Consider the following 111,800-nt stretch of genomic DNA (forward strand, 5'->3'; position numbering starts at 1 on the left):
CGAGATCCTGGCCAAGGTCCGCGTCGTCCAGACCACCGTCAAGAAGCTGGTCGACAACAACGCAAAGTAAAACCAACAGGATCACGAGACACTAGGCGACGCCTTCGCGTGCCGGTCCGAGTTTGTTCGACCCATTCTGGACGCTCCTCAGCGGCCTTGCGGGCGAGGTAGGCGACACCTGCCCGAATGCGCTCAGCGTTCGTGTTTGCGGCCGAGGCAAGGCAATTCGTCCCGTCCTGTGGGATAGGCCTGACATGTACTGCGTCAGATTTGGCCAACCGGAGAGGCAGTCGGATTGGCGAGCCGCTCTCCGCCGGTATTGCGTCGCTCGGTCCGCAGATCGACCAGGTGGGCCTGTTCACGCTTCGCTGAAGCTCACGCCCAGAGGCTCCGGCAGACGACGGATCCAACGCACGAGGTCGGTCAGAGCCTGAGCACTTTCCGGGCTAGAGGCTGGATGCACCACGTTGGGTGTGCCCGCTCTCCTGAGCGGATCATGGCCTGCACCAATGTGTGCATACCGAACACTGCACGGCGTTGTCGTGGAAGACACCCTCGCGGTCGGGAGTGCCGCGCATGTGATCTGAACCACGTGCATATCGAGACCAGCCGGTCATCGCACCGCTTATCGGTTGGACCGATGTTGCCGGGGACGGGCCGGTCCGCTTCACCCTGAAGGTCGTGTACGTGCTGGTCCTGCTTTCCATCTTCATCGCTGGAGTTGTTCAGGCAGTGAGGGAAGGCTTAGGCGAACAGAGCAATAGCCTTGGGAGCACGGAGTGGGAGCAGATTGGGAGCAACTCCGTGCGTTGAACATGCCTGAACGGTCCTCAATGGACCTGAACGGAACCGCGCCAACCTGCAGGAGTCGCATTTCTGCAGGTCAGCGCGATCTCATCACCATAGTTCACACAGAAGGAGTCCTCGGATCGACCTGAACTGCGCTCAACGGGATCAAACCGCAGGTCAACGGCCCTGAACGGACACGTACGGCGATCACGACACAGGTGAGTGCTTATTACTTCCAGGAGCAGGCGACGTGACCACATCTCTCTGCTCCGAACGTCCGCTCATGCCGATGAGCGGACGCCGTACGGGTACGTGCCGGGGCTTCAGACAGCGGCGGTTGCACGGTCCCAGACGAGAATCGGGGCGGTGACGGGCATGATGGGTGAGCCGGGATGGGTTCCGGTGACACGGATTTCGTAGCCGCCGAGTGGGAGTGCGGGTGCGCTGGTGTGGAGGAGTCCGCCGCTGTTGGGTGGGCGGCGCGCGAACCGCCTGGAGCCTTGGTGATGCACCCGTCCACCGCGATATTCTCCAGCAACAGGCCCACCATGCGGTCGTACGCCTCCAGCGCGATCTGCTTGAACTGGGTGAACAATCCGGCTTTGATCCATTCGTCGCGTCGGTTGCGGATCGTGAACGCCGAGCACGTGGTGTCGGCTATCGCCTCGTACGAACAGCGAACCGCAACACCTGGACGAGCTTCTCGAACACGATCCGATCCGAGATCCGGCGCCGGTGGCCGCCCAGCGGACGGGTGGGATCGATCACTGGTCGAAGTGGGATCAGCGCGCCAAACTGGTCCCACGGTGTGGCAGTCAGCCATGATGGCAACGCGCAGGCACACCTATGGTGATCAAGAATCGTATTCAGCTTCGTGATCACCAAGCCCGTGCCTGCTCCTCATAGCGGGTGAGGCCGCCCCACCCAATCTGCGCGACCTCTTACCTATCTCGAGGAGACGGTCCATGGGGCGAATCACCCCGATCAAGACTCGCTACGCCGGCTACCGGTTCAGGTCCCGCCGGGAGGCCAGGTGGGCGGTCTTCTTCGACACCCTCGGTATCCCATGGCGTTACGAGCCCGAGGGCTTCAGCCTCGGTGATGCCGGAGCGTATCTACCCGACTTCCAGCTCTACCCGAACACCGAGCTGGCGATGTGGCTCGAGGTGAAGGGCGAGTTCCCGACCGACGTCGAGGTCCGCAAGGCGCAGGCGCTAAGCACTGGAACGGGTCTCCGGACCTGCATCTACTTCGGCGAGGTGGACTTGCCTGCCCCAGCCAGCTTGACCAACATGAGCCTCAGCGAGTTCGTGGACCATGTGCCGGAGTACCGCTGGGTCGACGACATCGGGTGGGCACCTTTCCTCACCGGGCCTGCCAAATGGGAGCTTGGCTTCGGACCCACTGCCTACATGATCATTCCTCAAGAAGGTGCAGAGCCCGGCACCTCGCCCTGGTGGTGGACGGATTGCAGCCTCTGCGGCCGGATCATCTTAAAGGTCCACGGCCAGATCGGGTGGTGCCCATACCGCGGCGACGACCTACCCGAGGACCACCTGCTGTACCCAAGCTTTGGCCACGCAACGCCGCGCCTTCAGGCCGCCTACACAGCTGGGAAGTCGGCCCAGTTCGAGTTCGGCGAGACCGGGCATTCAAGCTGACGATGCCGCCCGGCAGGTGTGGCAGACGCCTGTCCAGACCGCGAGTAGGGCCTGGAGTTCGCGCAGGACCGCGTAGAAGCTCAGGCCTCCGCAGGGGCTTTTGGGGTGCGGCGGAGCTAGGTGCAGATGGCCTGGGCGACGGCGGCGAGGGTGGCGTGGTGGTGCCAGCCGAGCCAGGCGCGGCCTTCGGAGTGGTCCAGGCCGAGTCCTTCTTTGAGTTCGCGGTAGTCGTGCTCGCACGCCGACCTCAGACGGACAGAGCCGATGAGCCTTGGGAGCACGGAGTGGGAGCAGATTGGGAGCAACTCCGTGCGTTCAACGTGCCCGAACTGTCCTCAATGGACCTGAACGGAACCGCGCCGACCTGCAGGAGTCTCGTTTCCGCAGGTCAGCGCAGTATCGGTGCCATAGTTCACACAGAAGGAGTCCTCGGATCGACCTGAACTGCGCCCAACGGCATCAAACCGCAGGTCAACGGCCCTGAACGGACGCGTACGGCGATCACGGCACAAGCCGGCGATGAGGTCGGAGTGCAGGATGGTCACCGGCTTCGTCGAGGGGTACGGCCTCCGCCAGGACATCGCCGTGAACCTGAAGAGCTGTCCGGCCAGGTAGTCGATGTCGGTGAACGTGGACTCGCGGTGCAGCTTGAGCTGCAACGGCTTCGGCGCGCCCTGCGACTCGCTCTTCATCTCTCGCGGTCCCTTGACCGTCACCAGCATCTCACTCTTGCTGATCGGTACGGCGAAACCGCGTCGTGCCACGCACTTCCCTTTGCTGCCCCGCCCCGCGCTCACCCCCTTGGAGTTCTCGTCGAGGATCATCCACGGGTGGTCGTCGACGACAGTCACGAACGCGAACTCGACACCGGCGAAATCTGACGTCAACCCCCGGGACGAGCTCCTTGATGGCTTGGGCCTCTTCGTCTTTCAGGAGTTTGAAGACGTGGAAGACCAGCCGGATGAAGTCGTTGGACTTCCACCCCTGGCGCCTCCTGACCTCGGTGAGACACACCCGGAGCGCGTCCTGCAGCGCCTTCGGATACTGCTCATACGGCGCTTCCCTGGACACGTTCGACACGAGTTAGGTGCCGTCGGAGTTGAAGACGGTAGTGATCCCGACGACACGCTCCCCCTTGCCCAACCGGTCCTCGAACACCTGTGCGCTGCCGATGCCGAGGATCAGCTCTCGCCTCGTCGGCTGCCGTTCTCCTTGATCGCGAACGGCGTCCCGTCCAGCTTGGCGTAGACGGCGAGCGCCATTGTGCTCAGCGGGTACGCGATGCTCTGGCTGTCCGTGATGTTCTCGACCTGGAACTCCTGGACCGCTATCGACTGGCTCATGAAGGTCGACTTGGACACCAGGTAGGGACTCTCGTTGCCCGCCAGGTGTTCCTGGGCAGCGCTGGTGAAGACGAACGCGAGGTCGATCTTCTCCTTGGCCTCCAGCGCGCTCAGGCGGGCACGCTTGTAGGCGCTCGCATCCTGCACGTCGCCGCCCGAAGCCGGTGAGGTGAAGGTGCAGTCGGTCAGGCGGAACTTCCGGACGAACCCTTCGGGGAATGCCTTCGAACCGCGGACACCGTCGCGAAACCTCGTAAGGAAGGTCTCCACGCGGCCTTGGAACTGGCGGGGAACCACCACGGCGATCATCGGTGCTTTCGGGGTGAACGACTCCGTGTCGAAAGGACCGAACCTATTCAGTCCATCCTCCAGGTACCGATCCGTCTTGTCCCCGGACTGGTCGAACACGAAGGTCGGCTCGCTCAACGTGCGCACGTGCGGATGCTGGTTGCCCTTCAACCGCAGCGGCTTGGCCAGGTGTGCCGTCATCCCGGCCGCGACGTCGAGCGGTCCGCGGTCCAGCAGTGCGTTCGCGATCCTGTCCGTGTCCGCGATGCGCCGTTCGGCGTTGTTGAACGCGGCGATCTTGCCGTCCAGCGCGACCAGATCGCGCTCGTACGACCGCCCGCACGCCTTCCGGAGCACTGTCTGAAAGTTGGCCAGGTTGGACTCGATCCATGTGTGGGCCGCGTCGAGCTTCACCTCGCCCTCCCGCGACTGCACGTGGAGCTTGCCGTCGACCACATCGGTCACACGGCCGACGAGCTTGCGCCGCGCGTGCTTCCGGAACGGCCACGGGGCGGGCTAGGCGCGCGGCGCGTGACGGCGTGGAAGGCGTTTCCAGCGGCAGCGCGGAGGCGGCGAAACAGGGTGATCACTCCTCTCGGTCACTGGTGGTATCGGGCAGGTCGGCGCCGAGGACTGCGGCGGCGGCCCGGCCGTCGAGGTACTTGTCTGGAACCGCAGGACCTACCGCGGCGCGGGCCCGCCACGGCGGCCGTGGTTGCGATCGCTCACCAGCATGGTCACGAAGCGGTCGCCGGCGTTGACGAGCAGCCGCGCGAGGATTCGGCACGTGGCCTGCATGGGCCAGGTCACGTGCCGGATTCTCGCGCAACTCCTTGCGCGCCAGCCACATCAAAGCAAACGGGACAGCACGTACACCGCAAAGTTCGTGACGAGTAGGTCCGGGTGCAGGAGGAAGAGCGTCAGTGCCATCGTCGTCAGCGCCATCGTGGTCAGCCGGCTGACAGTGGAGGCAGTAGCCGCAATGCTGTTCGTCGACTGATTGGTCAGCTCCAGTACCAGCGCTGGGTCGTGGTGTTCTCATCGCAGGCCGCGACGTACGCGTCCGCGCCACTCTGCCGCAAGCACTGCCCGGACAGCGCGTTGACGAGCAGGTTGGACCCGAACGAGTTGAGCACGGGAGTCCACTTCTGCTTGTTCGGCAGTGGACTGACGCAGAACTCTGTGAAGACCCGGCTGCCTGCGCCATTCGGTGCGGATAGGCACCAGCCGCTGCGAGCGTTGATCACTCGATAGTTGTTGCCTCCGCCGACGAATTCGAACGTCCATTGCTGGTTGCCGACGAAGTGACACGGATCAGGCCAGACGTACACGGTGGTGGTCGGCTGGTTGCTGGAGTTGTAGTGCTGATCCAGGCAGTCCGCGGTGCCGATGTTCCGAATCGTCACCGGTGCCGCCATCGCCGGGGCCGCTGGTGGCAGCAGGATCGCGGCCAGTGTCAGCAGGGCAGCGGCGGCTGCCTTGATCGGTCGGAACGTCGCGTTCATCGATATCGCTCCTTCGCGTGGTTGTCGTTCGACAAGACAGCAAAGCAGCAGTCGAAGTGTTGCGACATCCACCTAATAGGTAGAGGGCAAGCGCCAGGTTTGACCCACTCGGCAGGGAATTTTTGACGAGCCGGCCGATCGTCCCAGTGAGCTTGCGGTCATACGGGTGCCTGCGGCTCGGACACTCAGTCGTCCATTCAACACCGGGATCAGTTGGCGGTGCCGATTTAGGCCTCGGAGAGAATTTCATAATTTTTGTCGATCGCCGAGAAATACGGAGATTGGAGCCTCGCGACCGGCGACCTCGCTGGAAGCAGCGCACATCGCTGGGCGCCGAGGCCACCGCGAACGGCCGAGACGTGGTCGCCCGCGTAGGCCCCGTCCTGAAGCGGGTATGCGAATCAGGCGACTTCTCGGCCGACACCACCAGGAAGATCACAATGAGATGAGCATGCCGCCAGAACGTCATAGCGTAATAGTGCACATTCGTTTCAACCGCACGCTATGCAATCCCGACAGCCTTCGCCGGTCCGGTCGATGCCACTGGTCATCACCGTGAGGCCGCTGTCGGCGACGCGTGAAAACTGGATCTGGCACGGTTTCCGTGAACTGCCAGGTTGCGGCGTCAGTCAGCGAGCAGGATGCGCTTGCGGAGAAGATCGAAGTTGGCTCGTCCGTACATCTGGCGTTTGAGCATCTTGATGCGGTTGACGTGTCCCTCGACGGGGCCGGAGTTCCAGTGCAGTGTCAGTCCCGCGGTGACGGCGTCCTGGTCGCGTCGCAAGCCGATCACGAATGAGCGCAACGCGGGCAGGGCGTCGGCGTCGACCGCGGCCATCCACTCCTCGAGACGATCGCCGCGCAGGGTGCACATCATCGTGGCGAACGAGCGCACATGTCCTGCCAGCGCAGTCAGTTCTGGGCTTCGGCCCAGGATCTGGTCCAGCTGCCGCTGGTCGTCGTCGGCCATGTTCTCGGGCTTGGTCATGATCCAGCCCACGACCCGGCGGACCTTCGGCGCGGTAGGCGCGGGCTCGGGAACCTGTGCGCTGACACGGAAAGGACGCAGGTAGTCACGCAGGACCTGACACTGGCCGCGAAAGCCCTGGGCCTTGATCTCCTCGAACAGCAGCGTCGCGGTGGTGCAGCCCGCGTTCCACCGTTGATGCAGATAAGGCTTGAACTCGTCGAGCAGGCTCGGCCGGCGGCCGGTGCCATCGTTGGCCAGCAACTCCTCCACCGTGCCGGCGCGCACGAACCGGCGCACCGTTCCTCTGGCCAGGCCGAGTTCAGCTCCGATGCCGCGGACACTGAGTCCCTTGCCGCGCAGCCGTTGCACCGCGGCGTACCGCTCCCGCGTGCGCACCGCGATCCGATCGGACCGTCCACCATCGGTTTCAGATAAGGCGGCGTCCGCCAGCGGTGCCCGCGGCGCGGCGACGGGCTGCACCTCAGGCGGAGTCGTCGCAGTGGGCTCCGGTTGCAGACAGACTCGATGCTGGGCGACAGTGCGCTCGACCGCGGCGGCGAGATTGTTCCAGACGTGCCACCGATCAGCCACCTGCACCGCCTCCGGGGCACCGAGGCGGGCGCCTTCGGCATAGGCGCCAGCGCGATCCCGGCACACGATCTGCACTCCCGGATGCGCCTGCAGCCATGCGGTCAGCGTCTCGGCGGTGCGATCGCCGAGCACGTCGATCGGCGCCCGGATTCGATATCGACCAGCACCGTGCCGTACACATGCCCGCGTCGTAGCGCGAAGTCGTCCACGCCCAGCACCGTCGGCGCACTGGTCAGCGGGTCCGGCAGTGCCCGCAGCAGCCGTAACAGAGTCATCCGGTTCACGTGGGTGGCGAGGTGGGCGGCCAGGCGCGTGCCGGCGCGGCCGCCGAGTGCCAGTGCGATGCGTCGCAGCGCCTCACCCAGCCCGACGCTGCGCCGACCGTACTTGGTGGTCAGCCCGGCAACCTGCTCGACGAACGTCGCACGTGAGCAGTCCTGATTGCCACAGAACAAGCGCCGTACCCGCAGTTGAATGAGCGTTTCGCGGCCACCGACCATCAGGTCCGACAGCCGACGCTCGTAACGGCTGTGCACCCGGCGCGCCACGAATCCACAGGCCGGACACGCGACGTCCTGGTCCTGAGTGCTCGCCTGGATCCGCACCGACCGGCCAGCGGTGAACACCCGCTCGATCCGCACGCCGAGCAGCTGAGGGAACACGACACCGAGCAACTCCGTGATCAACACACAACATGATCAACTACAGACGGTCATCACGGAAACCGTGCCAGATCCAAAATTCGCGCGCCATTGACAGCCGCATTGGTGCGCCCGGTGGTCGCGATCGCCTGGGAGTCACACAGCACGTGGGTTGCGCAGGCCAGTCAGATCTCGCTGTGGGCGGTCGTTGCGTCGGGGCGACCACTAACGCCGCAGCGGACTGCCCAGGACATGCACCAACGCCCTGTCATGCCGCTGACGGCCTCCTGGCCAACGTCCGCTTCTGCCGATGAGCGGACATTGCGCAAGGATGGATGCATGCAGCCATCCTGCCGAGTGTGTTTGATAGTCGGCCAAGGCGGGCCGTAGCTCGGCTGCAGAGACGAAAGAGCGACGAGCCTTAAGGGGGCAGAGCGCCGGGACCGCAAGGCCGAACAGCGGCGGGTGCGGCGGCGGCTTGGTCGGCGCGCGTGACTGGGGTGGCTGGCAGACCGGGTGATCGTGGTCCTGATCGTGCTGGCGATGGTCGGTGCCCGGTGGGGGCAGTTCCAACTGTTCAGCCAGCGTCTGGGGTGGCCGGCGCCACTGGCGGCTGTTGCGGCGACGGGTATCGAGTGCATTGGCTGCGTGTGCGGCCGGTTGGCGCATGTGGCGCGACAGCCCGTCGCCGTGATCGCGCGTCTCGTCACCGTGACCACTTTGGACGGTTCCGAGGTCACGATCACCCGTGATGACTCCGCGTGGGTGGAGCGTCTAGCGCAAGAAGAAGCAGGTCCCGTAGGAGAGTGTGAGCCACCCAGAAGTACCTTACCCAGCGGGCCCGGGATCTGCTGCAGCCGCTGGCCTTCGCCCAAGGGCAGGGGCTGCCCTGTGCCGCTTTCGACGATCTCGTGCCGGAGACTCCCACCGGGGTCGCGCCACCGCACCCCTGCGCGCCGCGCCGACCAGGAGCTACATGGCGAGATCGACGTCCTGCTCGCTGCTGGTGTGCCGGGCTCTCTCGACCAGGTGATGCACCTCCGCCGGCTCGCCCGTGGAGCCGTCGTGGAAGACGCCCTCCAGCCACGTCAGCCTCGACCGATCCCGGTACGAAGGGTATAGCTGCAAGACGTGTCCGCAGGGGGTGCGCTCAGCGGGCGGTTCCCGCAGTCGATCGGACGCTGGCGATCGATCAGAACCACAGCACGTTCTCCCCGCAACCGCCCGTGACACGCCGGGATCGGCTTGGTCGTCCTTGGCCGGAGCCGAACGCCAGCGGCAGACCACCGCTGGCGCCGCGGGTGCTCAGCGGACGTAGCCCTTCTTCTGCCAGTCGAACTTGACCAGATCCGGATGGCTGCTCCAGATGGAGTCCACCTTGATGAAGTTGGGCAGCTTCACGTTCGTGCCCTTGGTCTTGCCACCCGATTTCTGGTGGTACACGGTGAACCTGATCGCCAGCGTGATCGTGCGCAGCGTCAGCGGAGCGAGCGGCAGCAGCGGCACGTTCGCCATCTTCTGGGTCAGTTTGACGACGCCCTTGTAGTGCGCCGAGGACTCGGTCTTGCTGTTCGCTCCGACACCGTCGAGCCGGACGTCGATGCCCTGCAGTTCGAAGGCAAGGGCCTGGCCGGGCGCGGTCATGGTGGGAGCGCTGGTGAACGCCACCCACGATCCGGGATGCTGGTTGCCGCACGGTCGCACGCGGTACGGCACGGACGCGATGTTCGTAGGCCTGGATTTGTCAGGGAGCTGGACGTAGGCGACCAGCACGACGTCCTTGCAGACGTTCGACTCGGCGGCGACGAGGTCCACGTCGGCGGTGCGGTCGGGGCTCGCGAGCGCCGGGGGCAGCGCGACCACTCCCAGGAGCGCGGTCATGGCGAGCGCCAGGCGTGTGGTGCGTGTTTTGAGGACAGAGCGGTTCACGTGTTTCCTCCTTGTCGGTAACGGGATGTGGTACGGGGTCACCGGCCGGTGACGAACGCGTAGTTCTCGGCCACGTAGGGCTCGGCCTGGCCGGAGGTCTCGCTGGGCCGGGCCGGTGTGCGGTCGGACCGGCTGGATTTGCTCTGGGCCTTGGCCCGCGTCTTGGCGGTGTCGCCGCTGGGCTTCGTGGCCTTCTTGCCGACCGGCGAGGCGTAGCCGGTGATGTCGGTGGACTTCGGGTCGAGGATGACGCGCTTCGAGATCCGGTCGCTGTTCGTGCCGCTGTTGCCGGAGATGACCGTGATCTTGCCGGTTCTGTTGTCGACCTTCGTGACGATGCCGACGTGGTCGTCGTTGACGCCGCCGGAGTTCAGGCGGTACGTCACCGCGTCACCGGGCTTGACCCTCTTGGCGCTCGGGCCGTTCTTCCAGGTCTTGTTGGCCATGCCGTAGCTGCGGAAGCTGTTGGCCGCCGAGTTGGTGCCCGTGATCTTCACGCCCGCCTGATCCCACACGTAGCGGGTGAAGTCGGCACACCAGGCCTGGCAGTTCGAGCCGCCCATCTTGCCGCTGTAGTAGTTGCAGTTGTTCGCGCCTTCGACCTTGTGTTTGCCGTTCAGCTCCCGCTCGGCGATGCGGACGATCTCCTCGCGGGTCTTCGGGTCCGCGGAGTCGGTGGCGGCGACCAGCTCCAGCGCGGTACTGACGGCCGGCTGGTCGGCTTTCGAGCCCAGCAGGGCCACGCCGATTGCCGCGGCGACCACGAATCCGAGTCCCGCGGTGGTGGTTTTGACGAGTGTTCGCATGTCGCCTCCATGAGGTCGGTGTGCGGTTTTCGGTGTCAGGGCACGGCAAAGTGCCTCCCGTGGATGAGGTGGAGCAGAGCCGGCACGGCCGAGGTGGAACGTGGCCGTGCGGGCTCCTCCCCGGCTCAGCCGCCGGCGACCAGGACGACCTCGTTCGCGCCGATCGTGCTGACGGTGTTCGTGCCGATCTCCTGCGGTTCGACCCGGCCCGGTACGGCGGTGCCGGACTGTGGCGCCACCTGCTTCGGGTCGACGCTGTGGAGCCTCGGTTCCGCCACCGGCGGGGCCGCGCGCAACTCGGCGGGCTCCGTCTGCGCGTACAGCTCGGATCGGGCCTCTGGCGCCGCGGCGACCTGCCGTTGTGTGGCCAGTTCCGCGAGTTCTTGTTCCAGCCGCGCGGTTTCCGGCTGTGTCGTTTCGGTGTCCACGGACATGACCGGCGCGTCGGGTTCCGGCGAACCGACCGGCTCGGACGGAGCCTCCGCCGCGCTGCTGTCACTGACGGGCATAGTCGCCGACACGTGCACGGCAACCGGGGCGTCCGGCGCGACGTCTGAGGGGACACCGACTGACAGGGTGCCGCTGACCTCGACCGCGCCCGAGTCCTCGTCGGTGCCGCTGTCCTCCGCGTCGACCGCCTCGACGCCCGAGTCGGGGCTGGCCGGCTTTTCCTGCTCCGCCGGCGCTTGCTCGTTGGTGCCGTCCTCGACCGGCGCCTCGTCGACGGGGACCTGGTCCTGCTCGCCGGGCGGGTTGGTGTCCGGCTGGTTCGGCACCGTCTGGATGCCCTTGCTCTGCAAGGCGCCGATCACCGAGTCCGCTCCCTGCTGGTGACCGAGCAGGAACGCCGTGATCCCCACCAGCGCGAGACCCGCGAGGCCCAGCGCGGCCCTGGTGAGCCACAGCCGCGAGTTGTCCGTCGCCGTCAACTCTTCCGGTGGCGGCCCGGAGCGGATCCGGACCGCTTTTCGTTGTCGTGACATGGTGATTCCCTCCGTCGTCCGGTGTCGTCCCCGATCGGGTTCGGACGTCACCGAGACTCGAGGTGCCGCGCCAAGCAAGCGCCAAGGAAGCGTTGTATCGCCTGGTCATCGGTATCGCGGAGGATGACGCGAGGCCGCGTTCTCTACTGCTCGCCGAGGTCCGCCAGTCGCTTGGCCACGTGGTCGGCCTCGGCCGCTCCCAGATCGGTCAGGGTGGCCAGCGACAGCCGCCACAGGCGCTCGGCCTCGCGCACGTCGTCCCGGGCGAGATGCACGTCGCCGAGCGCGGCCTGGGCGCGCGCGTGGGTGAAGCGGTTGCCGCTCTCCTCGGTTCGGGTCAGCGCCTCGTGCAGGAAACCGGCCGCTTCGTCGGGCCGATCGAGCTTGAGCGCCACCTCGCCGGCGCCGTTGAGCGCGGACTCCACGGCCGAGCGGTCGCCGGTCTCGCGCAGGATGGTCAGCGCGGCGACGATGTCGCGGTAGGCGTGTTCGTGGTCTCCCCCGTGGTGCCGGGCGGACGCGGTGTTGATCAGCGCGATGCCCTCGCCGGTGCGGTTGCCGGTCTCGCGGTGGATCACGATGGCCTGTTCGAGGCTGTCCAGCGCCTGCGCGTGGTCACGCCGCTCGACGTGCACCACCCCGATGTTGCCCAGCACCTTGGCCTCGGTGACCCGGCTGCCCGCCGACCGCGCCTGCTCCAGCGCCTCCCGCAGCAGCACGAGCAGTTCCTCGTAGCGGCCCTGCCGGTGGTAGACGACGCCCATGTTGTTGAGGACCCGGCCGACGGCGCCGTCGTCGTCGAGGTCGCGAGCCAGCGCCAATGCCCGCTGCAGGTGGTCCAGCGCTTCCTCGTTCCTGCCGTCCTGGGCCAGCGTCCACCCGAGCAGGCTGCGGACCTGTGACTCGGTCACCGCGTCGCCGGTCTCGCGGGCGATCTCCAGGCACGAGCGCAGGTCCCCGACAATGGCGCCCCAGCCCTCACGGACCCGCGTGGTGCCGGTGTGGAGCATGATCCGGGCCTCCCAGACGCGGTCGCCCGCCGCGCGCGCCGCGCGCAGCCCGTGCCCGCACAGCGCTAGGGCCGCCGGGATCTGGCCGGTGACGTCGAGGTGCCGCCACACGGTGCCCGCCAGGTGCACGGCGTGCTCGTGCAGGCCGTGGTCGGCGGCGTGGGCGGCGATGTCGATCAGGTTGTCGCGCTCGGCGTCCAGCCACGCCCGCGCCGCGTCGGCCGTGGCCAGGCTGGGCATCGGGCCGTCGAACGCGGGAGTGGCGGGCCGCCGGTGCTTCTCGGCCGGATACAGCACGTCCATGGCGACCGCGGCGGCGTGCCGGTAGTGGCCCGTGAGGCGGATGAGGGCGGCACGGCTGTCCGGCGACGCCGTCGGGGCCTGCTCCACGGCGTGGGCGCGGACGAGGTCGTGCATCCGGTACCGGCCGCGGGCGCCGTGGCCGATCAGCGACGCCTGTTCCAGCGCCCGCAGCTCCGCTCGCGCGCGGGCGATCGGCAGGCCGGCGAGGTTCGCCGCCGCGTGCAGCCCGATGTCCGCTCCCGGCGCGAGGCCGAGCAACGAGAACAACGCGGCCTGCCCGTCGGTCAGGGCGCGGCGGGACCACGACAGCACGGTGGGCAGGCTGGCAGCTGGTTCCTGGTCGACCAGCGCGTCCAGGCCGAGCTCGCGTAGCTCGCCAGTGAACTCGGCGAGCGGGATGTGCGGCTGGGTGTGGGCGCGCGCGGCGATGATGCCCAGTGCCAACGGGAAACCGCCGCACAGCCCGATCAGTCCGGTCACCGCCTCCGGGTCCGCAGCCACGCGGGTGGCGCCGAGCCGCCGGATGAGCAGGGCGCGCGACTCGTCGTCGGTGAGCACGTCGAGCGCCAGGTGGTGTGCACCGTGCGCGGTGACCAGGCCGAGCAGGTGGTTGCGGCTGGTGACCAGCACGGCGCAGGTCCGCCCGCCGGGCAGCAGCGGCGTGACCTGGGAGGTGTCCGCGACGTTGTCCAGTACCAACAACACCCGCTTGTCCGCGAGTGTGCTGCGGAACAGCGCCGCCTGGGCGTCCTGGTCGGCGGGCAACCGGCCGGCGTCCACGCCCAGCGCGGCGAGGAACCCGCGCACCACCACCGCCGGCGGCAGCGGCGAGCCGTCCGGACCGAACCCCCTCAGGTCCGCGAACAGCTGCCCGTCAGGGAACCGGTCGGCGTACCGGTGGGCCCAGTGCAGCGCCAGCCAGGTCTTGCCGATACCGCCCGCGCCGCTGACGGTGACGACCACTGTCCCGTCCTCGGGGGCGTCGAGAGCGGCGAGCAGGGATGCGAGATGGTCGTCGCGACCGGTGAAAAGCCGTGGCGGCACGGGCAACTGGCGCGGCACCGGCGTGGTCTCGGCCAGCGGTTCGCCGGCGGCCAGGGTGGGGTCGGAGGTGAGCACGCGCTGGTGCAGCGCCTGCAACGCCGGCCCGGGGTCGATGCCCAGCTCCTCGGCCAGCCGCTGCCGGACCAGCCGGTACTGGTCCAGGGCGTCGGCCTGCCGGCCGCAGCGGTACAGCGCGAGCACCAGCTGGCCGGCCGCACGCTCGTCGAGCCCGTCCTGGGCGACCCGCGCGAACAGGTCCGGCAGCAGCTCGTCGTGCCGCCCCAGCGCCAGGGTCCGGTCGATGCGGTCCGCGTCGAGCGAGGCGCGCTCCCGGTTCAGCCGCTCCCGCACGGACGACGCCCACGGCGTGTCCAGCTCCGCCAACGGTTCGCCTCGCCACAGCGCCAGCGCCTCCTCGGCCAGCGCCGCCGCGCGCCAGGGGTCGCCCTCCTGCCGGGCCCGCGCCGCCAGGTCACCGAAACGGTTCACGTCCACCACGTCGGGCGCGACGCCGAGCACATAGCCGACCCCGTCCCGTTCGATCGTGACACCGGTCGGAGCCAGCGCCCGACGCAGGTGGGACAGGTAGGTCCGCAGCGCCGAGTGGGCGCGGGTGGGCACGCGCTCGCCCCACACGCGGTCGACCAGGCGATCCGTCGACACCGGCCGTGCGGCGTCCACCGCGAGCGCGGCCAGCACGGCGCGTTGCCGGGCGTGGCCGAGCGGCACGGGCACGCCTCTCAGACGCACCTCCACGTCGCCCAGCAACCCGAACGACAAGTCCTGTCCGCCTGCTCCCCCATCGCGGTGCACGATCACTGCATACCGGCGATGCACGGGCGTCACAACAAGATCACGCGATCTTCGCCCGGACGCCCATGCCGTGTGGTGTTGCCCAACCGCAAGCACAGCCGATGAGCGGCGGCACGATCCGGCGCGAACGAGCTTCACGCCAATCGCGCGCAGTGAGGCCATCAGCTCGGCCTGGCCGCCCACCGACAGCTTCTGCCGGATCTTCGCCACGTGCTGCTCGGCGGTCTTCGGCGAGATGTACAGCCGGGCGCCGATCTCCTTGTGGGTCAAGCCTTCCACGAGCAGCTCGCCGACTGCGCGTTCGCGCTTCGACAAGCCGTCGCCCGGTGTGTCGTCCTCGGTGCCGATACGGGCCCGCAGCGCGCGGCCCGTGCTCAGCAACTCACGGTGTGCCGCTCGAAAAGTCGTCACCGCAGCGTGCCAGCGAAATCCTCCCAGGCTGAGAGCATGCTCGGGTGATCGTGTCCCTGATGTACAAGGTGACGTGGAAGTTGCTGTCCGCCGCATCGGTGCTGCTCCGCAGCGAGGCGACGAAGGACGCGGAGCTTCTCGTGCTGCGGCACGAGAACACCGTGCTCCGCCGGCAACTGGCCGGCCCAGTCCGCTACGAGCCCGCAGACCGATTCTGGTTCGCCGCGCTATCCAGGCTGATACCTCGTTCGCGGTGGCACGAGATCTTCCCAGTCACGCCCGGCACGGTGCTCGGCTGGCACCGCAGGTTCATCGCCTGGAAATGGGACTACACCGCGCGACGACGCACCGGACGCCCACCCACCCGAGCAGCGATCAAGGCACTCGTACTCCGGCTCGCAGCAGAGAACCCACGGTGGGGACACCGACGGATCCACGGCGAGCTGGCCCGACTCGGCCACCGGATCGCCGCCTCAACCGTCTGGAAGATCTTGAATGCTGCGGACATCGACCCAGCACCACGTCGATCCGGGCCGACCTGGCGGGAGTTTCTCGCAGCCCAGGCCGAGGGGCATCATCGCCGCGGACTTCTTCCATGTCGACACCGCGCTCGGCAGACGCCTGTACGCGTTGGCGTTCCTTGAGCATGGCACCAGACGCCTGCACATCACCGGAGTCACCGCCCGCCCGACGCAGGCCTGGACCGCGCAGCAGGCGAGGAACCTCTCCGCCGACCTCGGAACACCGATGGAGTCCCTGCGCTTCCTGCTACGCGACCGCGACGACAAGTACGACGAGGCGTTCGACACCGTCTTCAAGGCCGAGGAACTACGTGTGATCAAAAGTGCGCCGCAAGCACCCCGGATGAACGCCCACTGCGAACGCATCATCGGCACCATCCGGCGCGAGATCCTCGACCACATCCTCATCACCGGAGAAGCCCACGCGCGTCAAGTCCTTGCCGCCTACGAGATCCACTACAACAAGCACCGACCGCACCAGGCCCGCTGCCAGCTACCGCCCGAAGCTCAAGAGCAACCCGCCACCGTGCATGACCTCGAGAACCGCAGGCTGCTACGCACCCGGATCCTCGGCGGACTCATCAACGAGTACAGATACGCCGCATGACGTGCAGCGATGACTTTTCGAGCGGCACAGGTTCCTCAGATGAGGAACCCGCGTGCGGCAAGTGGCACGCATCTGGCACGAAACAAGAAAGCCCCGACCGAAGTCGGGGCTGACCTGCGTGATTCTCTATGGGCGATACTGGGATCGAACCAGTGACCTCTTCGGTGTGAACGAAGCGCTCTCCCGCTGAGCTAAACGCCCGTGTTCTGTTGTGTTGCCCCGCTCTCGCGGTGTGGCCATAGCCTACAACATCATCAACGAGAACCAAAAATCGGGCTCTGCAGCCAGCTCCACTCCACGCCGAACCAGCCGCCGACCAGCGCGAACGCGTTCAGCAGGTACAGGGTTGCCAGGACGATGGCGCAGACGCCTGCCATCACCAGGGCGCGGACCCAGCCTGGCTGGCGCCTCAGCCACTCGACCCAGCGGTCGTAGTAGCGCTTGGCGAACTTCAGGACTCGGCCCGCCCACTCGAACTCCGTGGCGAGGATGGCCAGGCCCGCGAAGACGACCAGCCAGCCCGGGCCGGGGTACGGGATCATGATCAGGCCCGCTACCAGGACCAGGCCGCCGATCACGCCCACGCCGATGCGGTAGGCCAGGTTCAGCGCCGGGTTGCGGTGGAACCAGTGGCGCCAGCCCTTGTGCTCGTCGGGCTTTGCGTCGGGCTTCGTCATGTGTCGATCATCCTGTTGGGACTGAGGCGGGTGCAACCTGGCCTCCTGCCACCACCTCTGAGGGAAGTGGGGGTGCGGACCGGCCCGGTTCGAGTGACACCGCGAACTTGGTGTGCTTGTGCGCGTCGGCACCCCAGCTGAGGAGCTGCGGGTCGGTCGAGCCCGTGCGCACGTCGAACAAGGCCAACGGTACCGGCGCTTTCGTGCTGGTGCCCCAGACCACGTAAACGTGGCCCGAGTCGTTCGGCTTGAGGTTCATCGGCATCACGGCGCCTGAGGTCGGGTTCGAGAGGACGATGGCCACCTCGTCGCCTGAACCCGTGCGCAGGACCGCCCTGTTCGTCGTGGGGTCGGCGGCCAGGGACAGGGCCTTGTTCAGCTCGTTGGTGCGTGCCTCGGAGGCTGTCACCTGGCCCGACAACTGGTTCACGCGCAGGCCCAGGTAGCCGCCGCCGGCCAGGACGGCCAGAGCTGCCGCCGCGGCCAGCAGGATGCGACCGGTGCGGCGGCGGTGTTGCGGGCGCAGGGTGGTCGGGGCCGCGTGGCGCGGGCGGTGCGGGGTGGGCACGTCCTGGGGGATGTGCTCGATCTCTTCCATCAGCCTCGCGCGCAGGCGGGGCGGGGGCTGCTCCTGGCGGACGGCGCCGCCGATGCCCGCCAGTACCTCCTGGGTCGCCTGCACCGTGCGTTGGCACGTGGTGCAGGTCGGCAGGTGGTCGCGGACCACTGCTTCTTCGTCCGGTTCCAAGGAGTGCATCGCCCAGCCGACCGCGAGCTCCTCGTGAGGACACAACTCGCCGTTCACCGGTGAACTCCTGTCGTCTCGCCGGTCTCGCCGGCCCACAAGTTCCCCAACGTGCCTCTGAGGCGTCTGATCGCCGCGAACGTGCGCGATTTCACAGTCCCCAGCGGCACGCCTGTCAGCTTGGCCACCTCGCACTGCGTGTAGCCGCCGAGATAGGCCAGGGCGATGACTTGGCGCTGCTCTTCCGGCAACGTGCGCAGGGCGGCTCTGACCTCCGCGCCCACGACGCTCGCCAACGCTTCGTGATCAGAACCCTCGGCCGGTGGTGAGATGTCGTCGGTCAGGGGAACAGTCCGACGACGCTGCGTGTTCTCTTTACGTACGGCGTCCACCGCGCGGTGGTGAACCAGAGTCATCAGCCAGGTGCCGAAACTTCCGCGCGTAGGGTCGAATCTGGCGGGATGCCGCCAGAGCGCGAGGAAGGCTTCCTGCACGACGTCTTCGGCTAGATCAGGGTCCACGCAGATGCGTCTGGCCAGCGAATATGCTGGCGTGCCGTACCTGTCGTACAGCTCACCGAACGCCGACCGATCGCCCTGTGCGAGTCTTTGCACGAGCCCGGAATCGGTCGGCCGGCCGTCGCGTGATGCAACGGGTGGGCCGGGCGAGTCAGCCACCAGAGATGTCCTCACGTCCAACATTCGCGCAACAGCCGGTACCGGGTTCAGGTTAGACCCAGCAAGATGGGAGTCGCTGAACGCGGGCTAACGAGCGAGGAGGACACGGAGCGCGTGCAAGCGGTCGCCGTGCGCAGTCAAGCTGACCCGATGGGGTGATCTGCGTCCGATTAGCGAGCGTTCCTCGCCACATGCACGTCACAACTAAGGTGCTCGGTCGTTTCATTGACCGGGAAGGGAGAAGAGGGTAACGACGATGCGCAACGACCACGTGACGCTCCGCTCGACAGCGGTCTTCGACCTGCTGGCGCCGAGGACCCCTGCGGTCCCGGTCCAAGTGGAGCTGCGATACGACACGAAGGACCCGTACGCGGTCGTGGCCGCGTTCCGCACCGGCCGCGCCGGTTGGGTCGAGTGGGTTTTCGCCCGCGACCTGCTCGCTGACGGCCTCATCGCCGACGCCGGCGACGGTGACGTCCGGATCCGGCCCGCCGCCGACGACCCCGAGGTCGTCGTGATCGAGCTGAGCTCGCCGTCCGGGCACGCCATGTTCGAGGCCTCCGCCCAGGAGCTCGCCGACTTTCTCGACCGGACCTACGACGTCGTCGTGCCCGGCAACGAGCACCTGTGGGTCAACGTCGACGAGGCGCTCACGCACCTCATCTCGAACGACCTGAGCTGAGTAATCCGAGGTAGGGGGCCCGTGAAGGCGGTGCGGGTACCCCCGGTGAAACCCGTTTGAACCCCTCGTATAAGGTTTGTTTCAACATCACGAACGCAGTGATGTACGCGGATGTAGCGCAGTTGGTAGCGCATCACCTTGCCAAGGTGAGGGTCGCGAGTTCGAGTCTCGTCATCCGCTCTGTGGTTCCCCAGCAGGTATCTTCTGAGGATCCATGCTCCTGGCGGAGTGGCCGAGTGGCTTAGGCAAGGGCCTGCAAAGCCCTGTACACGGGTTCGATTCCCGTCTCCGCCTCGGACGATTAGCTCAGCGGGAGAGCACTACCTTGACACGGTAGGGGTCACTGGTTCAATCCCAGTATCGTCCATGTTCGTCGAGGGGCGAGGTGTGTTCGCAGAAAGCGCGAACCACCTCGCCTCTCAGTGTTTTCTGGGGGTGCAACCCCCAGACCCCGCCCGGCGGGCTGCGCCCCCGGACCCCCGCTTCAGCCCATCGCTTCGCTCGGGCTGCCCGGCTCGGGCTCAAGTTCAAGATCAGCCGATTTGGAAGTTCTGGGGACCGTCGGATAAAGTTCTTCTCGCGCCACGGGAAACCGAGGCGCGACGCGGATGTAGCGCAGTTGGTAGCGCATCACCTTGCCAAGGTGAGGGTCGCGAGTTCGAGTCTCGTCATCCGCTCGGACGATTAGCTCAGCGGGAGAGCACTACCTTGACACGGTAGGGGTCACTGGTTCAATCCCAGTATCGTCCACTTCAGCCAAGAAGCCCTCGGTCACTCTGACCGAGGGCTTCTTGCTGTTCAGGGTGCGGGTGGTGATCGTTCGCCGGAAACCTGGCAGCGCGGTTTTCCGAGGGGTATCCTTTAAGTGACCTGCATCACAGCGGGTTATGTCGGAATCAATCGCGATTTCGTTGGGGGATTCATCATGGCCAGAATTGTCGCTGCTTTCGCGGCTCTGCTGATTGCGCTCGGTATCGCTGTTGCCGCCTCTGGCGGGGCGACGGCAGTCGCCGGCGGCGGAAACCCGTGGCACGACGGGACCCCGTCGTCCGCGGGGACGCTGACGACGAACGGAAACCCTTGGCACGGCTGAGTTTCTAGGGCTGGGACCGGCGGGGTTCGTACCAGCTCTCGCCCGCCGGTTCGCCCGCCATGTTCCACGCCCACGCCTCGGTCGGCGTGATGCGGCAATAGATGCCCGGGCCCACGAGGCCCCGGCGTTCCGCCGGGTCGTCGGCGATGCCGTAGACGCGGATCGCGCGGGCGATGAAGGGATCGAATGAGACCAGATCGTCGATCACCAGCGACACCTTGCGGCGGCCTGCGGTGATGTTGCGGAACTTTCGGGTGTTCAGGACCTGCGCGCCGACGCCGCCCACCCAGAAGTAGGTGCCGTCGTACTCGAAGGACAGCGGGACCACGTCGGGCTGGTCGTCCTCGTTCAGCGTGGCCAGGCGGGCCAGGGGCTGTGAGCGCAGGTAGGCGAGTTCGTCCTCGGTGAACATGCCCCTTATACGAACAGGATGCCGCGGTTTCGACTACTTGACGTCGTTGTTGAAGGAGAGCAGGCACCAGCCGTCGGACTCCTTTTTCAGGAAGCCGCCCGCTTTGGTCTCGGCGCCGTCGAGCGTGTACCACATGCGGACCTGGCCGGTGTCCTCTGCTTTGGTGGTGGTCACCTTGGCGTGCAGGCGCAGCTTGCCGCCGGCGGCGATGGCCTTCTCCGCCCACGTGTTGACGGCGCGGGCCGTGGAGCACATGTACTGGCGTGCGGCGACGATGTCCTTGTCGTTCACGGCTTTCGCGAAGGCCTGCATGCGGCCGGTCGGGCTGGCCGGGTCCGGGTCCGGTGGTGGTTCCTCGGAGTCGGTGACCGGGACGAAGCCCATTTCGCAGACGACGTACTTGTTGTCTTCTTCGAACATGGCGAGGACGCCGCGTTGTTTGGAGAGGCCGCTGTCCTTCGGGTAGCCGACGGACATGATCGCCACGGTCGCGTCTTTGTTGCCGTCGTTGTAGATCGGGTCGCTGGGCTTGATCTTGCGGACCTCGTCGACCTTGAAGACGGGCTGGACGTCCCCGGATTTGCTCTTGGGGCTGAGCGGTTCGATGTCGCGGTAGAGGGTCTCCTCCACCAGCGAGATGTCCTTGCCCTCGGCTTTGTTGCGTCCGTCGCGGCACACCAGGACGTTCACGAACTTCTCGACGTCACGCCGGTTGAGCGTGTCCTCGACGGCTTTGGCGGTGCTTTCCGGCGAGGACTGGTCGACGGCGACGGATGGGTTCGACTTCATCCAGCCCGGCCAGATCAGCCCCGTGCCGAGGATACCGGCGGCGGCCAGCAGGATGACGAGGCCGAGCACGAGGAAGACCGCCGCGGACTTCTTCTTCGGCGGCGTGGGAGGTACCGGCGGCATGCCGGGGTACGGCTGGCCCCACGGAGGTTGCGGCGGCCCGTATTGGTGCGGTGGCTGCGTCACGCGGGGTCCTTTGCGACGGGCGGAGGTCCGGCGGGCGGCCAGGCCGGTGGCGGTGGCGGCGGGGAGTTGTGGCGCGAGCGGCGGACCAGCACCACGATGAGGACGATCACGCCGATGCCGAGCAGCAAGAACACGACCACCCCCACGATCAGCCACGTGAATAGGGACTTCATCACGTCGGTGTCGTCGTCCGGCTTCTCGGTGATCTGGCGTTCACCGAACGTGTCGCGCAGGGTGGCCTCGGCGTAGGTGTTCTTGGACCCGTTGAGCGTGATCGTCAGCTTGTCGATGTGTTCGGGGTAGGTCTCCCAGACGATCTTGCCGATCCGCTCGTCGTCGAGCGCCGGGTTCTCGGCGGACGCGGTGATCTCCAAGGTGTCGGTGCCGTTGTGGGAGCGGTGGTACAGCGAGACGTTCTTGTAGCCGGCGTCCTGGATGCGGGCTTGCAACGTGGCCAGGTCGGCGATCGCGCCGCAGCCCACCAGCGCGGCGCACAGGAGGACGAACAGGGCGAAACGTCTCATGGTCAGGAGGTTAGGGAAAAGCGCTGCTCCGCGCCCGGGAAACGGGCAGGCTGGGGCAGTTGAAGCCAGTCGTGGCGATGGACGTCGACATCAGGGTCGGCTGGTGGCGCAGGCTGCGCATCTGGCTCGGCCCGGATGACGGTCACCAGTTGAGACGGCTGGCTGAGGACCGGCGCCGAGTTCGCCTGGGCCACGACCTGGGGTCACCGGGCGAACACCGAGACAGGGCCGCGACGACGACTTCGGGCTGCACCGGGACGGGAACCGGGAATTCGTCCACAAGCGACGGCACCTGACCACGGCTCTCCTGCACGTCGACCCCGCGACGGGCATCACCGCGCAACACCTGAGTGAAGCTCGGGAAGCATTCGGCGGCAACCCGTAGGGCGCGAAGAATTCACCGTTGGAGTCGAGAAGGTCTCAACCGGCGCGGCTGGCTTGACAACGAAAGCGATCCGCGCGAATCCTCCGCCTGTGCTGAAGCGAGGGAACGTCACCACGAAGTTGATCGGTGTCGGCGCGTTGGTGCTGGCGGTGGCAGCCTGTGGCGCCCCGCCCGCCAAGGAGACGCCGGCCGGTGCCGCGAACACCGCCAAGTCGGCGAGCGAGCTCGGCGGCATGGACAAGCTGGTCGAGGCCGCGAAGAAGGAAGGCAAGCTCAACGTCATCGCGCTGCCCCCGGACTGGGCGAACTACGGCGAGATCATCAAGGCGTTCGAGGCCAAGTACGGCATCAAGGTCGACTCCGCGCAGCCGGACGCCTCCAGCCAGGAGGAGATCAACGCCGCCAAGCAGCTCAAGGGCAACGACCGCGCGCCGGACGTGTTCGACCTCGGCCTGAACGTGGCCCTGGCGAACAAGGACCTGTTCGCGCCGTACAAGGTCAGCACCTGGGACGACATCGCCGCGGAGCTCAAGGACGCGGACGGTGCCTACTACGGCGACTACGGCGGCTTCATGTCGATCGGCTACGACGCCGCCAAGGTGCCCGCGCCGACGAGCGTGAAGGACCTGCTCAAGGGCGACTACAAGGGCAAGGTCGCGCTCAACGGCGACCCGACGCAGGCCGGTGCCGCGTTCTCCGGCGTGGTCATGGCGAGCCTCGGCAACGGTGGCTCCGCCGACGACATCGCGCCGGGTGTCGAGTTCTTCAAGCAGCTCAAGCAGGCCGGCAACTTCCAGCCGGTCGACCCGTCGCCCGCCACGATCGAGTCCGGCCAGACGCCGGTCGTCATCGACTGGGACTACACCAACGCCGCCCAGACCGAGAAGCTCAAGGGCAAGCTCGACTGGAAGGTCGTCGTCCCGGCCGAGGCGCAGATCGGCGGCTACTACAACCAGGCCGTCAGCAAGGACGCGCCGCACCCCGCGGCCGCGCGCCTGTGGCAGGAGTTCCTCTACTCCGACGAGGGCCAGAACCTCTACCTGAAGGGCATGTCCCGCCCGGTTCGCCTGGAGAAGATGGGTGACAAGGCGGACAAGGCCGCGAAGGACAAGCTGCCCAAGACCGACGGCAAGCAGGTGTTCCAGACGCAGGCCCAGGCCGACAAGGCCAAGGCCGTTCTGACCGCGACCTGGGCGCAGGCCATCGGATGACCTCGGTCGCTCCCGTAGCGACGACGCCCGGCGGCTCCACCAAGAACAAGGGTGGGGCCGCCGGTCGGCCATCTGCGGCCGCCTGGCTCGTCGCGGTGCCTTTCCTCGCGTTCGTCGGCATCTTCCTCGTCTACCCCACGGTTCTCGTGCTGTTCGGCGCCTTCCAGGACTCGAACGGCGCGCTCACGCTCGACAACCTCACGAGCCTGTTCACGGGTGTCGTCTTCGACGCCTTCGTGCGCAGCATCGAACTGTCCGCGCTCACGGCGGTGATCGGCGCGGTCTTCGGCGCGCTGCTCACGTGGGCCGTCGCGGTCGGCAAGCAGGAAGGCATGCTGCGCCGGGTCGTCGTCGCGGCGTCCGGTGTGCTCGCCCAGTTCGGTGGCGTGCCGCTGGCCTTCGCCTTCCTGGCCACGATCGGCTTCGAGGGCCTGGTCACGAAGTTCCTGCGTGACAACGTTGGCATCGACCTGTTCGCCGGCAGCGCATGGCTGTTCGAGCTGCCCGGCCTGACGCTCGTCTACACGTTCTTCCAGATCCCGCTGATGGTCATCGTGTTCCTGCCCGCGCTGGACGGTTTGCGTCCACAGTGGCGTGAGGCCAACGCGAGCCTCGGCGGCACCAGCTGGACGTACTGGCGCCACGTCGGCGGCCCGATCCTCACGCCGCCGTTCCTCGGCGCGCTGCTTCTGCTGTTCGCCAACGCCTTCAGCGCCTACGCCACGGCCGCCGCGCTCGTCTCGCAGGGCAGTCCGATCGTGCCGCTGCAGATTCGCGGTTTCCTCACCGGCGAGGTCGTGCTCGGCCAGGAGAACCTCGGCAAGGCGCTGGGTCTCGGCATGGTGATCGTGGTCAGCATCGCGATGGGCGTGAACGTGCTGCTGCAGAAGAGGGTGGCCAAGTGGGTTCGCTAGTGAAGCAACGCGTTCTGCGCACGGTCATCCTGCTGATCCTCGGCGTCTACTTCATCCTGCCGCTGATCGCGATGGCGGAGTTCTCGACGCGGGGCAAGGGCGGCAGCCGCAGCCTCGAGTCGTGGACGTCCATCGTCGACGACGAGGGCCTGATGGAGGCGCTCGTCAACTCGTTGCTGTTGTCCGTGACGAGCGCGGTGCTGATGCTGGTGCTGCTCGTGCCGACGATGGCGTGGATCCGGCTCCGGCTTCCGCAGCTGCAACGGCTCGTGGAGTTCCTGTGCCTGCTGCCGCTCGCGATCCCCGCGATCGTGCTGGTGGTCGGCATGGCGCCGCTCTACGCGTGGGTGAACTACTTCCTCGGCGACTCACCGCTGACGCTGACCTTCGCCTACACGATCCTGGTGCTGCCGTTCGCGTACCGCGCGGTCGACGCCGGACTCGCCGCGATCGACCTGAAGACGCTCGCGGAAGCCGCGCGCAGCCTCGGCGCGTCGTGGTTCACGGTGCTGTGGAAGATCGTGGTGCCGAACATCCGCGTGGCACTCATCGGCGCTTCGCTGCTGAGCGTGGCCCTGGTGCTCGGCGAGTTCACCATCGCGTCGCTGCTCAACTTCGACACGCTGCAGGTGCAGGTCAACCTGCTGGGCAAGCGCAACGCGGGTGTGTCCATCGCGGTGTCGCTGCTGTGCCTGCTGTTCGCATTCGTCCTCTTGTTCGCACTTTCTTATGTCGGCCAGCGGCGCCGTCAAACCGTGGTCGAGGAGTGAAGATGGGTCACCTGGAACTCACGGGACTGCGCAAGTCCTTCGGTGGCAACACCGCATTGGACGGGCTTGACCTGGAACTGGCCGAGGGCGAGCTCGTGTCGCTGCTCGGTCCGTCGGGCTGTGGCAAGACGACGGCGCTGCGGATCGTCGCGGGCTTCGAGACGGCCGACTCGGGCACGGTCACGGTGGGCGGCAAGGACATCACGCGCGTGCCGGCCAACAAGCGGGACATGGGCATGGTCTTCCAGGCCTACAGCCTCTTCCCGAACCTGACCGCCGCGCAGAACGTCGCGTTCGGCCTCAAGCTGCGCAAGGCCGACACCAAGCGGACCGGCGAGCTGCTGGAGCTGGTCGGTCTCAGCCACCTCGGCGGCCGCTACCCGCACCAGATGTCCGGCGGTCAGCAGCAACGTGTGGCGCTGGCGCGCGCTCTCGCGATCCAGCCGCGGGTGTTGCTGCTGGACGAGCCGCTGTCCGCATTGGACGCCAAGGTCCGCGTGAACCTGCGCGACGAGATCCGCCGCATCCAGACGGAGCTCGGCATGACGACGCTGTTCGTCACGCACGACCAGGAGGAGGCACTTGCCGTGTCCGACCGGGTCGGCGTGATGTCGCACGGCCGGCTGGAGCAGCTGGACACGCCGTCCGTTGTGTACCGGGAACCGAAGACCGCGTTCGTCGCGCAGTTCGTCGGCGTCACGAACTCGGTGGAGGCCAAGGCAGAGGGCCAGACCGTCATCGTCAACGGCGTCACGGTGCCCGCGATGCACGACCAACCGTCCGGAAGCGACGTTCGCGTCATCGTGCGGCCGGAGGACATCGGGGTCTCGGCGCACGACGGGACGCAGGGCAAGATCGTCGGCGACGTGCTGACCCAGTCGTTTCTGGGGCCTGTCACGCGGATCTCTGTCAAAGTGGGCGAGCAGATCCTGCGGGTCGACCAGCCGTCCAACACCGCGGCCGCCTTCCAGCCCGGCACGCAGGTCGCACTGGACCTCAGCGAATCAAGGATCATGGTGGTAGCTGGATGATCAGAAAGCTCCTCGCGCGTGACACGGCGGAGGCCCACCGGGTCGCGACGCCGTTGGAGCTGTTGTTCGACCTGAGCTTCGTGGTGGCGGTCGCCCAGGCCGCCGCCTCGCTGCACCACGCCGTGTCCGAGAACCACGCGGGGGCCGGGCTGCTGGCGTTCTGCATGGCGTTCTTCGCGCTGTGGCTGCCGTGGCTCAACTTCACCTGGTTCGCCAGCGCGTTCGACAACGACGACACGCTGTACCGGATCATCACGATGGTCCAGATCGCCGGGGTGCTCGTCATCGCGGCGGGCATCCCGGCCGTCTTCGAGCACCAGGACTACCGGATCGTCGTCGCCGGCTACGTCGTCATCCGGCTCGCGATGGTCGCGCACTGGCTGCGGGCGTCGCGGGACAACCCGTCGCACCGCAACTGCACGCGCCGCTACGCCATGGGCATCGTCGGCATGCAGGTGCTCTGGGTGTTGTGGGTCGTCGTCGCGCCGCCGAGCCTGCAGTTGCCGTTGTGGGTGATCTTCATGATCGGTGAGCTGCTGGTGCCGGTCTGGGCCGAGCGCGCCGAGACCACGACCTGGCACCCGCACCACATCGCGGAACGGCACGGGCTCTTCACGCTGATCGTGCTCGGCGAGTCGATCCTGTCGACCACGATGGCGTTCCAGAAGGGCTTCGACAGCGGCATCAACCTCATCTCGCTCGCCGTGGCCAGCCTGGTCATCGTGTTCTCGGTGTGGTGGATCTACTTCGAGGCGCCGTCGCACCTGCACGACCTGAAGAAGGCGTTCCTGTGGGGGTACGCGCACCTGTTCATCCTCGGCTCGATCGCCGCGCTCGGTGCCGGTCTCGCGGCCAGCGTCGACTACGACCTGCACCTCGCGCACGCGCCGGGCACGACGGTCGCCGCGTTCACGACGGTGCCGCTCGCGATCTTCTTCCTGTGCGTCTGGTACGTGCAGGACTGTCCTGGCCAGGAGGGGATCCGCAAGTACCTGCTGCCCATCGGGTCGGCCGCGGTGCTCGCGGCGACGTTCGGGCCGGCGCCGATCCACGTGACCGCGGGGATCACCCTGGTTGTCGTGGTCCTCACACGGCTGGTGCGATGATCAGCGCATGACCGGTGTTCGTGAACTCCGCCTAGTCGTCACCGCCGCCGACTACGACGAGGCCCTGCGCTTCTACCGCGACGTGCTCGGCCTCGAGCAACGGGCGGCGTTCGCGTCCGACGGCGGCCGGGTCACGATCCTGGAGGCCGGCCGGGCCACGCTGGAGATCACCGATCCGCCGCACGCCGAGTTCATCGACCGGGTCGAGGTGGGGTCGCGGGTCGCCGGGCACATCCGGGTGGCGTTCGAGGTGGACGACTCCGCGGCGGTGACGCGTGATCTCGAGGCCGCGGGCGCCGAGGTGATCGCGCAACCCACCCGCACGCCGTGGAACTCGCTCAACTCGCGGCTCGAAGCCCCCGCCGGACTGCAGCTGACGTTGTTCCAGGAGCTGGGCGAGTGACGATCTCCGCTGCCGGTTACCGCGATCTCGCGAACCGGGACGTGCTCGCGTGCGCTGTCGTCACGGTCGCCGCGAAGTTACCGATGTCGATGACGCCGCTGATGATGGTGTTCCTGACCAAGGACCTGTCCGGCGGATACGTGCTGGCCGCGTCGCTGACCGCCGTGTACGTGCTGGGGGAGCTCCTCGGCGCGGCACTGCTGGGGCTGCTGCTCGACCCGTCCCGGATGCGCGGTCAGCTCGCGGCCGGGCTCGTCGTGGGTGCCGGGGCGTTCACGACGCTGGCGTTGACGACGAACGTGACGGTGCTGGTCATCGCGGCGTTCGTCGCGGGAGCCGGGCCGTCGACGACACCCGGTGGGCTGCGGGCGATGCTGCTCGGGCTCGTGCCGGACGCGTTGGTGCCCAAGGCGATGGGCTTTGACGCCATGATCACGCAGGTGGTGTGGGCGGTGGCGCCCGCGCTGGTCACCGTGCTGGCGTTGAGCGTCGACCGGCGCGCGCCCGTCGTGGTGTCGGTGTCGTTGATCGTCGTCGCGGCGTGGCTGGTGTTCATCCTGCCCCGCGGACACGTGACCTCCCGCTCCGGCACGGCGAAACCCCGTGTCGTCGCGTCGGCGTGGCCGATCTACCTGGTGAGCGCGGCGGCGTTGGCGCAGCTGGCGGTCGCGGAACTCGTGCTGCCGGCGTTGCTGGAGCACCGGGGGATCGGGATCGGCTGGATCGGGCCGCTGCTCACGGGGTTCGCGGCGTGCAGTGCGCTGGGCGCGGTGCTGTACGGGCTGAGGCCCTGGCCGGGATCGTTGCGCACACAGGGGCTTGTGCTGCTGGTGATCACCGCGACCTGCGTCGGCGCGGTCGCGTTGTTCCCGAACCTGCCGGGGATCGCGGGGGCGTTGCTGGCGGCCGGGTTGTTCCAGTCCGGGGTGCTCGTGACGCGCAGTCTCGTGCTGCGCGAACGGCTTCCGGTCGGCGCGCACGCGGCCGGGTTCTCGATGATGTACGCGGTGACCGGTGCGGGGTACGGGCTGACGGCCGTGGTCGCCGCATGGGCGTTGGACGTCGGCTCGCCGATCTGGGCGGTTTTCGGTGGTGTCGCGGTGACCCTGGTCCTGACAGCGATCAGCGCGGCTGCCGAGAAACGACAGCCGCGCTGAACTGTGACATCACAAGCGGCAGTTACCCGCGGTAGAAGTTGCCCTGGGTCTGCACGTTGAACTCGTTCGTGCGGAAGAACTTCGCCGCGAACGTGCGCGGGTCGCGCATGTCGATCACGTCGAAGCCGCGGCCCATCTCCGAGGAGTAGATGTAGCCGTTGTACCAGTAGGTCGACCACGTGCCGCCGGACGCCTTGTTCGGCATCGGGCCGCGCTCGAAGAAGCCGATCTCACGCGGCTTGGCCGAGTTCGTGAAGTCCCACACCGAGACGCCGCCCTGGTACCAGGACTGCACCATGATGTCCTTGCCGGGCACGGGGATCAGCGAGCCGTTGTGGGCGACGCAGTTCTCCGAGTCGGCCTGCATGCGCGGGATCTTGTAGTAGGACTTGAAGACCAGCTTGCGGTTCTTGCCCTTGCCCACGATGTCGTAGATGCCGTTGGCACCCCGCGTCGGGCCGATCTTCTCGTTGCAGGTCGCGGCGCCACCGCCACCGAGCTCGTCGGTGAAGACGACCTTGGTGCCGCTGTTGTTGAAGGTCGCGGAGTGCCAGAACGCGAAGTGCTTGTCGTCCTGGACCCGGTTGATCTCCACCAGGTTCTCCCGGTCGGAGATGTCCCACAGCACGCCGTCACCCATGCACGCGCCGGCCGCGAGGTCGAGCTGCGGGTAGACGGTGATGTCGTGGCAACCGGTGGTGGCCGAGGTGTAGCCGTGCTCGATGTCGCCCGGCGTGCCCTGGTTACCGCCGTCCGGGAAGAGCACCGGCGCCTTGAGCAGCGAGGCCTGGGCCGGGTTCTTCAGCGGCACCTTGACGATCGAGATCTTGTCGTGCGGCGGCTGGCAGTCCGGGAACGTGGCGCTGGGCGAGTAGGACGAGACGTAGAGGTACACGTCCTTCTTGTTCTTGCCCGGCACCAGCGTGTGGGTGTGCGAACCGCAGTCGGTCTCGACGGCGGCGACGTACTTCGGGGCCGCCTTGTCGCTGATGTCGAAGACCTTGATGCCCTCCCACGACGACTTCTCGGTCGCCGGCTGCGGAGTGCTGTTGCAGGAGTTGTCGGTGCGCGACGAGTCGGTCGACAGGAACAGCAGGTTGCCGTACACCGAGACGTCGTTCTGCGAACCCGGGCAGAGGACCGAGCTCTTGATGGCCGGCTTCTTCGGGTTGCGGATGTCGTAGATGGTGAAGCCGTTGTAGTTGCCGACGAACGCGTAGTTGCCCTGGAACGCGATGTCGGTCTGCGTCTGATCGAGCGGAGCCACCTTGTCCAGGTGGGAGACCAGGACCATGTTGCGGCTGCGGCTGATCTCGTTCTCACCCGGAATGCCGGTGACACCGTCGGCCTGCGCTTCGAGCTGAGCCTCGCTCAGTCCCGCCCCGTCGGCGGGAAGGTCGGGCTCGGCGAACGCGGGTGCCGTCAACGTTGACAGCGTCAGCGCGAACGCCCCCAGGATCGCGAACGGCGTTCTGCGCCGCCGTGCCGTATCGCGTGCAGTCACAGCTTGTACCCCCTCAGTAACGGGCTGGTGGGGGGAGTATGACCCGTTCGCCTTGCTAAGGGCCAGCGTCTTTCGGAGGGTATTCTGCCCATTATGCGTTCTGGGGTGTTGGGGCTTGTCGTCGTGTTCGCGCTGATCACGGGCTGTACATCGGAGCCTGATGCGGCGCCGATCATCGCTCCGGGCACCCCCGGCGGCACCGCGCAGACGTTGGCGCCGTCGGACGCTTCCGGCGCGATTCCGCCACCGCCGAACGACGCCGACCGCCAGTACGTGGCGATGATGATCGTCCACCACGAGCAGGCGCTCGCGATGACGCGGTTCGCTCCCGAGCGTGCGCAGAACGAGACGGTGAAGGGCCTGGCGGACCGCATCCGGTACAGCCAGGAGCCCGAGATCGGCGCCATGAAGCAGTGGCAGCGGACGTTCAACGCGGTGGGTGGGCACGAGGACCACGGTTCGATGCCCGGCATGGCCACGCAGGACCAGCTCAACGCGCTGGGTGCCGCGCGGGGCAAGGAATTCGACCGGATGTTCCTGGATCTGATGATCAAGCACCACGAGGGTGCGATCAAGATGGCCACGGACGTGAAGGGTGCCGGGACCAACGTTCAGGTCGAGGAGATGGCGGACGACGTGATCGCCGTCCAGGCCGACGAGATCAACCGGATGAAGGCCCTGCTGCCCTCGCTGTGAGACTTACGAGGCCTCGGTGCGTTGCCGCGGCAGCACCATGTCCTCGGCGTGCTGGAAGGTCTCGACGGCGTTGCCCGTGACGTGCCGGGCGATGCCGCGGTTGCGCTTGTGCGCCTCGCGGAACGAGTCGGAGGCGACCCAGGCGCGGAAGTCCTCTTCGGACTCGAACTCGTTCACCGACACGTAGGGCTGGTCGTCCTTCGTCGGCTTGAGCAGCGTGCTGCGCAGCAGGCCGGGCACGCCGGGCAGGAACGTGCGCATGTTGTCGCGGAAGTGGGCCTCGAAGTCCTCTGCCCGCTCGGCGGGGACGAACAGGCGGTTCGTTGCGATGAACACTGGCCCTCCTTGATTCCGACGCTCTGTCGGGAACTATTCCAACACTCCGTCGGGAAAGCAAGCGCGATACGATTCCCCGGTGCCGAGGATCAGCGCAGACACCGTGGCCGAGCACCGCGCCAACCGGTTGCGCGCCCTGCTGGACGCGGGGCGCGAGATCGTGGCGACCGAGGGAGCGGAGGCGCTGACGCTCGCGTCGCTCGCTCGACGCGTCGGGCTGTCGCGGCCGAGCCTCTACGAGTACTTCCGCTCGCGTGAGGAACTGGTCGCCGCGATCGTGTCGGACGCGCTGCCCGAGTGGGCGGACAAGCTGGAGGACGCGGTCAACGGCGCCGAGTCCGTGCCGGCCAAGATCGAGGCCTACCTGCGCACCGAGCTGGCGATCATCACCGACGGCAGCCACGGGGCGGTGGTCGCCCTGTCCGCGCACACGTTGCCGGACTCGTCGCGCGAGCAGATCCGGGCCGAGCACGAACGGTTGCTGGCGCCGCTGGTCGGGGTCTTCACGACGGCCGGGGTGCAGCGAGCGCCGCTGCGGGCGATGCTCGTGCACGCGATGGTCGAGGCGACGTCGCGGATGATCACGCCGGGGCGCACCGAGCACAACGAGGCGGTCATCCAGACGTTGCTGGACCAGGTCGTGCACGGGCTGGATCAACGGATCTAGCTGATCACCGGCATCAACCGATCGGTTGATCCGGGTCCCGCCGCTCGTTCGATGATCTTCGGCTCGTGTTCTTCGAGGCTTGTCGCATGGCAATCATCGAAGTGCGGGACCTCGGCAAGAGGTACGGGCCTCGCGTCGCGGTGGACTCGGTGTCGTTCGAGGTCGCCGAGGGGGAGATTTTCGGCATTCTGGGGCCGAACGGGGCGGGGAAGACGACGACCGTCGAGTGCGTGTCGGGGCTGCGCAGGCCGGACCGGGGGAGCGTGTCCGTGCTGGGGCGGCCTCCCGGCGGCGTGCGGTCCGCGATCGGGGTGCAGCTGCAGTCGTCCGAGCTGCCCGAACGGATGCGGGTGGGCGAGGCGTTGTCGTTGTTCTCGTCGTTCTACCCGTCTCCTGCCGACTGGTCCGAACGGCTGGGGCTCACGTCGCACCTGAAGGCGGAGTTCGGGCGGCTGTCCGGCGGGTTGAAGCAGCGGTTGTCGATCTGCCTCGCGCTGATCGGGTCGCCGCGCGTGGCGATCCTGGACGAGCTGACGACCGGGCTGGATCCGCAGGCGCGGCGGGACACGTGGTCGGTGATCGAGGAGGTGCGGTCGGCCGGCGTCACGATCCTGCTGGTCACGCACTTCATGGAGGAGGCGGAGCGGCTCTGCGACCGGGTGGCGGTCTTCCGCGACGGACGGATCGCCGCTCTGGACACGCCTTCCGGGCTCGTGTCGCGTGTGGACGGTTCCACCCGCGTTCGGTTCGTGCCGTCCGCTGCTCTGGAGGCAGGGGTGCTGGAGGCGCTGCCGGAGGTGTCGGAGGTGTCCTTCGCGGGGGAGCAGATCGTGGTCAGCGGGTCGGAGAACCTGCTGCACGCGGTGACTTCTTTGCTGGCGCGCAAGCAGATCGTGGCGCGGCAGCTCCGGGTCGACCAGGTTTCGCTGGACGACGCCTACGTTCGGCTCACTGGGGGTTCTGATGTTGCGGATCATTGAGATCGAGGCGCGGCTGTTCGTTCGCGATCGGCTGAATTCGTTGTTCTCCCTGGTGTTCCCGACGTTGTTGCTGCTCGGGCTGGGGGCGATTCCCGCGTTGCGGACGCCGGACGAGAAGTTCGGCGGTCTCCGGTTCATCGACAGCTACCTGTCGTCGATCGTCGTGTTCACGTTGGTGTTCATCGGGTTGCAGCGTCTGCCGGTGGTCGTGGCGACGTATCGGGAGAAGGGCGTGCTGCGCCGGCTGTCCACGACCCCCATGCATCCGGCGCGGTTGCTGGTGGGCCAGCTGGTGGTCAACTTCGCCGCGGCGATCTTGTCGGTGCTGCTGACTATCGTGGTGGGGTACGTCGTTTTCGGCGTCGACCTGCCTCACCATCCACTCGGCCTGGCGTGTGCCGTGGTGCTGGGAGGCGCTGGGACGTTCGCGCTGGGCCTGGTGATCGCCTCACTGGCCCCGAACGCGCGGGCGGCCGGTGGCTGGGCGACGGTGGTGTTCATGCTGCTGATGTTCTTCGGCGGCGTGTACCTGCCGCGGTTCATGCTGCCCTCGGTGGTTCAGGCGATCGGCTCGTACTCGCCTCCCGGCGTGGAGGCGCTGCAAGAGGCGTGGCTGGGAAGCGCGCCGGACTGGAGGCATCTTGCGATCATGGGGCTGGTGAGCCTCGTGGCAGGTACGGTCGCGGCCAGGACCTTCCGCTGGGAGTAGCTCGTGGACATGGCCGCGCTGGACAGGTGGGAACGCAGGCTCGGTGCGATCGCCAACCTGATCCCGTACTTCGTGCTGACCGTGACGACGGTGCTGTACTCGATCTTCACCACGCACTCGGCTCACGACCGCTGGATCACCTACGGCGTGGTGGCGTTCGGCTACGGGTGGATGGTGTGGTGGTTCACGCTGCACCCCGCGTGGCGCCGGCGCCAGGACCTGATGGCCGTGTTCGTCGGTGGCATGGTCGTCTTCTACGCGGTGCTGGGCATGCGGCACGATCTGTTCGGCGCCGTGTCCTACGCGATCTACATCTACGCGAGCGAATGTCTGCGCGGGCGTTGGGTGTTCTTCGTGGTGGCGCTGACGGCCGTGCTGGCGACGCTGTCGTTGTTCGGCGGCTACCCACCCGCGGAGGCTGTGCCCGCCTTCTGGTTGCTGCTGCTCATCTTCGTGGTGGTGGCGTGCACCTTCACGTTCGTCGGCCACGTGACAACTGAACAGGCCCGGCTGCGCAAGGAACTGCTGGAGGAGAACGAGGGCCTCCACAAGCAGTTGCTCGTGCAGGCGCACGAGGCGGGCGTGCAGGACGAGCGCCACCGCCTCGCCGGCGAGATCCACGACACGCTGGCGCAGGGCCTCGCGGGCATCATCACGCAACTGTCGGCGGCCTCTGCCTCCGACTGGGAACGCCGCGTGTCGGTGGCGGCCGAGCTGGCCCGGTCGAACCTGGCCGAGGCTCGCCGCTCGGTGCACGCCCTGCGCCCGCCCGCCTTGGACGACGCCGCGCTGCCCGAGGCGCTGGGCGAGGTGGCGTCCGGCTGGTCGACGGTGTCCGGCGTGCCGGTGTCGGTGACGTTGACCGGCTCCGCGCGCGTGATGCACCCCGAGGTGGAGGTCGCTCTGTTGCGGACCGCCCAGGAAGCTCTGGCGAACGTGGCGAAGCACGCGTCGGCGTCCCGTGTCGGCCTGACCCTGTCGTACATGGAGGACGTGGTGACGCTGGACGTGCGCGACGACGGTGTGGGTTTCGATCTCGCGACGCCGTCGTCGGGTTTCGGCCTGACCGCGATGCGCCACCGGGTGCACCGGCTGTCCGGCGCGCTGTTCGTGGAGTCGGAACCGGGCTCGGGGACGGCGATCTCGGCGCGGGTGCCGGCGTGATCGGCGAGGTGGCCGCGGGCCACGAGTCCGGCGCCGGCGCGGCGGAGGTGCGCGCGTGATCCGGCTGGTGATCGTCGACGACCACCCGGTGGTCCGCGACGGCCTGCGCGGCATGCTCGCGTCCGAGGACTTCGAGGTCGTGGGCGAGGCGGCCTCAGGAGACGAGGCGGTGGCGGTCGTCACGGCTCTCGCGCCCGACGTCGTGCTGATGGACCTGCGCATGCCGGGGTCGGACGGGCTGTCCGCGATCGAACGGTTGCGCGCGCATCCGTGCCGGGTGCTGGTGCTCACCACCTACGACACGGACCGGGACGTGCTGCCCGCGATCAAGGCGGGCGCGACGGGCTACCTGTTGAAGGACACGCCGCGCGACGAGCTGCATCGGGCGATCAGGGCTGCTCACGCGGGCGAGGCGGTGTTGTCGCCGGCGGTGGCCACGCGGTTGCTGGGGCAGGTGCGCGAGCCTGCGCTGGAACCGTTGTCGGCGCGGGAGGTGGACGTGCTGGCGTTGGTCGCCAAGGGGTCCACGAACCGTGCGGTGGCGGCGGCGTTGTTCATCAGCGAGGCGACGGTGAAGACGCACCTGCTGCACGTCTACGCGAAGCTCGGTGTGAGTGACCGGGCTGCTGCGGTCGCCGTGGCGTACGAGCGCGGGCTGCTGCAGGGCCGTGCCGGGCCCGGTGGTGGTCAGGCCCGGTGAGCGGCGGTTCCCCCGCGGCGGGACCACTTCGGTTGGTCCCGCCGCCTGCGGCAACTCCCCCTTGCCACTCCCTCACCCCTCGCGTTGTAAGAACTCCCGCCAGTCGCCCAGATACGAGATGTCCCGGATATCACCCGATTGGAGCAACGCCGAGTCGAGCACGGCGTCCCTCAGCACGGTCGCGAGGGCGGCGCTGCCGTCTTCGAGCTCGATGACGCCGATCTCGAGCTCCGGGGGTTCGGCGGGGACGAGGTGGTCGCGGAGGATCTTCAGCGGCAGGTCGTAGAGCTCACCGGCGACCGAGGCCGAGCCCGACTCGTGCATCGCCGGGAACCTGCCCCGCACCGAGAAGTACCGGTACTTCGGGGCACTGCGGGCTCGGCACACCATCGGGGTGCCCTGGAGCTGGGAGTGCAGCGGTCCGCCCCGCATGCCGCCGCCGTTGAGAAAGATCAGTGCCATGACTCTCCTGGTCTCGGTGGATGGGGGAGGACAGAACGGACAGCGGCAGGCCGGTGCCGCCGTGCCGCAGCGCGACGAGTTCGGCTGCGATCGATACCGCGGTCTCCGCGGGGCTGCGGCCGCCGAGGTCGAGGCCGATCGGGGAACGCAGGCGAGCCAGCGCCCACTCGGTGACACCCGCTTCACGAAGGCGCTCAAGACGTTCCGTGTGCGTGCGACGGGAACCCAACGCGCCGACGAACGCCAACGGCATCGCAAGAGCTTCCGTCAAAACGGGGATGTCGAACTTCGGGTCGTGGGTCAGCACGACGACGGCGGTGGACGCATCGGTGTGGGTGGAGGCGAGGTAGCGGTGCGGCCAGTCGACGACGACCTCATGGGCCGCCGGAAAGCGTTCTGGGGTCGCGAAAACGGCTCGCGCGTCGCAGACCGTCACGTGGTAGCCCAGAAACCGGCCGATCTCGGCCACCGCGGCGGCGTGGTCGATGGCGCCGAACACCAGCAGACGCGGTGCGGGCATCCAGGACTCGGTGAACACTCGTCCGTCGGCGGCAAAACGCACCGACACCGGGTAACCGTCCACGGAGGCTTGGAGAGCCGCGCGCAACGAAGGACTGTCCCGCTGCACCAGCACGTCCAGGGAACCGCCGCAGGTCAGGCCGACGGAGAAGGCGGTGTCGTCGGAGTAGCCGAACGTCGCGAAAACAGGGTCGGAGGTCGAAAGCACGGTGCGGGCCAGGTCGTAGACCTCGGCTTCCACGCAGCCGCCGGACACGCTGCCGATCACCTGACCGCCGGGACCGACCGCCATCGCGGCGCCGACGGGCCGGGGTGCGCTGCCCCGCACGGCCACCACCGAGGCGACGGCGAAGCGGTCCCACGACAGCAGTGCTGATGCCAGGTCACGCATCGAACCTCCAGTTCGAGAGGTCCGGCCGGGTGGCCGCCCGGCCGAACCCCCTCGTCACTTGCCGGTGATCACGTCCACGCCGAAGTACACGGCGAACATCAGGGCGAGCCCGGTCATGAGCCAGCCGGGCCAGCGGCCCTTGCAGATGCGCAGCACGACGTAGGACACGAGGCCCGCGCCGATGCCGTTGGTGATCGAGTAGGTGAACGGGATGATGGCGACGGTCAGGAACACCGGGATGGTGAAGTCCGTTTCATGCCAAGGGATACGGCGGATCTGGGTCATCATCAGGCCGCCGATCACCACCAGCGCCGGAGCCGCTGCCTGAGCCGGCACGACCGTGGCCAGCGGCGTGAAGAGCAGTGCCACCAGGAACAGACCGCCGGTGACCACCGACGCGAGACCGGTCCGGGCGCCTTCGCCAACGCCCGCGGCCGACTCGAGGAACACCGTGTTCGGGGCCGACCCCGTGACGCCACCGGCGATCGCGCCGGCACCGTCCACCATGAGGATCTTGCCCATGCCCTCGACGCGGCCGTCACGCGTGAGGCCCGCCTCGTCGGACACCGAGGTGATCGTGCCCATGGCGTCGAAGAAACCGGACAGCACCAGGGTGAACAGGAAGATCGTCGCGGCGATCACGCCGGCCGACACGAAGCCGCCGAAGAGGTCCACCCGGCCGAACAGGCCGAAGTCCGGCGAGCCGACCACGGACGAGGGCAGCGACGGGGTCACGAGGCCCCAGCCCTTGATCGTGAACACCGAGTTCACCACGACGGCGACGACGGTGGCGACGACGATGCTGATCAGGACCGCGCCGGGCACTCCGCGCGCCATCAGGACGATCATCAGCAGCAGGCCCAGGCAGAAGATCACGATCGGCCAGCCGCTCAAGTGGCCGTCGAGGCCCATCCGCACCGGGACCGTGGAACCCACCGCGTCGGGCGTGCGGGTCACGAAACCCGCGGAAACCAGGCCCACCAAAGCGATGTAGAGGCCGATGCCGACGGTGATCGCGATCTTCAACGGTTCGGGGATCGCGTTGATGATGCGTTCACGGACACCCGAGGCGGCCATGATCACGATGCAGATGCCTTCGAGCACCACCAGACCGAAGGCCTGCGCCCACGTCATGGTCGGCGCCATCTGGAAGGCCACCACGCCGTTGACGCCCAACCCGGCCGCCAGAGCCAAAGGAGCGTTGCCGATCAGTCCCATGAGGACGGTCATCACGCCGGCGGCCAGAGCGGTCGCTGTCGTGATCTCGGCGATGGTGAGCTTCGCACCGGTGATGTCGGCGGACGCGCCGAGGATCAGCGGGTTCAGCAGCACGATGTACGACATCGCGACGAAAGTCGTGATACCGCCCCGTACCTCACGGCCTAACGAGCTGCCGCGTTCGGTGATGCGGAAGAACTGGTCGAGGGCCGACGTCGATTGTCGGCTCCGCAGTTGGGTCATGGAGGACGGCCTTTCCCATGCCGGTGGGCGCGTTCCAACGCCGGAACGCGTTTAGCTACAGCTCCGGTCAGCAAGACAGGCTTTTGGCCGTCGTCAGTAATCGATACGAGTCGCGAGTGACGTCCACGCGGTAAACGGGGCGTTGTCCTCGCCTGTGGAGATTTGAAGCACCGGCAGGTCCCACTCGGAACGGGACCTGGTGAAGAGCTCGTAGAACTCGCGGTCGTCGAACCCGGCAGCGGCCGCGTCGTGGCGGTCGGCGGCGTAGACGACCCTGTCCACCCGCGCCCAGAGCGCGGCGGACAGGCACAGGGGACACGGCTCGCACGACGAGATCAGGGTGCAGCCGGTCAACTTGAAGTCACCGAGCGCCTGGCAGGCCGCGCGGATCGCGACGACCTCGGCGTGGGCGGTGGGGTCCAAAGAGGGCGTCACCTGGTTGACGCCCGTGGCGATGACCTCGCCGTCGCGGACGATCATCGCGCCGAACGGGCCGCCGCCGGAGGCCACGTTGCGCGTGGCCAGGTCGATGGTGGCGAGAAGGTGTGCGTTCACAGCAAGAACTCCAGAAGATCAGGTACCGGTGAGGTGTTCCGGGCGGACCGGGACGCGGGTGAGCGCCAGGCCGGTCACCGCGCGGATCGCCGCCACGATCGCCGGGGTCGACGAGATGGTGGGCGGTTCGCCGACGCCGCGGATGCCGTACGGGGCATGGGGATCGGCGAGCTCGAGCACGTCGATGCTCATCGGCGGCATGTCGAGCACGGTGGGAATCAGGTAGTCGGTGAAGGACGGGTTGCGCACCTTGCCGCCGGAGGTCTGGATCTCCTCCATCACCGCGAGGCCGAGACCCTGGGCGGAGCCGCCCTGGATCTGGCCGACCACGGCCTGCGGGTTCAGTGCTTTACCGACGTCCTGAGCGCAATCCAGGGACACGACTCGCACGAGACCGAGGTCGACGTCCACGTCGACGACGGCGCGGTGAGCCGCGAAGCCGTACTGGACGTGGGCGTTGCCTTGTCCGGTAACGGGATCGAGAGCCTCGGTCGCGCGGTGACGCCACTCGGTGGTCTCGTCGATCACCTCGGAACCGATGTCGGTGCGGCCCGCCAGACGATCGCGCACGATCGCACAGGCAGCCTTCACCGCGCCGCCGGTCACGTACGTCTGGCGCGAGGCCGAGGTGGAACCGCCGTTGCCGATCGTGGTGTCCATCGGCAGCACGGTCACGCGTTCGATGCCCAGCTCGGTCCGCACGATCTGCTGCATGATCGTCACCAGGCCCTGACCGACCTCGCAGGCAGCGGTGTGCACGGCGGCGGCCAGCTCACCGTTGACCATCGACACGCGCACTCGAGCCGTCGAGTAGTCGTCGTAGCCCTCGGAGAAGCAGATGTTCTTGATACCGACGGCATATCCGACGCCGCGCACAACGCCCTCGCCGTGCGTGGTGTTCGAGACGCCACCGGGCAGCTCGCGGATGTCGGTGGACGTCCCGGCGGGCAAAGGCCTGTCCTGCACCAGCTTCAACAGCTGAGCCACGGGCGCGGCCGAGTCGACCACCTGCCCGGTCGGCATCACGGAGCCCTCGGTCATCGCGTTGCGCACCCGGACCTCGACCGGCGACATGCCCAGCGCCTCGGCCAGCTTGTCCATTTGGGACTCGTAGGCGAAACCCGCCTGCACAGCACCGAACCCGCGCATCGCACCGCACGGCGGGTTGTTCGTGTAGAGGCCGTACGCATCAATCGTCACGTTGTCGACCTCGTACGGCCCAACGCCCAGCGTCGCCGCGTTGGCCACGACAGCCGGGGTGGAGGAGGCGTAAGCACCGCCGTCCAGGTACATCCGCGTGCGGACGTAGACCAGCTTGCCGGTGTGGTCCGCGCCGTGCTCGTAGTAGAGCACGGCCGGGTGGCGGTGCACGTGCCCGTAGAACGACTCTTCGCGGTTGTAGACCATCTTGACCGGCTTGCCGGTGTAGAGCGCCAGCAGACACGCGTGCACCTGCATCGAGAGGTCCTCGCGGCCACCGAACGCGCCACCGACACCGGACAACGTCAGCCGCACCTGCTCCTGCCGCAACCCCAGCGCGGCGGCGATCTGGTCGCGGTCGACGTGCAGCCACTGCGTCGCGATGTAGAGGTCGACCGAACCGTCGGTCGCCGGCACCGCGAGCCCGGACTCCGGACCGAGGAACGCCTGATCCTGCATGCCGACCTCGTACCGGCCGGTGACCACGACGTCGGCCTCGACGTCCTGCGAGCCACGCCGGATCGGCACGTGCCGCACCAGGTTGCCGCCGGGGTGCAACGGGGTGTCGTCCGCGGCGGTCTCCATGTCCACGACGGGTTCCAGCACGTCGTAGACCACGACGATCTTCTTCATCGCGCGCAGGGCCGTCTCGGGGTGGTCCGCACCGACCAGCGCCACCGGCTCGCCCTGATAGCGCACGACGTCCACGGCCAGCACCGGCTGGTCCTTGTGCTCCAACCCGTACAGGTTCCGCCCAGGTACGTCCTCGTGCGTCAGCACCGCGTACACGCCGGGCACCTTCAGAGCCTCGGTCAGGTCGACCGAGACGATCCGGGCGTACGGGTGCGGCGAACGCAGGGTCGCGCCCCAGATCATGTCCTCGTGCCACAGGTCGGACGCGTAGGCGAACTCGCCGCGCACCTTCAGGTTGCCGTCCGGGCGCTGCGGCGACGTCCCGATGCCACCCGACACCGCGGAGGTCAGTTCGGCGGGAGTGAGGGTCATCGCGCTGCCTCCTGGAGCTTCAGACTGGCAGCGGAGAGGTCACGCGCCAGCTCGTCGGTCGACGCCGTCTGCAGAACCCCGTCCCGCACCACGACCTCACCGCCCACGACCAACAGTTTCAACGGCGGGGGAGTGCCCAGCACCAGAGCAGCCACGGGGTCCGCGATGCCCGCGTAGTCCATTCCGGACAGGTCCCACACCGCGAGGTCCGCGACCTTGCCCGGCTCGATCGAGCCCAGCGAATCGTCCCGGCCCAGGCACCGCGCGCCCCCCATCGTGGCCATCCACAACGCCTGCCGGACGTCCAACGCACGTGGTCCGCCTCGCTGACGCGCCTGGTGCAACGCCGCGCGCAGCTCGACGGCCAGTCCACCGTCCTCATTGGACGCCGCACCGTCGACCCCGAGCCCGACCGGCGCGCCGGCGTCCAGCAGGTCGCGAACGGGCGCAATCCCGGTACCCAGGCGGCCGTTGGACGTCGGACAGTGCGCCGAACCCGTGGAAGTCGCGCCAAGCCGCTTCACCGCGTCGGACGACAGGTGCACGGTGTGCGCGAGCCACACGTCCGAACCCAGCCAGCCGAGCTGCTCGGCGTACTCGGTCGGCGTGCACCCGTTCTCCGCCAGGCACTGCTCTTCCTCGTCAAGAGTCTCGGCGAGGTGCGTGTGCAGCCGAACGCCGTGACGGCGCGCGAGAGAAGCAGCGCCGGTCATCAGCTCACGCGACACCGAGAACGGCGAGCAGGGCCCGACCGCCACCCGGATCAACGCGTCGTCGGCGGTCGAGTGGTAGTCACCGATCGCCTGCTCGGTCGCGATCAGCGCGGCCTCGGTGTCCTCGACCAGGTTGTCCGGCGGCAGCCCGCCGTCGGACTGCCCGCGGTCCATCGACCCGCGGATCGCCTCCAGGCGGATCCCGATCCGCCGCCCAGCAGACACCAGCGCGTTGAACACATCGCCGCCGGCGGAGGGGAAGACGTAGTGGTGGTCAGCGGCCAGCGTGCAGCCCGTCAACGCCAGCTTCGCAAGCCCAGCGGAAGCGGCGGCGTGCGTGACGGTGTCGTCGAGCCCGCGCCACACCGGGTAGAGCGTGGTCAGCCACTCGAAGAGCGTCGCGTCCTGAGCCAGCCCCCGCGTCGCCCACTGGTAGAGGTGGTGATGCGTGTTGATGAACCCTGGCGTGACGAGGCACGACGACGCGTCGACGTAGGTGTGCGACTCGTAGGGCCGAGGCGCGGCACCCGAACCGACCGAGACGATCCGGCCCTGGTCGACGACGACATGACCGGACGCGTGCTCGGTTCCGGACGAATCCACAGTGGACACCGCACAGCGGTCGAGGACGATCATCGGCGCGACGCCGCCAACCGCACGGCGTCCAGGATCTTCTCGTACCCCGTGCAACGGCACAGGTTTCCGGCGAGCGCCTCGCGGATCTCGGGGTCGGACGGCGAAGGCACGCGGTCCAGCAGATCGTGCGCCTGCACGACGAGACCGGGCGTGCAGAACCCGCACTGCACCGCTCCCGCCTCGACGAACGCCTGCTGCACCGGGTCCAGCGAGTCACCCTCGGCGAGCCCCTCGACCGTGCGCACCTCCCGGTCCTGCGCCTGCCCGGCCGCGACCAGGCACGCGCACACAGGCACGCTGTCCAGGTAGACCGTGCAGGAGCCGCACTCGCCCTGCTCGCAGGCGTTCTTCGAGCCGGGCAGCCCGAGCCGCTCGCGCAGCATGAACAGCAGCGACTCGCCTTCCCACACGTCGTCGGCCTGGCGTTGCTCGCCGTTGACCGTCACGTTCACGCGCATGCCTGCTCCCCGTCCAAGAGTTCCTGCCAGGCCCAGCCCAGAGTCCTGCGAGCCATCACTGCCAATGCGTGCTTGCGATACGCCGCCGACCCGCGCACGTCGTCGATCGGCGACGCGGCGCGCGAGACCAGCTCGCCGAACTCGCGCTTCACCGAGTCCAGCAACGGCTTCGGCGAGGAGAAGTCGAGCTGAGAAGCCAGGAACTCCTCGGCTTCGTGAGCGCGCCGCGGTGTGGGAGCCGCGGACCCGACCGCCGCGCCCACTCGGTTCTCCTCGGGGAACAGCGAGATCGCGAACGAGCACACCGCGATCACCATGGCGTTGCGCGTGCCGACCTTGGAGAACTGTTGTGGCCCCTTGGCAGGCGCGAGGTGCACCGCCACGATCAGTTCGTCCGGTTCCAGGGAGTTCCGCTTGACGCCGACGTAGAACTCAGCGGCCGGGATCATCCGCGTCCCCCGCACGGAGGCCACCTCGATGACCGCGTCGCACGCCAGCAGCACCGGGTGCGTGTCGCCCGCGGGGGAGGCCGCGCCGAGGTTGCCGCCGACCGTGCCCCGGTTGCGGATCTGCGGCGACCCGACCGTCCGGGAGGCCATGGCGAGGCCGGGCAGTTCCGCACCCAGCTCGTCGATGATCCGCACGTACGGCACCCCGGCGCCGACCCGCAGGCCCGGCGACCACTCGCGCAGCTCGGGAATCCGCGTGAGGTCCAGCAGCGCGGCGGGGCGGCGGTGGTCGTAGTTGAGCTCCACCATGACGTCCGTGCCACCGGCGATCGGCACCGCGTCAGGGCGATCCGCCTTGATCTCCAACGCTTCGGCGAGCGTCTCCGGTCGAAGGAAGTCCATCGTCAGCTACCTCGGTAGGTGGAGTAGGCGAACGGCGAGAGCAACAGCGGCACGTGGTAGTGCTGCGCCGGATCGGAGTAGGCGAACGTGAGCACGACCTCGGGGAAGAACGGCGCCGCCTCCGACGTGTCGAACACGAGCCGGTACACCCCCGCCTCCAAGCCTTCACCCCATCCGGTGATCCGGCCATCGGCGTTCGTCTCAGCGGAACTCACCTCGGTCCCGTCGCGGCGCTGCAGCGACACGGTGATGCCCGCGAACGGCCTGCCGCGTGCCGCGTCCAGCACGTGCGTGGAGATCGTCACTCGCCCTCCCATCTGGTTGTGAGCCAGTACACATAGCCACAGGTACGAACCTCTACGGCGGGACGCATGAATCAGCAGGCTCCTACATGTAACGAATTTGTGCTTTCCTACAAACACGAATGGACGAAAGTGGCCTCCCATGTTGCTGTTGCGGACGTTGCTGCAGATGCCGGAACTGCGCCTGAGCCTGCACACGGGTGAGGACCAGCTCGACCGCACGGTCACCCGCGTGTACGGAACGGAGCTGCCCGACCCCAGCCGGTACCTGTCCGGCGGGGAGCTCGTGCTGTCCGGACTGCTCTGGCACCACGGCCCGCAGGACTCCGAGACGTTCGTCCGCTCACTGGCCTCCGCCCGCGTCGCCGGGCTGGCCGCGTCGGAGACCGAGAACCGCGCGTTGCCGGAGGATCTCGTCGACGCCTGCGAACGCCACCACGTGCCGTTGCTCGAAGTCCCGGTCGACCTGTCGTTCGCGACGATCACCGAGCGCGTGTCGATGGAACTGGTCGGGCTCTCGAGGCACCGTCGTTTGCTGAACGTCGTCGCGGAGGGCTCCGGACTGCCCGCGTTGTTGCTGGCGGGCGGACACGAGCTGAGTGCGCCGTGCTGGGTCCTCTCGACGACCGGGCGCGTGGTCGCGGGCGGCGAGCTGCCGGACCGCGTGACGCTGGTGAAGGAGTTCCTGCAGGCCGACCGGCTGCCCCGGACCGTGCGGGGGATGACCCTCGTACCCGTGTCCGAACGCGGCGGCAACCGGCTCACCAGCTGGATCCTCGTCGTGGGCGGGGAGCCGCAGCAAGAGGCCGCCGCGGAGCTGGCCTCGCTCGTGGCGCTGGAACGGCTCAGACAGGCGCAGGGCCGTCAGATCGAGAACCGGACCGCCGGGCCGTTGGTCGCCGCGGTGCTGAGCGGATCCGCGGACGTGGCGTCACGACTGGCGGCGGCCGGGCTGGAGAACGTCCGGCTCCGGGTCATCAGCGCGGTGACCTCTGATCAGCGGACCGAACTGGCGGCCGCCGTGATCGAGGAGACTCTGCCCGCCGCGCTCGTCACGCCGGTGGGGGACACCGTGTACGCGGTCGCCAGGGCGGACGACTCGGTGCCCGACGACGTCCGCGAGGCGATCCGGGTGATGGAGCCGGGGCTCGGGTCGTCGCGGGTGCTGGTCGGCATCAGCTCGCCGGTCGAGTGGCGCGGACTGCGTGGTGCTGCGGAGGAGGCCACGCACGCGCGGAGGCTTGGTGAACGGCGTAGCGGTCGCACGTGTGTGGTGGCGGGCGAAGAGATCGCACTGCACCAGCTGCTGCTCGCGGGTGTGCCGGAGGAACTGCGGACGTCTCTGCGACGCCGGCTCCTCGGCCCGGTGCTGACCTACGACGCCGAGCACGGTTCGGATCTCGTGGGGACGTTGAAGGTGTTCCTGGACTGCTCCGGGTCGTGGACCGCGGCGGCCGGGAAGCTGCACGTCCACGTGAACACGCTGCGGTACCGGGTGGGGCGGGTCGAGGAGCTGCTGGGCGTGGACCTGGCCGAGTTCGAGGCCCGGGTGGACCTCTTCCTGGCGTTGCAGGCGGGGTAGCTTGGGACGCGTGCCCGAGCGCCGGCCGATCGAACGCATCGCGGCCGATCTTCGTCGGGTGCGCCGGACGCTGGCGGGCTTCGAGCCGGGCACGTCGGCAGTCAAGAAGATCGCCACCCGGCAGGCCTACGACGCACTGCTGCTGCAGGCTTGCGCGGCGTTGGAAGTCGAGCACCGGTTGAACGTTCTGCCCGAAGGCATGGATCGAAGCATCGAACGGCTGCGGCTGGAAGAGTGTCTTCGGGAGCGCGGGTTGTCATTCTGATGGCTGATGCGGCTTGAGCCTTCAGGCTGATGCCCCCGCGGCTCGCCGTTTCCTACGGTTCCTGGCATGAAGACCGCCGCCTTACTCGTGGGCCTGCTGCTCGCCGGAAGCACCGGCTGCGCGGCAGCGCCCGACATCCGCGTGATGGTCGAGGGAACGGGCACCACCGACCGGCTGACCTACTCGTTTCCCGGCGAGGAGGAAAGGACCCTGCGCAACCCGGACCTGCCGTTCCAACGCACGGGGGTGCGCAAGGGGCGGGTGGCGATCCGCCTCGAAGGGGTGCACGGCGAGCTCACGTGCAAGATCATCATCAATGGGCGTCAGGTGAAGAGCGCCACCTCCGACACGGGTGCCGCACTCGCGTGCGATCACTCTATGGCGGTCTGACGCAAGTCGACGAAAGCCCGTAGCTTCAACGTGTTGGGGAGGTACGGGTGATGAGTGACGTTCTGACGGACACCACGGGCACCGCGGGCGCGATCCGGTACCGCGGACGGACCGGGGTGCCGCCGCAGTTCAGGCCACCGCGGGCGCCGGGGCACTTCGTCGGCAGGGGCGACGAGCTCGCGCGGATCAGGACCGGCGGGGTGACGGTGCTGAGCGGGCCGGGCGGGGTGGGGAAGACCGCGCTCGCGCTGAAGTGGTTGCAGGACCGGGGATCCGGGGACCAGCTGTACGTCGACCTGGCCGCGCGCGAGCCGGTGGCGGAGTTGCTGCGCTCGTTCGGGCTGATCGAGGTGCCCGCCGGGGACAGAGCGGCGGTGTTCCGCAGTCTCGCGGTGAGAAGGCAGTTCACCCTGTTGCTGGACAACGCGGACTCCGCCGAGCAGGTGACGCCGCTGCTGCCCGCGTCCGGAACGGTCGTCGTGACCACGCGGAAGAAGCTGAACCTCGACCAGGCTCTGGAGATCGCCGTCGAACCGCTCGCGGACGATCCCCTGCTCGGCGCGCTGCTCGATCTGTCCTATGTGGAGCTTCCAGAGCGGCAGGCGCGGCTCTACCGGTTGTGCGCGTGGCAGCCGGGCGCGTTCGACGTCCCGGTGGCGGCGGCGATCGCCGGGGAGTGCGTCTGCGACGTCGAGGACGCGCTGGACGACCTGGTCGAGAAGTCGTTGCTGACGGAGGTCGGCGACGCGTTCAGGTTCCATGAGCTCGTGCGTGCCCATGCGCGCACGAAACGCTAACAATGAATTTGTGCGTTTAACGCCATAGGAGTCCGATAAACGTGGACAGCCCGCGTTAAAGGGTTGTCCACAGCGGGTGGTCCCATTCGGCGATCCGAATTGGTCATATCCTTCGCGTCATGCCGAAGGATTTCCGGGCCACGACGCTCGAACGCGCCATCGGGCGGCGGTTGGCCGGGTGGCGCAACGAGCGGGAGCTCAGCCTCACCGAGGCCGGCCAGCGCGTGGGCTTCAGCAGCGCCAAGCTGTCCATGATGGAGAACGCGGTGCAGCCGTCGGCGGCGGTGGACGTCATGGCGCTCGGTTACGTCTACAAGGTGCCCACTGTGGAATGGCAGGCCGTGGTGTTGCAGGTGCAGTACGCGGAACAGTTGCGTACGCGCGCGCACGGCAACGCGATGCACTTTGATCCGGCCGCGGATTTCGCGAATCTGGTGTTCGAGTCGACGTTGCTGCGCGTGTTCACGACGGATCTGGTGCCTTCGGTGTTTCAGCTCGCCGGGTACACGCACGCGGCGTTGCAGACCGATGATCCGGTGCGCACCGCGAGGCTGGCGATGGCCCGGGAGGCGTGGTCGACGCGGCTGAACGACAAGGATCCGCTGGAGGTGCAAGCGGTGTTCCCGGAAGCGGTGCTGCGGCAGGTGGTCGGCGGGCCGCGGGTGATGAAGGCGCAGCTGCTGCACCTGATGGAGGTCAGCGAGCATCCGACGGTGTCGCTTCAGGTCGTGCCGCGTGGTGCCGGGGCGTATCCGGCGATGGGGTCGCCGTTCACGTTGCTGAGCTTCCCGCACCGTCAGCACAACGACGTGGCGTATCTGGAGACGTTCATCAAGGGCGAGTACGTCGAGGATCCCGCGCTGACCGAGGAGTGCGCGCAGCGGTTCGCGGGTCTGCGCCGGCTCGCGCTGGACGAGGGTGAGTCGCTGGAGATCATCGCGGAGGCCGCCGCCGAGCTGTGACGGCCTCGGTCATCAGCCGGGTGGCAGGTCGCGGGCCGCCGGTCCCAGTTCTTCGAAGGTGCGGGCCTTCAGCGCCACCTCCAGCCGGGCCTCGAACTCCCACAGGGTCAGCGCGTGGCCGGCCATCATGCGGTGGAGCCGGTCGACCGCGACCTGGCGGTGGGTCGGCGTGATCAGGTCGTCGAGATACGCGTCCGGCTTGCGGTCCCGCAACGGCTCGCTGGCCGGTGCCGGCAGGTCGACGATCAGCCTCGCCAGGTCGTGGGTGGTCGTCGCCGACCACAGGGCGACCGTGCGGATCGCGTGCTCGCCGGGGGTGAGTCGTTCGTCGGCCAGCGCTGTCCCGAGGTGTTTGGCGATCCGCGCCCGGTCGACGTCGGTCACGGGCCTGTCGGCAGGTGCGGCCTCGGCAGCTCTGGTCTTCTTGGCCGTAGCGGCTTTGGACGCCGGAGGTGCAGGTCTTGCCGCCGCGGGTCTGGCCCTCAGGACCGGTGGCGGTGCCGGTACGCCGAGTTCGACGCGCAGGGTCTCCAGGTCCTCGCCCGAGGCCGTCCGTTTGAGGAGGTCCTCCAGCTGGGGTCTGCTGAGCGCGCCCCGGCTCCTGGCCTCGAAGATCTTCGGGACGAATGCGAGGCGGTCGAGCCGGGCCGCCAGTTCGGGATCCGTGCGCCGCGAGCTCAGGTGCGGCTCGAAGCCGAGGAACAGCACGAGTAAGTCGCCGGCCGTGCGGGCGTTGGACGCGAACACGAGCCGCCACTTCCGTTCCGGGGCGCTCAGCACCTCCGCCTGGTGGGCGACGTTCAGCAGGGCCATGGCGAAGTCGCGTTCGACGTGGTCCACGGCGTCCGCGGGCGGCACCCGGTCCCATCTCGGCACGGGCAGGCCGCCGACCAGTTCCGGCACGTCGGTGTGCGGTGTCCGCGGGATGGCCTGCTGCAGCTCCCGGTGCCTGGCGTGGTCGATGACCTGGCGGCGGCGGGCGTGGTCGATCACGGCCATCGCGCGCAGCTTCCTCGCGGACTTCCGTTCTCGTCTCCACCAGGAGGGGTCGGCCACAGATCAACACCTTACGGTGGGCCCCGCCGAGCTGTGGAGATGTCGGGTTCCTGAGAAAACTCCGGTTCGGCCGCCGCAGGGAGAAGGATCGGGGACGCACCCAATCCGACTAGGAGGCGGCATGTCCCGCAGATTCGGTGTCCTGTTCGCGGCGGTCCTGGGCGTCACGCTCACAGCCGCGGCGCCGGCCACCGCAGACGCGTCACACGAGCACTTTCCCACGGAGTTCTCCCTGCCCAACGGGTGGCAACCGGAAGGCATCGCGATCAGCGGCACCACGGCCTACTTCGGGTCGCGGGCCGACGGGTCGATCTACGCGGCGGACCTGCGCACCGGCAAGGGCGCGGTGCTCGCCAAGGGGCCGGGCACGCCGTCGCTCGGCATGAAGGTCGACGCACGCAAGAGACTGTGGGTCTCGGGTGGTGTTGGTGGCGACGCACGCGTCTACGACACCCGCACCGGCGCGTTGCTGGCGAAGTTCCAGTTCGCGACCACGGACACGTTCGTCAACGACGTGGTGCTGACGGACAGGTCGGCGTGGTTCACCGACTCGCGCAAAGCGGTGCTCTACGAGGTGCCCCTGAGCCTCAAACCGCACCGGACCCTGGCGCTCACCGGCGACCTCGTCGTGACGCCCGGCGCGACCAACCTCAACGGCATCGTCACGGGGCTCGACGGCGGGCTGCTGGCCGTGCAGAGCAACACCGGCAAGCTGTTCCGGATCGATCCGCGGACCGGCAATTCGACCGACGTCAATTTGCACGGTCAAGCACTCGTCAATGGTGACGGTCTGTTGCGTGAGGGACGGCAGTTGTACGTGGTGCAAAACAGGTTGAACAAAGTCGCGCGCTACACGCTCGGACGCGATGGTGCCACGCTCGCCGCGGAACGCACGGATGCGCGGTTCGACGTTCCCACGACGGTGGCCGCGTTCGGCAAACGCCTCTACCTGCCGAATGCCCGCTTCAGCACGCCGCCCACGGCCGACACGACTTACACGGTCGTCGCGGTGGACCGTCCGTGAGAACCGAGCTGATGAACTAGCCCGTCCGGGGGTTCCTACATACCAAGAACCCCCGGACTGGGTGTTGCACCGCTCACTCGACTGGGTAGCCTGCCAACCGCGTACTGCGTGTGATCGCTGTCATTGGGTAACGATGATCGCTGCTTGTTACCGTATTGCAGCCGAAGGAGTGACTCGGGTTACCCGCAGCGCTAGCCGTGGGACACAGGAGACCGTGAGAGCGCTGTGAACGAGAAGAGCGGTTACACACCGACCAACTACCGGACGATTCGGTCGCGACTGGCCGGAGTGGTCGTCGTACCCAGCGTCGTCCTGCTGGTGATGTGGGCCGTTTTCTCCTCTTACACCCTTTTCGACGGTTTTTACATGCGGTCGATCGCGCTGAGCGTGCGGGAAGCGGCGACCCCGGCAGCGCAGGCGTTCGCGGGGCTGCAGGAGGAACGCCAGCTCAGCCTCGTGCTGCTGAGCAAGGCGGCCGGTGTGGGCAGGGCCGAGCTCGACGCCCAGCAGGACCGGACCGACGAGGCGCTGCGAAAGTTCAAGGACGTGTTCGCGGAACTCTCCGGCAGCTCTCCGCAAGATGTCGTCGACCGCATCAACGCGCTGAACTCCGCGCTGAACGAGCTGCCGCAGCAACGCTCACAGGTCGAGGCCGGCACCGCGAACCCGCAGGCGGTCTACGACTACTACAACAGCCTCACGGACGCGGGCGTCTCGCTCTTCGGCCACCAGGCGCGGCTCGTGCCCGACGCGGAGGCCAGCCAGGCCAACGTCCAGGCCGTGACGATCTTCCAGGCGGCCGACTGGCTGTCCCGCGGCGCCACGATCGGCTCGCGCGGGCTGCTCAACGGCAAGTTCGCCCCGGCCGAACGCGTCGAGTTCGTCCGGCTCGTCGGTGCCTACCACTCGGCCGTCGACACCACGATCCCGTTCGCGCTGCAGCAGTCGCGCGCCCAGTACGACGCGCTGCGGGCCACCTCCGAGTACCGGACGTTGCTCGACCTCGAGAGCCGGATCATCAACAACGACACCACGGTCACCGAACAGCAGTGGCGCGCGGCGGCCGAGACGGTGCACGGGAACCTCATCCAGATCGCGGCCGCGCAGGCGCAGGACGGCGCGGTCCTCGGCCTCGACAGGGCCAACAGCCGGTTCACCGCCGTGCTGATCGGCAGCCTCATCGCGTTGCTCGCGGTCGTCGTCGGCATCGTGCTGGCGTTGCGCATCTCGAACCGGCTCGTGTCGAGGGCCCTGGTCACGCGCCTGACGTCGCTGCGGGAGGACACGCTGCGGCTCGCGCAGGAACGGCTGCCGCACATCGTGGCGCGCCTGCGCGGCGGCGAGCAGGTGGACGTCCACCGCGACATGCCGCCGCTGGACTACGGCAACGACGAGATCGGCCAGGTCGCGGACGCGTTCAACACCGCCCAGTACACGGCCGTCGCGGCGGCGGTGAAGGAGACGCAGGCCCGTGAGGGTGTGAACCGGGTCTTCCTCGACATCGCGCACCGCAACCAGGGCCTCGTGCACCGCCAGCTCAAGATCCTCGACAAGCTCGAGAGAGAAGAAGAGCACCCCGAGCAGCTCGACTCGCTCTTCCAGCTGGACCACCTGGCGACCCGCGCCCGCCGCAACGCGGAGAACCTGATCATCCTCGCGGGGGAGCAGCCGGGCAGGCAGTGGCGCAAGCCGGTGCGGCTGAGCGACGTCATCCGGTCCGCGGTCGCCGAGACCGAGCAGTACGTCAGGGTCAGGGTCAACCCCGTGCCCGACCGCGCGCTGGTCGGTGTGGCCGTCGCCGACACCATCCACCTGCTCGCGGAGCTCGTCGACAACGCGACGGCGTTCTCGTCGCCGCGGTCCGAGGTGATCGTCCACTCCAGCGCCGTTCCGCACGGAATCGTGATCGAGATCGAGGACCACGGCCTCGGCATGACGCAGGAGGAACGCCTCCAGGCCAACGCGAAGCTCTCCAACCCGCCGGACTTCGAGACGATGGCGTTCCGGGGGGAGTCCCGGCTGGGACTGTTCGTCGTCGCCCGGCTCGCCGCGCGGCGTGGCATCAAGGTGGAGCTGCGCGACTCGCCCTACGGCGGCACGGTCGCGTTGTGCGTGTTGCCGCCGAACATCGTCGCCCCGCACAGCCAGGCGGGCGACATCACCGAGACCACCCAGATGCCGGTGCGGTCGTTCCACGACCACCACCACGGCCACGTCGAGGAACACCCGAGCTTTCCGCTGAAGGTGACCCCCGAGGGGTTGACCGCCCTGCACGCGGGACTGAACTCCTTGGCTCCCGCAGACGTTCCCACAGCAGATACGTCGGTGGACGAACCGAAGACCCAGGCACCTCCTCCGTCCGACGGGAAGACTCCCCTTCCCCGCAGGAAGAAGCGGCAGAACCTCGCGCCGCAGCTCATGCAGTCGTCGGAAGAAGTGCCCCACGCCGAGCCGGTGACCGGCGAAAGGTCGGCCGAGCGGACCCGAGACGGGCTCGCCGCGTTCCAGCGCGGTACCCGTGACGCCCGGCTGACCGACGACTGGAGATCAGAAGGAGCCCCCTCGTCATGAAGGACAACACCAGCCAGCACGGTGAACTGAACTGGTTGCTGGAGGACCTCATCCAGCGCGTGGTCGGCGCCCGTCACGCGGTCGTGCTGTCGGCGGACGGACTCCTGCTCGGCCGCTCGGCCGGGCTGTCCCGCGACGACTCCGAGCATCTGTCGGCGATGGCGTCGGCGTTCCAGTCGCTCGCCCGCGGCACCGGCCGGCACTTCGGCGGCGGCGCGGTGCGGCAGACCATCGTCGAGATGGAGCACGCCTACCTGTTCGTGACGGCCGCCGGTCACGGTGCCTGCCTGGCCGTGCTCGGCGAGGAAGACGCCGACATGGGCATGATCGCCTACGAGATGAACATGCTGGTCAAGCGAGTGGGCACCTACCTCTCGTCGGCCCCGCGCGCAGAACAGGCGACCGTGCCCACGGCACGAGAGTCGCGCTGATGACCGCGCGGGAGGACTGGTGGTACGACGAGGCCGCGGGGCCGCTCGTCCGGCCGTACGCGATGGTGCGCGGCCGCACCCGGCCGAACGCGCCTGATCTGCACCTGGTGACGCAGGTCCGTGCCTCCTCGTTTGCGTCCGACCAGACGTCGCTGACGGTCGAGCATCGCGAGATCATGGCGTTGTGCGCACGCCCGCTCTCGATCGCCGAGGTCGCCGCCTACCTCGACGTGCCGCTCGTGGTGGTGAAGGTCCTGCTGTCGGACCTCATCGAGCGCGGTGACGTGCTCGTGCAGAACTCCTCCCCCCAGATTCCCGACAGGAATCTCCTGCAGGCCGTACTGGATGGTGTTCGTGGGATCTGACGACCAGCTGACCGTGCCGACCGCGGTCAAGATCGTCATCGCGGGCGGGTTCGGCACCGGCAAGACCACCATGGTCGCGTCGGTGTCGGAGATCGAGCCGCTGAGGACCGAGGAGCTGCTCACCGAGGCCGGTGTGCACGTGGACGACCTCGCGGGCATCGAGGGCAAGGACACCACCACCGTCGCCCTGGACTTCGGGCGCATCACCATCAACACCAAGGTGGTGCTGTACCTGTTCGGGACGCCGGGGCAGAACCGGTTCTGGTTCATGTGGGACGAGCTCGCGACCGGGGCGATCGGGGCGGTGGTCCTGGTCGACACGCGGCGGCTCGACTCGTCGTTCCCGTCGATCGACTTCTTCGAGCACCGCGGCATCCCGTTCGTCGTCGCGGTGAACTGCTTCGACGGGTCGCAGGCGTACACGGTGGAGGAGGTCCGGCACGCGCTCGACCTCGACGACGCGATTCCCGTGATGCTCTGCGACGCGAGGGAGCGCGACTCCTCGAAGACCGTGCTGGTCGGGTTGATCCAGCACTCGATGAACCGGCTCGAAGCCGCCGTCTGAACCGTGAGCACGAAGAACAGGAAGCTCGGGCTGGTGGTGAGCGCGCGATAGTCCAGTTGCAGGTCGCGAGGTAGTCGGTCCTGCGGCCCTCGTGGAGGTGGAGGGCGTGGATCGCGAACGGATGGTCGACCGACACGAGCAGTCGGCCGCCGAGCCGCAGGACGCGCCGCAGTTCAGTCACGCGCAGGTCGGCCTCCGGGATGCGGCGGGCCAGCTCCACCATGCTCGCGCTCAGGTCGAAGCCGCTCACCACGGCGCCCCGCTCGCGCAACGAGGCGAGCAGCGGGCCGGAGCCGCAGCCCGCGTCGAGCACGTGACGGCCGGTCACGTCCCCGGCGAGCACCAGCATGGCGGGCCGCTCGTAGTCGTTCGCACCCCACGCATGTGATCAATACAAGCACGACCGGCTCAGGCAGCCGGACGCTCGAGCACGCGTTCCACGAGTGCCGTGTCGCAGTGCTCGACCAGCTCGGTGATCTTGCCGTCGGCCATTCGGAGGACGAAGCAGTACGTCTGCTCGTACTGCTCGCCCCGCGTGGTCGTGCCGTGGCCGCGGGCCTGGACCACCACGCGGTCGTCCTCGGCGATCACGAGGTCGGCTTCGCAGCGGTAGTCCGTGAACTGCGCCATCAACGGCCGCAGCAACCCGCGCAGCGCCGTGGACTTCGGTCCCCAGCTGCCCGACCACGACCAGTCGCCGGGCAACACCCAGTGGAAGTCGTCGGCCATCGCCTCGCGCAGTGCGCCGACGTTGCCGGTCGCCATCTGCTCGAAGATTTGCTCGATCTGCTTCTTGTTCTCGGCTGCTCCCATGTGATCCACGCTAGGCAGCGCGGAGCCATGCGACAAACGACAGTCTCGCATGTGTGCTATCACCTTTGAGCATGGGTGAGTTCACGGTCGTCGGACTGCGGGTGGTGCGGGAGGCGGGGCGGCACGGGTCGTTCTCGGCGGCGGCCGAACGGCTGGGGTACACGCAGTCGGCGGTGTCACGTCAGATCGCGCTCATGGAGCAGGCGGCGGGGCAGGCGTTGTTCGAACGGCAGGCGCGCGGCGTGCGGCTGACCGAGGCGGGCCAGGTCGTCGTGAGGCACGCCGAAGCGGTCCTGGGCGAGCTGAACGCCGCTCAGCAGCACCTGCAAGACCTGCGGGAACGACCGGCCGCGCGGCTGCGGGTCGGCGCGTTCTCCACGGCCATGGCGGTGCTGGTGCCCACCGCGATCGCGGCGGCGGGCCGCACGCGCGTGACGGTGCGCGAAGGGTTGAGTCCCGGCCTGGTCAACGCCGTTGCGCGAGGACGGCTCGACCTCGCGGTGGTGACGGCCACGCCGTTGGAGAGCGTGGAGATGACGCCGTTGCTGGACGACCCGCTGTTCGTCGCGACCGGGCTCGGGCACGCGTTCGCCGGTCAGCCCTCCGTCACCGCCGAGGAGCTCAGGGGCCAGCGGTGGATCGCGGGGAGTGCCGAGCCGGGCACGACGCTGCTCGGCGCGTGGGCGGAGGAGCCGGAGATCGCTTACGTGGCACGGGACTGGGTCGCGAAACTGGGCCTCGTCGCGGCCGGCCTCGGTGTCACGGTCGTGCCGGGAATGGTCGTGCCCGCGTTGCCGCCGTCAGTCGCCGTGGTCCGCATCGACCATCCCGACGCCGTGCGCACCACCTCGGTCGCTCACCGCGGCGAGCACGAGGCGTTCATCGAGCTGCTCAAGGACGCCGCCGCCGAACTCGCGATCCAGGTCCGGCGGCGGCTCTCGAGTCACTTCGCGTAGTTGTGGAACCCGCGGCCCGACTTCTTGCCCAGCAGGCCCGCGTCCACCATGCGCAGCAGCAGCGGCGGCGGCGAGTACAGGGGCTCCTTGAACTCGTCGTACATCGACTCGGCGATGGCCTTCGTGGTGTCGAGGCCGATCAGGTCGGTGAGGCGCAGCGGGCCCATCGGGTGGGCGCAGCCGAGCACCATGCCGTTGTCGATGTCGTCGGCGGAGGCGAACCCGGACTCCAGCATGCGGATCGACGAGAGCAGGTACGGGATCAGCAGCGCGTTGACCACGAAGCCGGCGCGGTCCTGGGAGCGGATGACCTCCTTGCCCAGGGTGGCGCGCACGAACGCTTCCGCGCGGACCTGGGTGGTGGCGCCGGTCAGCAGCGACGGCACGATCTCGACGAGCTTCAGCACGGGCACCGGGTTGAAGAAGTGCACGCCGATGACCTGCTCGGGACGGCCGGTGGCCATGCCCAGCTTCATGATCGGGATGGACGACGTGTTGGACGCGAAGATGGCGTCCTCGTCCTTCACGACCTTGTCGAGCGCGGTGAAGACCTCGGTCTTGATCTGCTCGTTCTCGGCGACCGCCTCGACCACGAACTGCCGGTCGGCGAACTCGCCGATGTCGGTCGTGAACCGGATGCGCGCGATCGACGCGTCCCGGTCCTGCTCGCTCAGCTTGCCCGCCTTGACGCCCCTGGCCAGCGACGACGCGATCCGCGCCTTGGCTGCCTCGGACGCGCTCGCGTTGACCTCGGCGACGATGACGTCGAGGCCGGCGCGGGCGCTCACCTCGGCGATTCCGGAGCCCATGAGGCCGGAACCGACGACTCCCACACGTTGAATGTCACTCACCTGCCCGATCCTGCCACGACCTGCTCGAAACCAGGTCGCGGAGAGTCTCCTGCACCGTGCACGCGTAGTCGCCGGCCGGCTGGTAGCCCAGCGCCACCGCGGCCGAGGTGTCGAGGACGAACCCGCGGCGCCACGGGTGGCGGCCCGCCTCGTCGTGGTCGAGCAGGACCTCGCGCCAGTGGTGGCCGAGCGCCCGCGCGATGATCCGGGAGATCTCCAGGCCGTTGGGGGCGTCCGGGTCGGCGGCGTTGAGGACACGGGTGCCGGGGTTCGCGGCGACGGTCTCGATCAGCGACGCGATGTTCGCCGCGGCGGAGGTGTGGTCGACGCCCTCGCCGCGCGACGCCAGCAGCACGATCTGGTGCCGCGCGAGGATCCGTTCGACGAAGTACCACTCCAGCGGGCGCTTGTTGCCCGGTCCGTGCACTTTGGACGGTCGCAGCACGGTGATCGGCAGTCCGCTGTCCAGCAGAACGTGTTCGGCCGCGACCTTGTTGGCGCCGTAGCCCTCACGGGTCTGGTGGTCGCCATCGCCAGGTGTCATGGTCGGCTGGTCCTCGGTGACCGGACCGGCGAACCGCGGCGGTTCGACGGAGTTCGCGTGTCGGCCCTCGTCATCGACGTAGACGGCCTTGGCGGAGATCATCACGGTCGAGGTCGTGTTGCGGGCCAACGGGAGCAGCGTCCTGGCGTGCTCGGCGGTGTAGCAGAGGCAGTCGACGAGGAGGTCCGCGCCGTCGCCCAGAGCCGCGCCGATCGCCCGCGGGTCCTCGCGGTCCACCTCGCGGCCGGGGGCGTCTACGCTCCAGCCCGCTTCCCGCAGACGGCGAGCGGCGGCACGGCCGATGAGGCCCGTGCCGCCGAGGATCAACGCTCGTGGCATTCTCCCGACACCACTCAGACCGAGTCGAGGTCCCGTTCGATCGCGGCCAGCTCCTCCGGCGTGCCCTGGACCTTCGGGCCCTTGAACCACTTCCGTGCGGACACGAGCCACCAGATGCCCGCGAACCCGAGCACGACGAGCACCGCGATCGGCGTGTAGTTGAAGGTCTTCGCCGTCACCGGGCTCGCCTGCGGCAGCATGAACAGCACGGTGATGAACACGACCCACACCACCGCCACGACACCGATCGGCCTGCTCCACTTGCCCAGGTGCCACGGTCCGCGCTGGAACCGCTCGCCCTGCAGCAGACGCAGCAAAGTGGGCAGCACGTAGGCGATGTAGAGCCCGATCACCGCGATCGACGTGACCGCCGCGTACGCCGTCGCGTTCCACAGGTACGGCAGGCCGAGCACGAACGCGCCGCCCGCGGCGAGCCAGATCGCGTTGGTGGGCGTCCGGGTGCGCTTGTTGATCTTGTGCCACACCTGGGACGCCGGCAGCGCGCCGTCGCGGGAGAAGGCGTAGATCATGCGCGAGTTCGCGGTCACCGAGGACATGCCGCAGAACAGCTGCGCGCCGATCGCGATGAGCAGCAACAGCTTGCCGCCGGTCACGCCCAGCGCGTCGATGAAGATCTGCGCCGGGGGCACGCCCGTCGAGCTCGCGATGGCGCCGTCGTAGTCGCGGATGGCGAACGTGATGCCGACCAGCAGCACCCAGCCCGCGATGAGCGACACGACGATGGACATCACGATGCCGCGCGGGCCGCTGCGGGCCGCGTCGTGCGTCTCCTCGGTCATGTGCGCCGAGGCGTCGTAACCGGTGAAGGTGTACTGCGCCAGCAACAATCCGAGCAGGCCGACGTAGAACGCTGACGACCAGCCGGTGTTGTTGACGAAGTGCGTGAAGACGAACGAAGCGGACTGGTGCTCCGACGGCAGGATCACCAGTGCGCCGACGATGACCACCACGCCGACGATGTGCCACCACACGCTGATGTCGTTCAGGAGCGCCACGAGCTTGACGCCGAACGTGTTCAGCAGGCCGTGCAGCACCAGTACGACGCCGAAGATCAGGATCGTGTGCGGAGGCGTTGCGGCGTAACCGAACTGGAGATCCAGGAACGCGTTGATGAAGAACGCGGCACCGAAGTCGATGCCCGCGGTCACCGCGACCTGGCCGAGGAAGTTGAACCAGCCGGTGAACCACGACCAGGCGGCGCCGTTGCTCGGCGCGAGCTTCGCCGCCCAGTAGTACAGACCGCCCGCCGTCGGGAAGCTGGAGCAGACCTCCGCCATCGCGAGACCGACGATCAGGGTCATCAGGCCGACGAACGGCCAGCCCCACACGATGAGCGCGGGACCTCCGGTGTTCATGCCGAACCCGTAGAGGGTCAGGCAACCGGACAGGATCGAGATGATCGTGAACGACACGGCGAAGTTGGAGAACCCGGACATGGTCCGGGAGAGCTCCTGGGCGTAGCCGAGCTCGTGCAGCCGCTGCTCGTCGGCTGACCGGGGCGCGGTGGGCGGACTGTCTGCTTCGTGACTCACCGGGGTCCTCCTCTTTTGGACTCCGTCCAGTCCTTTAGACGGTGGCTGAGGGTGGCGCTCGCCACCCGGTGGTGTCAAGATGATGCGGCCAATGGCTCGCAGACATACCTTTGGAGGACCGTCGGGATGCTGACCGTCGAGGAGTTGCGCGAGGCCGTGGACACCGGTGAGATCGACACCGTCCTGGTCGCGATCGTGGACATGCAGGGCCGCCTGCAGGGCAAGCGGTGCGCGGCTCAGTACTTCCTCGACGAGGTTCTCGGGCACTCCGCGGAGGGCTGCAACTACCTGCTCGCCGTCGACGTCGAGATGAACCCCGTCAGCGGCTTCGAGATGTCCTCGTGGGACCGCGGGTACGGCGACTTCGTGATGAAGCCGGACATCGCGACGCTGCGCCGGGTGCCGTGGCAGGAGGGCACCGCGCTCGTCATGTGCGACCTCGTCTGGGAGAACGGCGATCCCGTCGTCGCCTCGCCGCGGCAGATCCTGCGCAAGCAGCTCGACCGGCTCGCCGCGCTCGGGCTGGAGTGCTACGTCGGCACCGAGCTGGAGTTCATCGTCTTCGACGACACCTACGAGCAGGCCTGGAACGCCGGCTACCGCAACCTCACGCCGTCCAACCAGTACAACGTCGACTACTCGTTGCTCGGCACCGCGCGCGTCGAGCCGTTGCTGCGGGCCATTCGCAACGGCATGACGGGCGCGGGCATGGTCGTCGAGTCGGCCAAGGGGGAGTGCAACCCCGGCCAGCACGAGATCGCCTTCCGGTACACGACGGCGCTGCGGACGTGCGACCAGCACGCCATCTACAAGAACGGCTCCAAGGAGATCGCGTCACAGCAGGGCAAGTCGCTCACGTTCATGGCGAAGTACAACGAACGCGAGGGCAACTCCTGCCACATCCACCTGTCGTTGCGCTCCAAGGACGGCGAACCGGTCTTCGCCGAGGGCCACGGCATGTCGGAGATGATGAAGCACTTCCTCGCCGGGCAGCTGGCCGCGTTGCGGGAGTTCACCTACTTCCTCGCGCCGAACATCAACTCCTACAAGCGTTTCGTGAAGGGCTCGTTCGCGCCGACCGCCGTCGCGTGGGGCAAGGACAACCGCACGTGCGCGCTGCGGGTCGTCGGCCACGGTCAGTCGCTGCGGTTCGAGAACCGGGTCCCCGGTGGTGACGTGAACCCGTACCTGGCCGTCGCGGCGTTGATCGCGGCGGGCCTGCACGGTGTTGAGCAGAAGCTGGAGCTGGAGGACGAGTTCGTCGGCAACGCCTACGCGTCGGACCGGCCGACCGTGCCGACGACGTTGCGCGAGGCGGCGGATCTCTTCGCGGCCAGCGAGATCGCCCAGGAGGCGTTCGGCAAGGAGGTCGTCGACCACTACCTGAACGCGGCCAAGGTCGAGCTGGAGGCGTTCGAGGCGGCGATCACGGACTGGGAGAAGGTACGCGGCTTTGAGCGCCTCTAAGCCCCTCATCGGCATCAGCACGTACCTGGAACGCACGCGTTTCGGGCTCTGGGACGTGGAAGCAGCGGTGCTCTACCGCGGCTACCTCGACTGCGTGGTCCAGGCGGGCGGCAACCCCGTCATGCTGCCGCCGGTCGGCACCTGGACCGCCGAGACCATCGCGTTCCTCGACGGGCTGGTGATCGCGGGCGGGGCGGACATCGACCCGGCGGCCTACGGTGCCGAACCGCACGAGCTGACCGGCGAACCACGGCGCGACCGGGACGACGCGGAGTTCGCGTTGGTCGAGGCGGCGCTGAAGCTCGACCTGCCGGTGCTCGGCGTGTGCCGGGGCATGCAGGTGCTCAACGTGGCGCTGGGCGGCACGCTGCACCAGCACATCGAGGGCCACAACGAGGCGCCGGGCGTGTTCGGGCACACCGACATCACGGTCGCTCCCGGCACGCAGCTGCACGCGATCCTGGGCGACCGCACCAACGTCCAGTGCCATCACCACCAGTCGCTGGACCGGATCGCGGACGGACTTCGCGTGACGGCTTCCGCGCCCGACGGCACTGTCGAAGCCGTCGAACTGGACGGTGCGCGGTTCGTCGTCGGAGTGCAGTCGCACCCCGAGCAGGACATCGAGGATCTGAGGCTGTTCGAGGCGCTTGTGGAAGCGGCAAGGAGAAAAGCGTGACCTTCGACGTCATCAACCCGGCTACCGAGAAGGTCGTGCGGTCCGTACCGCACACCTCGCTCGAAGAGACGGACGCGGCGATCGTCCGGGCGCAGCAGGCGTTCGAGAGCTGGCGAAACGTCTCTCCCGGTGATCGTGGACGGTTGCTGCGCAAGTTCGCGGAGATCGTCGACGCGCACAACGAGGAGCTGGCACGGCTCGAGGTCGAGAACTCCGGGCACACCATCGGCAACGCGCGGTGGGAGGCCGGCAACGTCCGTGACGTGCTGCAGTACTACTCGGCCGCGCCGGAACGGTTGTTCGGCAAGCAGATCCCGGTTCCCGGCGGTCTGAACGTGACTTTCCACGAACCGCTCGGCGTCGTCGGCGTGATCGTGCCGTGGAACTTCCCGATGCCGATCGCGGGTTGGGGGTTTGCGCCCGCGCTCGCCGCCGGCAACACGGTGGTGCTGAAGCCCGCCGAGGTGACGCCGCTGACCGCGATCCGCCTCGGCGAGCTCGCGCTGGAGGCCGGTCTGCCGGAGGGCGTGTTCCAGGTCCTGCCGGGCAAGGGCAGCGTCGTCGGCAACCGGTTCGTCACGCATCCGTTGGTGCGCAAGGTCGTCTTCACCGGTTCGACCGAGGTCGGCAAGCAGATCATGGCGGGCTGCGCGGACCAGGTGAAGCGGGTGACGCTGGAGCTCGGCGGCAAGTCGGCGAACATCGTCTTCGCGGACTCCGACCTGGAGAAGGCGGCCGCGACCGCGCCGTACGGGGTGTTCGACAACGCCGGGCAGGACTGCTGCGCGCGCTCGCGGATCCTCGTGCAGGCGAGCGTCTACGACCGGTTCATGGAGCTGCTGGAGCCCGCAGTCAAGGGTGTCGTCGTCGGTGAGCCCGGCGACGAGGCGACCGAGATGGGGCCGCTCATCACCGCGGCGCACCTCGGCAAGGTCGCGTCTTACGTCCCAGACGACGCCCCTGTCGCGTTCCGGGGAAGCGCGCCGGACGGACCCGGGTTCTGGTTCCCGCCGACGGTCCTGACGCCCCCCGCGGACCACGTGACGGTCTACGAGGAGATCTTCGGACCGGTCGTCGTCGTGCTGCCGTTCCAGGACGAGGCCGATGCCATCCGGATCGCGAACGACTCCGAGTACGGGCTGTCCGGTTCGATCTGGACGAACGACGTCGGCCGCGCGATCCGCGTCTCGCGAGCCGTCGAGGCCGGAAACCTGTCTGTGAACTCGCATTCTTCTGTCCGCTACTGGACACCTTTCGGTGGCGTCAAGCAGTCCGGTCTCGGTCGCGAGCTCGGGCCGGACGCCCTGGATTCCTTCACGGAAGTCAAGAACGTCTTCATCGCTACCTGACAGGAGAACAAGAGATGGTGCAGCGACTCGAGGGCCGCGTGGCCGTCGTGACGGGTGGCGGTAGCGGCATCGGACTCGCGACCGTGCGCAGGTTTGCGAGCGAGGGCGCGAAGGTCGTCGTCGCCGATCTCGACCCCGCGACCGGCAAGGCGGCCGCGGACGAGGCCGGCGGGCTGTTCGTCCAGGTCGACGTGACCGACGAGGAACAGGTCAAAGCCCTTTTCCAGACCACTGTGGACACTTACGGCAAGCTGGACATCGCGTTCAACAACGCCGGTATCTCGCCGCCCGACGACGACTCGATCCTGACGACGGGCATCGAGGCGTGGGACCGCGTGCAGAAGGTGAACCTCACGTCGGTTTATTTGTGTTGCAAGTACGCCATCCCGCACATGCAGGCGAACGGCAAGGGTTCCATCATCAACACGGCGTCGTTCGTGGCGACGATGGGCGCGGCGACGTCGCAGATCTCCTACACCGCGTCCAAGGGCGGCGTGCTCGCGATGTCGCGCGAGCTCGGTGTGCAGTTCGCGCGCGAGGGCATCCGTGTGAACGCGCTTTCGCCTGGGCCGGTCAACACCCCGCTGCTGCAGGAACTGTTCGCGAAGGACCCGGAGCGGGCCGCACGGCGTCTCGTGCACGTCCCGCTCGGCCGGTTCGCGGAACCTGAGGAAATCGCCGCCGCGGTCGCGTTTCTCGCCTCCGACGACTCGTCGTTCATGACGGCGTCGAACTTCCTCGTGGACGGCGGCATCGCGGGCGCCTACGTGACGCCGCTCTAAATGATGGAACACGCGCAGGAGGCGTTGTTCCGCCCCGTGCGGGCGGGCAACGCCTTCGAGGAGACCGTCGAACGGCTCATGCAGGCCATCCGGCTCGGCGTCGTCGCGCCGGGGGAGCGGCTGCCGTCCGAACGAGACCTGGCCACCCGGCTCGGCGTGAGCCGGGTGACCGTGCGCGAGGCCATCAGGTCGTTGCAGGAGAACAACTACGTGGAGTCCCGCAGAGGACGGTACGGCGGCACGTTCGTCAACGACGTGATCCCGAAGTCCGCTCCCGGCAAGGAGTTCGGCGACATCCACGACGCGCTCACGCTGCGGAAAGTCCTGGAAACGGGCGCCGCCGAGACCGCGGCGGGCCGCTCGCTGGGGCCCGCGGAACGCCGTGGACTGCGGGCCCGGCTGGAGGAGGCGTCCACCGCGTCGCTGGGGGAGTACCGGCGCAAGGACTCACGGCTGCACCTCGCGATCGCCGAGGCGACCGGGTCCGCGTCGCTGACGGCGGCCGTCGCGGACTCCAGAATGCGTGTGAACGAGCTGCTGGACACGATCCCGCTGCTCGAACCGAACCTCGCGCACTCCAACGCCCAGCACGAGCGCATCATCGCCTCCATTTTGGACGGAGACCCGGCGGGGGCGAGGCTCGCGATGGCCGAACACCTCGACGGAACGGCGTCACTGCTGCGAGGCTTTTTGGTCTGACCGGTCAGACTCCCGCATCGGGAGCAGTGCGGGAGGATGCGGGCGTGAGACGGGCAACGTGAAAACGTTTACAGCTTCAAATGTCCCGTTGTCATGCGAATTCCGCATGGAACAACACTTGGCGTGGAGCTTGCGGACAGTTACCGTCCGAATACCTCGGGGACTTGCAGCGCGAGGAGCTGTTGATGCCAGGGTTGCGCAAGGTGTTTCGCGACGCCATGGGCCGGGTGCACTCACTCCGTGTCTTGTCCGCCGCGGGCATGGTGAGTCTCACGAACTTCAAGATGTCCGTGCAGGCGCTGAAAGAGGTCAAGGTTTGGGGGCCGAACGTCACGGCGCTGCGCCGTTCCGTCCGGCTGAATCCGGACGGTGTCGCCGTTGTCGACGAACGCGGTTCGGTGACTTACAGACAACTCGACCGGCGATCGAACGCGATCGCGCAGGGCTTGCGCGCGTTAGGGGTGCAGCACAACCACATCGTCGCGTTGATGTGCCGCAACCACCGCGGAATGGTCGAGTCGCTGCTGGCGTGCGCGAAGCTCGGTGTTCGCGTGCTGTTGGTGAACACCGGATTCGGTGCCCCGGTCGTATTGGATCTCCTGCAACGTGAACGCGTGTCGCTCCTGATTCACGATGAGGAGTTCACGCCGCTGTTCCACCAGCTGCCGCCGTCGATCCCGCGCTGGCTCGCGTGGTCGCGCGACGGACTGGACCGTCGCACGCCGACACTCGACCAGCTGGTGGCGAAAGCGCCGCGCGGCGAGCTCGAACCGCCGCGCGAGCCGGGCGTCATCATCCAGCTGACGTCCGGGACCACCGGGGTACCGAAGGGAACGGCGCGCGAGATCAAGTCGGTGCTGACCGCGTCCGACTTCCTCGACCGCATCCCGATGCACTCCGGCGAGTCGACGTTCATCGCCGCGCCGATCTTCCACTCCGTCGGCTACTCGCACCTGACGCTCGCCATGTCGCTGGGCTCGCGCGCCGTGCTGCAACGCCGGTTCGACCCGCGCAAGACGCTGTGGTCGGTGCAGGGCCAGCGCTGCACGACGATCGTGGTGGTGCCGACGATGCTGCAGCGGATCATGGAGCTGGACCGGTCGGTGATCGACTCGTTCGACCTCTCACACCTGCGCGTCGTGTTCTGCTCCGGCTCGACGATCTCGACGGACCTCGTGCACCGCACCCAGGCCGTGCTGGGACCGGTGCTCTACAACCTGTACGGGTCGACGGAGGTCGCGGTCGCCACCGTGGCCACGCCAGAGGACCTCGCGGCCGCGCCGTCGAGCGTCGGCATGCCGCCGCACAACTGCATCGTCCGGATCTACGACGAGCACGGCGCGCGGATCACCCGCTCGTTCGTGACGGGCCGGATCTTCGTGCGCGGCTCGATGACAGTCGACCTCTACACGGACGGCTCCGCGAAGGAGAGCATCGACGGTCTGGTCGCGACGGGCGACCTCGGCCACTTCGACCCGAGCGGACGCCTGTACTTCGACGGCCGGCAGGACGACATGATCGTGTCCGGCGGGGAGAACGTGTACCCGGTCGAGGTGGAGAACCTGCTGATGACGCACTACCGGGTGCGCGACGCGGCTGTGCTCGGCGTGCCGGATCCCGAGTACGGGCAACGGCTGCGCGCGTTCGTGGTGCCGGTCGCGGGGGCGCGGATCGACGTGCGGGAGCTGCGCGAGTTCGTGCGGACCCGGCTGGCGCGGCACAAGGTCCCGCGCGAGGTCGTGGTCGTGCCGAAGCTGCCGCGCAACGCGACCGGGAAGGTGCTGCGGCGTCAGCTGCTGGCGATCCGGCTGGGACCGCAACAGGCATCGCAGTAGGAGCTGCAGGGGCTTGGGCGGAACGCACGCCACCGCCGAACGAGGGGGACTAATCCCAATGCCGGGAAGTTAGGGATCGGGCGGTGCTGTCAACCCGCTGAGATGGGCAACGGGGTTCCTGCTAGAACAACGTCGACCAAGAGCGTTGAACAGCAGGAACCCCGTTGGAACACCAGTCTGTCATCACCCGCTGCATCCGGGTGGCCCAGGGCCGTTTCGCGCCTGGCCACCTCGGTGAACTGACCCGCCTGATCCCGTTCGAGATGGTCGACGACGCACTCGCCTCGACCAGAACAACCCAGCGGCGGTTGCGAGAGTTGCCGTCCCGTGTGGTCGTCTACCTGCTCATCGCGGCCGGCCTGTTCGCCGAGCTGGGCTACTGCCAGGTGTGGGCGCGGCTGGTCGCCGGGCTGGACGGCATCGCGGTCGCGTCCCCGAGTTCCTCGGCACTGGGCCAGGCTCGCCGCCGGGTCGGAGCCGCGCCGCTGGCCGCGGTGTTCGATCTGCTCGCCGGTCCCGCGGCCGGCGCGGCCCGGTGGCGGACGCTGCTGGTCTGCGCGATCGACAGCACCACCCTGTTCGTCCCGGACAGCGACGCCAACCTGACCCGGTTCCCTTACCAGGGCGGCGGAAACGGCCCGTCCGGCTATCCGATGCTGCGGCTGATGGCCGTGGTCGCGTGCGGCACCCGCACCGTCATCGACATCGCGTTCGGGTCCTGGCGCATCGGCGAGATCAGCATGGCGCCCCGCCTGTTCGGGTGTCTGCGGCCCGGGATGCTGTTGCTGGCCGACCGCAACTTCGCCGTCGCCGACCTGATCGGGCGCATCGCCTGCACCGGAGCGGATCTGCTCATCCGCGCCAAGACCAACCGGGTCCTGCCCGCGATCGCCCGGCTGCCCGACGGATCCTGGCTGTCCCGGCTGGGCGGGGTCGAGGTCCGGGTGATCGAGGCAGAGATCACCGCCACCCTCGGTGGCCGCAAGCAGCACACCGGCCACTACCGGCTGGTCACCACACTCACCGACCACCGCCGCTATCCCGCCACCGAGATCGTCGCCCTCTACCACCAGCGCTGGGAGATCGAGACCGCGTTCCTGGAGATGAAATCCACCCTGCTGGGCGGCCGGGTCCTGCGCGCACATACCCCGGCCGGAATCGAGCAGGAGATCTACGCCCTGCTCTCGGGCTATCAAGCATTACGGCTCGCGATGGCCGACGCCCTGCTCGGACACGACGCCGCACCTGACCGGGCCGGGTTCACCATCGCGCTCAACGCGGCCCGCGACCAGCTCGTCCTGGCCACAGGAGTCATCGCGGACACGGTCGTGGACCTGGTCGGCGCGATCGGCACAGCAGTGCGAGCCGGACTGCTCACCCGCCGCCGCACCCGCGTCTGCCCACGAGTGGTCAAACGCGCCATCTCCAAACACCGCGCCAAAGGCCAGATCGACCGCACCAACTACCAAGCGACGATCACCATCACGATCATCACCGAGTTGACACACGACCCATGAGCCCTAACTTCCCGGCATTGGGACTAATCCTGCCGTGGCGTGCGTTCCTGGTTTGGGGAGCGCGCGACTCGCGTCGTCGGGGACTCGGGCAGAACGTGAGTCGCGCGCTCGGTCGGGGTCACCGCTCGAAGCGGTCACCGCGGTCGTTGAACGGACCGCGCTGCTCGAAGCGGTCACCCCGGTCGCCGCGGTCGGGACCGCGGTCGTACATGCGCACGTGTCCTGGGCCGCCGCGGTGGTCCATCCGGTTGGCCGCGATCGCTCCCACGATGCCGCCGCCGAGCACGAGTCCCAGCAGACCCACGGCGACCAGCTGGGTGGCGCGGTGCCCGGCGAAACGCCTGGCGCGGCCAGGCCTGGCGGGTGCCGCCGGAGGGACCGGTGCCGCCGCCGGTGGGACCGGTGCCGCCGCCGGTGAGGGTTCTGCCGCTGTCGCCGCCGGGTGGCCCGGGTCGGGCTGTGCCGGGGCGGGCTGCTGACCAGGCGTGGCCGGTGCGTCGGCGGGCAGCGGGGTCGTTGCCTGGTCCGCTGCAGGCTGGGCCGCCTGCGGGTCTTTCCTCGACGGCTCCTGCGGTGGAGGCGTCGGTCCCTGCTCGCTCATGTCCTCAACGATGCGCCGTTCGGCTGATAACAGCCTGACAGCCGCCTGTTCGTTTCCTGAAGCCGGTGAATCAGGCCGTGCAGACGCCGTGGCGGAGCGATTCGGGCAGGTCAGCGCCTCGCGACGAGTTCAGCACCGGGCGCGTGGCGGTGAAGATGTGGCGCTGGTCGGCATAGGTGGCGCCGAAGAGCTCAGGATCAAGAGCGCCCGACCACACGAAGTGCAACGTCGTGCGCGTGCCGTCACGTGCGTCGCGGCGCGCGTAGTGGTCGCGCAGGTCGGCGTACAACAAGCGCAATTCAGCACGGTTGGACTCGGTCAGGTGGACCGGGCATTCGACGACCAGGTCGTGCATCGGAGCTCCTAACGCGGCGGGCCGGGCGTGTACCACGGCACACAGACTGCTCGCCCGGCCCACCGAGACGCATCCGAAAAACCACTCAGAGCCGTCTACGTATGAATCGCGAACGAGGAGTGTGGTTGCACGACGAACGTGAACCACCCGGACGAGCTGACGGTCGTGCAGCCGCCGAAACCGGACACGTCGCAGTACTGACCCGCCGGCATCGACGTCTGGAACGACCTGTCGGACACGGCCTGGTCCGAGTCGTTGATGACCACGTAGCCGCGGTCGCCACGGCCGAACGCGATCACGTCGTTCCCGTCGTCCCACCAGCCTGTGACGCTCGTGCCGCGCGTTGCGTTCCGGAAACCGACCATTCCTTCGAACTGCCGGTGCTCGCACAGCCAAGCCGACCCGCAGGAGACGTCCGAGATCCGGCCGTTGGACTCCTGCGGCGGGCCCTGGTCGTTGGACGAGTACGCGTACCCGGACATCAGCGCGGGCGTTCCGTACGGCCACGCGAGCATGAACGTGTTCGCGGTCGTGTACCGGCGTCCATCCCGATAGGACAGGGTCGAGCCGTCGCGCTGCGTGTCGTGGTTGTCCACGAACACCACGGCCTGTGACGACGGCAGGTAGCCCCAGCCCTCGCCGTAGTTCTTCAGGTACGCGAGCTTCTCGTTGTTGAAGACGCGCTTGAGGTCCCGCGCGTACCGGAACTCGTGCACATCGCCGTTGCCCGTGTACTCACCAGGCCCGATGGGCTCGCCGGAGCCGTAGATGACCTCCTGCACGATGTACGCCGGCCTCGACAGCCGCGACTTGATCGCCGCGATGTCCGCCGCCGGCATGTGCTTCGAGGCGTCCAGCCGGAACCCGTCGACGCCGAGCGAGAGCAGGTCGTTCAGGTACGCGGTGATCCGGTCGCGGACGTAGGTGGTGTCGGTGGCCAGGTCCGCGAGGTTCACCAACTCGCAGTTCTGGACCTCCCACCGGTCGCCGTAGTTGACGATGTCGTCGTTGCCGTTGCGTCCGCAGTGGTGGAAGTCCCACGACGCGTACGTGCCGGGGTGGTCGTAGTGCGTGTACGAGGAACCGGCCCAGCCGGTGCCACTGCCGCCGGTCGTGTGGTTGATCACGGCGTCGACCAGCACCTTCACGCCCGCGTTGTGGCACGCGGTGACCATCGAGGCGAACTCGGCGCGCGTCCCCAGCCGTGACTCGATCTTGTACGAGACCGGCTGGTACTGCGTCCACCACTGCGGGCCCGTCACGTGCTCCTGCGGCGGCGAGACCTGCACGTAGCCGTAGTTCGTGAGCCGCGGGCACTCCGCGGCGACGGACCGCCAATTCCACTCGAAGAGCTGAACTATCACGTCCCGGGGGCCTGCAGGGGCCGCCGAGACCACAGGCGCGGAGAGCGCGCCCAGCACCATTGCCAGGACCAACAGTAACCGCATCGCTGCACGCTAAGCAGAAACCACTTGCGGGCACCAGCTTCGATAGGACCATGGAACTCGTACCGCTCCGCCCGGAGTTCGCCCCGCAGATGCTCGCCGGTGGCCCTCACAACGATGAGGTCAACCGGCTCACGGGCACGCATGCGACGTTCGAGCTGGCGGACTACGAGGCGTACATCGAGCGCACGCTGAACGACCCGAACCGCTACACCCGCGCCATCACCGAGGACGGCAGGTTCCTCGGTGAGGTGGTGCTGACCATCAACGAGCACAACAGGTCCGCGGGCATGCGGATCGCGCTCTGGGACGGCTTCGGCAAGGGTTACGGCACGGTCGCGATCAAGCACGTCCTCGACCACGCGTTCACCGTCCGGAACCTCCACCGGGTGGATCTCGAGGTGTACGAGTTCAACGACCGGGCGATCCACGTGTACAAGAAGCTCGGCTTCCGCGAGGAGGGCCGTCTTCGCGACGCCCTGCTCTGGGACGGCGAGTTCTACGACGCGATCGTCATGTCGGTTTTGAGCACCGATAACATCTGATCCGCAAACCAATCTTCTATCTAGGAGTCACCGTGTCCGAGTCGCGCCCAGCAGTCGCCCAGAACCCGCCTCGCGTGGTGGTTCCGGCTGGGACGACGGCGGGCACGGCCGTGCGCGAGGCGGGGCTGCCCGGCAAGGGCTCCGACGCGATCGTCGTCGTGAAGGACGCCGAGGGCCACCTGCGCGACCTGTCGTGGACCCCGCAGGTCGACGTCGAGGTCGAGGCCGTCGCCGCGGACACCGAGGACGGCCGCAGCGTCATCCGCCACTCCGCCGCGCACGTGCTGGCGCAGGCGGTGCAGCAGCAGTTCCCCGAGGCCAAGCTCGGCATCGGCCCGCCCGTGAAGGACGGTTTCTACTACGACTTCCAGGTCGACAAGCCGTTCACCCCGGAGGACCTGCAGGCGCTGGAGAAGCGCATGAAGCAGATCATCAAGGGCGCGCAGCGGTTCTCGCGTCGCGTGGTCGAGTCGGTGGACGCCGCGAAGTCCGAGCTGGCGAAAGAGCCGTTCAAGCTGGAGCTCGTCGACATCAAGAGCGACGTCGACACCAGCGAGATCATGGAGGTCGGCGGCGGCGAGCTGACGATCTACGACAACCTCGACCCGCGCTCCGGTGAGCAGGTGTGGGGCGACCTGTGCCGCGGCCCGCACGTGCCGACCACCAAGCACATCCCGGCGTTCAAGCTGACCCGCGTCGCCGCCGCGTACTGGCGGGGCAACGAGAACAACCCGCAGCTGCAGCGCATCTACGGCACCGCGTGGGAGTCGCAGGAGGCGCAGGACGCGTACCTGGAGCGGCTGGCCGAGGCCGAGCGCCGCGACCACCGCAAGCTGGGTGTCGAGCTGGACCTGTTCTCGTTCCCGGACGAGATCGGCTCCGGCCTCGCGGTGTTCCACCCCAAGGGCGGCATCATCCGCAAGGCCATGGAGGACTACTCCCGGCAGCGGCACACCGAGGCCGGCTACGAGTTCGTGTACTCGCCGCACATCACCAAGGGCAATCTGTTCGAGGTCTCCGGTCACCTGGACTGGTACAAGGACGGCATGTACCCGGCGATGCACCTCGACGCCGAGCTCAACGAGGACGGCACCGTTCGCAAGCCGGGTCAGGACTACTACCTGAAGCCGATGAACTGCCCGTTCCACGACCTGATCTTCAAGTCGCGCGGGCGTTCGTACCGCGAGCTGCCGTTGCGCATGTTCGAGTTCGGCTCGGTGTACCGCTACGAGAAGTCCGGCGTCGTGCACGGCCTCACCCGAGTGCGCGGCATGACGCAGGACGACGCGCACATCTTCTGCACCAAGGACCAGATCCGCGACGAGCTGAAGTCGCTGCTGACCTTCGTGCTGGACCTGCTGCGCGACTACGGCCTGGACGACTTCTACCTGGAGCTCTCGACCAAGAACCCCGAGAAGTACGTGGGCGCGGACGAGATCTGGGACGAGGCGACCGAGACGCTCGCGTCGGTGGCCCGCGACTCCGGTCTGGAACTCGTGCCGGATCCCGGTGGCGCCGCGTTCTACGGCCCGAAGATCTCGGTGCAGTGCCGTGACGCGCTGGGCCGCACCTGGCAGATGTCGACGATCCAGCTCGACTTCAACCTGCCCGAGCGGTTCGAGCTCGAGTACACCGGGCCCGACGGCTCGCGCGTGCGTCCGGTCATGATCCACCGCGCGCTGTTCGGCTCGGTGGAGCGGTTCTTCGGCGTGCTGACCGAGCACTACGCGGGCGCGTTCCCGGCGTGGCTCGCTCCGGTGCAGGTCGTGGGCATCCCGGTGACCAGCGAGAACGCCGACCACCTGTTCGCGGTGCGTGAAGTCCTCAAGGGCAAGGGCATCCGGGTCGACGTGGACGCCTCGGACGACCGCATGCAGAAGAAGATCCGCAACCACACCCTGCAGAAGGTGCCGTTCATGCTCCTGGCCGGCGCCAAGGACGTGGAGGCGAACGCGGTGTCGTTCCGGTTCCGCGACGGCACGCAGATCAACGGCGTGCCGGTCGAGCGGGCCGTCGAGCAGATCGTCGACTGGGTGCAGCGTCGCGACAACGCCTCGCCCACGGCGGAACTGCTCTCGTGACGTCTGAGTTTTCCGAACAGGACGGTGTCGGGGTCCACGACGCTTTGCAGCGTTTGTGGACCCCGCACCGCTTGTCTTATGTGAAGGGCGAGGGCAAGGCACTCGGTGATGAGCCCGAGGGCTGTCCGTTCTGCCGTGTTGTCGAGCTGGACGACTCGGCGGGGCTGATCATCGCGCGCGGTGCCGAGGTCTTCGCGGTTTTGAACCTTTACCCGTACAACCCCGGTCATCTGATGGTGCTGCCGTATCGGCATGTACCGGACTACACGGATCTGACTCTGTCGGAGACGGCGGAGTTCGCGTCGTTCACGCAGAAGGCGATGCGGGTGGCGCGGCACGTGGCGGCGCCGCACGGGTTCAACGTCGGCATGAACCAGGGTGTCGTCGCGGGGGCCGGGATCGCCGCTCACCTGCACCAGCACGTCGTTCCGAGGTGGGGCGGGGACGCGAACTTCATGCCGGTCATCGGGCACACCAAGGTGTTGCCGCAGTTGCTCGGCGAGACTCGAGACCTGCTCGCGGACGGCTGGAAGGCTGTCGACTAAACGCTGCGTTTAGCCGCCTGAACTGCGTGATTGAAATCCGTACCAATTCGTGGACAAAAGAGTGACAAAAACCACCCACGTTGTCGTGACTGGGCAATCCGCACGGTTTCCACGCGGCACGGAATAGGCTCGTTACAACTTTCGGGTGCATTTGGTCAACCGATCGAGACGTATCGCCAGCACAAAGCGATTCCAGGTAGGTGAGATCACCCACCTGGAGGTGTCAACTGGAAGTCAAGTCCCCGCCGATGGCCGATCGTCTGAACGTGCACACATGGTTACGGTGCGAACATGACCGCACCTGAGCGTTCGCGATTAGCGAGAGAACGGCTTTCGCGTGAGTTACGCCGGTTGCGCACCGAGGCGAAGATGACCGGCACGGCCACCGCTCGTGCCACAGGGATGAGCCAGTCAAAGCTGTCGAAGATCGAGAACGGCATGCTGCTCCCGTCCGTCACCGACGTGGAGCGTCTCGTCGCAGAACTGGCAGCGACGAGAGAGACGCGCATCGAACTGGTCGAACTCGCCAGGTCGCTGCACGCGGAGGCGGAAACCCGCCGCGTCGTGCTGCACCGAGGGGCGCACCGCCACCAGCAGACGATCACCCGCGTGGAGGCCCGCGCTGCGACATCGAGGTTCTTCCAGGTCAACCTGGTTCCCGCGCTGCTGCAGTCCGAGTCCTACCTGAGGATCGTGCTGGGGACGATGCCGCAGTCGGAGCAGGAGGCCGCGGTGGCCGCACTGCGCATCCGGCGTTCCCGCATGGACGACCTGGCCAAGCAGTTCGTGTTCTTGATGTCCGAGGGCGCGCTGCGCTGGCGAATGGGTTCGGCGGATCTGATGGCGGAACAGGTGGAGCACCTGGCCGCGATCCAGCGCCGCCCGAACGTCCGCCTGGGCGTCGTGCCCTGGTCGGCGGACGCGAACGTGGTCGCCTTGCACGGTTTCCACATCTACGACGAACGCGTGGTCACGGTCAGCGTGCTCACCGGCAACGCCACCATCACCGACCCGCTGGACGTGCGCGAGTACCTCGCGTTGTTCGGCAGGCTGGAACGGCTGGCGCTGCGGGGTGAGGAGCTGCAGGCGTTGCTGAAACGGATCGCCGAGGACCATCGGCGGCTCAGCTAGTACGGAGGGTCGCTCGCGGGTGCTGTCAATCACCGGACGGCGCTCGCCGGCAAGCTTCCTCGCGTTGGGGGCTGTAGGGGGAATCTCGCGGGTGCCGCCTCACTCGCGAGCGGTTGGGTACCGCGCGTGGCGCCGCCGTAGTCGCCGCAATCGCACCGCTTCGCCCCGCGAACGAGAGTTCGTCGCGAACTTGGGCGGGTGTGTGGCGATGACGCCATCTCATCCGTGAGCGGTTGAGCGCCGCAGGGTGTTGCCGCGCTCGCTGTGATCACATCGTCTCGGCGTGCGAACGGGGGCGTGTAGTGAACCTGGGCGGATGTGTGGCGGCGATGCCAACTCCTCGCCCGCGAGCGCTTCGGCGCCACGCAGGGGCGCCGCCGCGGTCGCTGCGATGACACTGCTTCGCCGTGCGGGTGGGGGCGTGTAGTGAACCTGGGCGGGTGTGTGGCCTTGACGTCGCCTCCTCACCTGCGAGTGGTTGGGCGCCGCCGCAGTCGCTGCAATCGCACCGCTTCGCCGCGCGAACGGAGCGTGTCGCGAACCGGGCGGGTGTGCGGCGTTGCGCCACCTCCTCACCTGCGAGCGGTCCAGCGCCGCAGTCGCTGCAATGCACCGCTTCGCCCCGTGAACGGGGACGTGTCGCGAACCTGGGCGGGTGTGTGGCGATGACGTCACCTCCTCACCCGCGAGCAGTGCGTTTCAGCAGTCCAGCTAGGCTGCGACACGCCATGCTGAACATCTTCGCTCGCGCGTCCGTCTCGCGCGTCACCGATCCGATCGGGGCGTGGTTGCTGGCGCGTGGCCTCACGCCCAACGCGGTCACCGTGGCCGGCACGGCCGGTGCCGTCGCCAGTGCGCTGTGGTTCATCCCCCGCGGGCAGCTGTTCCTCGGCTGTGCGCTGGTCACGTTCTTCGTGCTGCTCGACCTGATCGACGGGGCCATGGCCCGCGCGCAGGGGCCCACGAAGTTCGGTGCCGTGCTCGACGCCACCTGCGACCGCATCGCGGACGGGGCGCTGTTCGCCGCGCTCACCTGGTACGCGTTCGACACCGGCAACCGGTGGACCGCCGCTGCCGGGTTCATCTGCCTGGTCGCCTCGCAGGTCATCTCGTACGTGAAGGCTCGCGCCGAGGCGTCTGGGCTCAGCGCGGACGGCGGGCTGGCCGAGCGGGCCGAGCGCTTCATCGTCGCGCTGGTCGGCGCCGGGGTGCAGGGGCTCGGCGTGCCGCACCTCATGGACATCTCGCTGTGGCTGCTCGCGGTCATGACGGTGGCGACGGTGCTGCAGCGGATCTTCGCCGTCGCGAAGTCGGCGCGGGAGGCCGCGTGAACCTCGCGACCCTCGGGTACACGGCCGGGTGGCGGCTCATCCGCCTGTTGCCGGAGACGTGGGCGAGAGCGTTGTTCAACGCGGGCGCGGACTTCGCGGCCAAACGCGGGGGTTCGAGCGTCGCGCAGTTGCGCACCAACCTGCGCCGGGTCGTGCCGCAGGCCGGTGAGGAGGAGCTCGACGAGCTCGTCCGCGACTCGCTGCGGTCGTACGCGCGCTACTGGTGCGAGGCGTTCCGGCTGCCGTCGATGGACCTGCGTGCCGCCTACGAGAAGTGCGACTCGCAGGTGTCCGGCGTGGAGAACCTCGACGCGGCGCTGAAGAACGGCACCGGCGCGGTCGTCGCCCTCCCGCACAGCGGCAACTGGGACATGGCCGGTGTCTGGCTCGTCGGCCACTCCGGCACGTTCACCACGGTCGCCGAGCGGTTGAAGCCCGAGTCGCTGTACCGCAGGTTCGTGGAGTTCCGCGAGACCCTCGGCTTCGAGGTGCTGCCGCTCAACGGCGGCGACCGTCCACCCGCGACGGTGCTGGCCGAGCGGCTGCGGTCCAACAAGGTCGTGTGCCTGCTGGCCGACCGCGACCTGACGTCGTCCGGCGTGCCCGTCACGTTCTTCGGCGAGCAGACCCTGATGCCCGCGGGCCCCGCGCACCTGGCCGCGACGACGGGCGCCGCGCTGATGCCGGTCGGCTGCTGGTTCACCGAGGACGGCTGGCACTTCCGCATCCACCCGCCGATCAAGGTGAGCACCGTCCAGGCCGCCACGCAGGCCATCGCCGACGTGTTCGCCGCCGACATCGCCGCGCACCCCGCCGACTGGCACATGCTCCAGAAGCTGTGGCTCAACGATCTGCCGGAGAGTCGCCGTGCCGCGCTGGCCAGGAGGCTCTCGCGGTGAAGGTCGTGGCCAGATGAAGATCGGAATCGTCTGCCCGTACTCCTTCGACGTGCCAGGGGGAGTGCAGGCCCACGTCGTCGACCTCGCGCGCGCCCTCATCGGCCTCGGGCACACCGTGAACGTCCTGGCGCCGGCCGACGACGACCAGGCGCTGCCGGACTTCGTCACCTCCGCCGGACGCGCGGTCGGCATCCCGTACAACGGTTCGGTGGCCCGGCTCAGCTTCGGCCCCGTGTCCTATGCGCGGGTCCGCCGCTGGATCGACGAGCACCAGTTCGACGTCCTGCACCTGCACGAGCCCACCGCGCCGTCGCTGTCGTTCCTCGCGCTGGTGGTCGCCGACGGCCCGATCGTCGCGACCTTCCACACCTCGACGCCGCGCTCCAAGATGCTGTCGGCGTTCCAAGGCGTGCTGCAGCCGTTCCTGGAGAAGGTCACCGCCCGCATCGCCGTCTCCGCGCTGGCCCGCCGCGTCCAGGTCGAGCACCTGGGCGGCGACGCGGTCGAGATCCCGAACGGCGTGGACGTCGACTTCTTCGCGTCCGCGTCCACTTTGGACGGTTACCCGCGCCCCGGCGGCACGATCGGCTTCGTCGGCCGCTACGACGAGCCGCGCAAGGGCATGCCCGTGTTGTGGGAGGCGTTCGGCCTGATCGCCGACGAGTTCCCCGACGTCAGGCTGCTCGTCGTGGGCCGTGGCGAGGCCACGTTCGACGGCCCGTTCGCCGACCGGGTCGACCTGCTCGGCCAGGTCGACGACGTGGAGAAGGCCCGGATGCTGCGCAGCTGCGACGTCTACGTGGCCCCGAACACCGGCGGCGAGTCCTTCGGCATCATCCTCACCGAGGCCATGTCCGCCGGCACCGCTGTGGTGGCTTCCGATCTCGACGCGTTCCGCCGTGTCCTCGAGGACGGCAAGGCGGGCGCGCTCTTCCCGGTGGGCGACGCGGCCGCGCTGGCCGAGGCTTTGCGTTCGGTGCTGCGGGACTCGGCGTTGCGCGCCGAGTACGTCGACCTAGCCTCCCAACGGGTGCAGGCCTTCGACTGGTCCGTGGTGGCGAGCCAGGTCCTGCGCGTCTACGAGACCGCGATCGCCGCCGATCCGCGCCGGGTGAGCGAGGCATGACCGCCGACTCGCGTCCTGTGGGGTCGCCCCGGCCATGACCACCGCTCTCATCGTCGTCCTAGCCACGCTCCTGCTGTCCGCCTGGATCCTGTCCATCGCGAACCGCCTCGACCGCCTGCACGTCCGCACCGACGCCGCCTGGGCAGCCCTGGACGCCGCCCTGGCCCGCCGCGCCGTCGTCACCCGCGCCCTGCTGGACCCCGCGCTGTCGGCCGCCGCGTCCCGCGCCGAATCAGCTTCTCGCGCGGACCGCGAACTGGCCGAGAACGAACTCTCCGGCCAGCTGGGCGCCCTGGACCGGTCTTCTGTGGCTCCTGCACTGGCGGCCGAACTGGCCGACGCCGAGGAACGAGTCGTGCTGGCCCGCCGCGTGCACAACGACGCCGTCCGCGACACCCTCGTGCAACGCCGCCGTCGCATCGTCCGCTGGCTGCGCCTGTCCGGCACCGCACCCCAGCCGTCGTACTTCGAGATCGCCGAGCCCGCGGCCCCGTCCGACGCCGTGATGCTCACCCCACGCCCGTCCGCCCGCGTCCTGCTGACCGACACGTCCGGCCGTGTGCTGCTGTTCCAGGGCTTCGACCCGGCCCGCCCCCAGGAGCTCTTCTGGTTCACCGTCGGCGGCGGCGTGGAGGACGGCGAGGAACTCCGCGACGCGGCCGTCCGCGAGGCCTTCGAGGAAACCGGTCTGAAGCTCGCGCCGGAGTCGCTCGTCGGCCCGATCTGGCGCCGCCGCGCTGTCTTCAGCTTCGACGGCCAGACGTTTGACGCGGAGGAGTGGTTCTTCCACGCTCAGGTCGATGGCCTGGACGTCGACACGTCGGGGTTCAACGACGTCGAGGAGCACAGCATCTCGGGCTATCGGTGGTGGAGCGCGGAGGAGCTGGAGTCCACAGAGGACACCGTGTATCCGGTGCAACTGGCGGAACTCATGCCCGGCCTCACCGCGGAATGGGACGGCCAGACCCGCACGGTCCGGTGAAGTCGCCGGTGATTCCTACAACTGGGTCTCTTCGTCACGGATCCACGACGTGGTCAGCTCGGGCGGTACGAGGAACATGACGGCGAGCATGGCAAGCGAGTCGAAATACTTCACGATCTCCGTCTGCGGATCCCTTTCCCGAAGGATGTTCACGGCACGGACCAGCTCCTGATTGGAGGTCGTCTGCCACAGCTCTGGCATACGTCGTTCGGCGAGAGCTCGGACGTTCTCAAACAGAACCTCTCCCCGCGGGGTTCCGAGCTCGGGCCATGTCGTCAGCAAGGCGGAGGCGGCGACACGGAGCAGCGACGAGGACGGTCCGTCCGGCCACTCGTCGCGGGTTGCGCGCTGAACGAGCGCGTGCACCCGGACTTCCCGGAACACCGAGGCCATGTCCAGATCGATCAGGCTCAGCCGGTGCAGGCAGGCGAGTCCACCGCGGACGTCGTGCTCGTCGACCTCTCGGCCCACCGCATCGCCGAGGAACCGCAGCACCTCGGGGGACGTGAACACGCACAGCGGGGTTCCGTTGGCGCTCAACACACTGGCGATGTTCAGCAACGGACGCGCGATCCCCTCTGGCGCCATGCTGTCGGCCTGTTCCACCGACAACGACCAGGTCGCGGCCACGGTGGTCTGGTGCTCGTCCGGCAGGCCGTCGCCCTGCGGCAGCACCTTCGCCAGTCGTCGCCGGGCGAACAGCACGCGGTAGCCGGCACAGGAGAGCTGGTTGTCGAGCAGGTACGCGCCGGCCTGTGCCAGCGCGAGCGGCAGGCAGCCCAGGTCTCGCACCAGCTCGCCGGCCGCGTCGAGCAGCCGTTCCGAGTCCGCCAGGACCGTGCGCAGGTAGTCGACGGCCTCGTCCTCGCTGAAGACGCCGACCTCGACCACGCGACGCCGATGTCCGCGCAGCGCCGCATCCCGGCGCCGGGTCGTCACCACGACCCTGCCGTTGTCGTTCGCCGGCGGCCACAGTCCGGTGAGATCGGCAGGGGATTGCACGTCGTCCAGCACCACGAGCCAGCGCGCGTCGGTGCCCGCCAGCCACTCCGGGAACTTCCGCGCGTCCTGCTCCTGTCCGGTCAGCGTCGTGGCCACGTCGGCGTAGCTGGACATCACGGCTTCCCGCGAGCTCGCGGTCACCCAGACCAGCAACTCGATCTCACCCGCGGCCCATGCCCGCTCAGCGAAGTCGGCGGCCAGCTGGGTCTTGCCGACCCCTCCCAGCCCCGATAGCACCGTCGCCTGCACCGGGCCGTCCGGCGTCGGAATCGCGGTGTGCTGACTGTCCAGCGCGGCCGTCAGTTGCGCACTTGCCGTGCGTTGCTGGAACGACGACGCTCGCCGCGGCACCAGCCCGACTCGCAGCGGTAGCCGGGCAGGGCGCGCCGGGGCGTGCTGGTGCAGGTGGACCCCGCCTTCGACGACCCCGGCCTGCACAACCTGCCCCGAGACGTCTTCGGCGCTGTTGGACACCTGGTCGTCCGGCATCGAAGCATTATCGGTTCGCCGCTTGCGGTTTCGGCGAGAGCACCGCCGGGATGCCCCGGACGGAGCAGTCAGGTCAGCTCATCACCTCCTCTGCCACGGGCGTGCAGTGGCGCAGGATCAGCATGTCCGAGACGAAGCACGCGACCTCGCCGGTTGCCGTGCGGCCGATCCAGGTCGGGTAGGAGCCGTCGCCCCAGCCCGAGGCGTAGGCGACGAGGGTGGCGCTCGACGACGGGTCGGGCACCACTGCCGTTCTGGCGCCCCACACGTTGTCGAGGAGGCCTTCGTCGTCGTCGTCGTTGTCGTCGTCGAGGATCTGCTCGAAGGCGGCGAGGGCGGCGGCGTCGAAGAAGCTGCCGGTGCCGGTGTCGACGCCGAAGCCGTAGAAGTGGCCCTCGGGGAGCAGGCGCGGATCTTCGCCTGGCTCCAGCGCCGGCTCCCAGGTCGCGACGGGTAAGTCGGACACGATCAGCTTGGCGGCGGTGACGCGGACGTGGGACGGGTCGTCCTCGAAGCGCAGGAGGCCGAGTTCGACGCGGTAGTCGCCGGGGGCGATCGTGGTCTCGAACGGTTTGAGGCCGTCGTGGATCAACCCCGGATCGGCGGCGATCAGGCGGCCGCTCGGCAGGTGCACGGTGCCGGCTTCGACGACCTCGGTCACGATCGGCCGGTCCACCACCCTCCAGCGCGAACCGGGCGTGAACGCGCGCTCGATGCCGTCGGCGCCCAGCGGCACGGCGGGGCGCCACGGTGGTTCGGCGGACTGCTGAGCTGGATCCTCCGCTACCAGTGGGACGGAGGGCACCTCGGCGAACGACGCCCAGTCGGGGAAGCTCGGCACGGCGGTGAACAACGAGGCGGGGTCCACCGTCGGCTGGGTGTGCATCGAACCGCCGCGTTTGCCTTGCGGCTCAACGATCTGGGTCGACGTGCCGTCTGGCGAGTAGCGGTTCTCGACGAAGGCGGCGTCCTCGGCGAACTCCGGCTGCGAAGGCGATGTGTACGTCCACTCGCGAGTTCGCAAACGAAAGAGTGAACCGTCCAGCACGCGGTATTCGGACATGCGGGTGCGTCTGCCCAGCGAGTCCAGGTGCCACAGTCGTGCGAAACCGGCGGACCAGCAGATCTCGCCGACCCTGACCACGCGTCTGGATTCGGGTTCCAGCAAGCAGAACGCGTACTGCTCGCCGGCGCGGTCACGCTGCTGCGCGACCGCCACCGGGAGCAGGCCCACGATCTTGCGCTCGGCCGGATCCCAGCCCTCGCAGTGCACCACCGACAGGAGTTCGCTCATGCCGAGGACGCTACTGGGCGGGTCTGACAATTTTCGGAGGGTGCTACACCGCTGAGATGATCGAGGCGCCGTAGGCGTCGCGCGTCTTGTCCTTCTCGTCGTGCATCAAGTACAACGCGAAGTTGTCGACGCCGATCTCCTTGAGCTCCTGCAACCGCTCGATGTGCGCGGATTCCGGGCCCACCAGGCAGAAGCGGTCGACGATCGGGTCCGGCACGAAGTCGGTCGACCGGTTGCCCGCCTTGCCGTGGTGGGAGTAGTCGTAGCCCTCGCGGTCCTTGATGTAGTCGGTCAGGGCCTTGGGCACGACACCGGAATCTCCATAGCGGGCAACGAGGTCGGCCACGTGGTTGCCCACCATGCCGCCGAACCACCGCAACTGATCCCGCTGATGGGAGAGATCGGTTCCGACGTAGGCGGGTGCTGCCACGCACATCGTGATGGACGAGGGATCACGCCCGGCCGCGACGGCCGCTTCCCGGACCGAGCCGATCGTCCACCGGGCGATGTCCGGGTCCGCGGTCTGCAGGATGAAGCCGTCGGCCTGCTCACCGACCATCTTCAACGCGCGCGGACCGTAGGCGGCCATCCAGATTTCGAGCTTTCCGTTGCGCACCCAGGGGATCTGCACCGCTGTGCCGTGGTGCTCGACGGAACGCCCCTCGGCCAGTTCCTTGATCACGTGCATCGCCTCACCCAGAGTGGCCAGGGAGGCCGGTTTCTGGCCGATCACGCGGCGGGCCGAGTCGCCCCGGCCGATGCCGCAGACCGTGCGGTTGCCGAACATGTCGTTCAGCGTCGCGAAAAGCGATGCCGTCACCGACCAGTCGCGGGTGGACGGGTTGGTGACCATGGGGCCTACGACGAGATCGCGGGTGGCGGCGAGGATCTGGGAGTAGATGACGAACGGCTCCTGCCACAGCACGCACGAGTCGAAGGTCCAGCCGTAGCGGAAGCCGCAGTCCTCGGCGGCGCGGAGGCCTTCCACCACGTCCCGCGCTGGCGGGTCGGTCTGCAGCACGATGCCGAAGTCCACGGAAACGCCTTTCTCTACACGAGGTACTGGTTGAGGTCGCGGGACACGAAACGGCCGTGGCCCGTCGAGCCGTGGTAGGCGCCGTCGGCGATCACCTTGCGGCCGCGGGAGAACACGGTGTCCACCCGGCCGGTGAGGTCGAAGCCCTCGTAGGCCGAGTAGTCCACGGCCATGTGGTGGGTCTCGGCGGAGATCGTCTGCGTGGCCGACGGGTCGTAGATCACCACGTCCGCGTCGGCGCCCGGTGCGATCACTCCCTTGCGCGGGTACATGCCGAACATGCGCGCGGGGGTCGTGGCGACGATCTCGATCCAGCGTTCGCGGGTGATCTCGCCCTTCACGACTCCCTGGTGCAGCAGGTCGACGCGGTGCTCGACGCCCGGCATGCCGTTGGGGATCTTGGAGAAGTCACCGACGCCCAGCTGCTTCTGGTCCTTGAAGCAGAACGGGCAGTGGTCGGTGCTCACGACGGACAGGTCGTTGGTGCGGAGTCCGCGCCACAGCGACGACTGGTGTTCCTTGGGGCGCAACGGAGGCGACGCGACGTACTTCGCGCCCTCGAAGCCCGGCCGCGCCAGGTCTTCCAAAGAAAGATACAGGTACTGCGGGCACGTCTCGGCGAACACGTTCTGGCCCGTGTCACGAGCAGCGGTCACAGCGTCGAGCGCTTGCGAGGCCGACAAGTGCACGATGTACAAGGGAGAACCGGTGACGCGAGCCAGCTGGATGGCGCGCGAGGTGGCCTCGCCCTCCAGTTCCGGCGGCCGGGTCAGGCCGTGCTGAACCGGGTCGCCCAAGCCGGAAGCCAACGCCTGCGCGACGAGCTGGTCGATCGCGATGCCGTTCTCGGCGTGCATCATGATCGTGGCACCGGTCTCGCGCGCCTTCTGCATCGCGCGCAGGATCTCGCCGTCCGTGGCGTAGAAGACACCGGGATACGCCATGAACATCTTGAAGCTGTTCACACCGGCCGCGATGCACGACTCCATCTCCTTCAACGACTGGTCGTTGACGTCCGAGACGATCATGTGGAAGCCGTAGTCGATCGCGCAGTTGCCATCGGCCTTGCTGTGCCACTTGTCCAGAGTGGACAGCAGCGAGGAACCCTTGGGCTGCACCGCGAAGTCGACGATCGTGGTCGTGCCACCCCACGCCGCCGCGGTCGTGCCGGTCTCGAACGTGTCGGCGGACTGGGTGCCGCCGAAGGGCATCTCCATGTGCGTGTGCACGTCAATGCCGCCCGGAATCACGTACTTTCCGGCCGCGTCGATGGTCTCGTCCGCCTGAACCTCAAAACCCGGCGTGACCAAGGCCGCGATGTGCTCGCCGTCGATGAGCACGTCGGCCGCGTGCGAGCCGGTCGCGTTGATGACCAGGCCGTTGCGAATCAACACGCTCACGGCGTCACCAGGCCCTCGTAGGTGTCGGGACGGCGGTCGCGGTAGAACGCCCAGGTGTCGCGGACCTCGGTCAGCAGGTCCAGGTCGAGGTCGCGCACCACGAGCTCTTCCTCGGTGTCGGACGCGGCGTCGCCGACGAGCTGGCCGCGCGGCGACACGAAGTACGTCTGACCGTAGAACTCGTTGTCACCCAACGGTTCCACACCCACGCGGTTGATCGCGCCGACGAAGTACTCGTTCGCGACGGCCGCCGCGGGCTGCTCCAGCTTCCACAGGTACTCGGACAGCGAACGCGAGGTCGCCGACGGGTTGAACACGATCTTGGCGCCGGCCAGGCCCAGCGCGCGCCAGCCCTCGGGGAAGTGGCGCTCGTAGCAGATGTAGACGCCGATCCGGCCGACCGCGGTGTCGAACACGGGGTAACCGAGGTTGCCCGGCTTGAAGTAGAACTTCTCCCAGAAGCCCTTGACCTGCGGGATGTGGTTCTTGCGGTACTTGCCGAGGTACGTGCCGTCCGCGTCGATCACGGCGGCGGTGTTGTAGTAGACGCCGGGCTGTTCCACCTCGTACATCGGCACGATCAGCACGATGTTGTTCTGCGCGGCGACCTCCTTCATCAGCTCCGTCGTGGGGCCGTCGGGGATCGACTCGGTGTAGGAGTAGAAGTCCGCGTCCTGCACCTGGCAGAAGTACGGCCCGTAGAAGAGCTCCTGGAGACACAACACCTGCGCGCCCTGGGATGCGGCGGTGCGGATGTGCTCGACCGCGTTGGCGATCATCGACTCCTTGTCGCCCGTCCACTTCTGCTGGACGAGCGCCGCCCGGATGATGTTGCTCACCTGGTCGTCTCCTTTGCGGTGTTGTCCTTGAGAGCGAAGAAAACCAGGAAACCGGCCACAAAACCGATCACCCAGTTGTAGTCGTAAAGCGGCTTGAGGAACGGAATCAGGCCGTTCGCCGGGAACGGTCCGCCGTAGGCGCCACCGACCGCGAGCACGGAGCCCACGAGCGTCGCCAGCACGGCACGCCAGTTCCAGCCGCCGTTGAACCAGTACGCGCCCCTGCCGTCCAGGTAGAGGTCCGGCAGCTCCAGCCGCGTCTTCTTGATCACCCAGTACCCGGCGACGAACACACCGGCCACGGACGCCAGCAGACCGCCGTAGAACCCGAGCCACGCGAAGATGTAGATGCTCGGGTCGGAGATCAGCCGCCACGGCTGGATCAGGACGCCGACCACACCGGTGATCAGGCCGCCCAGCGCGAACGTGATGCGCTTGGGGAACGCGTTCGAGAAGTCGTACGAGGGGCTCACGACGTTCGCCGCGAGGTTCGCCGAGATCGTCGCCAGCACCAGCGACATCAGCGCGATCAGCACCAGGAACGTGTTGTCGAACCTCGACGCCAGATCCGCCGGGTCCCAGATCGCCTCGCCGTACAACGCCTGCGCGCCCGACGTCGTCAGGATCGCGACGATCGCGATGAACGACATCGTGGTCGGCAGGCCGAGGATCTGTCCGGTGACCTGTTTGCGCTGCGACCCGCCGAACCGCGTGAAGTCGGGCATGTTGAGCGACAGCGTCGACCAGAACGCGATCATGCCCATCAGCGAGGGGAAGAAGACCTTCCAGAAGTCCGGGCCCCAGCCGAGCTTGCTGCCGGAGTGCAGGATCGGACCGAACCCGCCCGCCTTCACCAGCACGTAGCCCAGCAGGATCAGGAACCCGATGCTGACCAGCGGCGCCGTCCAGTTCTCGAAGCGCCGGATCGCGTCCATGCCGCGCCAGATGACCAGCATCTGCACGACCCAGAACCCGAAGAAGCACAGCCACAACGTCCACGGCTGACCGCCCACTTCGGAGGCTTTGCTCCACCCTTCGCCGACGAGCCGCCCGATGATCACGTGCAGCGCCTTGCCGCCGACCCACGTCTGGATGCCGAACCAGGCACAGGCGATGAACGCGCGCAGCAGCGCGACGAGGTTGGCGCCGCGGATGCCGTAGAACGCACGGGCGAACACGGGGAACGGGATGCCGTACTTCGTGCCCGCGTGGCTGTTGAGCAGCATGGGGACCAGCACGATCAGGTTGCCCAGGGTGATCGTGAGGAAGGCCTGCACCCAGTCCATGCCCAGCGCGATCAACGACGCCGCGAGCGTGTAGCTGGGGATGTTGTGCGCCATGCCCATCCACAGCGCGAAGAAGTTGTAGGTGGTCCACGTCCGCTGCTCGATCGGCACCGGCGCGAGCTCGGGGTTGAAGAATCTGCTGTCCTCGATGGGACCTGTGTCGCTCAGTTCGACGCGGCCGTCAGGTGTGACCTGGGGCGGTGAGGACTCGACTGCCATCGTTCAACCCCCTGTTACGCTGCTGAAACACGGCGAACGTGGTCGGTTTCCATCCCGGAATCCTGGGTGCGCCGCCGCGGGTGTGGCAGTGTCAGAGTGTCCACGCTTGTCATGATCGGCGCACATTGTGTTCCACTGGACAGCATGGGGATCTCACGGCGCGCCGTGCTGCTCGGTGGCGCGGGCCTGGTGGGGGCGGCCGGGGTGTTCGGTGCGACAACGCCACGCGGCCGTCGTCTGCTCGGCTGGACCGGCCCGGACGGCGTGGTGCCCGACGTGCCACCTGTACCCGTTCAGCCGACGCCCTGGGGCGCCTGGATGGGCTCTGAGGGCCCGACCGTGCTCGTGCTGCACGGACGCGGCGGCAGCGTCAGGTGGTGGCAGGACCTCGGGCTGCCCCAGTTCCTCAACGGCGCGAAGTTCCGGTGCGCGGTGGTCAACGGCGGCGACGACTACTGGGTGAACCTCACGCCGCCGGTGCCGTTCGACGCGGCGCTCGGGGTGTCGATGGGCGGGTTCGGCGTGCTGGACCTCGCTTCCCAACGCCCGCTCAAGGCGATCGCGGCGATCAGCCCCGCGCTGTTCCCGAGTTGGGAGGATGCCGAGCGGATCGACGGGTTCGCGTCGCGAGAGGTGTGGGAGCGGCACGAACCGTTGCGGCACATGGACACCATCAAGTCACCGGTCGGCATCTGGTGCGGACAGGAAGATCCGTTCCACGACTCGGCGCGCGAGCTTGCGGACAAAGTGGCCGCGGCCGGTTCGTTCGACCACGGCGCGCACGACGGCGGCTACTGGCGTCGCGTGCTACCGGAAGCGGTGAAGTTCATCGGGAACCGGGTCTGAAGATCCGGTCGAAGTCCGCCCTGGCCAGCCGCGCGTCTTCGAGCCTTTCGTTGCGCTCATAGGCGGTGATCAGGCCTTCGAGCGCGTGCCGGATCACCGTCGGCTCGTTGCAGTCGTGCACGACTTTCCAGGCGTCGTGCAGTTTGACGAGCGCCTGCTCGTCCTCACCGGTGAGCAGCAGGGTGTGGCCCAGCCGGACCTGGGCGATCGCGGTCAGCCAGGAGTCGCGGAGGTTCCGCGCGGCGTCGACGGCGAGCGTGTCCGTCAGCGTCAGGTCGTCCCAGTGACCGCGTGCTTCGAGATAGCGGTGCACGGCCCAGGCGAGCCGGCCGCCCTCCTCCAGGTGTCTCATCATCAGTGCGGAGAGCGCCAGTATCACGAACATCGGCCGGTGGCGGTCGAACCAGTGCAGCGCCTCGGACTGCTTCGGGGTGTCCAGCGCGGCGTCCATCTGCTCGGCGCGGTCCGCGAAGTGGTGGAAGAGCCGCGAGAACGCCTGATCGCGGATTTCCTTCTCCTCGTGTCCGCGCACGCACTCACCAGCGAACTCCCGCACCAGGTCGTGGAAGCGGTCACCGGGTTCGAACAGGTGCGCGGCCCGCAGATCCCGCACGAGCCTGCGCGCACGCGCCTCGGTGCATCCGGTGACGACCGACGCGGCCTCGGCGGTGACCACGCTGCCCGGGATGAGCACGGCGAGCCGGAACAACCGGCGCTGCTCCTCGGTGAGCGCCCGGTAGGACAGCTCGAACGCGGCGCGCACCGACCGTTCGTCGCCGTCGTCGAGCAGGTCCAGCTGCACCTCCCGCAGCTCGGCCGCCCAGTCGTGACCGGGGTCGGAACGCCTCAGCGCGGCCATGATCCGCAACGCCAGCGGCAACCGTCCGCAGAGCTCGGCCAGCTCGGCGTCTCCGACGATCTCCGCGGCCTCGGCGGCGGGGAGCAGACCGAGCTCGAGGTGATGCGCGTCGTCGAGGCCCGTCAGCAGGTGCCTGCTGGTCACGATCGTGCGCTGGCCCTTGGGCAGCAACGGCCGCACGGTCCGCGCGGACCGCACGTTGTCGATCACGACGAGCATCGGTTCGCGAGAAGCGGTGATCGTGCGGAACAACGCCGCCCGTGCCGTCTCGGTCGGCGGGACGTCCCGCACGCCCAGCGCGGACAGGAACTCCTCCAACGCCTGTGCGGGCGACACGCGGCGTTCGTCGTCGTAGTCCTGGAGGTCGACGAACAGCTTGCCGCCGGGGAAGTCCCCGCTCTCGGCGTGGCGCAGCACCAGCTCGGTCTTGCCGACGCCCGCCAGACCCGACACGACGGACAGCCCGGTGGTACCGGAGAGTTCGGCGAGCTCCTCGTCGCGGCCGGTGAACGACTCGCCGGCGGCACGCAGGCCGTCGAGCGCGGTCGGTGCCGGCTCAGGCGACGTGAGGTGGATCGCGCCAACGTGATGAGCCTGCACCACGTTTCCGTGGTTCTCCCCGACCTCGTTGCTCACCCGCGGGAGTTTGCCACTTTGAACCGCACGACGGCCGTGCCCGCTTTCCGGTCGTGCCACGTGCGGGTGCCGCGCAGGTCCAGGGACTCCACGGCGGACAGCACGAGCAGCACCAGCCCGCCCACCAGCAGCAGCGAGGCGAGCCACCCCGCCGACCCCACGGCCAGGTGCTCGCCGATGACGACCCACGGCTGCTGCCAGCCCAGGCCCGCCATCAGCGCCGGCTCCCGCCAGCTCAGACCGGTCAGCACGAGCAGCGCGCCCGCGCCGGGCAGCGCGGTCGTGACGAGCGTGCGAGCCAGCCCCCGTCTGAGGCTGAGGCCGGACGCGGGGCCCACCACCCGCAGCCCGGTGAGGGCTTTGCCGAGGGTGTTCCAGCGCAGCAGCAGAGCGTCGTAGGCGACCGCGCTGAGCACCACCAGCACGGGTTCGTGGACCAACGGCCACGCCACGACCAGCACCACGAGCCAGTCGAGCAAACGGGCGATCAGCCGACGAACGAGCATGATTCACGCTATGCGGCACAAGTCCGTCATAAGTGGCCAGTTCATGGCCAGTTAGCGTCCGAACTCCGCGAGCCAGCGGTACTCGTCGCAGAAGACCCGGCGAGCGGAGAGACCGTCGGTCTCGAACGCCAGGATCTCCGACCGCGTCAGCGGCCACGGCGGGCCGTCCGGCTCAGGGCCCTCGTCCCGCGCGACGGCCAGCACGAGCAATGTCGAACCCACCAGGGAAGCCACGCGCTCGGTGGCCTCCGCGTGCAGTGACACGGGCAGCGCCTGCACCGTCATGTTCTCCACCACCAGGTCGAACGCGCGGTGCCACTCGGCAGGCGGGTTCAGCAGGTCGGCGACGACGTAGTTCACCTTCGACTTCGGGTAGCGCGCCCGCACCGCCGCGATGGCGGTGGGGGAGACGTCGAACGCCGTCACGTCGTAGCCGAGAGACGCGAGGAACTCCGAGTCGCGGCCGTAGCCACAGCCCACGACCAGCGCACTGCGGCCCAGGCCGTCGGGTGCCTCGTAGGCCCACTCGACGAGGTGTTGTTGCGGATGGGGCTGATCCCACGGGACGGAGGCCGTGCCGGCGTCGGCCTCCGCGTAGAGATCTTCGAGCCACCCGGTCGGGTTAGCGGCTTGCAGTCGGCGGGTGTCGTCATCAGCGGACATGACTCACTTCTACCGACCCCGAGCTCGCCTCACCCCGGAATTTGCCAATTCGGCAACATCACTGAGCTGCGCGCGCCTGACCGATGTAGTCGACCAGGCCGTCGTCCGCGGGCCAGCCGATCTGCGAGCTGATCGCGGGCTTGTTCTCCTCCCACGACCGCTGCGCCGCGGCCTGGATCCCGGCGTCGCCACCGGTGAACTTGGCCCCGAGCGCGTCCCACTGCCGCGACAGCTCGACGACGCGCGGGTCGGTGGCCGGGGTGCCGTCGGCCATGTGCTGACGCAGCTGCCGCACCAGCTCCAGCCAGGAGGCCTTCAGCGCTTCCACGGCTTCCGGGCCCATCGACGCTGCGCGGGAACGCATGTCGGTGAGCTGATCGGCGGTGAAGTAGCTCTCGTACACGGACATCATCTCCAAAGTGGACAGAAGGGACTCGGTCGTGTGCCCGTCGAGCAGCGCGGTGAGGCGCGACCGCAGTGCCTCCACCTGCTGGGCCTGCGCGGTCAGCGCCGCGAGCTGGGCCTGGAAGATCGGCCGCAGCGAGTCCGATCGGGACAGTGCCGATCGGACCTCCTCCAGCGACAGACCGAGCTGGCGCAGCGATCTCACCTGATAGAGGCGCCGAACGTCGTCCGGGGTGTACCGACGGTGACCGGACGCCGTGCGCTCAGAAGCGCTCACGAGTCCGATCTCGTCGTAGTGGTACAGCGTCCGGACGGTCAGTCCGCTCGCTTTGGCCAGGTCACCGATGCTCCAACGGGTCACGAGACGACCGTAGGACCTCCCGCCACGTGAGGTTCAAGTCCTCAACACCCGATCGAGCGGATTAACCGGCGAACCAAAACAGCCGATGAAAACGAAGATCGGTCCCCAAACCAGATTGAGGAAAACTGTGTCTCGTTCCGGACTGCTTCGTGCCGCCGCTCTGCTCGCCGCCGGCGCCGCCCCGCTGCTCGCGGGCTCGGCCAACGCTGTCGAGGCTCCGCAGCTCCCCGCGGGCGTGCCCGACATCGGCGCGGGCAAGATCGTCACCGACGCCACCCAGCACGCCAACCCGCTCGAGTCGGTCGGCGCGCTGAAGCTCGGCCAGGTCAAGACGCCGGTGAGCGGCGACGTGCAGACTCCCGAGGCGCCCGAGGTGGCGGCCGCGCAGGAGCGCACCGAGCCGAACTCGATCGCGCCCGAGCTCGGCACCCTGCCGGGCCTGCCGAACGCCGAGGCCCTGACGGGCAACGCGCACGTCGGTGACCTGAAGGCCCCGAGCCTGTCCGACCTGCCGACTAACGGCGTCGTGCCGAACCCGAACGTTCTGTCGGGCACGCTGCCGACGATCAACGGCTGAGTGACACGCTGAAAATGGGCCCGTGGATCTCACGGGCCCATTTCGTGCACTAACAGCGCTACGTACAGCGAGAGCACGGACTCCGGGTCCTCCAGCGAGACGCCCAGCACCTGTTCGATGCGCGCCAACTGCTGGTAGTAGGCCGTACGAGAGAGATGCGCGGCCGTAGCCGCCGCCGACTTGTTGCCACCGTTCTCGCAGAGGCACCGCAGCAGCTCCACCAGCCGTGAACCCTGCGCGTTGTCGCGTGCCAGCAACGGCCCCAGCTCGCGGTCCGCGAACGCCCGCACCCGCTCGTCCTCGCGCAGCAGGTGCAGCAGCCCGCGCAGCCGCACGTCGTCCAACCGGTGGTACAGCTGGGTTCCCGGCGCCCGCAACGCCGCTCCGGCCACGTGCGCGGCCTCGCCCAGTGAGCGGCGAACGTCCGTTGTGGACGTCACGGTCGTGCCCACGGCGATCACCACGGTCGACGCCGCCGTGCGGTGGACCTCGCGCGCGACCTTGCGCAGGACCCCTTCCACACCAACGGTCATCGGCACCGACAGCAGCGCACGCACCGACGTGTCGTCCACGACGCCGACCAGTGCCGCGACCGTCACCCGCCGCGCCGCCAGTGCCGTCGCCTCGGCGAGATCACGCAGAACCTCCTGCGTGGCAAGCGTTTGCCCGTGCAGCACGGACACCGCACGGATCGCGACCCCGATCAGCTGACGGCGTTCCAGCGGCACCCCCAGTGCCGCCGCCCGCGCGCCCAGATCGGGCGACTGCGGTGACTGGCCGAGCAGCTGGGCCAGCAGCGTCCGGTGCGTCTGCCGTTCCAGCGACTCCCGGTCGCGCGCCACGAGCCGGTGCACGGCCAACGCGGACGCAGCGCGCTCGGCGACGACCACGTGCCGGTGTGGCGGCGGCTCCGGTGACACCAGCACCAGGCGGCCCCAGTCCGCGCCGCGAGCCCCGACGATCGTGATCAACCAGCCGGACGGCGGGTGGTAGGCGGTCCGCTCGGTCACCGTGACCGCCCGCGAGCGCGCCGCCCAGTCGTCCAGCAGCATCACCGGATCGTGGCCGGCGGCGTCGTATGCCAGCACGTCGTGACCCAGGGTCTCCAGAACGACCGGCAGCCCGGACGTCCGCGCCACCTCCCGCAGCACCTCGGCGGGCTCGGCACCGGCGACGGTCAGCGCGGTGAACGTCTCGTGCACCTGCTCCGCGGCCCGCAGTTCGGCGAGCTGGGCGTCCACGATCAGTCCCACGACCGCCTCGGTGACGGCCACGTACTTCGTCTCCTCGGACAGCGTGACCAGCGGTAAACCGTGCCGTTCGGCCTCGGTGACCAGCGCGGCCGGCACGTCGTCGCGCCACCGCCGTCCCAGTTCGACGACCAGCCCGGCACAGCCGACCGCGGCCAGCTCCTCGACGTACCGGGCGAGGCCGGACTCGGGCAGCATCACGCCCGTCGTGAGCACCAGCTCACCGCCTCGCAGCAGCGGCGCGATGTCTGCGATCTCCGCCACATGCACCCAGCGGACGCGACGGGCGAGTCCAGCCGACCCGGCCACCAAACGCGGCTTACCCTGCCGGATCACCGGGAGAGCGACGACTTCGGCGACGGTCGGGTACATGGACACAACGTAATGCCAACCAGCCGATCCGGGTACAGGTTGTGCATGGCGGCGAACCCGCCTCCCCAGCAGACTCCGAAGGCAGGTGGAGACCCCTCTGGAGGACGTGATGGCCCACAAGGAGCTGCTGGCACGACACCGCGCGGTCATGCCGAAGTGGCTGGCCCTCTACTACGACGAGCCCATCGAGATCGCGAGCGCCGGCGGGCGGCGGGTGACCGACCGCGAGGGCACGACCTACCTGGACTTCTTCGCGGGCATCCTGACCAACGCCATCGGCTACGACGTCGCCGAGATCAGCGACGCCATCCGTTCGCAGCTCGACACGGGCGTCCTGCACAGCTCGACGCTGTACCTGATCAAGAACCAGGTCGAGCTCGCCGAGAAGGTCGCCGAGCTCAGCGGCATCCCGGACGCCAAGGTCTTCTTCACCAACTCCGGCACCGAGGCCAACGAGACCGCGCTGATGCTCGCCACCACGGCGCGCCGCAGCGAGCAGGTCCTGGCCCTGCGCAACAGCTACCACGGCCGTGCGTTCGCCACGATCGCCATCACGGGCAACCGCGGCTGGTCGGCTTCGGCCCTGTCGCCGATCAAGGTCAGCTGGGTGCACGGCGGCTACCGCTACCGGTCGCCGTTCAAGGCTTTCTCGGACGCCGACTACATCAAGGCCTGCGTCGACGACCTGCGCGAGATCATCGAGACCACGACGGCCGGCGACGTCGCGTGCATGATCGCCGAGCCGATCCAGGGCGTCGGCGGCTTCACCTCCCCGCCCGACGGTCTCTTCCGCGCGTTCAAGGACGTCCTGGACGAGTACGGGATCCTCTTCATCTCCGACGAGGTGCAGACCGGCTGGGGCCGCACCGGGGAGCACTTCTGGGGCATCCAGGCGCACGACGTGGTGCCGGACGCGATGACGTTCGCCAAGGGCCTCGGCAACGGCCTCGCGATCGGCGGCGTGGTGGCGCGCGGCGACCTGATGGACACGATCAACGCCAACTCGATCTCCACGTTCGGCGGCAACCCGGTCTCCACGGCGGGCGCGCTGGCCACGGTGAACTACCTGCTCGACCACGACCTGCAGGCCAACGCGGCCAAGCTCGGGTCGCGCCTGCTCGGGGGCTTGCGCGAACTGGCGGACAAGCACCCCGTGATCGGGGACGTGCGCGGCAAGGGGTTGATGGTCGGCGTCGAGTTCGTCGGGCCGGAGGGCGAGCCGAACCCCGGTGCCGCTTCCACGGTGCTCGCCGAGTCGAAGGCTCTTGGCCTGCTCGTCGGCAAGGGCGGGCTGTACGGCAACGTGATCCGGTTGGCGCCTCCGATGACGCTGACCGAGGACGAGCTCGAAGAGGCGTTGGGCATCTTGGCGCAGGCGGTGGAGAAGGCGTGATCAAGCACTGGATCAACGGCAAGCACTGGGAAGACGCGCCCGAACGGGTTGGTGACGTCTACGATCCGTCGACCGGCAAGGTGGCCGATCAGGTCGCGTTCGCGTCGGTGTCCGAAGTGGACGCTGCGGTCGCCTCGGCCGCGGAAGCGTTTGCGTCCTGGCGGAACGCGTCGCTGGCCCAGCGTTCGACGGTGATGTTCAAGTTCCGCGAGCTGCTCAACGACCGCAAGGGCGAGCTGGCGGAGATCGTCTCCGCCGAGCACGGCAAGGTCGTGTCGGACGCGGGCGGCGAGATCCAGCGGGCCCTCGAGTCGGTCGAGTACGCGTGCGGGATCCCGCAGCTGCTCAAGGGCGGCTTCAGCGAGAACGCCTCGACGCGCGTGGACGTCTACTCGATCCAGCAGCCGGTCGGCGTGGTCGGCGTGATCTCGCCGTTCAACTTCCCGGCGATGGTGCCGCTGTGGTTCGTGCCGACGGCGATCGCCTGCGGCAACGCGGTGGTGCTCAAGCCGTCGGAGAAGGACCCGTCCGCGTCGATCTTCCTCGCGGAGATGTTCGCGGAGGCCGGGCTGCCGGACGGCGTGCTGAACGTCGTGCACGGCGACAAGGTGGCCGTGGATCGGCTGCTCGAGCATCCGACCGTGAAGGCGATCTCGTTCGTCGGCTCCACGCCCATCGCGAAGTACGTCTACGAGACCGGGACCTCGCACGGCAAGCGCGTGCAGGCTCTCGGCGGCGCCAAGAACCACATGGTCGTGCTGCCGGACGCCGACCTGGACCTGGCCGCGGACGCCGCGGTGTCCGCCGGGTTCGGCTCGGCCGGCGAGCGGTGCATGGCGATCTCGGTCGTCGTCGCGGTGGGTTCCGTCGGCGACTCGCTGGTCGAGAAGATCAAGTCGCGGATCGCGGACGTGAAGGTCGGGTCCGGGCCGTCGTGCGAGATGGGGCCACTGGTCACCGGCGTGCACCGCGACAAGGTCACGTCCTATTTGGACGCCGGGGTCGAGGCGGGCGCGTCGTTGGTGGTGGATGGGCGTGATCACCCGATCGACGGTGACGCTGACGGCTTCTGGCTCGGCCCCACGCTGTTCGACCACGTCGGCACGGACATGACGATCTACACCGACGAGATCTTCGGGCCGGTGCTGTCCGTGGTGCGGGCCGAGTCCTACGACGAGGCCGTCGAGATGGTGAACACCAACCGGTACGGCAACGGCACCGCGATCTTCACCAACGACGGCGGTGCCGCCCGCCGGTTCCAGAACGAGATCGAGGTCGGCATGGTCGGCGTGAACGTGCCGATCCCCGTGCCGGTGGCCTACTACTCGTTCGGTGGCTGGAAGGAGTCGCTGTTCGGCGACGCGCACGCGTACGGGCCGCACGGCGTGCACTTCTTCACCCGCTCGAAGGTGATCACGTCGCGGTGGCTCGACCCGTCGCACGGTGGCGTGAATCTGGGCTTCCCCCAGAACACCTAACGATGGTCGATCGCGTATTGCAGTGAACGGGAGTAGGCCTCGCTGGTGATCGTCGCGCCGGACACGGTGTCGATGTCCGCGCTCTGCACCAGCAAGGCCTCCTCCCGCAGGATCGGCAACGCCATGCGGGTCGGTGCGCTGTCCGGCGCCCGCAGAACCCGCACGTCGGCGATCCGATCCCCGGCGAACACGACCTCCACCTGCACGGTGCCGCGCTTGGTCGGCACCGCCTCGCCCGCGACCGCCTGGCCCGACGGCGCGACCGACGTCGCCGGCTCGAACTGCCAGACCGCGATGAGTCCACTGGCGGACAACAGCATTGCGGGGATCGCGCGATGCATCTCTTCGCTCCTCAGGTGGCGAGGCTGAACCGTTCGGTGTGCACCTGGTGCTGCGGCACTTCGAGGTCTCGCAGCGTTCGCAGGACCGCACGCACCATCGGTGGTGGGCCGCACAGGAAGACGTCCCTGTCACGGGCGTCCGGGACCAGCGCGTCGAGGTTGCGCGGGCCGAGCAGCGGGCCGTTCGCGTTGACCGCGTCGGGCGGGCCGCACAGCAGCCGCACCTCGGCGCCCCGCCGGTAGGCCACGTCGAGCAGTTCGTTGATCAGCACGGCGTCCTCGAGCCGGTTGACCCGGTAGAGGACGACGATGTCGCCTCTGAGTTCTTCCAGGAGCGCTCTGATCGGTGTCACGCCGACCCCGCCCGCGATCAGCAGCACGTTCGGAAGTTGTTGCTGCAGAGCGGTGAACGCGCCGTACGGGCCTTCCGCGAACACCCTGGTGCCCGGCTTGAGGTGTTTCAGGGCCGCGCTGCCGTCGCCGAGGGCTTTCGCGGTGAGTCTCAGGAAGAAGCCGTTGGGGGCCGCGGAGAGCGAGAACGGGTTGGCCTGCCACCACCTACCCGGTGCCAGGAACCGCCAGAGGAAGAACTGGCCCGCTCTCGCCGGCAGCTCGTCGAGCTTCCTGCCGGTGACGTAGACCGAGACGACGTCCTCGGATTCGGGAACCACCGCCTCGACCCGAAGCTGGTGTTTCCCGTTGCGCCACAACGGGATCAGGAGCCTGCCGATCGCGACCGCGGCCAGTGCGGTACCCCAGAGCGTCCACCAGTAGAGGCGGGCTCCCGAGGCGGTGAACGACTGGCCCACCGCGATCTGGTGGCTGAACGCGAGAACGATCGCCACGTACAGGTACAGGTGCAGGAAATGCCATGTCTCGTAAGCGAGTTTGCGTCGCGCCCATCGTGCCGAGGCGATGCCCACCGCCGTGATCAGAGCCAGTGCGACGACGGCCCGCAGGACGCCCGTGACGCCGAACGTGAGAGTCCACGGGCCCATGCGGTCCGCGACGCCGACGGTGATCAACGCTGTGTGGGCGACGAGCAGCCACAGGACCGTGAAGCCGTTCCAGCGGTGCAGGGACGTGAGGCGGTCCATGCCGAGTCTGCGGTCCAGCCACGGGATCCGCGCGATCAGTACGAGCTGGAAGGCCATCAGCGGGGCGCCGTAGAGCCCGGTCAGTCGTCCCAGGCTCAGCACGGCGTTCGTGGACGGCCCCGCGGCGATGTAGAGGGAGGTGACGGCCGTTGCGTTGGCTCCCAGGACGATCGCGAGCCCGATCCGTGCCGCCGTCATGGGCGGCACGGACAGCTTCGCGACCTTCGGGAGACGGAGAGTCGTTGTCACCGCTCGGACTTCCGCAGCAGACGGGCGTAGGTCCAGCCGAGCACCGAGCCGTAGACGAGGTGGCCGACGAGTGACGCCACGAAGTTGAGCGGTGTGATCGGGAACAGCACGGTCGTGCCGTACGCGGAGAGCGCGATGGTGCCGATGAGTCCGGACCAGATGAAAATTCCGTAGCCGACTCCGGTGAGCACCAGCCGTTTGCGCCAGTTCGTGAGACCGCAGGCAAGACCGAACACGAGACCCATTCCGCCACCGTCTCCCAGCCATCGCCAGAAGTAACCGAGCAGCAGATTCTCGCCTTCGCCTCCGTAGATCCACGCGCCCATCTGCGGGATGAAGTCCGGCCAAATGCCCGCGATGACGAAAGGAATCCGGACCGCGTCGTAAGCCGCCACTCCGAGCAGGCCGCCGAGGATTCCGCGGACCACTCCGGGTGTCTCCGGGACCCTGGCGATGATCAGGACGGTGGCGGCGAGCACGGCCGGGACCACTATGAACGGTGCCGAGTCCGCCATCCTGAGGAAGCCGAAGGCGTGTGCGGCGATGGCGAGCACGGGAGACGCGCCGGCCAGCGTGAAGATGATTAGGCGCGATGCGAAGTAGATGAGCGAGCGCGGATGTTCGAGGGTGACTCCGAACTTGCGCGTGACCGGTTGAACGCGTGCGTGCAGCACTTCTCCAGCCTCCTACCCAGGACGTTCACGATGGGCGGCGGAGTTTGTCCATCTGAGACGGATAGAAGTGTGCGGGCGCGTTTGAGTGGAATGGAAGTGATGATCTGTGTTGCGGGTGCGGAATGTTCAACCCGCATTCCGCATATGATCTAGTTTCCTAGCGCGTGAAAAATGCCGGCCACCGAGGGCACGCGCGACCACGGCTTGAGCCTGCGTAGCTCGCGGGTGATCAGCACCGAGCCACTGCTCGAGGCCAGCGCGAGCGCCTCGGACCCGGCGATGCCGGCCTGCTCGAACTCGCCCGTGGTGGCGTGGGCGTAAGCGAGCTTGGCGAGGTGCACGCCCAGGAGCCAGCGGCACGTGGGCCGGCCGTTGCTGAGCAGTTTTTGGTAGTAGGACTGGGCTTCCGCGGTGCGCCCGAGATCCACGCACACCGCCGCTCTCTGCAACTCGACGTGCCGGGTGCGAAACCAGTTGCCCAGCCGGTACTCCGGCGTGCGTTCGGGCTGAACCCCCTCGACGAGCCGCTGAGCTTCGTCGAGTGCCTTCAGCGCCGCCAGTTCGTCGCCTGTCCTGGCGTGCCCTTGAGCTTGTTGTTGCAGGGCCATGGCTTTGATCTGAGGAGTGGTGTCCGGCTCTCTCGTGGCGGCCCTGGCCAAGCCGATCACGCGGTCGTCGTCGTCCTCGAACTCGGCGATCATGCTCAGCCGCCGGTAGCAGTAGGCGACGAGGTTCGGATCTTCGGCGGCCAACGCCTGCTGCATGGCCCGCTCGGTCCACCAGCTCGCGCCGCCGAGGTCGCCCTGCTGCAGGTGCAACCAGCCGGAGAACTCGGCGAAAAGCGCTGCCACGTCGAGGATCTGAGCCCGGCGGTGGTCACGGGCGAGCGGTCGCAGCCGGTCGACGAACTCGTAGAGCTGCCTCACGCTGGGCAGCAGGGACGAGGAGGCGCACCAGCTGTCCGCGTCGTTGATGACCCGCCTCAGCACCAGGAGCTGCCCGATGACCTCGTCGTCGATCGGAGCCCGGTGCCGCCCGCGGCCCGCGTGGAAAGCCGCTGGGGCACAGGCGATCAGGAGCGCGTGGCCGTCCAAAGCGCCGTCCAGTACGGTGATGCCGGGTTGCGGTCTGGTCGGTTTCAGACCGGTGTCCTCCTCGGTCAGGCCCAGGAGGTGAGCCGGGATGCTGAGGAGGCGCTGGAAGATCCTGAGAACTCTCATGTCGTAGGCGAGGTTGCCGCCGGACTCGAGTCTGGAGATCGCCGACTGGGAGAAGCCCGCCTGCTCGCCCAGCTGGTCCTGGCGGAGACCTCTCGCCCTTCTGGCGATGGCGATCACCGTGCCGGGGGACGAGTGCAGCACTGCTTGTCTTACTTCCCAGGAGGCCCAGAGGGACGCCGGGATCAGGGTCTCCGGGTCTGCCGGGATGCACGGGGGGATCTCTGCTGCCTCGGCTTCGCGGTACATCAACACAACCCTCCTGGTGCGGCGGCGGGTTGGTCGCGGAGCGTCTCGAATGGTCGCAGTGCGAAATTGCGGTGTCAAACGAGGTGACCGGAGCGTGCCCGCTCCGGTCGCGGTCGTGGTCAGGCGCAGTCGACCTGGGTGACGGTGGGAGCCTTCGCCGTGCCTCGGGTTTCGAAGCAAGCCTTGGCCTTGCCCGTGGAGGTGTGGAAGTACTCGGAGCCGCCCTTGTCGACCACCACGCGGATCTCGATGCGGTCGTCCGCGCTGCGCGGCTCGACGGTGAAGCCGGCGGTCTTGCCCGGTTTGACGCTGTAGGTGCAGTAGCCGCCCAACCAGTCGAGGCCGCAGATCGACGCCGTGTACTTGGCCTTGTTGGTGACTTCCAGTTCCACCTTCAGCTTCGCCGCGCTTGCGGTGGGGGCGGCGGTGACGACGGCGCCGAGCGCGAGAGCCAGGGCAAGGGCTCTTTGGATGCTGTTGGACATGTCGCTCCTCGGGGAGTGTTGGCGTTTCCGCGAGCCACACTCGTGAGCGTCTCCTTTGGTTCGGCGGGATTCGGCATGCGCATGCCGGGTTCGGATTTTGCGACGAACGGGGGAGTCGGCCCAGGCCACCAATCTGATCATCGACCGGTCGGCGCCGCACGCAGGCTGATAACACGCTTGTTTGTGTGGCGACTGTCGATTGCGCCGGAGCCTCTGAGAAGCAAATAGCCCGACGCTCGTGATGGGGATCAAGTCACTCGAACCGCGCGGAAAGATTGCTCGGCATCGCGCACGATTGGTTCGCTTGATGAGTTCGGACGCTTGCCTTCGAGGTGCACCAGAATTCTGCAGGTCAGGCCCTGTGGCGCTCCGGTCGAGCGATTTCTGGCTCGAGTGGAATTCCTATTGGGGCTGCTCTTGGCGGTTTCAGATGTTGCTCCGGCGGATGATGAGGGTGCCGTCGCCCGTGTTCATCGCCCGCCACGGAGACTTGGGCCGGCCGCGGGCGAGCCAGACACCGAGGACCACCGGCCACACGAACATCGAGGCCATCTGCGTCAAGAACCACGGCAGGCTCATCAGGATCGTGACCAGCGACAACCTGCCGCGCTGGCTGATGTTGGCGCGGGAACGGCCGACTCCGGCCGAGACGAGCATGCCGATGAAGTAGGTGATGCCGAATGCGGCGCCCATACCGTCCTGGCCTTTCCTGACAACCCTCGTGTCCATGTGTGACTGTCCATCGAGATTGCCGGGCGGGTGTTACCGATCGGCGCGCCGTTCAGGTCGGTTCACTCGTTCGGATCAATTGGCCGGAAGCCTCGGACTTTCGGCTGGGTCGCGGCCCCTGGTCCTTCGGGCGTACCTTGGGAGATCGGGATCTGCTCGTCCACCTTCTTCTTGTGGGTGCGGACCTCGTCGGTGAATTCGAAGTCGTCGCCGTCGTTTTGCCGGACGGGTCGCTCATTCATGGTCTACTCTCCTGTGCGGTCGGAGCTACAGGTTCGCAACCGCGGGCCGGAAATCGCAATCGACCATCCGGTTGTGCACTCGCAGAGGGAGCGGTGATGCCTTCCACGCTCACCGGGTTGATCATTTTCGTCCTGTTGCTCGTGCCCGGCTTCGTCTTCCAGCGCCGTCGTGCCCGCGACCGGCCGGCAGCCGAGGAGACCGCGCTCCAGGAGGCGCTGACCATCCTGTTCACGGGCCTGCTCCTGGACGGGATCGGCCTGGCCGCTGTCGGTGGGCTGTGGTGGGCGATTCCCGGCAGCGGCGTCGACGTGAGCAAGCTGGTGCTGTCGCCCACGGCGTACCTGGCCGCGCATCCGGTCAGGCTGATGGGCTGGTCGGCGGCCGTGCTGGCGCTCGCCATCGCGGTCGGGTACCTCGCCGCCGGGCGTCGCGTCCAGGCGGTCGTCCGGCGATCGGCGCGCCGCGCGGCGTCGAGTGAACCTCACGCCTCGGCCTGGTGGTTGTTGTTCGAGGAGCATCCGCCGGAGGTACCTGTCCACGTCGGCTGCTACCTGAGCGACGGGGGCTACCTGAGCGGTCGCCTGCACAGCTACAGCCGCGTCGGCAAGGAGTCCGGCGATCGCGAGCTGACGCTGCGCGACGAGATCACCTACCGCGAACCCGGCGAAGCCTCGGCCACGAGGGTGCTGCACAACGTCGGAGCCGTGAGCGTCAGCGCCCGCAACATCCAGTTCCTGACGGTGACCTACCTCGCCCCGCCCGAGAAGGCGGTCGGCCCGCCGCCGGAGGAGGACAGCTGATGTCACGAAGACCGCTGACGACGAAGTTCGGCTACACGGCGCCAGGCAACGCGGAGGTCGTGGGCTGGAGGTGCTACGAGGACGGGTGCCACCAAGGCGCGTCCGAGGCCCCACCGCACTGGCCCTACCTCTGCGAGAACTGCCGGAACCCCGTCGATCCGGTGTTCGCCGAGCCGTGGGCGCACGACGCCAAGGGCTACGAGTTGCGCGCCCAGGTCGCGTCTACCAGCGACGACTACATGCACCGGATGGCTTCCATCGACCTGTGCGCGTGGGAGTTCGAAGAGGCGCTGCGTCGCGGTAGCCATCTGGCGGCTGTGAAGGCACGTGAGGATCTGGCGCGGCTGGCGGCTCGGCTGCGCGCGATGGCCACGACCAGGCACCTGTACGCGGGGCGGTGGAAGATCATAGCTTCCGCTTTGCGGCACGACGTGCTGGATCACGCGGTGGACGAGGTTCTGGACTTCTACGAGGACGTCCGCGCGATCGAGAAACCCGACCTGGAGAAGAACGACCCGAGGACTGACGTGCGGACGTTCGTGGGCGCATGCCTGCTGTTCCTCTGTGATGAGCGATCGGTCAGGCATCCGCGGCGGAACGAGGTCGCGGCCGTCATGATCGAGAGGCACGACTTCCTGCGAGAGCACCAGTTCTCGGTCGGATCGCTGGACGAGGACCGGCACCGGGCCATGCAACTGCTCGCGAAGGTGCGCGGGACCGCACGACCTCGCGTGCCCGAGTGGCTGCCTCCCGCGGACGTGCCGGCGCCCGTCGACGACCGCGATCTGCCCGGCGCGGTCCGCGAGCGCCTCAAGGCCGCGACGGCGGTGGTTGCCGCCGCGAAACGCGGGCAGCGACTGGAGGAACTGGACGGGGTGCTCGGCGGCATGGCTCGCATGGTGCTGGCGGGCAACGGCACGGCCGTCGAGATCAGCGCGGCCGGTGTGCTGGCGGACGCCGCGCTCACCGTCGCCGAGATCCACGACGACCCGGCACCCCTGTTCGCCTCTGCGGAGATCCTCGGCCGGTCGTCGGCGCTGGCGCACCTGCTCCTGGCTCGCGCCCACGTCGTCACGGGCGAGATCTCGCTGGCGCAGAAGGAGGTCGAGACAGCACTGCGCTGCCCGGACGCCACGCGGCTCGGAGTGCTGCCGCATCTGCACGCGATGTACGGGTGGCTGGTCGTGCAACTGGCCCGCGACCGGATCGACGCGGGAATCGCCGCGTGCCGGACCGGCCGCCAGTTCGGGCGGGGGCGCGTCACCCCGGCCGATCCCGTGCTCGCACGTCTGCTCGCCGAGAAGGCGTTGCAGCGCAAGACTCCCGCGGTTGAGGCGGTGCCGTTGCTCGACGAGGCGTTGCGGCTGGCCAAGCGCGCCGGCGCACAAGCGGTCGCGCAGGAGGCGAAGTCGGCGCTCTCGGCGCTGACGGGGCGGGGCGACGTGCCGAAGCGGTTGCGTGCCTGGCGTTCCGCGGTGAAGGGAGCGGAGAGTGCTCCCGCCGGAGCGCGGATGAGACTGGCGATGGCGTGGGTGCGGTGGGCTCTCGGCACCGGCCAGACGGATCTGGCCGCCGAGGCGTATCACCACGTCGTCTCGCTGCTGCCCGCGCTCGTCCGGGTCCGGTACCGCGCCGACGCTCAAGCGCGGATGCTGGCGACGGTGCGCGAGCACACGGAGGAGGCGGGGTACTGGCTCGCGAAGGCGCGGCGTTACCGGGACGCGGCCGTGGCGCTGGAGACCGGTCGCGCCGTCGCGTTGAGCACGCTGGTCGAGCGCGACGATCCCGTTGTGAGACAGGCGTTGCTGGATGGCGGCCGAGGCGATCTGCTGCAGCGCTACCAGGCCGCGCTGACCGCGGTGGGAAGTGGTGACGGCCACCGCGCGTGGGCGCACTTCCGGGCGGTCGCGCGCGAGGTCGCCGACGTGATCGGGGCCGATCCGGTGGAACCTGTGGTGGAGTACGCGGACATCACCCAGGCCACGGGCGACGGCGCGCTGGTCTACGTGGCGTCCGCGGAGGCAGGTGGCTACGCGCTCATCGTCGCGGCGGCCCACGACCCGCAGTGCGTGTGGCTGCCGGACCTCGACCGGTTCTACGTCGAGGAGAGGCTGCGGAGCTGGCCGGAGGACGTGAAGTCCTGCAAGACCCTGCTGAGCGACGATCTCGACTGGTTGTGGCTCAGGGGCATGCGCGAGCTGCTGGCGTTCTTCGCCCACGGCTCGATCATCACGCTGATTCCGGTCGGTGTGCTGGCGTTGCTGCCCCTGCACGCGACCGCCGGGCGCGCCCTGCACTTCCCGGCGATCAGGTATGCGCCCAACGCACGGACCCTTCACTGGAGCAGGTCGCGTGCCGCGGCCATCGCGAACCGCCCGGCGCGCCTGCTCGTGGCCGACGTGCCGAACGCGCCGGGACAGAGCGTGTTGAGGTTCGCTCCGGCGGAGAGTGCCGCGGTGGCGGGGAACTGGCCAGGTCAGTGCACTCTGCTGCCCGAGGCGACCTGGGAGGCGTTCGAACCCGCCGCTCACCGGCACGACGTCTGGCACGTCGTGTGTCACGGCTGGGTCGACCGACAGGAGGTTCTGCGGAGCCTGCTGGCTTTCACCGACCGCGAGGTGACGATCGCCGACCTGCGTGAGCGATTCCGCTTCGAGCCTCGCAGGCTGGCGATCGTGTCCGCCTGCGACCTGCAGAACGTCGGTGCGGAGGTGCCGAACGAGGTCGTCGGACTCCCGTCGGCGTTGCTGCAGCTGGGTTTCGCGGGAGTGATCGCCGCTTCCTGGCCGGTGTCCGACCAGGCCACGGCCTTTCTGATGGCACGATTCCACCAGGTGTGGCGCGCCAGCGGAGCACATCCCGCCGTCGCGCTGGCCGCGGCGCAGAGATGGCTCAGGGACGCGGAGCTCGCGGATCTGTCCGCGGTCGCGCCGGAGATCCCGTTGCCGCCACCGGCTGTTGACGGGCCCTGTCCGTTCGCTCATCCGTTGTACTGGGCGGCGTTCGCCTACACGGGCGGGTGAGGGCGACCGTGCGGCCACGTGTCCGGGCCGTGGACATCCAGCCACCGGCCCCACTCGTGGCCCGTGAGCATGGCCGTGGGGAGGTTGCGCATCCGCTTGAACTCGATCCCGGCATCCAGCAGCGCCAAGGAGTCCGGGGATTTCAGCACCGCCTCGTCGCCGATCAGCTCGCGTACGAGGCGGCTCGCCCCGTACGTGGCGAAGCCCGTGTCGTCGCCCTGGATGAACTCGAGCAGGTCGGCGACGAAACCGGCCGGATCCTCCTGCGCGTCCGGCCAGAACGGCTGAATGCAGTAGGGGAAGATCTCGGTGGAGTCCTCGCCGGAACCGAAGACGTCGAGCTCGAAGCGGCCCAGCATCGCGAGCCTGTCCGTCATGTCGTCGGGAAATCTGGAGCGGGGCTTGCGGCTGAACCATCCCATGCCGGCGAATCCCTTCAGGAGGCGACTACGTCCGGCGATATCGCGCCCATCGGGATGCTCGTTACCGCCACGCCGGGACGGCCCCGCTCAGTCCTAAAAGGATGATCGGGGGCCGTCTGCGTTGGCGTGGAATTACTTTGCGGCTCTGGCCGCCAAGGCTTCCGGGATGGGGTCGTAGCGGGAGAAGCGGCGTGTGAAGGTGCCTGTGCCCGAGGTCATGGCGCGCAGTTCTATGGCGTAACGGAGCAGTTCGCTGGACGGGACCTCCGCGCGGATCACGGTGCGGCCGCCGTCGCCCGCTTCGGTGCCCAGGACGCGGCCCCGCCGGCCGGAGAGGTCGCCCAGGACGGTGCCCAGGTGTTCGTCGGGCAGGCGGATCGCGATTTCGTCCAGAGGTTCCAGGAGGGTCGTCCGGCCCGCGGCGGCGGCTTCCTTCAGGGCCATGGCGCCTGCTGTCTGGAAGGCGGCGTCCGAGGAGTCGACCGAGTGGGCCTTGCCGTCCACGAGGGTGACGCGGACGTCCACGACGGGGGTGTGGTCGTGCAGGCCGCGTTCCAGTTGGGCGCGCACGCCCTTTTCCACCGACGGGATGAACTGGTTCGGGATGGCGCCGCCGACGATCTTGTCGACGAACTCGAAGCCGGAGCCTCGGGGGAGAGGTTCCACGACGATGTCGCAGACGGCGTACTGGCCGTGGCCGCCTGACTGCTTGACGTGGCGGCCGTGGCCTTTGGCCGAGCCCGCGAACGTTTCGCGCAGGGCCACGCGGACCGGTTCGGTGTCGATCTCGGCTCCGCCCGCTCGCAGACGGGCCAGGACCACGTCGGCGTGCGCCTCGCCCATGCACCACAGGACCATCTGGTGGGTTTCGGCGTTGCGGTCCAGGCGGAGGGTGGGGTCGCTGGCGACCAGGCGGTTGAGGTTGCGGGCCAGGTTGTCCTCGTCGCTGCGGGTTCTGGGGACCACCGCCACGGGCAGGAGAGGCTCCGGCATGTTCCACGGGGCCATCAGGAGGGGTTGTTCCGGGGCGGAGACGGTGTCGCCGGTTTCGGCGGTGGTGAGTTTGGTGAGGGCGCAGAGGTCTCCGGCCACGCAGTACGGGACTTCGCGCAGGGACGCTCCCAGCGGGGAGTAGATGTGGGCCACGCGTTCATCGGCGTCGTGGTCCTCGTGGCCCCGGTCGGACATGCCGTGGCCCGAGACGTGCACCGGGCGTTCCGGGCGCAGCGTGCCGGAGAAGACGCGGACCAGGGAGACGCGGCCCACGTAGGAGTCGACCGCGGTGCGGACCACCTCGGCCACCAACGGGCCGTCCGGGTCGGCCGCCATCCGGGGCTGGGGGATGCCCTCGACCGTGGTGACGGTGGGGACCGCGTGTTCCAGCGGGGACGGGAAGGCTCGCGTTATGCCGTCCAGCAGTTCGGTCAGGCCCATGCCGGTGGCTGCGCAGACCGGCATCACCGGGTGGAAGGAGCCGCGGGCGACAGCGGTCTCCAGGTCGGCGATGAGGGTGTCCTGGTCGATCTCCTCGCCCGCCAGGTAGCGGTCCATGAGGGTCTCGTCTTCGCTTTCGGCGATGATGCCCTCGATGAGGGCGGCGCGTTCGTCCGGGTAGTTGTCGCCCTGGGTCAGGAGGCCGACGAGGCTGTCGCCTTCCTGCATGTAGAGGGGGACCACGCCCGCGCCGAACGCGGCCTGGCAGGCGAGCACCTCCGTCATGGTGTCGGCCCGGTGGTGGTCGGTGCGGGTGATGACCACGGCGCGCGGCATGCCGACCTGGGCGCACTCCTCCCACAGGGCGACGGTGGCGGCGTCCACGCCCTCGAAGGCGTTCACAACAAAAAGGGCCGCGTCCGCGGCCCGTAGTCCTGCCCTCAGTTCGCCCACGAAGTCGACGTAGCCGGGGGTGTCGATGAGGTTGATCTTGACGTCGCCGTGGTGGAGCGGAGCTACGGAGAGGCCTACCGATCGTTGTTGTCGTACGGCGGCCGGGTCGTGGTCGCAGACGGTCGTGCCCTCGGTCACCGATCCTGCTCGGGTCAGGACGCCGGTGGCGGCCAGCAAGGCTTCGGTGAGCGTCGTCTTGCCCGCCCCGGACGGGCCCACGAGCACGACGTTGCGGACCTTGGCCGGATCGTCTACAGCGACCGCGCCTGCCGGTGTCCCGTTGTCGGAGTGCTTGCTTCCCATGGCTACCTCCGTCAAGTCGTAGTGTTCGATCTCACACCCGTTCACCTCCCGGTACAAGTAGAAGACCCCGACTGGATGCCCGCCTGGATGTGAGCCGGTTTTGTTTCTTGGGGAAGTGGCACGGGTCACGACCTGCGGTTGATCTGGAAGTGGCCTTCTGGTTCCGGGCTTCAGTGGCTTGGGTGAGGTGGCCACGTGAGACGTAGGATGGGTTCACCGGAACTTCCCCTCGTGAAAGGTTGGCCCGTGAGCAACGACCAGGTCACTGGCACCGCCCGCGTCAAGCGCGGCATGGCCGAGATGCTCAAGGGTGGCGTGATCATGGACGTGGTCGACGCCACTCAGGCGAAGATCGCGGAGGACGCCGGCGCCGTCGCCGTCATGGCGCTCGAGCGCGTGCCCGCCGACATCCGCGCGCAGGGCGGCGTCGCCCGCATGAGCGACCCCGACCTGATCGACGGGATCATCAACGCCGTCTCCATCCCCGTGATGGCCAAGGCCCGCATCGGCCACTTCGTCGAGGCCCAGGTGCTCGCGTCGCTGGGCGTCGACTACATCGACGAGTCCGAGGTGCTGACCCCGGCCGACTACGCCAACCACATCGACAAGTGGGCCTTCACGGTTCCCTTCGTCTGCGGCGCGACGAACCTCGGCGAGGCCCTGCGCCGCATCACCGAGGGCGCGGCGATGATCCGCTCCAAGGGCGAGGCCGGCACCGGTGACGTCTCCAACGCCACCACGCACATGCGCAAGATCCGCCAGGAGATCCGCCGCCTGCAGAACCTGCCCGAGGACGAGCTGTACGTGGCCGCCAAGGAGCTCCAGGCGCCGTACGAGCTCGTGAAGGAGATCGCGCAGAACGGCAAGCTCCCCGTCGTGCTGTTCACCGCCGGTGGCATCGCGACCCCGGCCGACGCCGCGATGATGATGCAGCTCGGCGCCGAGGGCGTGTTCGTCGGTTCCGGCATCTTCAAGTCCGGCAACCCGGCCCAGCGCGCCGAGGCCATCGTGAAGGCCACGACCTTCTACGACGACCCGGACGTCATCGCCAAGGTCTCGCGCGGCCTGGGTGAGGCCATGGTCGGCATCAACGTCGAGGACGTTCCGGAGCCGCACCGCCTGGCCGAGCGCGGCTGGTAGGTCTCAGGTTCGAACGAAGGCGCATCGCTTTGAGCGGTGCGCCTTTTCGTTGTGCGGCGAGGAAGAAGATCGCGCCGCCGGGCAGGCGGCAGGGCCGTCCGGTGGAGTGGTCGGGATGGGCGGAGTCGTCGTGGACGCACCGTTCGGCTCGGACGCGGATATGATCGTCCGGCTGGCGCGAGCAGTCCTCCCGGACTTCCGCCCATCCCATGGTCAGGGCTTTCCCCGAACCACCTGTCACCTCATGTGCGCACCGTCTCCGTGAGACCGGACAACGCGGCCGGCAGCGGCTCGTGGTGCAGCACCCCGAGCCGTTGCGTCGCACGGGTCAGCGCCACATACAGCTCGGCCGCACCGCGCGGCCCGTCCGCCATGATCCGTTCCGGCTCGACGACCAGCACCGAGTCGTACTCCAGGCCCTTGGTCTCGGAGGCGGGAATCGTGCCGGGCACGCCGGGCGGCCCGATCACGACGCTCGTGCCCTCCTGCGAGGCCTCCGCCGCCACGAACTCCGCGATCGCGGCGGGCAGCTCGTCGACGGAGACCTGGCGTGCCCACGGCTGGACTCCGTTGGCGCGCACGGACTCCGGTGCCTGCACGTCCGGCGCGAACTCGGCGAGCACCCTGGCGGCGACCGCCATGATCTCGGCCGGCGTGCGGTAGTTGACGGTCAGCGAGCGGTAGAGCCAGCGGCCCGGCACGTACGGTTCGAGCATCTCCGCCCACGTCGAGGCACCCGCCGACGAACGGCGCTGCGCCAGGTCTCCCACGACCGTGAAGGAACGGCCGGGGCAGCGGCGCATCAGCACTCGCCAGTCCATTTCGGACAGTTCCTGCGCCTCGTCGACCACCACGTGCCGGTAGGTCCAGCCGCGGTCGGAAGAAGCGCGTTCGGCGAGCGTGCGGGTGTCGTGCTCGTCGAACCGGTCGGCCAGGTCCTCGGCGAAGAGCAGGTCCGTGGCGAACAGGTGGTCCTCGTCGTCCATGTGGTCCTGGCGGCCGACGAGGCTGTCCAGCACCTCCGCGGCGTACCTGGCCTCGGCCTGCTTCTCGGCCTGCACGGCCTGGTCGAGCGCCTGTTCCCTGCCGTCGCGGCCCAGCAGCTCGTGCAGCTCGTCGAGCAGCGGCACGTCCGACACCGTCCACGCCGTGCCGTCAACGCGCTGCAGCGACGGATCGGCGCCCGCCGCCGCCAGACGTTCCGGAGACGTGTACAGCGAGCCCAGGAGCTCCTCAGGGGTCAGCAACGGCCACAGCTCGTCCAGCGCCAGCGTGAACCGCTCGTCGTCGGCGAGCTCCTTGAGCAGGCCCGAGCGCATGTCCTCCCAGCCCTGCTTGTCGGACCGCGACAACCAGCCCTTCCCGATCCGGCCCAGAGCGCGTTCGGTCAGGACGTACGTGATGATCTCGGTGAACACCTTGCGGGCCTCGTTGTGCGGCAGGCCGCTGTCGCGCGCCTCCTGCCGTGCCCACTCCGCGGTCTCGGCGTTGATCTCGACGACGACGTCCTTCATGCCGATCGGGATCGGCGCGGAAGGCAGCCGCTGCCGGTCCGCCACGGCCGTCTTCAGCACCTCCGCCATCTTCAGCGAGCCCTTGAGCCGTGCGACGTCCGGCGTGTCCTCCAGCGAGGTCCGCAGGCCCGGCAGCAGGCCGCCGGCGGTCGAGAACACCACGTCGGACTCGCCCAGCGACGGCAGGACGCGGCCGATGTGGTTGAGGAACGCCGGGTTCGGGCCCACGACGAGGACGCCGTGCCGTTCCATGCGCTCTCGTTGCGTGTACATCAGATAGGCGACGCGGTGCAGCGCCACGACGGTCTTGCCGGTGCCGGGGCCGCCCTCGATCACCAGCACACCGGGGTGGTCGAGCCGGATGATCGCGTCCTGCTCGGCCTGGATGGTCGCCACGATGTCGCGCATGCCCTCGCCGCGCGGCGCGTTCAGCGCCTCGAGCAGGGCCACGTCGCCCTGTTCCTCGCCGAGCCTGCCGAAGACCTCGTCGGTGAACCCGGCCACGGCACGGCGGCGGGTGTGGAACTGGCGGCGCCGGGCCATGCCTTCCGGCCGGGCCCCGGTGGCGGTGTAGAACGGGCGCGCCGCCGGTGCGCGCCAGTCGAGCAGCACCGGCTCGAAGTCGTCGAACTCGTCGAACAGGCCGATCCTGCCGATGTAGGAGCGGTCGCCGTCGACGCTGTCCAACCGGCCGAAGCACAGCCCGTAGTCGGCGACGTTCAGCCGCTTCATGTCGCGGTGCCGGGCCCGCACCTCGTTGTCCCGATCCATGGCCGTCTCGCCGGTGCCACCCAGCGCAGACTGATAAGCCGCCTTCACGCGCGCGCGTTCGGCATCGAGCCGTGCGTAGAGACCGGCCACGTAGTCGCGTTCGGACTGCAGTTCTTCTTCGTACCCCACGTGCTCCCCACAGCGCCTGTTTTCTGGCATGAGGCGATGAGTGTGAACGACGCACGGGGTCTTGTGGCAAGGCCCCCCACCTGCTATACGGTTAAGTGGGAGAAAAACGGGGGAGCCTTTTCGCGTACGCGACCCGGCAGGGGCGCCGCGGCCAGTTGCTCCGATGCCCCCTCACCGCCACCGGATCAGGGTCCAGCAGCCGCATCTCCAGGCGCTCGACGAGCCGCGTGATCACGACCTTCATCTCCGAGTGCGCGAAGTGTTCGCCCAGACAGCGGTGGATGCCGCCGCCGAACGTCTGCAGCGCCGACGCGGGCTCGGTGAGGAACCGGTCCGGCCGGTACTCGCCGGGATCGCCGAACACGGCCGCGTCTCGGTGCGACACACCGGGATGCAGCATCACCGTCGCGCCGCGCGGTATGACGCAAGTCTCATGTGGAATGTCCACTGTGGCCACCCGGGCCAGGAACGCGGTCACCGGGTGCAGCCGCTCGGACTCCCGCAGTGCCCGGCCGAGGAACGCGTCGTCGTGCACGCGCGCCAGCTCGTGCGGGTGGCGGAGCAGGTCGATCAACGCCCAGCACAAATGCCCGGTCGTCGTCTCGTGCCCGACCCACACGAGCATGACCACGAGATCGACCAGCAGGTCGTCCCGCAACGCAGTGTTCGCCATCACCTCGAGGAAGTCCGGTTCCTCCGCCGGGATCGCGCGTCGCTCGGTCACCAGCGTCGACGTGATCCGCCGCAGCCGGTCGCGCGCACGGTGGCTCCGCAGCAGGTGAGGCGCGGGCACCCAGCCGGGCAGCAACGGGTCCATGCCGTCCGCGAACGCCCGGAACTCGGTCAGCAGCCCGCGGAACCGCGACGCCGCGTCGCCACCGAGGAAGAGCGACGTGG

At 68.3% G+C, this 111,800-nt stretch carries 109 protein-coding genes, 6 tRNA genes and 3 pseudogenes (1 of these 118 running past the window's edge); 56 read left to right on the forward strand and 62 right to left on the reverse strand.

Going from position 1 to position 111,800, the window contains the following annotated elements; all coding sequences use genetic code 11:
* Window positions 1-1,264: 1,264 nt before the first annotated feature.
* Window positions 1,265-1,650: pseudogene (locus ABZ345_RS07100) on the reverse strand (transposase); the annotation flags it as partial.
* Window positions 1,651-1,754: 104 nt separating this feature from the next.
* Here ABZ345_RS07100 and ABZ345_RS07105 point away from each other — a divergent pair.
* Entirely contained in the window at window positions 1,755-2,450 is a 696-nt protein-coding gene (locus ABZ345_RS07105) for a hypothetical protein (protein WP_359843865.1), read from the forward strand.
* Window positions 2,451-2,566: 116 nt separating this feature from the next.
* Here the strand turns inward: ABZ345_RS07105 and ABZ345_RS07110 are convergent, their stop codons facing one another.
* From ABZ345_RS07110 to ABZ345_RS07165, 12 genes are all read right to left on the reverse strand, one after another.
* Window positions 2,567-2,731, reverse strand: a complete 165-nt coding sequence (locus ABZ345_RS07110; RefSeq protein WP_359844478.1) for a hypothetical protein — start codon at window positions 2,729-2,731, stop codon at window positions 2,567-2,569.
* Between the two features lie 54 nt (window positions 2,732-2,785).
* Complete coding sequence (locus ABZ345_RS07115; RefSeq protein ID WP_359843867.1) at window positions 2,786-3,274, reverse strand: hypothetical protein; 489 nt, start codon at window positions 3,272-3,274, stop codon at window positions 2,786-2,788.
* A gap of 357 nt (window positions 3,275-3,631) precedes the next feature.
* Window positions 3,632-4,546 (reverse strand): hypothetical protein, encoded by a 915-nt coding sequence (locus ABZ345_RS07120; protein ID WP_359843868.1) that lies wholly within the window; start codon window positions 4,544-4,546, stop codon window positions 3,632-3,634.
* A gap of 216 nt (window positions 4,547-4,762) precedes the next feature.
* Window positions 4,763-4,891, reverse strand: a complete 129-nt coding sequence (locus tag ABZ345_RS07125) for a hypothetical protein (RefSeq protein WP_359843869.1) — start codon at window positions 4,889-4,891, stop codon at window positions 4,763-4,765.
* A 194-nt stretch (window positions 4,892-5,085) separates the two neighbouring features.
* On the reverse strand, window positions 5,086-5,586 hold the full coding sequence (locus tag ABZ345_RS07130; RefSeq protein WP_359843871.1) for an RICIN domain-containing protein: 501 nt from the start codon (window positions 5,584-5,586) through the stop codon (window positions 5,086-5,088).
* Window positions 5,587-6,211: 625 nt separating this feature from the next.
* Complete coding sequence (locus tag ABZ345_RS07135) at window positions 6,212-7,279, reverse strand: ISL3 family transposase (protein WP_359843873.1); 1,068 nt, start codon at window positions 7,277-7,279, stop codon at window positions 6,212-6,214.
* The gene (locus tag ABZ345_RS07140) at window positions 7,249-7,833 is read right to left on the reverse strand and encodes a transposase family protein (protein ID WP_359843875.1); all 585 of its coding nucleotides are present in this window, start codon (window positions 7,831-7,833) and stop codon (window positions 7,249-7,251) included. Before ABZ345_RS07140 ends, ABZ345_RS07135 begins: the two co-directional genes overlap by 31 nt.
* Before the next feature lie 927 nt (window positions 7,834-8,760).
* Window positions 8,761-8,916: a hypothetical protein gene (locus tag ABZ345_RS07145; RefSeq protein ID WP_359843877.1), complete on the reverse strand. Its 156-nt coding sequence runs from the start codon at window positions 8,914-8,916 to the stop codon at window positions 8,761-8,763.
* Between the two features lie 177 nt (window positions 8,917-9,093).
* Window positions 9,094-9,717 (reverse strand): hypothetical protein, encoded by a 624-nt coding sequence (locus ABZ345_RS07150; protein ID WP_359843879.1) that lies wholly within the window; start codon window positions 9,715-9,717, stop codon window positions 9,094-9,096.
* A 38-nt stretch (window positions 9,718-9,755) separates the two neighbouring features.
* The gene (locus ABZ345_RS07155; protein ID WP_359843881.1) at window positions 9,756-10,523 is read right to left on the reverse strand and encodes a CHAP domain-containing protein; all 768 of its coding nucleotides are present in this window, start codon (window positions 10,521-10,523) and stop codon (window positions 9,756-9,758) included.
* 125 nt (window positions 10,524-10,648) lie between these two features.
* Window positions 10,649-11,506, reverse strand: coding sequence for a hypothetical protein (locus ABZ345_RS07160; protein WP_359843882.1), 858 nt, complete (start codon window positions 11,504-11,506; stop codon window positions 10,649-10,651).
* Window positions 11,507-11,649: 143 nt separating this feature from the next.
* Entirely contained in the window at window positions 11,650-15,087 is a 3,438-nt protein-coding gene (locus ABZ345_RS07165) for a BTAD domain-containing putative transcriptional regulator (RefSeq protein WP_359843884.1), read from the reverse strand.
* Between the two features lie 495 nt (window positions 15,088-15,582).
* Between ABZ345_RS07165 and ABZ345_RS07170 the strand changes: the two genes are divergently transcribed.
* Window positions 15,583-16,215, forward strand: coding sequence for an integrase core domain-containing protein (locus ABZ345_RS07170; protein WP_359843886.1), 633 nt, complete (start codon window positions 15,583-15,585; stop codon window positions 16,213-16,215).
* A 129-nt stretch (window positions 16,216-16,344) separates the two neighbouring features.
* Here ABZ345_RS07170 and ABZ345_RS07175 read toward each other — a convergent pair.
* From ABZ345_RS07175 to ABZ345_RS07190, 4 genes are all read right to left on the reverse strand, one after another.
* Window positions 16,345-16,416, reverse strand: a tRNA-Val gene (locus ABZ345_RS07175).
* 53 nt (window positions 16,417-16,469) lie between these two features.
* On the reverse strand, window positions 16,470-16,892 hold the full coding sequence (locus ABZ345_RS07180; protein WP_359843888.1) for a TIGR02611 family protein: 423 nt from the start codon (window positions 16,890-16,892) through the stop codon (window positions 16,470-16,472).
* 7 nt (window positions 16,893-16,899) lie between these two features.
* Entirely contained in the window at window positions 16,900-17,697 is a 798-nt protein-coding gene (locus tag ABZ345_RS07185) for an anti-sigma factor (RefSeq protein WP_359843890.1), read from the reverse strand.
* Window positions 17,694-18,314, reverse strand: a complete 621-nt coding sequence (locus ABZ345_RS07190) for a sigma-70 family RNA polymerase sigma factor (RefSeq protein WP_359843892.1) — start codon at window positions 18,312-18,314, stop codon at window positions 17,694-17,696. Before ABZ345_RS07190 ends, ABZ345_RS07185 begins: the two co-directional genes overlap by 4 nt.
* Before the next feature lie 256 nt (window positions 18,315-18,570).
* Here ABZ345_RS07190 and ABZ345_RS07195 point away from each other — a divergent pair, with 256 nt between their 5' ends.
* The 7 genes from ABZ345_RS07195 (at window position 18,571) to ABZ345_RS07225 (ending at window position 20,089) form a co-directional block, all read left to right on the forward strand.
* On the forward strand, window positions 18,571-18,996 hold the full coding sequence (locus ABZ345_RS07195; RefSeq protein ID WP_030466274.1) for an SsgA family sporulation/cell division regulator: 426 nt from the start codon (window positions 18,571-18,573) through the stop codon (window positions 18,994-18,996).
* A gap of 107 nt (window positions 18,997-19,103) precedes the next feature.
* Window positions 19,104-19,176, forward strand: a tRNA-Gly gene (locus tag ABZ345_RS07200).
* Window positions 19,177-19,218: 42 nt separating this feature from the next.
* Window positions 19,219-19,290, forward strand: a tRNA-Cys gene (locus tag ABZ345_RS07205).
* Between the two features lies 1 nt (window position 19,291).
* Window positions 19,292-19,363 (forward strand) — tRNA-Val (locus ABZ345_RS07210).
* A gap of 237 nt (window positions 19,364-19,600) precedes the next feature.
* Window positions 19,601-19,673 (forward strand) — tRNA-Gly (locus ABZ345_RS07215).
* Between the two features lies 1 nt (window position 19,674).
* A tRNA-Val gene (locus ABZ345_RS07220) sits at window positions 19,675-19,746 on the forward strand.
* Between the two features lie 175 nt (window positions 19,747-19,921).
* The gene (locus ABZ345_RS07225; RefSeq protein WP_359843894.1) at window positions 19,922-20,089 is read left to right on the forward strand and encodes a hypothetical protein; all 168 of its coding nucleotides are present in this window, start codon (window positions 19,922-19,924) and stop codon (window positions 20,087-20,089) included.
* A 4-nt stretch (window positions 20,090-20,093) separates the two neighbouring features.
* On the opposite strand, the gene ABZ345_RS07230 is transcribed toward ABZ345_RS07225, so the two are convergent.
* Genes ABZ345_RS07230 through ABZ345_RS07240 form a run of 3 tightly spaced genes read right to left on the reverse strand, consistent with a single transcriptional unit; the run spans window position 20,094 to window position 22,000 of the window.
* Window positions 20,094-20,501: a PPOX class F420-dependent oxidoreductase gene (locus ABZ345_RS07230; RefSeq protein ID WP_359843896.1), complete on the reverse strand. Its 408-nt coding sequence runs from the start codon at window positions 20,499-20,501 to the stop codon at window positions 20,094-20,096.
* Window positions 20,502-20,534: 33 nt separating this feature from the next.
* Window positions 20,535-21,476 (reverse strand): hypothetical protein, encoded by a 942-nt coding sequence (locus ABZ345_RS07235; protein ID WP_359843898.1) that lies wholly within the window; start codon window positions 21,474-21,476, stop codon window positions 20,535-20,537.
* Window positions 21,473-22,000, reverse strand: coding sequence for a hypothetical protein (locus ABZ345_RS07240; protein ID WP_359843900.1), 528 nt, complete (start codon window positions 21,998-22,000; stop codon window positions 21,473-21,475). Before ABZ345_RS07240 ends, ABZ345_RS07235 begins: the two co-directional genes overlap by 4 nt.
* 59 nt (window positions 22,001-22,059) lie before the next feature.
* Between ABZ345_RS07240 and ABZ345_RS07245 the strand changes: the two genes are divergently transcribed.
* The 8 genes from ABZ345_RS07245 (at window position 22,060) to ABZ345_RS07280 (ending at window position 28,977) form a co-directional block, all read left to right on the forward strand.
* Entirely contained in the window at window positions 22,060-22,296 is a 237-nt protein-coding gene (locus ABZ345_RS07245) for a hypothetical protein (protein ID WP_359843902.1), read from the forward strand.
* A gap of 178 nt (window positions 22,297-22,474) precedes the next feature.
* Window positions 22,475-23,596, forward strand: coding sequence for an extracellular solute-binding protein (locus ABZ345_RS07250; protein WP_359843904.1), 1,122 nt, complete (start codon window positions 22,475-22,477; stop codon window positions 23,594-23,596).
* Window positions 23,593-24,510: an ABC transporter permease gene (locus ABZ345_RS07255; protein WP_359843906.1), complete on the forward strand. Its 918-nt coding sequence runs from the start codon at window positions 23,593-23,595 to the stop codon at window positions 24,508-24,510. Before ABZ345_RS07250 ends, ABZ345_RS07255 begins: the two co-directional genes overlap by 4 nt.
* Window positions 24,498-25,280 carry an ABC transporter permease subunit gene (locus ABZ345_RS07260; protein WP_359843908.1) on the forward strand — a complete coding sequence of 261 codons (783 nt, stop codon included), beginning with the start codon at window positions 24,498-24,500 and terminating at the stop codon, window positions 25,278-25,280. The genes ABZ345_RS07255 and ABZ345_RS07260 overlap by 13 nt, the downstream gene beginning before the upstream one ends.
* Window positions 25,281-25,282: 2 nt before the next feature.
* Complete coding sequence (locus tag ABZ345_RS07265) at window positions 25,283-26,311, forward strand: ABC transporter ATP-binding protein (protein ID WP_359843910.1); 1,029 nt, start codon at window positions 25,283-25,285, stop codon at window positions 26,309-26,311.
* Window positions 26,308-27,417, forward strand: a complete 1,110-nt coding sequence (locus tag ABZ345_RS07270) for a low temperature requirement protein A (protein WP_359843912.1) — start codon at window positions 26,308-26,310, stop codon at window positions 27,415-27,417. The genes ABZ345_RS07265 and ABZ345_RS07270 overlap by 4 nt, the downstream gene beginning before the upstream one ends.
* Before the next feature lie 7 nt (window positions 27,418-27,424).
* The gene (locus tag ABZ345_RS07275) at window positions 27,425-27,820 is read left to right on the forward strand and encodes a VOC family protein (RefSeq protein WP_359843914.1); all 396 of its coding nucleotides are present in this window, start codon (window positions 27,425-27,427) and stop codon (window positions 27,818-27,820) included.
* Window positions 27,817-28,977 carry an MFS transporter gene (locus tag ABZ345_RS07280; RefSeq protein WP_359843916.1) on the forward strand — a complete coding sequence of 387 codons (1,161 nt, stop codon included), beginning with the start codon at window positions 27,817-27,819 and terminating at the stop codon, window positions 28,975-28,977. The genes ABZ345_RS07275 and ABZ345_RS07280 overlap by 4 nt, the downstream gene beginning before the upstream one ends.
* Window positions 28,978-28,999: 22 nt before the next feature.
* Here ABZ345_RS07280 and ABZ345_RS07285 read toward each other — a convergent pair whose 3' ends face one another.
* Window positions 29,000-30,481: a hypothetical protein gene (locus tag ABZ345_RS07285; protein WP_359843918.1), complete on the reverse strand. Its 1,482-nt coding sequence runs from the start codon at window positions 30,479-30,481 to the stop codon at window positions 29,000-29,002.
* 93 nt (window positions 30,482-30,574) lie between these two features.
* Here ABZ345_RS07285 and ABZ345_RS07290 point away from each other — a divergent pair, with 93 nt between their 5' ends.
* The gene (locus ABZ345_RS07290) at window positions 30,575-31,177 is read left to right on the forward strand and encodes a DUF305 domain-containing protein (protein ID WP_359843920.1); all 603 of its coding nucleotides are present in this window, start codon (window positions 30,575-30,577) and stop codon (window positions 31,175-31,177) included.
* Window positions 31,178-31,180: 3 nt separating this feature from the next.
* On the opposite strand, the gene ABZ345_RS07295 is transcribed toward ABZ345_RS07290, so the two are convergent.
* Window positions 31,181-31,513: an antibiotic biosynthesis monooxygenase gene (locus tag ABZ345_RS07295; RefSeq protein ID WP_359843922.1), complete on the reverse strand. Its 333-nt coding sequence runs from the start codon at window positions 31,511-31,513 to the stop codon at window positions 31,181-31,183.
* A 79-nt stretch (window positions 31,514-31,592) separates the two neighbouring features.
* Between ABZ345_RS07295 and ABZ345_RS07300 the strand changes: the two genes are divergently transcribed.
* The 5 genes from ABZ345_RS07300 to ABZ345_RS07320 all read left to right on the forward strand — a co-directional run bounded on the left by ABZ345_RS07300 (window position 31,593) and on the right by ABZ345_RS07320 (window position 35,733).
* Window positions 31,593-32,180, forward strand: coding sequence for a helix-turn-helix domain-containing protein (locus tag ABZ345_RS07300; protein WP_359843924.1), 588 nt, complete (start codon window positions 31,593-31,595; stop codon window positions 32,178-32,180).
* A gap of 86 nt (window positions 32,181-32,266) precedes the next feature.
* Complete coding sequence (locus tag ABZ345_RS07305; protein WP_359843925.1) at window positions 32,267-33,160, forward strand: ABC transporter ATP-binding protein; 894 nt, start codon at window positions 32,267-32,269, stop codon at window positions 33,158-33,160.
* Window positions 33,144-33,869, forward strand: coding sequence for an ABC transporter permease (locus ABZ345_RS07310; RefSeq protein WP_359843927.1), 726 nt, complete (start codon window positions 33,144-33,146; stop codon window positions 33,867-33,869). The genes ABZ345_RS07305 and ABZ345_RS07310 overlap by 17 nt, the downstream gene beginning before the upstream one ends.
* Before the next feature lie 9 nt (window positions 33,870-33,878).
* Window positions 33,879-35,033, forward strand: a complete 1,155-nt coding sequence (locus ABZ345_RS07315; protein ID WP_359844454.1) for a sensor histidine kinase — start codon at window positions 33,879-33,881, stop codon at window positions 35,031-35,033.
* A gap of 55 nt (window positions 35,034-35,088) precedes the next feature.
* Window positions 35,089-35,733 (forward strand): response regulator transcription factor, encoded by a 645-nt coding sequence (locus ABZ345_RS07320; protein WP_359843929.1) that lies wholly within the window; start codon window positions 35,089-35,091, stop codon window positions 35,731-35,733.
* Between the two features lie 72 nt (window positions 35,734-35,805).
* Here the strand turns inward: ABZ345_RS07320 and ABZ345_RS07325 are convergent, their stop codons facing one another.
* From ABZ345_RS07325 to uraH, 9 genes are all read right to left on the reverse strand, one after another.
* Window positions 35,806-36,057 (reverse strand): hypothetical protein, encoded by a 252-nt coding sequence (locus tag ABZ345_RS07325; RefSeq protein WP_359843931.1) that lies wholly within the window; start codon window positions 36,055-36,057, stop codon window positions 35,806-35,808.
* Entirely contained in the window at window positions 36,023-37,105 is a 1,083-nt protein-coding gene (locus tag ABZ345_RS07330) for an XdhC family protein (protein ID WP_359843933.1), read from the reverse strand. The genes ABZ345_RS07325 and ABZ345_RS07330 overlap by 35 nt, the downstream gene beginning before the upstream one ends.
* Before the next feature lie 54 nt (window positions 37,106-37,159).
* Window positions 37,160-38,566, reverse strand: coding sequence for an NCS2 family permease (locus tag ABZ345_RS07335; protein WP_359843935.1), 1,407 nt, complete (start codon window positions 38,564-38,566; stop codon window positions 37,160-37,162).
* A 93-nt stretch (window positions 38,567-38,659) separates the two neighbouring features.
* Window positions 38,660-39,121, reverse strand: a complete 462-nt coding sequence (locus tag ABZ345_RS07340) for a nucleoside deaminase (RefSeq protein WP_359843937.1) — start codon at window positions 39,119-39,121, stop codon at window positions 38,660-38,662.
* Window positions 39,122-39,139: 18 nt separating this feature from the next.
* A complete protein-coding gene (locus ABZ345_RS07345; RefSeq protein ID WP_359843939.1) occupies window positions 39,140-41,326 on the reverse strand; it encodes a molybdopterin cofactor-binding domain-containing protein in 2,187 nt (728 codons plus the stop codon).
* Window positions 41,323-42,675 (reverse strand): 8-oxoguanine deaminase, encoded by a 1,353-nt coding sequence (locus ABZ345_RS07350; protein ID WP_359843941.1) that lies wholly within the window; start codon window positions 42,673-42,675, stop codon window positions 41,323-41,325. Before ABZ345_RS07350 ends, ABZ345_RS07345 begins: the two co-directional genes overlap by 4 nt.
* Complete coding sequence (locus ABZ345_RS07355) at window positions 42,672-43,133, reverse strand: (2Fe-2S)-binding protein (RefSeq protein WP_359843942.1); 462 nt, start codon at window positions 43,131-43,133, stop codon at window positions 42,672-42,674. The genes ABZ345_RS07350 and ABZ345_RS07355 overlap by 4 nt, the downstream gene beginning before the upstream one ends.
* Window positions 43,124-43,984, reverse strand: a complete 861-nt coding sequence (locus ABZ345_RS07360) for a xanthine dehydrogenase family protein subunit M (protein WP_359843944.1) — start codon at window positions 43,982-43,984, stop codon at window positions 43,124-43,126. Before ABZ345_RS07360 ends, ABZ345_RS07355 begins: the two co-directional genes overlap by 10 nt.
* A gap of 2 nt (window positions 43,985-43,986) precedes the next feature.
* Window positions 43,987-44,301 carry a hydroxyisourate hydrolase gene (uraH, locus tag ABZ345_RS07365; RefSeq protein WP_359843945.1) on the reverse strand — a complete coding sequence of 105 codons (315 nt, stop codon included), beginning with the start codon at window positions 44,299-44,301 and terminating at the stop codon, window positions 43,987-43,989.
* Between the two features lie 127 nt (window positions 44,302-44,428).
* On the opposite strand from uraH, the gene ABZ345_RS07370 reads away from it, so the two are divergent.
* The 5 genes and pseudogenes from ABZ345_RS07370 (at window position 44,429) to ABZ345_RS07390 (ending at window position 48,282) form a co-directional block, all read left to right on the forward strand.
* Entirely contained in the window at window positions 44,429-45,868 is a 1,440-nt protein-coding gene (locus ABZ345_RS07370) for a PucR family transcriptional regulator (protein WP_359843947.1), read from the forward strand.
* 13 nt (window positions 45,869-45,881) lie between these two features.
* Window positions 45,882-46,133: pseudogene (locus tag ABZ345_RS07375) on the forward strand (hypothetical protein); the annotation flags it as partial.
* 66 nt (window positions 46,134-46,199) lie between these two features.
* Window positions 46,200-46,523, forward strand: a complete 324-nt coding sequence (locus ABZ345_RS07380) for a hypothetical protein (RefSeq protein WP_359843949.1) — start codon at window positions 46,200-46,202, stop codon at window positions 46,521-46,523.
* A gap of 50 nt (window positions 46,524-46,573) precedes the next feature.
* Entirely contained in the window at window positions 46,574-47,320 is a 747-nt protein-coding gene (locus ABZ345_RS07385; protein ID WP_359843951.1) for an ATP-binding protein, read from the forward strand.
* A gap of 119 nt (window positions 47,321-47,439) precedes the next feature.
* Window positions 47,440-48,282 (forward strand): helix-turn-helix transcriptional regulator, encoded by an 843-nt coding sequence (locus tag ABZ345_RS07390; protein ID WP_359843953.1) that lies wholly within the window; start codon window positions 47,440-47,442, stop codon window positions 48,280-48,282.
* 12 nt (window positions 48,283-48,294) lie between these two features.
* Here ABZ345_RS07390 and ABZ345_RS07395 read toward each other — a convergent pair whose 3' ends face one another.
* On the reverse strand, window positions 48,295-49,338 hold the full coding sequence (locus tag ABZ345_RS07395) for a DUF1707 domain-containing protein (protein ID WP_359843955.1): 1,044 nt from the start codon (window positions 49,336-49,338) through the stop codon (window positions 48,295-48,297).
* A gap of 121 nt (window positions 49,339-49,459) precedes the next feature.
* On the opposite strand from ABZ345_RS07395, the gene ABZ345_RS07400 reads away from it, so the two are divergent.
* The 5 genes from ABZ345_RS07400 (at window position 49,460) to ABZ345_RS07420 (ending at window position 54,294) form a co-directional block, all read left to right on the forward strand.
* Entirely contained in the window at window positions 49,460-50,362 is a 903-nt protein-coding gene (locus ABZ345_RS07400; protein ID WP_359843957.1) for a superoxide dismutase, read from the forward strand.
* Between the two features lie 225 nt (window positions 50,363-50,587).
* Window positions 50,588-52,933: a nitrate- and nitrite sensing domain-containing protein gene (locus ABZ345_RS07405; protein WP_359843959.1), complete on the forward strand. Its 2,346-nt coding sequence runs from the start codon at window positions 50,588-50,590 to the stop codon at window positions 52,931-52,933.
* Complete coding sequence (locus ABZ345_RS07410) at window positions 52,930-53,364, forward strand: roadblock/LC7 domain-containing protein (protein ID WP_045312938.1); 435 nt, start codon at window positions 52,930-52,932, stop codon at window positions 53,362-53,364. The genes ABZ345_RS07405 and ABZ345_RS07410 overlap by 4 nt, the downstream gene beginning before the upstream one ends.
* Window positions 53,364-53,729, forward strand: a complete 366-nt coding sequence (locus ABZ345_RS07415; RefSeq protein ID WP_359843961.1) for a DUF742 domain-containing protein — start codon at window positions 53,364-53,366, stop codon at window positions 53,727-53,729. Before ABZ345_RS07410 ends, ABZ345_RS07415 begins: the two co-directional genes overlap by 1 nt.
* Window positions 53,710-54,294 (forward strand): ATP/GTP-binding protein, encoded by a 585-nt coding sequence (locus ABZ345_RS07420; RefSeq protein ID WP_359843963.1) that lies wholly within the window; start codon window positions 53,710-53,712, stop codon window positions 54,292-54,294. Before ABZ345_RS07415 ends, ABZ345_RS07420 begins: the two co-directional genes overlap by 20 nt.
* A 115-nt stretch (window positions 54,295-54,409) precedes the next feature.
* Here ABZ345_RS07420 and ABZ345_RS07425 read toward each other — a convergent pair.
* Window positions 54,410-54,658, reverse strand: a pseudogene (locus tag ABZ345_RS07425) (methyltransferase domain-containing protein); the annotation flags it as partial.
* A 44-nt stretch (window positions 54,659-54,702) separates the two neighbouring features.
* Window positions 54,703-55,107 carry a nuclear transport factor 2 family protein gene (locus tag ABZ345_RS07430; RefSeq protein ID WP_359843965.1) on the reverse strand — a complete coding sequence of 135 codons (405 nt, stop codon included), beginning with the start codon at window positions 55,105-55,107 and terminating at the stop codon, window positions 54,703-54,705.
* Window positions 55,108-55,178: 71 nt separating this feature from the next.
* Here ABZ345_RS07430 and ABZ345_RS07435 point away from each other — a divergent pair, with 71 nt between their 5' ends.
* The gene (locus ABZ345_RS07435; protein ID WP_359843967.1) at window positions 55,179-56,063 is read left to right on the forward strand and encodes a LysR family transcriptional regulator; all 885 of its coding nucleotides are present in this window, start codon (window positions 55,179-55,181) and stop codon (window positions 56,061-56,063) included.
* Here ABZ345_RS07435 and ABZ345_RS07440 read toward each other — a convergent pair.
* From ABZ345_RS07440 to ABZ345_RS07450, 3 genes are read right to left on the reverse strand one after another with little or no spacing between them, the layout of a single operon-like run.
* A complete protein-coding gene (locus ABZ345_RS07440; RefSeq protein WP_359843969.1) occupies window positions 56,051-56,914 on the reverse strand; it encodes a 3-hydroxybutyryl-CoA dehydrogenase in 864 nt (287 codons plus the stop codon). The genes ABZ345_RS07435 and ABZ345_RS07440 overlap by 13 nt on opposite strands.
* Complete coding sequence (locus ABZ345_RS07445; protein WP_359843971.1) at window positions 56,907-57,797, reverse strand: NAD-dependent epimerase/dehydratase family protein; 891 nt, start codon at window positions 57,795-57,797, stop codon at window positions 56,907-56,909. Before ABZ345_RS07445 ends, ABZ345_RS07440 begins: the two co-directional genes overlap by 8 nt.
* 14 nt (window positions 57,798-57,811) lie before the next feature.
* Window positions 57,812-59,254: an amino acid permease gene (locus tag ABZ345_RS07450; protein ID WP_359844456.1), complete on the reverse strand. Its 1,443-nt coding sequence runs from the start codon at window positions 59,252-59,254 to the stop codon at window positions 57,812-57,814.
* Window positions 59,255-59,476: 222 nt separating this feature from the next.
* Between ABZ345_RS07450 and ABZ345_RS07455 the strand changes: the two genes are divergently transcribed.
* The 7 genes from ABZ345_RS07455 to ABZ345_RS07485 all read left to right on the forward strand — a co-directional run bounded on the left by ABZ345_RS07455 (window position 59,477) and on the right by ABZ345_RS07485 (window position 67,678).
* The gene (locus tag ABZ345_RS07455; protein WP_359843973.1) at window positions 59,477-60,817 is read left to right on the forward strand and encodes a glutamine synthetase family protein; all 1,341 of its coding nucleotides are present in this window, start codon (window positions 59,477-59,479) and stop codon (window positions 60,815-60,817) included.
* A complete protein-coding gene (locus ABZ345_RS07460; protein WP_359843975.1) occupies window positions 60,804-61,496 on the forward strand; it encodes a gamma-glutamyl-gamma-aminobutyrate hydrolase family protein in 693 nt (230 codons plus the stop codon). The genes ABZ345_RS07455 and ABZ345_RS07460 overlap by 14 nt, the downstream gene beginning before the upstream one ends.
* Window positions 61,493-62,845 (forward strand): aldehyde dehydrogenase family protein, encoded by a 1,353-nt coding sequence (locus ABZ345_RS07465; RefSeq protein WP_359843977.1) that lies wholly within the window; start codon window positions 61,493-61,495, stop codon window positions 62,843-62,845. The genes ABZ345_RS07460 and ABZ345_RS07465 overlap by 4 nt, the downstream gene beginning before the upstream one ends.
* A 14-nt stretch (window positions 62,846-62,859) precedes the next feature.
* Window positions 62,860-63,627: a 3-oxoacyl-ACP reductase gene (locus ABZ345_RS07470; RefSeq protein WP_030466213.1), complete on the forward strand. Its 768-nt coding sequence runs from the start codon at window positions 62,860-62,862 to the stop codon at window positions 63,625-63,627.
* Window positions 63,628-63,630: 3 nt separating this feature from the next.
* Window positions 63,631-64,326: a GntR family transcriptional regulator gene (locus ABZ345_RS07475; RefSeq protein ID WP_359844458.1), complete on the forward strand. Its 696-nt coding sequence runs from the start codon at window positions 63,631-63,633 to the stop codon at window positions 64,324-64,326.
* A 185-nt stretch (window positions 64,327-64,511) separates the two neighbouring features.
* The gene (locus ABZ345_RS07480; protein ID WP_359843979.1) at window positions 64,512-66,161 is read left to right on the forward strand and encodes an AMP-binding protein; all 1,650 of its coding nucleotides are present in this window, start codon (window positions 64,512-64,514) and stop codon (window positions 66,159-66,161) included.
* 164 nt (window positions 66,162-66,325) lie between these two features.
* A complete protein-coding gene (locus tag ABZ345_RS07485; protein WP_359843981.1) occupies window positions 66,326-67,678 on the forward strand; it encodes an IS4 family transposase in 1,353 nt (450 codons plus the stop codon).
* Window positions 67,679-67,796: 118 nt separating this feature from the next.
* On the opposite strand, the gene ABZ345_RS07490 is transcribed toward ABZ345_RS07485, so the two are convergent.
* The 3 genes from ABZ345_RS07490 to ABZ345_RS07500 all read right to left on the reverse strand — a co-directional run bounded on the left by ABZ345_RS07490 (window position 67,797) and on the right by ABZ345_RS07500 (window position 70,082).
* Window positions 67,797-68,279, reverse strand: a complete 483-nt coding sequence (locus ABZ345_RS07490) for a hypothetical protein (protein ID WP_359843983.1) — start codon at window positions 68,277-68,279, stop codon at window positions 67,797-67,799.
* A 70-nt stretch (window positions 68,280-68,349) separates the two neighbouring features.
* A complete protein-coding gene (locus ABZ345_RS07495; RefSeq protein ID WP_359843985.1) occupies window positions 68,350-68,634 on the reverse strand; it encodes a hypothetical protein in 285 nt (94 codons plus the stop codon).
* A 95-nt stretch (window positions 68,635-68,729) separates the two neighbouring features.
* Entirely contained in the window at window positions 68,730-70,082 is a 1,353-nt protein-coding gene (locus tag ABZ345_RS07500; RefSeq protein ID WP_359843987.1) for an alpha-amylase family protein, read from the reverse strand.
* 50 nt (window positions 70,083-70,132) lie between these two features.
* Here ABZ345_RS07500 and ABZ345_RS07505 point away from each other — a divergent pair, with 50 nt between their 5' ends.
* The 8 genes from ABZ345_RS07505 to ABZ345_RS07540 all read left to right on the forward strand — a co-directional run bounded on the left by ABZ345_RS07505 (window position 70,133) and on the right by ABZ345_RS07540 (window position 78,719).
* A complete protein-coding gene (locus ABZ345_RS07505; protein WP_359843989.1) occupies window positions 70,133-70,624 on the forward strand; it encodes a GNAT family protein in 492 nt (163 codons plus the stop codon).
* Window positions 70,625-70,656: 32 nt separating this feature from the next.
* The gene (gene thrS, locus ABZ345_RS07510) at window positions 70,657-72,705 is read left to right on the forward strand and encodes a threonine--tRNA ligase (protein WP_359843991.1); all 2,049 of its coding nucleotides are present in this window, start codon (window positions 70,657-70,659) and stop codon (window positions 72,703-72,705) included.
* On the forward strand, window positions 72,702-73,250 hold the full coding sequence (locus ABZ345_RS07515) for an HIT domain-containing protein (protein WP_359843993.1): 549 nt from the start codon (window positions 72,702-72,704) through the stop codon (window positions 73,248-73,250). The genes thrS and ABZ345_RS07515 overlap by 4 nt, the downstream gene beginning before the upstream one ends.
* Window positions 73,251-73,541: 291 nt before the next feature.
* Entirely contained in the window at window positions 73,542-74,381 is an 840-nt protein-coding gene (locus tag ABZ345_RS07520; RefSeq protein ID WP_359843994.1) for a helix-turn-helix transcriptional regulator, read from the forward strand.
* Window positions 74,382-75,109: 728 nt separating this feature from the next.
* Window positions 75,110-75,712: a phosphatidylinositol phosphate synthase gene (pgsA, locus tag ABZ345_RS07525; RefSeq protein ID WP_359843996.1), complete on the forward strand. Its 603-nt coding sequence runs from the start codon at window positions 75,110-75,112 to the stop codon at window positions 75,710-75,712.
* Window positions 75,709-76,611 (forward strand): phosphatidylinositol mannoside acyltransferase, encoded by a 903-nt coding sequence (locus ABZ345_RS07530; protein WP_359843998.1) that lies wholly within the window; start codon window positions 75,709-75,711, stop codon window positions 76,609-76,611. The genes pgsA and ABZ345_RS07530 overlap by 4 nt, the downstream gene beginning before the upstream one ends.
* Window positions 76,612-76,624: 13 nt before the next feature.
* Window positions 76,625-77,737, forward strand: coding sequence for a glycosyltransferase family 4 protein (locus ABZ345_RS07535; protein WP_359844000.1), 1,113 nt, complete (start codon window positions 76,625-76,627; stop codon window positions 77,735-77,737).
* Window positions 77,738-77,771: 34 nt separating this feature from the next.
* Entirely contained in the window at window positions 77,772-78,719 is a 948-nt protein-coding gene (locus tag ABZ345_RS07540; protein ID WP_359844002.1) for an NUDIX domain-containing protein, read from the forward strand.
* 15 nt (window positions 78,720-78,734) lie between these two features.
* On the opposite strand, the gene ABZ345_RS07545 is transcribed toward ABZ345_RS07540, so the two are convergent.
* The 6 genes from ABZ345_RS07545 to ABZ345_RS07570 all read right to left on the reverse strand — a co-directional run bounded on the left by ABZ345_RS07545 (window position 78,735) and on the right by ABZ345_RS07570 (window position 86,284).
* Complete coding sequence (locus ABZ345_RS07545; protein ID WP_359844004.1) at window positions 78,735-80,210, reverse strand: NB-ARC domain-containing protein; 1,476 nt, start codon at window positions 80,208-80,210, stop codon at window positions 78,735-78,737.
* A 73-nt stretch (window positions 80,211-80,283) separates the two neighbouring features.
* Window positions 80,284-81,504: a DUF4241 domain-containing protein gene (locus tag ABZ345_RS07550; RefSeq protein ID WP_359844006.1), complete on the reverse strand. Its 1,221-nt coding sequence runs from the start codon at window positions 81,502-81,504 to the stop codon at window positions 80,284-80,286.
* 43 nt (window positions 81,505-81,547) lie between these two features.
* Complete coding sequence (locus ABZ345_RS07555) at window positions 81,548-82,540, reverse strand: TIGR03842 family LLM class F420-dependent oxidoreductase (protein WP_359844008.1); 993 nt, start codon at window positions 82,538-82,540, stop codon at window positions 81,548-81,550.
* Between the two features lie 14 nt (window positions 82,541-82,554).
* The gene (gene hydA / locus ABZ345_RS07560; protein WP_359844010.1) at window positions 82,555-83,940 is read right to left on the reverse strand and encodes a dihydropyrimidinase; all 1,386 of its coding nucleotides are present in this window, start codon (window positions 83,938-83,940) and stop codon (window positions 82,555-82,557) included.
* Window positions 83,937-84,779, reverse strand: a complete 843-nt coding sequence (locus ABZ345_RS07565) for a nitrilase-related carbon-nitrogen hydrolase (RefSeq protein WP_359844011.1) — start codon at window positions 84,777-84,779, stop codon at window positions 83,937-83,939. The genes hydA and ABZ345_RS07565 overlap by 4 nt, the downstream gene beginning before the upstream one ends.
* A complete protein-coding gene (locus tag ABZ345_RS07570; protein WP_359844013.1) occupies window positions 84,776-86,284 on the reverse strand; it encodes an NCS1 family nucleobase:cation symporter-1 in 1,509 nt (502 codons plus the stop codon). The genes ABZ345_RS07565 and ABZ345_RS07570 overlap by 4 nt, the downstream gene beginning before the upstream one ends.
* Window positions 86,285-86,428: 144 nt before the next feature.
* Here ABZ345_RS07570 and ABZ345_RS07575 point away from each other — a divergent pair, with 144 nt between their 5' ends.
* Window positions 86,429-87,130 (forward strand): hypothetical protein, encoded by a 702-nt coding sequence (locus ABZ345_RS07575; RefSeq protein ID WP_359844015.1) that lies wholly within the window; start codon window positions 86,429-86,431, stop codon window positions 87,128-87,130.
* On the opposite strand, the gene ABZ345_RS07580 is transcribed toward ABZ345_RS07575, so the two are convergent.
* The 4 genes from ABZ345_RS07580 to ABZ345_RS07595 are packed head-to-tail and all read right to left on the reverse strand — an operon-like array spanning window position 87,111 to window position 90,560.
* Complete coding sequence (locus ABZ345_RS07580) at window positions 87,111-88,625, reverse strand: hypothetical protein (protein WP_359844017.1); 1,515 nt, start codon at window positions 88,623-88,625, stop codon at window positions 87,111-87,113. The two genes, ABZ345_RS07575 and ABZ345_RS07580, sit on opposite strands and share 20 nt — an antisense overlap.
* Window positions 88,622-89,131 carry a hypothetical protein gene (locus ABZ345_RS07585; protein WP_359844018.1) on the reverse strand — a complete coding sequence of 170 codons (510 nt, stop codon included), beginning with the start codon at window positions 89,129-89,131 and terminating at the stop codon, window positions 88,622-88,624. The genes ABZ345_RS07580 and ABZ345_RS07585 overlap by 4 nt, the downstream gene beginning before the upstream one ends.
* A gap of 51 nt (window positions 89,132-89,182) precedes the next feature.
* On the reverse strand, window positions 89,183-89,794 hold the full coding sequence (locus ABZ345_RS07590; protein ID WP_359844020.1) for a class I SAM-dependent methyltransferase: 612 nt from the start codon (window positions 89,792-89,794) through the stop codon (window positions 89,183-89,185).
* 58 nt (window positions 89,795-89,852) lie between these two features.
* Window positions 89,853-90,560, reverse strand: coding sequence for a MerR family transcriptional regulator (locus ABZ345_RS07595; RefSeq protein WP_359844022.1), 708 nt, complete (start codon window positions 90,558-90,560; stop codon window positions 89,853-89,855).
* Between the two features lie 127 nt (window positions 90,561-90,687).
* Between ABZ345_RS07595 and ABZ345_RS07600 the strand changes: the two genes are divergently transcribed.
* Complete coding sequence (locus tag ABZ345_RS07600) at window positions 90,688-91,137, forward strand: hypothetical protein (protein ID WP_359844024.1); 450 nt, start codon at window positions 90,688-90,690, stop codon at window positions 91,135-91,137.
* 29 nt (window positions 91,138-91,166) lie between these two features.
* Here ABZ345_RS07600 and ABZ345_RS07605 read toward each other — a convergent pair whose 3' ends face one another.
* The gene (locus tag ABZ345_RS07605; protein ID WP_359844026.1) at window positions 91,167-92,759 is read right to left on the reverse strand and encodes a PucR family transcriptional regulator ligand-binding domain-containing protein; all 1,593 of its coding nucleotides are present in this window, start codon (window positions 92,757-92,759) and stop codon (window positions 91,167-91,169) included.
* A 109-nt stretch (window positions 92,760-92,868) separates the two neighbouring features.
* Here ABZ345_RS07605 and ABZ345_RS07610 point away from each other — a divergent pair, with 109 nt between their 5' ends.
* Together ABZ345_RS07610 and ABZ345_RS07615 are read left to right on the forward strand one after the other, a co-directional pair.
* Window positions 92,869-94,152, forward strand: coding sequence for an aspartate aminotransferase family protein (locus ABZ345_RS07610; RefSeq protein WP_359844460.1), 1,284 nt, complete (start codon window positions 92,869-92,871; stop codon window positions 94,150-94,152).
* Complete coding sequence (locus tag ABZ345_RS07615; protein ID WP_359844028.1) at window positions 94,149-95,630, forward strand: CoA-acylating methylmalonate-semialdehyde dehydrogenase; 1,482 nt, start codon at window positions 94,149-94,151, stop codon at window positions 95,628-95,630. Before ABZ345_RS07610 ends, ABZ345_RS07615 begins: the two co-directional genes overlap by 4 nt.
* Here the strand turns inward: ABZ345_RS07615 and ABZ345_RS07620 are convergent.
* From ABZ345_RS07620 to ABZ345_RS07650, 7 genes are all read right to left on the reverse strand, one after another.
* Entirely contained in the window at window positions 95,627-95,971 is a 345-nt protein-coding gene (locus ABZ345_RS07620) for an FMN-binding protein (protein WP_359844029.1), read from the reverse strand. The two genes, ABZ345_RS07615 and ABZ345_RS07620, sit on opposite strands and share 4 nt — an antisense overlap.
* Window positions 95,972-95,982: 11 nt before the next feature.
* On the reverse strand, window positions 95,983-97,266 hold the full coding sequence (locus tag ABZ345_RS07625) for a ferredoxin reductase family protein (protein ID WP_359844462.1): 1,284 nt from the start codon (window positions 97,264-97,266) through the stop codon (window positions 95,983-95,985).
* A gap of 47 nt (window positions 97,267-97,313) precedes the next feature.
* Window positions 97,314-97,991 (reverse strand): DUF6789 family protein, encoded by a 678-nt coding sequence (locus tag ABZ345_RS07630; protein ID WP_359844031.1) that lies wholly within the window; start codon window positions 97,989-97,991, stop codon window positions 97,314-97,316.
* Between the two features lie 149 nt (window positions 97,992-98,140).
* Complete coding sequence (locus tag ABZ345_RS07635) at window positions 98,141-99,457, reverse strand: helix-turn-helix transcriptional regulator (RefSeq protein WP_359844033.1); 1,317 nt, start codon at window positions 99,455-99,457, stop codon at window positions 98,141-98,143.
* Between the two features lie 119 nt (window positions 99,458-99,576).
* Window positions 99,577-99,942, reverse strand: coding sequence for a hypothetical protein (locus ABZ345_RS07640; protein ID WP_359844035.1), 366 nt, complete (start codon window positions 99,940-99,942; stop codon window positions 99,577-99,579).
* A 426-nt stretch (window positions 99,943-100,368) separates the two neighbouring features.
* Window positions 100,369-100,671, reverse strand: a complete 303-nt coding sequence (locus ABZ345_RS07645; RefSeq protein ID WP_359844037.1) for a hypothetical protein — start codon at window positions 100,669-100,671, stop codon at window positions 100,369-100,371.
* Between the two features lie 62 nt (window positions 100,672-100,733).
* Complete coding sequence (locus tag ABZ345_RS07650; RefSeq protein WP_359844039.1) at window positions 100,734-100,913, reverse strand: hypothetical protein; 180 nt, start codon at window positions 100,911-100,913, stop codon at window positions 100,734-100,736.
* A 96-nt stretch (window positions 100,914-101,009) separates the two neighbouring features.
* Here ABZ345_RS07650 and ABZ345_RS07655 point away from each other — a divergent pair, with 96 nt between their 5' ends.
* Together ABZ345_RS07655 and ABZ345_RS07660 are read left to right on the forward strand one after the other, a co-directional pair.
* Entirely contained in the window at window positions 101,010-101,714 is a 705-nt protein-coding gene (locus ABZ345_RS07655) for a DUF6338 family protein (protein ID WP_359844041.1), read from the forward strand.
* Window positions 101,714-104,737, forward strand: coding sequence for a CHAT domain-containing protein (locus ABZ345_RS07660; protein ID WP_359844043.1), 3,024 nt, complete (start codon window positions 101,714-101,716; stop codon window positions 104,735-104,737). Before ABZ345_RS07655 ends, ABZ345_RS07660 begins: the two co-directional genes overlap by 1 nt.
* On the opposite strand, the gene ABZ345_RS07665 is transcribed toward ABZ345_RS07660, so the two are convergent.
* Entirely contained in the window at window positions 104,722-105,159 is a 438-nt protein-coding gene (locus ABZ345_RS07665; protein WP_359844045.1) for a hypothetical protein, read from the reverse strand. The genes ABZ345_RS07660 and ABZ345_RS07665 overlap by 16 nt on opposite strands.
* 132 nt (window positions 105,160-105,291) lie before the next feature.
* Window positions 105,292-107,349, reverse strand: a complete 2,058-nt coding sequence (locus ABZ345_RS07670) for an elongation factor G-like protein EF-G2 (RefSeq protein WP_359844047.1) — start codon at window positions 107,347-107,349, stop codon at window positions 105,292-105,294.
* A 207-nt stretch (window positions 107,350-107,556) separates the two neighbouring features.
* Between ABZ345_RS07670 and pdxS the strand changes: the two genes are divergently transcribed.
* Window positions 107,557-108,489 carry a pyridoxal 5'-phosphate synthase lyase subunit PdxS gene (gene pdxS / locus ABZ345_RS07675; protein WP_359844464.1) on the forward strand — a complete coding sequence of 311 codons (933 nt, stop codon included), beginning with the start codon at window positions 107,557-107,559 and terminating at the stop codon, window positions 108,487-108,489.
* Window positions 108,490-108,731: 242 nt separating this feature from the next.
* Here pdxS and helR read toward each other — a convergent pair whose 3' ends face one another.
* Together helR and ABZ345_RS07685 are read right to left on the reverse strand one after the other, a co-directional pair.
* Entirely contained in the window at window positions 108,732-110,933 is a 2,202-nt protein-coding gene (gene helR / locus ABZ345_RS07680) for an RNA polymerase recycling motor ATPase HelR (protein ID WP_359844049.1), read from the reverse strand.
* A gap of 61 nt (window positions 110,934-110,994) precedes the next feature.
* A protein-coding gene (locus tag ABZ345_RS07685) for a cytochrome P450 (protein WP_359844051.1) crosses the window boundary here: on the reverse strand, window positions 110,995-111,800 show its 3' portion. The gene runs 445 nt beyond the window's last position; only the last 806 of its 1,251 coding nucleotides appear in the window; its start codon lies beyond the right edge, outside the window; the stop codon is at window positions 110,995-110,997.

The organism is Lentzea sp. NPDC005914 (assembly GCF_040629405.1).
GTDB lineage: Bacteria > Actinomycetota > Actinomycetes > Mycobacteriales > Pseudonocardiaceae > Lentzea.

Coding starts and splice junctions, on each gene's coding strand:
- ABZ345_RS07505 (WP_359843989.1), top strand. CDS start 70,133: ATGGAACTCGTACCGCTCCGCCCGGAGTTCGCCCCGCAGATGCTCGCC.
- ABZ345_RS07290 (WP_359843920.1), top strand. CDS start 30,575: ATGCGTTCTGGGGTGTTGGGGCTTGTCGTCGTGTTCGCGCTGATCACG.
- ABZ345_RS07620 (WP_359844029.1), bottom strand. CDS start 95,971: ATGCATCGCGCGATCCCCGCAATGCTGTTGTCCGCCAGTGGACTCATC.
- ABZ345_RS07330 (WP_359843933.1), bottom strand. CDS start 37,105: ATGCGTGACCTGGCATCAGCACTGCTGTCGTGGGACCGCTTCGCCGTC.
- ABZ345_RS07535 (WP_359844000.1), top strand. CDS start 76,625: ATGAAGATCGGAATCGTCTGCCCGTACTCCTTCGACGTGCCAGGGGGA.
- ABZ345_RS07270 (WP_359843912.1), top strand. CDS start 26,308: ATGATCAGAAAGCTCCTCGCGCGTGACACGGCGGAGGCCCACCGGGTC.
- ABZ345_RS07640 (WP_359844035.1), bottom strand. CDS start 99,942: ATGTCCAACAGCATCCAAAGAGCCCTTGCCCTGGCTCTCGCGCTCGGC.
- ABZ345_RS07275 (WP_359843914.1), top strand. CDS start 27,425: ATGACCGGTGTTCGTGAACTCCGCCTAGTCGTCACCGCCGCCGACTAC.
- ABZ345_RS07370 (WP_359843947.1), top strand. CDS start 44,429: ATGTTGCTGTTGCGGACGTTGCTGCAGATGCCGGAACTGCGCCTGAGC.
- ABZ345_RS07255 (WP_359843906.1), top strand. CDS start 23,593: ATGACCTCGGTCGCTCCCGTAGCGACGACGCCCGGCGGCTCCACCAAG.
- ABZ345_RS07380 (WP_359843949.1), top strand. CDS start 46,200: ATGAAGACCGCCGCCTTACTCGTGGGCCTGCTGCTCGCCGGAAGCACC.
- pgsA (WP_359843996.1), top strand. CDS start 75,110: ATGCTGAACATCTTCGCTCGCGCGTCCGTCTCGCGCGTCACCGATCCG.
- ABZ345_RS07335 (WP_359843935.1), bottom strand. CDS start 38,566: ATGACCCAACTGCGGAGCCGACAATCGACGTCGGCCCTCGACCAGTTC.
- ABZ345_RS07550 (WP_359844006.1), bottom strand. CDS start 81,504: ATGAGCGAACTCCTGTCGGTGGTGCACTGCGAGGGCTGGGATCCGGCC.
- ABZ345_RS07590 (WP_359844020.1), bottom strand. CDS start 89,794: ATGTCCGCTGATGACGACACCCGCCGACTGCAAGCCGCTAACCCGACC.
- ABZ345_RS07665 (WP_359844045.1), bottom strand. CDS start 105,159: ATGGGATGGTTCAGCCGCAAGCCCCGCTCCAGATTTCCCGACGACATG.
- ABZ345_RS07655 (WP_359844041.1), top strand. CDS start 101,010: ATGCCTTCCACGCTCACCGGGTTGATCATTTTCGTCCTGTTGCTCGTG.
- ABZ345_RS07645 (WP_359844037.1), bottom strand. CDS start 100,671: ATGGACACGAGGGTTGTCAGGAAAGGCCAGGACGGTATGGGCGCCGCA.
- ABZ345_RS07350 (WP_359843941.1), bottom strand. CDS start 42,675: ATGATCGTCCTCGACCGCTGTGCGGTGTCCACTGTGGATTCGTCCGGA.
- ABZ345_RS07500 (WP_359843987.1), bottom strand. CDS start 70,082: ATGCGGTTACTGTTGGTCCTGGCAATGGTGCTGGGCGCGCTCTCCGCG.
- ABZ345_RS07575 (WP_359844015.1), top strand. CDS start 86,429: ATGGGGATCTCACGGCGCGCCGTGCTGCTCGGTGGCGCGGGCCTGGTG.
- ABZ345_RS07415 (WP_359843961.1), top strand. CDS start 53,364: ATGACCGCGCGGGAGGACTGGTGGTACGACGAGGCCGCGGGGCCGCTC.
- ABZ345_RS07450 (WP_359844456.1), bottom strand. CDS start 59,254: ATGTCCGGGTTCTCCAACTTCGCCGTGTCGTTCACGATCATCTCGATC.
- helR (WP_359844049.1), bottom strand. CDS start 110,933: ATGCCAGAAAACAGGCGCTGTGGGGAGCACGTGGGGTACGAAGAAGAA.
- pdxS (WP_359844464.1), top strand. CDS start 107,557: ATGGGTTCACCGGAACTTCCCCTCGTGAAAGGTTGGCCCGTGAGCAAC.
- ABZ345_RS07385 (WP_359843951.1), top strand. CDS start 46,574: ATGAGTGACGTTCTGACGGACACCACGGGCACCGCGGGCGCGATCCGG.
- ABZ345_RS07195 (WP_030466274.1), top strand. CDS start 18,571: ATGCGCAACGACCACGTGACGCTCCGCTCGACAGCGGTCTTCGACCTG.
- ABZ345_RS07325 (WP_359843931.1), bottom strand. CDS start 36,057: ATGCACGAGTCGGGCTCGGCCTCGGTCGCCGGTGAGCTCTACGACCTG.
- ABZ345_RS07240 (WP_359843900.1), bottom strand. CDS start 22,000: ATGAGACGTTTCGCCCTGTTCGTCCTCCTGTGCGCCGCGCTGGTGGGC.
- ABZ345_RS07605 (WP_359844026.1), bottom strand. CDS start 92,759: ATGTACCCGACCGTCGCCGAAGTCGTCGCTCTCCCGGTGATCCGGCAG.
- ABZ345_RS07670 (WP_359844047.1), bottom strand. CDS start 107,349: ATGGGAAGCAAGCACTCCGACAACGGGACACCGGCAGGCGCGGTCGCT.
- ABZ345_RS07180 (WP_359843888.1), bottom strand. CDS start 16,892: ATGACGAAGCCCGACGCAAAGCCCGACGAGCACAAGGGCTGGCGCCAC.
- ABZ345_RS07130 (WP_359843871.1), bottom strand. CDS start 5,586: ATGAACGCGACGTTCCGACCGATCAAGGCAGCCGCCGCTGCCCTGCTG.
- ABZ345_RS07345 (WP_359843939.1), bottom strand. CDS start 41,326: ATGACCCTCACTCCCGCCGAACTGACCTCCGCGGTGTCGGGTGGCATC.
- ABZ345_RS07585 (WP_359844018.1), bottom strand. CDS start 89,131: ATGCTCGTTCGTCGGCTGATCGCCCGTTTGCTCGACTGGCTCGTGGTG.
- ABZ345_RS07660 (WP_359844043.1), top strand. CDS start 101,714: ATGTCACGAAGACCGCTGACGACGAAGTTCGGCTACACGGCGCCAGGC.
- ABZ345_RS07400 (WP_359843957.1), top strand. CDS start 49,460: ATGTCCCGCAGATTCGGTGTCCTGTTCGCGGCGGTCCTGGGCGTCACG.
- ABZ345_RS07540 (WP_359844002.1), top strand. CDS start 77,772: ATGACCACCGCTCTCATCGTCGTCCTAGCCACGCTCCTGCTGTCCGCC.
- ABZ345_RS07650 (WP_359844039.1), bottom strand. CDS start 100,913: ATGAATGAGCGACCCGTCCGGCAAAACGACGGCGACGACTTCGAATTC.
- ABZ345_RS07410 (WP_045312938.1), top strand. CDS start 52,930: ATGAAGGACAACACCAGCCAGCACGGTGAACTGAACTGGTTGCTGGAG.
- ABZ345_RS07115 (WP_359843867.1), bottom strand. CDS start 3,274: ATGATCCTCGACGAGAACTCCAAGGGGGTGAGCGCGGGGCGGGGCAGC.
- ABZ345_RS07520 (WP_359843994.1), top strand. CDS start 73,542: ATGACCGCACCTGAGCGTTCGCGATTAGCGAGAGAACGGCTTTCGCGT.
- uraH (WP_359843945.1), bottom strand. CDS start 44,301: ATGGGAGGGCGAGTGACGATCTCCACGCACGTGCTGGACGCGGCACGC.
- ABZ345_RS07225 (WP_359843894.1), top strand. CDS start 19,922: ATGGCCAGAATTGTCGCTGCTTTCGCGGCTCTGCTGATTGCGCTCGGT.
- ABZ345_RS07445 (WP_359843971.1), bottom strand. CDS start 57,797: ATGCCACGAGCGTTGATCCTCGGCGGCACGGGCCTCATCGGCCGTGCC.
- ABZ345_RS07105 (WP_359843865.1), top strand. CDS start 1,755: ATGGGGCGAATCACCCCGATCAAGACTCGCTACGCCGGCTACCGGTTC.
- ABZ345_RS07355 (WP_359843942.1), bottom strand. CDS start 43,133: ATGCGCGTGAACGTGACGGTCAACGGCGAGCAACGCCAGGCCGACGAC.
- ABZ345_RS07170 (WP_359843886.1), top strand. CDS start 15,583: ATGCTGCGGACATCGACCCAGCACCACGTCGATCCGGGCCGACCTGGC.
- ABZ345_RS07470 (WP_030466213.1), top strand. CDS start 62,860: ATGGTGCAGCGACTCGAGGGCCGCGTGGCCGTCGTGACGGGTGGCGGT.
- ABZ345_RS07455 (WP_359843973.1), top strand. CDS start 59,477: ATGCTGACCGTCGAGGAGTTGCGCGAGGCCGTGGACACCGGTGAGATC.
- ABZ345_RS07435 (WP_359843967.1), top strand. CDS start 55,179: ATGGGTGAGTTCACGGTCGTCGGACTGCGGGTGGTGCGGGAGGCGGGG.
- ABZ345_RS07315 (WP_359844454.1), top strand. CDS start 33,879: ATGGCCGCGCTGGACAGGTGGGAACGCAGGCTCGGTGCGATCGCCAAC.
- ABZ345_RS07480 (WP_359843979.1), top strand. CDS start 64,512: ATGCCAGGGTTGCGCAAGGTGTTTCGCGACGCCATGGGCCGGGTGCAC.
- ABZ345_RS07570 (WP_359844013.1), bottom strand. CDS start 86,284: ATGGCAGTCGAGTCCTCACCGCCCCAGGTCACACCTGACGGCCGCGTC.
- ABZ345_RS07390 (WP_359843953.1), top strand. CDS start 47,440: ATGCCGAAGGATTTCCGGGCCACGACGCTCGAACGCGCCATCGGGCGG.
- ABZ345_RS07545 (WP_359844004.1), bottom strand. CDS start 80,210: ATGCCGGACGACCAGGTGTCCAACAGCGCCGAAGACGTCTCGGGGCAG.
- ABZ345_RS07420 (WP_359843963.1), top strand. CDS start 53,710: ATGGTGTTCGTGGGATCTGACGACCAGCTGACCGTGCCGACCGCGGTC.
- ABZ345_RS07635 (WP_359844033.1), bottom strand. CDS start 99,457: ATGTACCGCGAAGCCGAGGCAGCAGAGATCCCCCCGTGCATCCCGGCA.
- ABZ345_RS07310 (WP_359843927.1), top strand. CDS start 33,144: ATGTTGCGGATCATTGAGATCGAGGCGCGGCTGTTCGTTCGCGATCGG.
- ABZ345_RS07490 (WP_359843983.1), bottom strand. CDS start 68,279: ATGAGCGAGCAGGGACCGACGCCTCCACCGCAGGAGCCGTCGAGGAAA.
- ABZ345_RS07360 (WP_359843944.1), bottom strand. CDS start 43,984: ATGGACTTCCTTCGACCGGAGACGCTCGCCGAAGCGTTGGAGATCAAG.
- ABZ345_RS07305 (WP_359843925.1), top strand. CDS start 32,267: ATGGCAATCATCGAAGTGCGGGACCTCGGCAAGAGGTACGGGCCTCGC.
- ABZ345_RS07160 (WP_359843882.1), bottom strand. CDS start 11,506: ATGTCACGACAACGAAAAGCGGTCCGGATCCGCTCCGGGCCGCCACCG.
- ABZ345_RS07155 (WP_359843881.1), bottom strand. CDS start 10,523: ATGCGAACACTCGTCAAAACCACCACCGCGGGACTCGGATTCGTGGTC.
- ABZ345_RS07495 (WP_359843985.1), bottom strand. CDS start 68,634: ATGCACGACCTGGTCGTCGAATGCCCGGTCCACCTGACCGAGTCCAAC.
- ABZ345_RS07430 (WP_359843965.1), bottom strand. CDS start 55,107: ATGGGAGCAGCCGAGAACAAGAAGCAGATCGAGCAAATCTTCGAGCAG.
- ABZ345_RS07230 (WP_359843896.1), bottom strand. CDS start 20,501: ATGTTCACCGAGGACGAACTCGCCTACCTGCGCTCACAGCCCCTGGCC.
- ABZ345_RS07610 (WP_359844460.1), top strand. CDS start 92,869: ATGGCCCACAAGGAGCTGCTGGCACGACACCGCGCGGTCATGCCGAAG.
- ABZ345_RS07625 (WP_359844462.1), bottom strand. CDS start 97,266: ATGACGGCGGCACGGATCGGGCTCGCGATCGTCCTGGGAGCCAACGCA.
- ABZ345_RS07475 (WP_359844458.1), top strand. CDS start 63,631: ATGGAACACGCGCAGGAGGCGTTGTTCCGCCCCGTGCGGGCGGGCAAC.
- ABZ345_RS07265 (WP_359843910.1), top strand. CDS start 25,283: ATGGGTCACCTGGAACTCACGGGACTGCGCAAGTCCTTCGGTGGCAAC.